This window comes from Dyadobacter sp. NIV53, assembly GCF_019711195.1.
Classification (GTDB): domain Bacteria; phylum Bacteroidota; class Bacteroidia; order Cytophagales; family Spirosomataceae; genus Dyadobacter.
Map to the genome: position 1 here is coordinate 5,545,245 of NZ_CP081299.1, position 115,343 is coordinate 5,660,587.

Annotated in this window: 101 protein-coding genes, 1 tRNA gene and 4 pseudogenes (2 of these 106 cut by a window edge); 48 read left to right on the forward strand and 58 right to left on the reverse strand. The window is 39.2% G+C overall.

Annotated features, from left to right (window positions below; all coding sequences use genetic code 11):
- Together KZC02_RS22900 and KZC02_RS22905 are read left to right on the forward strand one after the other, a co-directional pair.
- Positions 1 to 1,092, forward strand: partial view of a two-component regulator propeller domain-containing protein gene (locus tag KZC02_RS22900; protein ID WP_221390807.1) — the end only. The gene continues 1,992 nt to the left of window position 1, outside the view; 1,092 of the gene's 3,084 nt are visible here — the last part of the coding sequence; its start codon lies off the left edge, out of view; its stop codon occupies positions 1,090 to 1,092.
- Entirely contained in the window at positions 1,092 to 1,862 is a 771-nt protein-coding gene (locus KZC02_RS22905) for a LytTR family DNA-binding domain-containing protein (protein WP_221390808.1), read from the forward strand. The genes KZC02_RS22900 and KZC02_RS22905 overlap by 1 nt, the downstream gene beginning before the upstream one ends.
- Before the next feature lie 376 nt (positions 1,863 to 2,238).
- Here KZC02_RS22905 and KZC02_RS22910 read toward each other — a convergent pair whose 3' ends face one another.
- On the reverse strand, positions 2,239 to 2,949 hold the full coding sequence (locus KZC02_RS22910) for a helix-turn-helix domain-containing protein (RefSeq protein ID WP_221390809.1): 711 nt from the start codon (positions 2,947 to 2,949) through the stop codon (positions 2,239 to 2,241).
- A 106-nt stretch (positions 2,950 to 3,055) separates the two neighbouring features.
- On the opposite strand from KZC02_RS22910, the gene KZC02_RS22915 reads away from it, so the two are divergent.
- The 9 genes from KZC02_RS22915 to KZC02_RS22955 all read left to right on the forward strand — a co-directional run bounded on the left by KZC02_RS22915 (position 3,056) and on the right by KZC02_RS22955 (position 7,892).
- On the forward strand, positions 3,056 to 3,289 hold the full coding sequence (locus KZC02_RS22915) for a helix-turn-helix transcriptional regulator (RefSeq protein ID WP_221390810.1): 234 nt from the start codon (positions 3,056 to 3,058) through the stop codon (positions 3,287 to 3,289).
- A gap of 55 nt (positions 3,290 to 3,344) precedes the next feature.
- Entirely contained in the window at positions 3,345 to 3,896 is a 552-nt protein-coding gene (locus tag KZC02_RS22920; protein ID WP_221390811.1) for a hypothetical protein, read from the forward strand.
- Positions 3,866 to 4,630: a site-specific integrase gene (locus KZC02_RS22925; RefSeq protein ID WP_409014269.1), complete on the forward strand. Its 765-nt coding sequence runs from the start codon at positions 3,866 to 3,868 to the stop codon at positions 4,628 to 4,630. Before KZC02_RS22920 ends, KZC02_RS22925 begins: the two co-directional genes overlap by 31 nt.
- Entirely contained in the window at positions 4,608 to 4,889 is a 282-nt protein-coding gene (locus KZC02_RS22930) for a hypothetical protein (RefSeq protein ID WP_221390812.1), read from the forward strand. Before KZC02_RS22925 ends, KZC02_RS22930 begins: the two co-directional genes overlap by 23 nt.
- 22 nt (positions 4,890 to 4,911) lie before the next feature.
- On the forward strand, positions 4,912 to 5,133 hold the full coding sequence (locus tag KZC02_RS22935; RefSeq protein WP_221390813.1) for a hypothetical protein: 222 nt from the start codon (positions 4,912 to 4,914) through the stop codon (positions 5,131 to 5,133).
- A 116-nt stretch (positions 5,134 to 5,249) separates the two neighbouring features.
- Positions 5,250 to 5,423, forward strand: a complete 174-nt coding sequence (locus tag KZC02_RS22940) for a hypothetical protein (protein ID WP_221390814.1) — start codon at positions 5,250 to 5,252, stop codon at positions 5,421 to 5,423.
- Between the two features lie 50 nt (positions 5,424 to 5,473).
- Positions 5,474 to 5,980: a DUF5906 domain-containing protein gene (locus KZC02_RS22945; protein ID WP_221390815.1), complete on the forward strand. Its 507-nt coding sequence runs from the start codon at positions 5,474 to 5,476 to the stop codon at positions 5,978 to 5,980.
- Positions 5,980 to 6,660 (forward strand): primase-helicase family protein, encoded by a 681-nt coding sequence (locus KZC02_RS22950; RefSeq protein ID WP_221390816.1) that lies wholly within the window; start codon positions 5,980 to 5,982, stop codon positions 6,658 to 6,660. The genes KZC02_RS22945 and KZC02_RS22950 overlap by 1 nt, the downstream gene beginning before the upstream one ends.
- A gap of 335 nt (positions 6,661 to 6,995) precedes the next feature.
- Entirely contained in the window at positions 6,996 to 7,892 is an 897-nt protein-coding gene (locus KZC02_RS22955) for a CHC2 zinc finger domain-containing protein (RefSeq protein ID WP_221390817.1), read from the forward strand.
- 545 nt (positions 7,893 to 8,437) lie between these two features.
- On the opposite strand, the gene KZC02_RS22960 is transcribed toward KZC02_RS22955, so the two are convergent.
- From KZC02_RS22960 to tilS, 8 genes and pseudogenes are all read right to left on the reverse strand, one after another.
- Positions 8,438 to 8,614 (reverse strand): HNH endonuclease, encoded by a 177-nt coding sequence (locus KZC02_RS22960; protein ID WP_221390818.1) that lies wholly within the window; start codon positions 8,612 to 8,614, stop codon positions 8,438 to 8,440.
- 44 nt (positions 8,615 to 8,658) lie between these two features.
- Entirely contained in the window at positions 8,659 to 9,162 is a 504-nt protein-coding gene (locus KZC02_RS22965; RefSeq protein WP_221390819.1) for a hypothetical protein, read from the reverse strand.
- A complete protein-coding gene (locus KZC02_RS22970) occupies positions 9,119 to 9,523 on the reverse strand; it encodes a DUF262 domain-containing protein (RefSeq protein WP_221390820.1) in 405 nt (134 codons plus the stop codon). Before KZC02_RS22970 ends, KZC02_RS22965 begins: the two co-directional genes overlap by 44 nt.
- A gap of 2 nt (positions 9,524 to 9,525) precedes the next feature.
- Positions 9,526 to 9,795: an adenine-specific methyltransferase EcoRI family protein gene (locus KZC02_RS32600; RefSeq protein ID WP_221390821.1), complete on the reverse strand. Its 270-nt coding sequence runs from the start codon at positions 9,793 to 9,795 to the stop codon at positions 9,526 to 9,528.
- 14 nt (positions 9,796 to 9,809) lie between these two features.
- Positions 9,810 to 10,615 (reverse strand): annotated as a pseudogene (locus KZC02_RS22980) (adenine-specific methyltransferase EcoRI family protein).
- A gap of 220 nt (positions 10,616 to 10,835) precedes the next feature.
- Complete coding sequence (locus tag KZC02_RS22990; RefSeq protein ID WP_221390823.1) at positions 10,836 to 11,474, reverse strand: hypothetical protein; 639 nt, start codon at positions 11,472 to 11,474, stop codon at positions 10,836 to 10,838.
- Positions 11,475 to 11,715: 241 nt separating this feature from the next.
- Positions 11,716 to 11,800, reverse strand: a tRNA-Ser gene (locus KZC02_RS22995).
- A gap of 102 nt (positions 11,801 to 11,902) precedes the next feature.
- Positions 11,903 to 13,246, reverse strand: coding sequence for a tRNA lysidine(34) synthetase TilS (gene tilS, locus KZC02_RS23000; RefSeq protein ID WP_221390824.1), 1,344 nt, complete (start codon positions 13,244 to 13,246; stop codon positions 11,903 to 11,905).
- A gap of 154 nt (positions 13,247 to 13,400) precedes the next feature.
- Here tilS and KZC02_RS23005 point away from each other — a divergent pair, with 154 nt between their 5' ends.
- From KZC02_RS23005 to KZC02_RS23055, 11 genes and pseudogenes are all read left to right on the forward strand, one after another.
- Positions 13,401 to 14,963: an OstA-like protein gene (locus tag KZC02_RS23005; protein ID WP_229253740.1), complete on the forward strand. Its 1,563-nt coding sequence runs from the start codon at positions 13,401 to 13,403 to the stop codon at positions 14,961 to 14,963.
- A 182-nt stretch (positions 14,964 to 15,145) separates the two neighbouring features.
- A complete protein-coding gene (locus KZC02_RS23010) occupies positions 15,146 to 15,760 on the forward strand; it encodes a T9SS type A sorting domain-containing protein (protein WP_221390825.1) in 615 nt (204 codons plus the stop codon).
- 75 nt (positions 15,761 to 15,835) lie between these two features.
- Positions 15,836 to 16,756 carry an outer membrane protein assembly factor BamD gene (locus KZC02_RS23015; RefSeq protein WP_221390826.1) on the forward strand — a complete coding sequence of 307 codons (921 nt, stop codon included), beginning with the start codon at positions 15,836 to 15,838 and terminating at the stop codon, positions 16,754 to 16,756.
- A gap of 61 nt (positions 16,757 to 16,817) precedes the next feature.
- Complete coding sequence (locus tag KZC02_RS23020) at positions 16,818 to 17,129, forward strand: DNA-directed RNA polymerase subunit omega (RefSeq protein WP_221390827.1); 312 nt, start codon at positions 16,818 to 16,820, stop codon at positions 17,127 to 17,129.
- Between the two features lie 134 nt (positions 17,130 to 17,263).
- Positions 17,264 to 18,472 carry a bifunctional phosphopantothenoylcysteine decarboxylase/phosphopantothenate--cysteine ligase CoaBC gene (coaBC, locus tag KZC02_RS23025; RefSeq protein ID WP_221390828.1) on the forward strand — a complete coding sequence of 403 codons (1,209 nt, stop codon included), beginning with the start codon at positions 17,264 to 17,266 and terminating at the stop codon, positions 18,470 to 18,472.
- The gene (locus KZC02_RS23030; protein ID WP_229253741.1) at positions 18,469 to 19,386 is read left to right on the forward strand and encodes a DUF4835 family protein; all 918 of its coding nucleotides are present in this window, start codon (positions 18,469 to 18,471) and stop codon (positions 19,384 to 19,386) included. Before coaBC ends, KZC02_RS23030 begins: the two co-directional genes overlap by 4 nt.
- Before the next feature lie 9 nt (positions 19,387 to 19,395).
- Positions 19,396 to 19,647 (forward strand): hypothetical protein, encoded by a 252-nt coding sequence (locus KZC02_RS23035; RefSeq protein ID WP_221390830.1) that lies wholly within the window; start codon positions 19,396 to 19,398, stop codon positions 19,645 to 19,647.
- 124 nt (positions 19,648 to 19,771) lie between these two features.
- Positions 19,772 to 21,427 (forward strand): DNA repair protein RecN, encoded by a 1,656-nt coding sequence (gene recN, locus KZC02_RS23040; protein WP_221390831.1) that lies wholly within the window; start codon positions 19,772 to 19,774, stop codon positions 21,425 to 21,427.
- 32 nt (positions 21,428 to 21,459) lie between these two features.
- Entirely contained in the window at positions 21,460 to 21,651 is a 192-nt protein-coding gene (locus KZC02_RS32085) for a hypothetical protein (RefSeq protein ID WP_229253742.1), read from the forward strand.
- A 247-nt stretch (positions 21,652 to 21,898) separates the two neighbouring features.
- Positions 21,899 to 22,557, forward strand: a pseudogene (locus tag KZC02_RS33405) (SCO family protein).
- Positions 22,558 to 22,581: 24 nt separating this feature from the next.
- Positions 22,582 to 22,995 (forward strand): cytochrome c, encoded by a 414-nt coding sequence (locus tag KZC02_RS23055; RefSeq protein ID WP_221390832.1) that lies wholly within the window; start codon positions 22,582 to 22,584, stop codon positions 22,993 to 22,995.
- 74 nt (positions 22,996 to 23,069) lie between these two features.
- On the opposite strand, the gene lptC is transcribed toward KZC02_RS23055, so the two are convergent.
- The 3 genes from lptC to KZC02_RS23070 are packed head-to-tail and all read right to left on the reverse strand — an operon-like array spanning position 23,070 to position 25,656.
- Complete coding sequence (gene lptC / locus KZC02_RS23060; RefSeq protein ID WP_221390833.1) at positions 23,070 to 23,645, reverse strand: LPS export ABC transporter periplasmic protein LptC; 576 nt, start codon at positions 23,643 to 23,645, stop codon at positions 23,070 to 23,072.
- A 15-nt stretch (positions 23,646 to 23,660) separates the two neighbouring features.
- On the reverse strand, positions 23,661 to 24,950 hold the full coding sequence (locus KZC02_RS23065; protein ID WP_229253743.1) for an outer membrane protein transport protein: 1,290 nt from the start codon (positions 24,948 to 24,950) through the stop codon (positions 23,661 to 23,663).
- Positions 24,934 to 25,656 (reverse strand): type III pantothenate kinase, encoded by a 723-nt coding sequence (locus KZC02_RS23070; protein ID WP_221390834.1) that lies wholly within the window; start codon positions 25,654 to 25,656, stop codon positions 24,934 to 24,936. The genes KZC02_RS23065 and KZC02_RS23070 overlap by 17 nt, the downstream gene beginning before the upstream one ends.
- A gap of 529 nt (positions 25,657 to 26,185) precedes the next feature.
- Between KZC02_RS23070 and rho the strand changes: the two genes are divergently transcribed.
- The 4 genes from rho (at position 26,186) to KZC02_RS23090 (ending at position 29,878) form a co-directional block, all read left to right on the forward strand.
- Positions 26,186 to 27,949: a transcription termination factor Rho gene (rho, locus tag KZC02_RS23075; RefSeq protein WP_221390835.1), complete on the forward strand. Its 1,764-nt coding sequence runs from the start codon at positions 26,186 to 26,188 to the stop codon at positions 27,947 to 27,949.
- A 156-nt stretch (positions 27,950 to 28,105) separates the two neighbouring features.
- Positions 28,106 to 29,086 (forward strand): hypothetical protein, encoded by a 981-nt coding sequence (locus KZC02_RS23080; protein ID WP_221390836.1) that lies wholly within the window; start codon positions 28,106 to 28,108, stop codon positions 29,084 to 29,086.
- A 31-nt stretch (positions 29,087 to 29,117) separates the two neighbouring features.
- Positions 29,118 to 29,354 carry a hypothetical protein gene (locus tag KZC02_RS23085; RefSeq protein WP_221390837.1) on the forward strand — a complete coding sequence of 79 codons (237 nt, stop codon included), beginning with the start codon at positions 29,118 to 29,120 and terminating at the stop codon, positions 29,352 to 29,354.
- A complete protein-coding gene (locus KZC02_RS23090; protein WP_221390838.1) occupies positions 29,351 to 29,878 on the forward strand; it encodes a hypothetical protein in 528 nt (175 codons plus the stop codon). The genes KZC02_RS23085 and KZC02_RS23090 overlap by 4 nt, the downstream gene beginning before the upstream one ends.
- Positions 29,879 to 29,937: 59 nt before the next feature.
- Here KZC02_RS23090 and htpG read toward each other — a convergent pair whose 3' ends face one another.
- Entirely contained in the window at positions 29,938 to 31,764 is a 1,827-nt protein-coding gene (gene htpG, locus KZC02_RS23095; RefSeq protein WP_221390839.1) for a molecular chaperone HtpG, read from the reverse strand.
- A 236-nt stretch (positions 31,765 to 32,000) separates the two neighbouring features.
- Between htpG and KZC02_RS23100 the strand changes: the two genes are divergently transcribed.
- The gene (locus tag KZC02_RS23100) at positions 32,001 to 32,456 is read left to right on the forward strand and encodes a hypothetical protein (protein ID WP_229253744.1); all 456 of its coding nucleotides are present in this window, start codon (positions 32,001 to 32,003) and stop codon (positions 32,454 to 32,456) included.
- Positions 32,457 to 32,726: 270 nt separating this feature from the next.
- Here the strand turns inward: KZC02_RS23100 and KZC02_RS23105 are convergent, their stop codons facing one another.
- On the reverse strand, positions 32,727 to 34,421 hold the full coding sequence (locus KZC02_RS23105) for a glutamine--tRNA ligase/YqeY domain fusion protein (protein WP_229253745.1): 1,695 nt from the start codon (positions 34,419 to 34,421) through the stop codon (positions 32,727 to 32,729).
- A 143-nt stretch (positions 34,422 to 34,564) separates the two neighbouring features.
- Here KZC02_RS23105 and truA point away from each other — a divergent pair, with 143 nt between their 5' ends.
- On the forward strand, positions 34,565 to 35,317 hold the full coding sequence (gene truA, locus KZC02_RS23110; protein WP_221390840.1) for a tRNA pseudouridine(38-40) synthase TruA: 753 nt from the start codon (positions 34,565 to 34,567) through the stop codon (positions 35,315 to 35,317).
- 45 nt (positions 35,318 to 35,362) lie between these two features.
- Here the strand turns inward: truA and KZC02_RS23115 are convergent, their stop codons facing one another.
- The 6 genes from KZC02_RS23115 to KZC02_RS23140 form a co-directional block, all read right to left on the reverse strand.
- Entirely contained in the window at positions 35,363 to 36,331 is a 969-nt protein-coding gene (locus KZC02_RS23115) for a DUF1080 domain-containing protein (RefSeq protein ID WP_221390841.1), read from the reverse strand.
- Between the two features lie 315 nt (positions 36,332 to 36,646).
- On the reverse strand, positions 36,647 to 37,420 hold the full coding sequence (locus KZC02_RS23120) for a DUF1835 domain-containing protein (RefSeq protein ID WP_221390842.1): 774 nt from the start codon (positions 37,418 to 37,420) through the stop codon (positions 36,647 to 36,649).
- Positions 37,421 to 37,455: 35 nt separating this feature from the next.
- Positions 37,456 to 39,045, reverse strand: a complete 1,590-nt coding sequence (locus KZC02_RS23125) for an aldehyde dehydrogenase (NADP(+)) (RefSeq protein WP_221390843.1) — start codon at positions 39,043 to 39,045, stop codon at positions 37,456 to 37,458.
- A 122-nt stretch (positions 39,046 to 39,167) separates the two neighbouring features.
- Positions 39,168 to 40,130: a MoxR family ATPase gene (locus KZC02_RS23130; protein ID WP_221390844.1), complete on the reverse strand. Its 963-nt coding sequence runs from the start codon at positions 40,128 to 40,130 to the stop codon at positions 39,168 to 39,170.
- 119 nt (positions 40,131 to 40,249) lie between these two features.
- Positions 40,250 to 41,620 (reverse strand): peptidylprolyl isomerase, encoded by a 1,371-nt coding sequence (locus KZC02_RS23135; RefSeq protein ID WP_221390845.1) that lies wholly within the window; start codon positions 41,618 to 41,620, stop codon positions 40,250 to 40,252.
- A gap of 77 nt (positions 41,621 to 41,697) precedes the next feature.
- Entirely contained in the window at positions 41,698 to 43,992 is a 2,295-nt protein-coding gene (locus tag KZC02_RS23140) for a peptidylprolyl isomerase (protein WP_221390846.1), read from the reverse strand.
- A 348-nt stretch (positions 43,993 to 44,340) separates the two neighbouring features.
- On the opposite strand from KZC02_RS23140, the gene KZC02_RS23145 reads away from it, so the two are divergent.
- Complete coding sequence (locus KZC02_RS23145) at positions 44,341 to 44,682, forward strand: hypothetical protein (RefSeq protein ID WP_221390847.1); 342 nt, start codon at positions 44,341 to 44,343, stop codon at positions 44,680 to 44,682.
- A 341-nt stretch (positions 44,683 to 45,023) separates the two neighbouring features.
- Here the strand turns inward: KZC02_RS23145 and KZC02_RS23150 are convergent, their stop codons facing one another.
- From KZC02_RS23150 to KZC02_RS23170, 5 genes are all read right to left on the reverse strand, one after another.
- On the reverse strand, positions 45,024 to 45,413 hold the full coding sequence (locus KZC02_RS23150; protein WP_221390848.1) for a VOC family protein: 390 nt from the start codon (positions 45,411 to 45,413) through the stop codon (positions 45,024 to 45,026).
- 78 nt (positions 45,414 to 45,491) lie between these two features.
- Positions 45,492 to 46,682 (reverse strand): DUF5009 domain-containing protein, encoded by a 1,191-nt coding sequence (locus KZC02_RS23155; RefSeq protein WP_310590360.1) that lies wholly within the window; start codon positions 46,680 to 46,682, stop codon positions 45,492 to 45,494.
- Between the two features lie 316 nt (positions 46,683 to 46,998).
- A complete protein-coding gene (locus tag KZC02_RS23160) occupies positions 46,999 to 48,717 on the reverse strand; it encodes a GMC oxidoreductase (RefSeq protein ID WP_221390849.1) in 1,719 nt (572 codons plus the stop codon).
- Positions 48,718 to 48,813: 96 nt separating this feature from the next.
- A complete protein-coding gene (locus KZC02_RS23165) occupies positions 48,814 to 49,416 on the reverse strand; it encodes a gluconate 2-dehydrogenase subunit 3 family protein (RefSeq protein WP_221390850.1) in 603 nt (200 codons plus the stop codon).
- A gap of 231 nt (positions 49,417 to 49,647) precedes the next feature.
- Complete coding sequence (locus tag KZC02_RS23170) at positions 49,648 to 50,703, reverse strand: acyl transferase (RefSeq protein ID WP_221390851.1); 1,056 nt, start codon at positions 50,701 to 50,703, stop codon at positions 49,648 to 49,650.
- Positions 50,704 to 50,843: 140 nt separating this feature from the next.
- On the opposite strand from KZC02_RS23170, the gene KZC02_RS23175 reads away from it, so the two are divergent.
- Positions 50,844 to 51,401: a hypothetical protein gene (locus KZC02_RS23175; protein ID WP_221390852.1), complete on the forward strand. Its 558-nt coding sequence runs from the start codon at positions 50,844 to 50,846 to the stop codon at positions 51,399 to 51,401.
- Positions 51,402 to 51,499: 98 nt separating this feature from the next.
- On the opposite strand, the gene KZC02_RS23180 is transcribed toward KZC02_RS23175, so the two are convergent.
- The 5 genes from KZC02_RS23180 to KZC02_RS23195 all read right to left on the reverse strand — a co-directional run bounded on the left by KZC02_RS23180 (position 51,500) and on the right by KZC02_RS23195 (position 61,033).
- Complete coding sequence (locus KZC02_RS23180; protein WP_221390853.1) at positions 51,500 to 52,171, reverse strand: T9SS type A sorting domain-containing protein; 672 nt, start codon at positions 52,169 to 52,171, stop codon at positions 51,500 to 51,502.
- Between the two features lie 313 nt (positions 52,172 to 52,484).
- Positions 52,485 to 53,426, reverse strand: a complete 942-nt coding sequence (locus KZC02_RS23185) for a hypothetical protein (protein WP_221390854.1) — start codon at positions 53,424 to 53,426, stop codon at positions 52,485 to 52,487.
- Between the two features lie 11 nt (positions 53,427 to 53,437).
- Positions 53,438 to 59,686 (reverse strand): FG-GAP-like repeat-containing protein, encoded by a 6,249-nt coding sequence (locus KZC02_RS23190; RefSeq protein ID WP_221390855.1) that lies wholly within the window; start codon positions 59,684 to 59,686, stop codon positions 53,438 to 53,440.
- 278 nt (positions 59,687 to 59,964) lie between these two features.
- A complete protein-coding gene (locus KZC02_RS33115) occupies positions 59,965 to 60,126 on the reverse strand; it encodes an ATP-binding protein (protein WP_310590457.1) in 162 nt (53 codons plus the stop codon).
- The gene (locus KZC02_RS23195) at positions 60,059 to 61,033 is read right to left on the reverse strand and encodes a HAMP domain-containing sensor histidine kinase (RefSeq protein ID WP_310590361.1); all 975 of its coding nucleotides are present in this window, start codon (positions 61,031 to 61,033) and stop codon (positions 60,059 to 60,061) included. The genes KZC02_RS33115 and KZC02_RS23195 overlap by 68 nt, the downstream gene beginning before the upstream one ends.
- A gap of 574 nt (positions 61,034 to 61,607) precedes the next feature.
- Between KZC02_RS23195 and hemA the strand changes: the two genes are divergently transcribed.
- The gene (hemA, locus tag KZC02_RS23200) at positions 61,608 to 62,867 is read left to right on the forward strand and encodes a glutamyl-tRNA reductase (protein ID WP_221390856.1); all 1,260 of its coding nucleotides are present in this window, start codon (positions 61,608 to 61,610) and stop codon (positions 62,865 to 62,867) included.
- 497 nt (positions 62,868 to 63,364) lie between these two features.
- Here hemA and KZC02_RS23205 read toward each other — a convergent pair whose 3' ends face one another.
- The 9 genes from KZC02_RS23205 to KZC02_RS23245 form a co-directional block, all read right to left on the reverse strand.
- Complete coding sequence (locus tag KZC02_RS23205) at positions 63,365 to 64,693, reverse strand: DEAD/DEAH box helicase (RefSeq protein WP_221390857.1); 1,329 nt, start codon at positions 64,691 to 64,693, stop codon at positions 63,365 to 63,367.
- Positions 64,694 to 64,794: 101 nt separating this feature from the next.
- Complete coding sequence (locus tag KZC02_RS23210; protein ID WP_221390858.1) at positions 64,795 to 65,151, reverse strand: DoxX family protein; 357 nt, start codon at positions 65,149 to 65,151, stop codon at positions 64,795 to 64,797.
- Between the two features lie 72 nt (positions 65,152 to 65,223).
- Positions 65,224 to 65,874 carry a porin family protein gene (locus tag KZC02_RS23215; RefSeq protein WP_221390859.1) on the reverse strand — a complete coding sequence of 217 codons (651 nt, stop codon included), beginning with the start codon at positions 65,872 to 65,874 and terminating at the stop codon, positions 65,224 to 65,226.
- Positions 65,875 to 66,099: 225 nt separating this feature from the next.
- Positions 66,100 to 67,431 (reverse strand): APC family permease, encoded by a 1,332-nt coding sequence (locus KZC02_RS23220; protein ID WP_221390860.1) that lies wholly within the window; start codon positions 67,429 to 67,431, stop codon positions 66,100 to 66,102.
- A 57-nt stretch (positions 67,432 to 67,488) separates the two neighbouring features.
- Complete coding sequence (locus KZC02_RS23225; protein ID WP_221390861.1) at positions 67,489 to 68,565, reverse strand: hypothetical protein; 1,077 nt, start codon at positions 68,563 to 68,565, stop codon at positions 67,489 to 67,491.
- A 107-nt stretch (positions 68,566 to 68,672) separates the two neighbouring features.
- Positions 68,673 to 69,602 (reverse strand): EamA family transporter, encoded by a 930-nt coding sequence (locus KZC02_RS23230; protein WP_221390862.1) that lies wholly within the window; start codon positions 69,600 to 69,602, stop codon positions 68,673 to 68,675.
- A gap of 47 nt (positions 69,603 to 69,649) precedes the next feature.
- Positions 69,650 to 70,228 (reverse strand): phosphoribosylglycinamide formyltransferase, encoded by a 579-nt coding sequence (locus tag KZC02_RS23235; RefSeq protein ID WP_221390863.1) that lies wholly within the window; start codon positions 70,226 to 70,228, stop codon positions 69,650 to 69,652.
- 109 nt (positions 70,229 to 70,337) lie between these two features.
- A complete protein-coding gene (locus KZC02_RS23240) occupies positions 70,338 to 71,033 on the reverse strand; it encodes a hypothetical protein (protein WP_221390864.1) in 696 nt (231 codons plus the stop codon).
- A gap of 177 nt (positions 71,034 to 71,210) precedes the next feature.
- The gene (locus tag KZC02_RS23245; protein ID WP_221390865.1) at positions 71,211 to 72,092 is read right to left on the reverse strand and encodes a geranylgeranylglycerol-phosphate geranylgeranyltransferase; all 882 of its coding nucleotides are present in this window, start codon (positions 72,090 to 72,092) and stop codon (positions 71,211 to 71,213) included.
- Between the two features lie 194 nt (positions 72,093 to 72,286).
- Between KZC02_RS23245 and bshA the strand changes: the two genes are divergently transcribed.
- The 4 genes from bshA (at position 72,287) to KZC02_RS23260 (ending at position 75,197) form a co-directional block, all read left to right on the forward strand.
- Positions 72,287 to 73,423 carry an N-acetyl-alpha-D-glucosaminyl L-malate synthase BshA gene (gene bshA, locus KZC02_RS23250; RefSeq protein ID WP_221390866.1) on the forward strand — a complete coding sequence of 379 codons (1,137 nt, stop codon included), beginning with the start codon at positions 72,287 to 72,289 and terminating at the stop codon, positions 73,421 to 73,423.
- A gap of 57 nt (positions 73,424 to 73,480) precedes the next feature.
- Positions 73,481 to 74,113 (forward strand): FAD-dependent oxidoreductase, encoded by a 633-nt coding sequence (locus KZC02_RS33120; RefSeq protein ID WP_310590362.1) that lies wholly within the window; start codon positions 73,481 to 73,483, stop codon positions 74,111 to 74,113.
- Positions 74,114 to 74,129: 16 nt separating this feature from the next.
- Positions 74,130 to 74,801: an FAD-dependent oxidoreductase gene (locus KZC02_RS33125; RefSeq protein WP_310590363.1), complete on the forward strand. Its 672-nt coding sequence runs from the start codon at positions 74,130 to 74,132 to the stop codon at positions 74,799 to 74,801.
- Positions 74,802 to 74,954: 153 nt separating this feature from the next.
- Positions 74,955 to 75,197, forward strand: a complete 243-nt coding sequence (locus tag KZC02_RS23260) for a DUF4834 family protein (RefSeq protein WP_221390867.1) — start codon at positions 74,955 to 74,957, stop codon at positions 75,195 to 75,197.
- A 168-nt stretch (positions 75,198 to 75,365) separates the two neighbouring features.
- Here KZC02_RS23260 and KZC02_RS23265 read toward each other — a convergent pair whose 3' ends face one another.
- A complete protein-coding gene (locus KZC02_RS23265; protein WP_221390868.1) occupies positions 75,366 to 76,907 on the reverse strand; it encodes an MFS transporter in 1,542 nt (513 codons plus the stop codon).
- A 221-nt stretch (positions 76,908 to 77,128) separates the two neighbouring features.
- Between KZC02_RS23265 and KZC02_RS23270 the strand changes: the two genes are divergently transcribed.
- On the forward strand, positions 77,129 to 78,133 hold the full coding sequence (locus tag KZC02_RS23270) for a hypothetical protein (protein WP_221390869.1): 1,005 nt from the start codon (positions 77,129 to 77,131) through the stop codon (positions 78,131 to 78,133).
- Between the two features lie 3 nt (positions 78,134 to 78,136).
- Here the strand turns inward: KZC02_RS23270 and KZC02_RS23275 are convergent, their stop codons facing one another.
- A complete protein-coding gene (locus tag KZC02_RS23275) occupies positions 78,137 to 79,132 on the reverse strand; it encodes a helix-turn-helix domain-containing protein (protein WP_221390870.1) in 996 nt (331 codons plus the stop codon).
- Between the two features lie 292 nt (positions 79,133 to 79,424).
- On the opposite strand from KZC02_RS23275, the gene KZC02_RS23280 reads away from it, so the two are divergent.
- The 6 genes from KZC02_RS23280 (at position 79,425) to KZC02_RS23305 (ending at position 86,139) form a co-directional block, all read left to right on the forward strand.
- Positions 79,425 to 79,652: a hypothetical protein gene (locus KZC02_RS23280; RefSeq protein WP_221390871.1), complete on the forward strand. Its 228-nt coding sequence runs from the start codon at positions 79,425 to 79,427 to the stop codon at positions 79,650 to 79,652.
- A gap of 54 nt (positions 79,653 to 79,706) precedes the next feature.
- Positions 79,707 to 82,739: a carboxypeptidase-like regulatory domain-containing protein gene (locus tag KZC02_RS23285; protein WP_221390872.1), complete on the forward strand. Its 3,033-nt coding sequence runs from the start codon at positions 79,707 to 79,709 to the stop codon at positions 82,737 to 82,739.
- Positions 82,740 to 82,764: 25 nt separating this feature from the next.
- Positions 82,765 to 83,802: a sterol desaturase family protein gene (locus tag KZC02_RS23290; protein WP_221390873.1), complete on the forward strand. Its 1,038-nt coding sequence runs from the start codon at positions 82,765 to 82,767 to the stop codon at positions 83,800 to 83,802.
- A gap of 222 nt (positions 83,803 to 84,024) precedes the next feature.
- A complete protein-coding gene (locus tag KZC02_RS23295) occupies positions 84,025 to 84,492 on the forward strand; it encodes a hypothetical protein (protein ID WP_221390874.1) in 468 nt (155 codons plus the stop codon).
- Positions 84,493 to 84,671: 179 nt separating this feature from the next.
- Positions 84,672 to 85,250, forward strand: a complete 579-nt coding sequence (locus tag KZC02_RS23300) for a hypothetical protein (protein WP_221390875.1) — start codon at positions 84,672 to 84,674, stop codon at positions 85,248 to 85,250.
- Positions 85,251 to 85,308: 58 nt separating this feature from the next.
- The gene (locus KZC02_RS23305; protein ID WP_221390876.1) at positions 85,309 to 86,139 is read left to right on the forward strand and encodes an AraC family transcriptional regulator; all 831 of its coding nucleotides are present in this window, start codon (positions 85,309 to 85,311) and stop codon (positions 86,137 to 86,139) included.
- 51 nt (positions 86,140 to 86,190) lie between these two features.
- Here KZC02_RS23305 and KZC02_RS23310 read toward each other — a convergent pair whose 3' ends face one another.
- The 4 genes from KZC02_RS23310 to carB form a co-directional block, all read right to left on the reverse strand.
- A complete protein-coding gene (locus KZC02_RS23310) occupies positions 86,191 to 87,135 on the reverse strand; it encodes a carbon-nitrogen hydrolase family protein (protein ID WP_221390877.1) in 945 nt (314 codons plus the stop codon).
- A gap of 42 nt (positions 87,136 to 87,177) precedes the next feature.
- Positions 87,178 to 88,239 carry a nitronate monooxygenase family protein gene (locus KZC02_RS23315; protein WP_221390878.1) on the reverse strand — a complete coding sequence of 354 codons (1,062 nt, stop codon included), beginning with the start codon at positions 88,237 to 88,239 and terminating at the stop codon, positions 87,178 to 87,180.
- Positions 88,240 to 88,251: 12 nt separating this feature from the next.
- Positions 88,252 to 88,761 carry a GNAT family N-acetyltransferase gene (locus tag KZC02_RS23320; RefSeq protein ID WP_221390879.1) on the reverse strand — a complete coding sequence of 170 codons (510 nt, stop codon included), beginning with the start codon at positions 88,759 to 88,761 and terminating at the stop codon, positions 88,252 to 88,254.
- A gap of 173 nt (positions 88,762 to 88,934) precedes the next feature.
- Entirely contained in the window at positions 88,935 to 91,778 is a 2,844-nt protein-coding gene (gene carB, locus KZC02_RS23325) for a carbamoyl-phosphate synthase large subunit (protein WP_221390880.1), read from the reverse strand.
- 210 nt (positions 91,779 to 91,988) lie between these two features.
- Here carB and KZC02_RS23330 point away from each other — a divergent pair, with 210 nt between their 5' ends.
- Positions 91,989 to 92,408 carry a DUF2251 domain-containing protein gene (locus tag KZC02_RS23330; RefSeq protein ID WP_221390881.1) on the forward strand — a complete coding sequence of 140 codons (420 nt, stop codon included), beginning with the start codon at positions 91,989 to 91,991 and terminating at the stop codon, positions 92,406 to 92,408.
- A 428-nt stretch (positions 92,409 to 92,836) separates the two neighbouring features.
- Here KZC02_RS23330 and KZC02_RS23335 read toward each other — a convergent pair whose 3' ends face one another.
- The 4 genes and pseudogenes from KZC02_RS23335 to nuoB all read right to left on the reverse strand — a co-directional run bounded on the left by KZC02_RS23335 (position 92,837) and on the right by nuoB (position 97,627).
- Positions 92,837 to 94,534, reverse strand: coding sequence for a hypothetical protein (locus KZC02_RS23335; protein ID WP_229253746.1), 1,698 nt, complete (start codon positions 94,532 to 94,534; stop codon positions 92,837 to 92,839).
- Positions 94,535 to 94,681: 147 nt separating this feature from the next.
- On the reverse strand, positions 94,682 to 96,397 hold the full coding sequence (locus KZC02_RS23340) for a hypothetical protein (protein ID WP_221390882.1): 1,716 nt from the start codon (positions 96,395 to 96,397) through the stop codon (positions 94,682 to 94,684).
- A 116-nt stretch (positions 96,398 to 96,513) separates the two neighbouring features.
- On the reverse strand, positions 96,514 to 97,035 hold the full coding sequence (locus tag KZC02_RS23345) for an NADH-quinone oxidoreductase subunit C (RefSeq protein ID WP_221390883.1): 522 nt from the start codon (positions 97,033 to 97,035) through the stop codon (positions 96,514 to 96,516).
- A 65-nt stretch (positions 97,036 to 97,100) separates the two neighbouring features.
- Positions 97,101 to 97,627, reverse strand: a pseudogene (gene nuoB / locus KZC02_RS23350) (NADH-quinone oxidoreductase subunit NuoB).
- A 343-nt stretch (positions 97,628 to 97,970) separates the two neighbouring features.
- Between nuoB and KZC02_RS23355 the strand changes: the two are divergent.
- Entirely contained in the window at positions 97,971 to 98,732 is a 762-nt protein-coding gene (locus KZC02_RS23355; RefSeq protein ID WP_221390884.1) for a hypothetical protein, read from the forward strand.
- Positions 98,733 to 98,809: 77 nt separating this feature from the next.
- Here the strand turns inward: KZC02_RS23355 and KZC02_RS23360 are convergent, their stop codons facing one another.
- The 5 genes from KZC02_RS23360 to KZC02_RS23380 form a co-directional block, all read right to left on the reverse strand.
- The gene (locus tag KZC02_RS23360; protein WP_221390885.1) at positions 98,810 to 99,280 is read right to left on the reverse strand and encodes an NADH-quinone oxidoreductase subunit A; all 471 of its coding nucleotides are present in this window, start codon (positions 99,278 to 99,280) and stop codon (positions 98,810 to 98,812) included.
- 77 nt (positions 99,281 to 99,357) lie between these two features.
- On the reverse strand, positions 99,358 to 100,245 hold the full coding sequence (locus KZC02_RS23365) for a sulfite exporter TauE/SafE family protein (protein ID WP_221390886.1): 888 nt from the start codon (positions 100,243 to 100,245) through the stop codon (positions 99,358 to 99,360).
- Between the two features lie 135 nt (positions 100,246 to 100,380).
- Positions 100,381 to 101,520 (reverse strand): ATP-binding protein, encoded by a 1,140-nt coding sequence (locus KZC02_RS23370; protein WP_221390887.1) that lies wholly within the window; start codon positions 101,518 to 101,520, stop codon positions 100,381 to 100,383.
- Between the two features lie 105 nt (positions 101,521 to 101,625).
- The gene (moeB, locus tag KZC02_RS23375; RefSeq protein ID WP_221390888.1) at positions 101,626 to 102,654 is read right to left on the reverse strand and encodes a HesA/MoeB/ThiF family protein; all 1,029 of its coding nucleotides are present in this window, start codon (positions 102,652 to 102,654) and stop codon (positions 101,626 to 101,628) included.
- 223 nt (positions 102,655 to 102,877) lie between these two features.
- Positions 102,878 to 103,507 carry a response regulator transcription factor gene (locus KZC02_RS23380; RefSeq protein WP_221390889.1) on the reverse strand — a complete coding sequence of 210 codons (630 nt, stop codon included), beginning with the start codon at positions 103,505 to 103,507 and terminating at the stop codon, positions 102,878 to 102,880.
- A 529-nt stretch (positions 103,508 to 104,036) separates the two neighbouring features.
- On the opposite strand from KZC02_RS23380, the gene KZC02_RS23385 reads away from it, so the two are divergent.
- The 4 genes from KZC02_RS23385 to KZC02_RS23400 all read left to right on the forward strand — a co-directional run bounded on the left by KZC02_RS23385 (position 104,037) and on the right by KZC02_RS23400 (position 110,246).
- A complete protein-coding gene (locus KZC02_RS23385) occupies positions 104,037 to 107,405 on the forward strand; it encodes a T9SS type A sorting domain-containing protein (RefSeq protein WP_221390890.1) in 3,369 nt (1,122 codons plus the stop codon).
- 164 nt (positions 107,406 to 107,569) lie between these two features.
- On the forward strand, positions 107,570 to 108,277 hold the full coding sequence (locus tag KZC02_RS23390; protein WP_221390891.1) for a hypothetical protein: 708 nt from the start codon (positions 107,570 to 107,572) through the stop codon (positions 108,275 to 108,277).
- A gap of 74 nt (positions 108,278 to 108,351) precedes the next feature.
- Positions 108,352 to 109,572, forward strand: a complete 1,221-nt coding sequence (locus KZC02_RS23395; RefSeq protein ID WP_221390892.1) for a sensor histidine kinase — start codon at positions 108,352 to 108,354, stop codon at positions 109,570 to 109,572.
- Positions 109,573 to 109,739: 167 nt separating this feature from the next.
- Positions 109,740 to 110,246 (forward strand): GNAT family N-acetyltransferase, encoded by a 507-nt coding sequence (locus KZC02_RS23400; protein ID WP_221390893.1) that lies wholly within the window; start codon positions 109,740 to 109,742, stop codon positions 110,244 to 110,246.
- Positions 110,247 to 110,380: 134 nt separating this feature from the next.
- Here the strand turns inward: KZC02_RS23400 and KZC02_RS23405 are convergent, their stop codons facing one another.
- The 4 genes and pseudogenes from KZC02_RS23405 to KZC02_RS23420 all read right to left on the reverse strand — a co-directional run.
- Positions 110,381 to 111,487, reverse strand: coding sequence for a bile acid:sodium symporter family protein (locus KZC02_RS23405; RefSeq protein WP_221390894.1), 1,107 nt, complete (start codon positions 111,485 to 111,487; stop codon positions 110,381 to 110,383).
- Positions 111,488 to 111,629: 142 nt separating this feature from the next.
- The gene (locus KZC02_RS23410; protein ID WP_221390895.1) at positions 111,630 to 112,556 is read right to left on the reverse strand and encodes an RraA family protein; all 927 of its coding nucleotides are present in this window, start codon (positions 112,554 to 112,556) and stop codon (positions 111,630 to 111,632) included.
- 137 nt (positions 112,557 to 112,693) lie between these two features.
- Positions 112,694 to 113,967 (reverse strand): annotated as a pseudogene (locus KZC02_RS23415) (amidohydrolase/deacetylase family metallohydrolase).
- A gap of 83 nt (positions 113,968 to 114,050) precedes the next feature.
- Positions 114,051 to 115,343, reverse strand: partial view of a SusD/RagB family nutrient-binding outer membrane lipoprotein gene (locus KZC02_RS23420; RefSeq protein ID WP_221390896.1) — the 3' portion only. Its footprint extends 270 nt past the window's final position; the window shows 1,293 of its 1,563 coding nt (coding positions 271-1,563); the start codon falls outside the window, past its right edge; it ends in the stop codon at positions 114,051 to 114,053.

Genomic DNA, 115,343 nt, shown 5'->3' on the forward strand with positions numbered 1-115,343 from the left:
ATGCGCTTTTCACTTGCAAGAGGTTATTATGAGTTTGACCCTGCATTTCTAAAACTAAAACGCAAGCCGGTTCCGGTACTGATCACTTCATTGAAGGTGAACGACGAGGAGAGATATTACGAACCGCAGATACATCAGGATGGAAAAATAAGTCTGGCTGCGGGAGAAGATCAATTATCATTTGAATTTGCAGCGGTAGATCTGGGCCAGCCCGAAAAACAGCATTACGCCTACATGCTGGAAGGAATGGATAAAAACTGGGTCAATTGCGGAAGCCGCAGGTACGCCAGTTACACGAATTTACCAGGCGGAGATTACGTATTTAAAATCAGGGCAAGCAGTATCGATGCCGACTGGGAAGAACCAGCTGTAAAATTGCAGGTTCATATTGATACCGTTTTCTATAAACAATGGTGGTTCAGGTCATTTATGCTGTTGCTTTTTGTGTGCATCGTTTACATGATTTTCAGGTACAGGATTAGCCAGGAACAAAAAATTTGTGCGTTAGAAAGTAGGGCTCATTCGTTGGAAAAGGAAAAGGCAATGGTGATGTATGACAGTCTGAAACAGCAGTTGAACCCGCATTTTTTATTTAATTCACTTACCTCATTAAGCAGCCTGATCCGGATTGACCAGAAAAAAGCCGGTGAGTTTTTGGAAGGATTGAGCAGCACGTACCGATATATCTTAAAAAACAGGGATAGCGAGCTGGTATCGCTTACGAGTGAGATCCAGTTTACTGAAACTTACATAAAACTGCAGACAACAAGGTTTGAAGAAGGTTTACAAGTCAATGTTTCGATTAATTCTGAATATGCGCATTGGAAAATTGCACCTGTTACATTACAAAACCTGATCGAAAATGGCATTAAACACAACAAAATAACGAATGACAAACCACTTGTTATTGACATTTTTACGGAAGATGACAAGCTGGTAGTTCGGAATAACCTGCAAAGGAAAAATTTTGTCGAAACCAGCAACCGCAAAGGTCTGACTAATATCTGCTCTTTATACCAATACCTAACTGACAGGACGATTGAAATTATAGAAAATGAAAAGTTCTTTATTGTTAAAATCCCCTTAATATAATGAAAGCAGTAATCATAGAAGATGAAAGTCTGGTAGCGCGGGAGCTGCAAAGTAAAATCTTTTCAACTGCATCCGACGTAGAGGTAATTAAAATTTTACAAAGCCTTGAATCGGCAATTGCCTGGTTTAAGCAGCACGAACAGCCGGATATTCTGTTCATGGATATTCAGCTCGGTGATGGCGTAAGTTTTGAGCTGATGGACCATATTGAAATTACCTGTCCGGTTATTTTCACTACCGCTTACGATGAATATGCGATCAGGGCATTCAAAGTAAATGGCGCGGATTATTTGCTTAAACCCGTTGATCAGTCCGAATTAAAAAAAGCAATTGATAAATGCCGCGTTCTGGTGGGTAAAAATAATAATTTACAAACCGACATTCAGCAGCTTTTACATACCATGACGCACCCTTCGGAAGTGAAGTCTGCATATAAAAAGAAATTTCTGGTAAGTCTGAGAAATCAATGGATTCCCATTAACACCGAAGATATTGCCTGTTTTACGAAGGACACCATTCATTTTCTTTATACACTGCGAGGTGACCGGCATGTAATTGACTTTACGACCATGGAAGATATCGAAGAGTTGCTCGATCCGCGTAAATTTTTTCGAGCAAACCGCCAGTCCATCATTAATATTGAAGCGATTCAGGGAATAAAGTTTCATGAAAACCAGAAACTGACCGTTTTGTTAAAAAGCCCCTTAAAATTGGAAATGGATATCAGCCGGGAAAAAGCACCTGCATTTAAGAAATGGTTTGATAACTGAGAATTTAAATTCCCGGGACAAAATTTTGAATCAACCTTAATACGAAAAAACCCTCAATACAAGCTGTATCAAGGGTTTTAACTTTTTTTGCAAGAGAGAGGGACTTTTATATAATATATAATTGTCTTGTTTACAGATACTTAGGCTTTTTTTAGCTTTACCTGTACTCTTAATTGCATCCATTTGAATTATTAATGGAAAAACAAAATATCTATATACAGTTGATAATCAGTGATTTATATATGTACTCGCTAAATTTAAAATGTACTCGTATTTTATTTATATTTTCATTATTTTTAATAGTGGGTTTATCCTAGCGTCGACTCTATCGGGAAACCTAAAAACAGATCAGAAACGAAGTCGGTAACAGTTCTGATCATCCTGCTTCATCATTCTCGTTTTTCTTACCATATATCTTATCAAGAAATAACTGAAAAATATTCAGTAAAAATTCAGATTCAACTAGCCCAAGAAGATTATATCTAAATATTTCATTCATAAAATTTTCTTCTTTAACTGCCAAATTCATTAATTTTTTAGTTTCAGGTCCATCATACAAATTCTGTATTTTGTATTTTGTCTCATCAAAAAGTTCTTCAAATTTTTGAAAGTCATTGGCAGACAATTTTTTCGTATATTCATTAAACTCGGTGTTAGAATAGATAATTTCCTTTTTGGTTTTGAGATCTTTTACTCTGACCCTACCAATAAAGTGCTTGTCAGCCAATTCATAATAATCCTGCATAAGATGGCTTTTTATCTTATCCTTCAAATTTTTGTCTTTTTCTTTATAAAAAGCTACAAGGTCTCTTAAATATTCATTCTGTTCCTGAATGTCGGTTAACTTCTTTTTAGTGTCGTTTATCCATTTGACATCATTCAATTCAGAACTACCCCTGTAAAGAACCTCATTTATAGATACACCCAGGGCTTTTGATATGTTAGTAAGCTGTTCAATAGTTAATTTTTCACCTCTATTTTCAAGATAGGCATAGTTGGACCTTGTAGTATTTAGCCTGTCTGCTATCACTTCTTGTGTCAAATTAAGGCTTTCTCTTATCGCTCGGATGTTATCTGTTATAGTCATGCTCAAATTTATAGACAAAATTTTAATAATTATTGACAATAATTGTTTTTATTGTCGTGAATAATTCTTTGCTTTGTGATATCATATACTGACAAATAAATACAATATGCAAACATCAATCAAAATTGCAATTGACCGATATGAAAATAATATCGGATGTAGAATTAAGCCTGATCGTCTTTTCTATAATAAGATTGGAATAAATCAAAAGAGGTTTGGACAACTCTTAAGAGGTGAAAAGGAGCCACTAATAAGTGAGGCTAAAAGTCTTGCAAAATTTTTAGGTACATCAATAGATGAACTCTGCAACAACATAAAGCCCGGCCACTACTCGAAATAGTGCCGGGCCAAAAGTATTACCTCATCAATTTCTCAACAATTAATTTAGTAATTCAATGACAAAGATACCAAATTTCAATGCACCGTCATTACACTCCAGTCAGAATCAACGCTTCGTTGTAAGTATTCGTTTTGTTTTGCGATATACTCCTTCTAGAATTAAAGAGAGTATATTATATGTACGTACAACAGTCAATGGAACGCGTGCACCTGAACGATCTTTAAATATGAAAATCGTTAAGTCTGAATGGGATAGCACTCAACAAACTATTTTAGGAAATTCGGATCAGGCGCAGATTTGCAACGCACGAATTCAGCAGGTAAAAACTTTGTTTGATAAGACATTTTTTTTAATGCAGCAGTCTGGTGAATCCATAACGGCCAAAAGATTACAGGAACGTGTATTTGGTGAAAAAGCTCAATATTCTAGTTATAAAGACGCTTTTAACCGATTCATTGCAGAAAAGATAACTACTACAAAGGTCAGCCCACGTACGATTGAAACCTATAATAAATACTATCGACATATTTCATCTTTTTTGAAAGTAACGGACATAAAAATATCCTACTTCAAGACATTTCAGAGAAGAATATGCTTGATCTTTTAAATTATTTTAAAAGGAAATATGCTCAAGACTATGCAGTAAAAATTGTACAGTTTTTCCGATCTATTTATACTTATGCAGTATCAAAAGGAATGGTTGAAAAAAATCCTCTTACAAGCATTAGACTTGAGAAGCTTGGTGAATATGACACAACACACCTAACACAAGATGAGGTGAAGAGGATTTCTAATTTTAATTTTTACAAATTAAATCTTCCTGCCGAATCATTAAAAGTTTTGGACGAAGAAAGAGACGCTTTAATTTTTACCTGCTATACTGGATTACACCATTCAGACTATAAAAATGGAGCCTTTGAATTAATTGAATATAATGGACGTACATGGATATCAGGTTATAGGGTTAAGTCGAAAGGAGGAAGACGAGATAAGCCGTATTCTATTCCCTTACATCCATTGGCATTGGCAATTGTTGATAAATATGGAGGAATTGATAAGTTGCCTAAGCGCAATAATTCAAAGCGAAACCAGATACTTAAAAATATAGCTGCATACACTAATATTAAAGTCAATTTAACGACTAAAATAGCGCGAAAAACATTAGCTGATTATTGCTTAAATACTCTTCAAATGAGGCAAGAAGTATTAGCCTCAATACTCGGTCATGTTTCTACAAAGTTTATAAAACACTATGCTAAAATAAGCAACAGTTCAATTGATGAGGCTATGCAATTTGATAACTTAAATTCTAAATTAGATGATACTGAAAATCACAAATAAGGAAGGGTTTTCTTACGAATTGCCCGTTAGCTGCCTTAAATATTCTAGAATTACAAAGACTTGGGTAGTTTATTCAAAAGCAGTTAATAAGCGTAAATCAATGGCTATTTCCAATGCAGTAGCAGAATCATTATTAAAGGAGAAAGTAACTACCAGGCATGACCGAGGAGACTATGTTTTGTTTCAGGTTAATGCTAGTGATATGTTCATTGATCCGACAAAAGGGAATGTCATTTTTGATCCCAAAAAACATCTTTAATCACTAATTAAATATCTCAATTATGGTAAATATCGGAATGATACAAGAGGCCGTAGATAAAGCAACGGATTTTGTAAATAATAAAGCTAATCTGAATGAAGAAGTTACAGACAGATTAAATGAATTTTTATTCGAAATATTAAGAAAATCTCAAATTGAAATCAGTAAAAGAGATATTATTGAATTAGGTCTTTCCAACTTAATTTATCTTCAATTACAAAATGATCCAGGCTCAACATTATAAACCAAGTATTCACTTAAAATAACAAAAAACGCCTTTACTACATTATGGCAAAATGTAAGTAAAGGCGTTAAATCATCCATTATCAAAACTTCAACTCGTTCAAAATCAAAGCAAATATGCAAACAAAAGCCGAAAATACGAAATCTATTAAAAGTAAAGGAATTAAAAATGAAAACGAAATTCTGCAAGATCAGGAAGGAGTAAAGTTGAATGATTTAAATGGTTTAATTAATGATGCTGTTGATACAAAAGAAGAAAACAAGGCAAAGGAAGAAAGAGAAAAAAATTAAAAGAATCTATTCAAAAACAATTTATTCGGGTAGCGGATGATTATTACAAGTTGGTATTTACACCTGATAAGACAGGGAATACTTTTCGGACTTATGATAAACGTCAGAAAGGTACAATCATTGATGATTACGGTAGAAGAAGCATACAATTTGTAAAGAAGTATGAAGGATTTTGTAATGTAGCTTCTCACGTCAATTTTCAACCTGAAATTAAAGGCTTTTTCAATAAGTATCATCCTTTAAGCCACAAACCTAGCAGTGGTAAATTTGAAACCATTACAAGCGTTCTTTCACACGTCTTTGGTGATAAAATCAACTTTATATTAGACTACCTACATTTATTATATATGAAGCCTACTCAACGGCTTCCAGTTTTACTTTTAGAGTCAAAAGAGAAGAATACAGGTAAGAGTACTTTTGGTACACTACTTAAAATAATATTTGAAGATAACGCAATTAAGTTAGGTAATAACGATTTTGAAAGTGAGTTCAATGAGATATGGGTTAGCAAACTATGTATTATTGTAGACGAGACATCCCTAGAAAAAAAGGCATAATGCAATTAATTAAACGCCTTAGTACTGAGACAAGTAAAATTACATCCAACGAAAAAAACAAAGCCCAAAAACAGATTGAATTTATTGGCAAGTTTGTGTTTATGAGCAATGAAGAAGGTAGGGCATTACCGATAGAACGCGGTGACACTCGTTTTGCAGTTTTTAAGGTACCAACTTTTAAAGAAAAAGGGTTGGTTGATGATCCCAATATCGAAAACAAAATCAGACTTGAGATTCCTGCTTTCCTTCATTATCTGGAAAATACCAAACCTATTTATCCCGAAATGGGCAGAATGTATTTTGATACAAAAGTTTACTATACGGATCAGCTTTTCGCGTATTATGAAGGTAGCCAATCCTATATAGCAAAGGCTATCCAAGAATTTATCAAAGATGCATTTGAGATGTTTCCGGATCAAAGGGCTTTACATTATTCAGTTTCAGATATTATCAGTCAATTGTCAGTTGGTGAGTATGCAAAGAAATCAGACAGGCAGCAAATCAGAAGAGCATTAGAAAACGAGTTGTCAATGGTTGAGCAAAATAAGCAACGATATGAATTTTATAATCTTGCTCAATTTCATACAGGCAACAACAACGAAAATTACAATTCAGAAGGGCGAAATAATAGAGTTTTTGAATTTACACGCGAACAATTCAAAATTGATTGGAAAAGCTAAGAAAATATTGTTTTGGAACATCTGGAACAAATTCAGAACGTTTTACAGGCATTTTGGAACGGGAAAAAGTCTTAAAAACTCTATTAAACATTGTTTTAAAATATTAATCATTTTTTTGGAACAATGGAACATTTAATAATAAGTAATATGTAGTCAGTAAGTTACAGTGTTCCAAAAGTGTTCCGAATCTGTTCCATGTTCCAAAATAAGTAATAGTGTTCCATTGTTCCATAATTTTTAATAAATACTGCTAAAACACGTATTTTTCTTTAAAATCAATTAGGCCGCTAAAAGAAAAGAAATAATTCCTAATAATATTAATGCATCAACATTCTATGAAAAGTACAAATAAGTTTAGCAATGAACAGATACTCGCAGCAAAGAATAAATCCATTGCCGGATATCTTAAAAGTCAAAATATTGAACCTGTTAATATGATAGGCGGGGAGCTGGTTTATCTTTCTCCGTTACGTTCTGAAACTACACCTTCATTTTATGTCAATCCGCAAAAAAATATTTTTAATGATTTTGGTGGTACTGATGAAATGAGAGGTGACTCGATCAGGCTCGTTCAGCAATTTAGAAAATGCAATTTTACTGAAGCAATTGAAATTCTTTTGGGATCTGACTTTTTAGGTACTTATTCCTTTTCTTTTAGCGGCCTACCTGACTTAGATAAACAAGATAGTAGAATACAAATCAAATCCGTTCATAAGTTAAAAAACAGTGCTTTAATCCGGTATGTAACAAGTCGGGGTATTTTATTGCAACATGCCTTTGATTATTTAAGTGAGGTACATTACGAAGTTGATGGTAAACAATATTTTGCTGTTGGCTTTAAAAATGATAGTGATGGATTTGAACTAAGAAATAGCTTAGGATTCAAAGGTAAATCAGATAATGGGATAACTATTATTGATTTGGGCACTGAATCAGTCAGTTTATTTGAAGGAAGTTTTGATTTCTTATCAGCATTGAGGCACTTTGGCACCGATAAACCGACAATTACAGCAATAATCCTTAACACTACGAACAACTTAAGGTTAGCCTTACCAGTAATGTCTAACTGTAAAATGATAAACTGTTATCTCGACAATGACTTATCAGGTGAAAAAGCCGTACAGAAGTTAATTAAACACGGTTTTCTTGTTAAGGACTGGTCTAAGATTATTTACCCTAACGATAAGGATTTTAACGAATATTTGATTAATAACCGTAACAAAGCGGTATGAAATAATTCCTTACCGTTTACCCCATATTATACCCCATTTAATACCCCATTCAATATTAACAATCGAAACTGTATGAATGCTATAAAAAAGTGTTTGATGTGTAAAATCAAGTTTGAAGCAAAAAGGTCAGATGCAAAATTTTGTTCACCAGCTTGTAAAGTTAAATCTCATTATTATCGGCAAAAAAAGGAGACACGGTTACAGTTGAGACTAACCAAGTTTTTTATTTAGATGAATACGAACAGGTAGCAAAGGGGACCGGCCTTGACAATGACGTAATGCCTTTAATTATGTATTGCTTTTACCGAAAAAATTTGAATGGTAATCCAACCTTAAAAGAGACTATAGATTATTTTAATGCAGTTTTTGACAATTCTTCCAGAATTCGTAATTTAAATTCCTATCAAGTATTTGAAGAAGAATTTTTATCTGGTAGAATTTCTGTAGAAATTCATAAACTAAATGGTAATTCTGGCTAAGTGATTAAATAAGATATACATATATTTTAGACGAAAAAACAGTATACGTCGATAAATTTGAGATTCTTATTTTCCTGATTTTCTTCTGTTATCATCTTTGCATAACATTTGACAATTAGTTTCAATCGTTTTCCCACCTTCATGCCATGGCTCTATGTGGTCTGCTTCCATTCCGCTAATATCAAAATACTTGCCGCACTTTATGCAAATTCCTTTCTGTTTTTCATATACTTTTTGTCTCATGCTGTCAGAAAATGCTCTAATTCCAAGATATCTTTCATCACGTGTTAGGATATACGGGTAAATCCCGTTTTTCTTTCTATGTCATCATCTAAAACAAGCTTAGCAATTTCAAGTTCTATTGCCTTTGTGTCGTATATTTGATTACCATATTTGTTAAATAAAATGCCCCAATCAACTCCCTTCATATATTTCTTGCGTTTCACTGTGAAAGTCGAATTAACCCAGGTAATTACAGATTGAAAATATATCCACAATGCAGTTGCATTTGGGTCGTGTTGGTGTTTTGCCATATAATTTTCAATATTATCTTCAGAAATCCAAGAGATAGCTGTTTCCAAATATTCCTGCCTATTTGCTGAACCAACAAGATAGTCTCCGCCAATATTTAAAGCTACGCAACCGTTTTTACTAAAATATCTCTTTGCGTCTGATACCCATGATCCAGTATAAACGGCGTTTCGCAATTCTTGATCAGTTAGTTTTAATCCTGCAATATTTATAGTTTTAAACCACTCTAGGCTTTTCGCTTTCTGTTCCACTACAAACATAAACCATCAGTTTGTAGTCTAATATTTGTACTTGTTCATCATTTTTAAGGTTATGAAAATATCGGTTTGAATAGGCAAAATCCCCATTCACATATTGACAAATTGAAATAGTGCGTTGTTGTCCATCAATTACTTCAAAAGTTCCGTCAGCACGAACTGCCCAATACATAACGTTTAAAGGGAAATTTTTTGTTATTGTGTTGATGACAGCATCTCTTTGTTTGTCTTTATAAATGAATTCTCTTTGATAGGGTGGTCGAATATCCAAATTACCTCCAAATCCAACAACACCGTTTTCGGCATTGTCTTGGAAGTCATCTGACAATTCCTTTATCGTTATTTCTTTGAGGGTTATATTCATGATTATTTTCTCTTAATTAAAACGCGAGCATACAATTGAACATAGTATTCATTATCTACAATATAATAAGTTTTATCTTGTGGAGGATAAGATAATTTAATTGCAGCTCCATCATTCAATTTAGTTACAAGTGATTTTTTTCCAGTAACATCCACTTGTATCTGTTGTGGATATATTCTAGTTCTTAAATGAAATCCTAATTTTTTAGTAATTCCAATGATTTCAAATTGTTCAGGATTGTATTTATCAATGAAAGTAATTGGCACTCCCATCACTCCATGATAATCTAGGAAATTTCAGAAACTTTATCAACATTAATGGCATCAAAGTTGTCATACTTTGGATATTCATCAGGATTATATGTCTTGTAAAGTATTATATCCTCATGGCGTTTTGAAATATCAAGATTTGTAAACCATACAATACTTCCCATACTAAAAAACTTTTGCCCGTTTTCGATCTTCTTTCTTGATTCGGTTAATATGTCGTAATCGTCATTTACCTGAAACCATTTTGTTCCGCCATTGTCTACTCCTAACCAAATTTTATCTTCTTGTATTATGTTGAATACCTCTTTATATGTTATGGCATTTTGATGCCCAATTATTAAAAATTTTTTGTCGTATTCAATAAGTTGCGCAACATACTCACGGAATAAAGAAAACGGCGGATTTGTTACTACTATATCTGCTTGTTTTAATAGTTCAATGCATTCTCTACTTCTGAAATCTCCATTGCCCTGCAAAGGCCGTATGCCAATTTCCTCAGGATTTGGAACATTATCTCCATTTTTATCTCCATCGTACTCTAAGTATATTGCTCGTTCGGAAGAGTGTTGACTAAATAAATCAGCGTCTTGACTTTTATAACAAGTTGCGATTAATTTTTTTAGACCAAATTTCTCAAAGTTGTAAGAAAAAAGTGAAAGAAATTACTTACCCTTGGATCATCACAATTGCATAGAACAACTTTGTCTTTAAAGTATTTTTTGTAATGTTTCAGTTCCTTCTCAATATCAGACAGTTGAGTGTAAAACTCATCATTTTTATCAGTCTTAGCTTTTGCAAGATTTGTATTCAAAGATTTGGCCATTGATTTTTATTTCGTTGATCTTTTTAAGGTCTAATGTATAAGTATATAAATTTCTCTAATTTAGAGAAGACATAGAATAGCCCGGCAATTATCAATATTTAATATTCTATTATCCTTTTACTCCAGACTGGGAGCCAAATTCAAAGATTATTATATTAATATTTTCAAAAGTTTTACTCTTTTATACTGATTAGAAGTATATCCTACTTAGTAAAATGGTCTAACTGTTGCATGGTAAATACACATATTTTTCTTCACCATCTGTCAACGTCAATTTCAATACATTCCCTCCGGTGAAAGCTTCCGCTATATCCTCTAAATTGCCAATTTCAAATTTAATAGGCACGTTATCCGTATTAGGGACATATAATCGAAATTCATTTTGATGCTGAAAGAATTTGTTTTTGTGAAAAATGTTAAGTTCTCCTGTATATTCGTTTTCATAGTAAGTAACTTTACGAAAGCTTACATTGGTAAAACCTATTTGTTTTAATCCATTTACTACCCTTTCTATAAATACACGTGGATTATGAATAATGATCAACGCTTCTCCAAACTTACTTATATTGATATTTATATTTTCTGATGAACCGTTAATATGCTCTGAAGTTAAACCACTCATTGAATAGATATTGCCTTTCTGACTTCCGAAAGAGTTTATTCTTAAGTTAATCGACTTCATTGTAATGCCGTCTTTTTCAATATCTTTATTAATATCATAAAGAGTTATTTCCGCATCTTTCATGTACTCTCTATAAACTAAACCTTCATCGGGATCTGTTCTATCAGTATTTTTATCACAGTCTCTAAAAAAATCGTAAGTATTCATATAAATCTCACCCTTTTTTAACAGGCTCATAATATGGTCAGGTTGTGACCTCTTAATAATTATACGTAGTTGCTGATTCTGCATAATTTTATAGTTAAAATAAGCAGTTTGAATTATGAAGAGACATTGTAGTCAATTGGTTAGAATCTACTTAATACGTATAAAAGAGAGTAGTGTACTCTTCAAAAACAAGGAATAACGAGTACAAAAAAATTATGATAAAAGAAAAAACCCTCAATACAATCTGTATCAAGGGTTTTTTACTTTTTTGTAGAGAGAGAGGGATTCGAACCCCCGGACCTGTAACAGTCAATGGTTTTCAAGACCATCGCAATCGACCACTCTGCCATCTCTCTCTTTCCAGTTTCAGCGTTTCCGAAACGTGGTGCAAAGGTAACAACAAATTCCTTACCTGCAATAGCTGATCATAAAAATTGTTGAAATTTCATTTCGAACTCTCAGATTTTTCTAATCCATTCCATTCGGATCATAGTTTGTGTTTGATCCGTGATCCTGTATCTTTCATCAGTCCGGATGCCGATTACCCAGATAATTTCTCCGTTTCCGTTTACAAGTACACTAATTTTTTCCTTTTGATAAATATTCAGTTTCAGGTCTATCAACACATCGCTCACTTTTTTGCGTTTTCCTTTCATTCCGAACGGACAAAAAATATCGCCCGAAAGCCATTGTCTTACCATGAGGGGAAATGATAACATATCTCCATCTACATACGCAATGTCTTTTGATTTCTCAATTTCTAATCCTGGCTGTTTAATTTCCGGGCTCATATGCAGACAATCGTCGGCGAATGAATAATCTCCTTCAGATTTGTTAATGATAACAGAATCTGTAATTGTTTCTCTTTCAATGGGTTTTAAAATTAAATCTTCCCTGTCTTTCAAAAGCATATGCGAGTCTGAGTGAAAAATCTTTCCTGAAAGAGCACGCAGGGATTTCGCAATTTGCATTACCTGTGAATATCGAAACCCATAATTGTTTAGAATATGCCAAAGCCGGTATGCAGGTTCAGTGCTGGTAAGTAATGCAGAAATAGAAATATGTAATTGTCCGTCGGTTTGCCGGACAGCATCCTTTTGCCAATTTTCCAAGAATTCAGTCAGCAATGATTCCGCAGCACGCATTTTTTCCGATGTGATGAGAAACGTACTTTCAAGCGAAGGGTTCATTTCTTTTAAAACGGGTACAATCCTTTTCCTGACAACATTTCGTTTGTAATCGAGCGACTGGTTAGACCGGTCTTCACGCCAGGAAAGGTTATTTTGCCTTGCATAATCCAGTATTTCATCCTTGGTTGCAAAGAGGAGAGGACGTATCAGAAAATTATTCTGTACCGCAATTCCATGTAGTCCGGCTATTCCTGTTCCTCTTACCAGATTCAGTAAGGTTGTTTCCAAAGAATCATTGGCATGATGTGCAGTTGCGATCCAGTCGAATGAGTTTTCTTTTCTAATTTTTTCAAACCAGGGATAACGTAAATCGCGTGCTGCCATCTGCGTAGATATCGCATTTTCTTTAACAAAAGCTTTGGTGTCAAATAGCTTTGTGTATACCTGGAAACCATAATATTCACCCAGTTCTCTGACAAATACTTCGTCCTGATCGGAATCTTCGCCTCTTAATCCAAAGTTACAATGAGCAAAACCTGCCGAAAATCCCGCTTTGTGGAACAAACTCGCCATGACAACCGAATCCACTCCGCCGCTAATAGTTAAAAGTGTGCGTTGGCCGGACAGATGCAGCTTTTGTTGGTTAATAAAAGTTAAAAAAGAATCCAACATAACCCTTCGGAACGTAATTGATGTAATTTTGGCGTATATTAAAAATAGCTCTTTTATCGCAGGATCTTGCAGCATGAGAACATTGTCAAAGGTAAAAGAAACAAAAGCAACATGGATAAAAAAATATATAAGTAATTGCAACCCTTTCAAACTTTTGCGCGTCATAGTTATTAAAGAGAATATGTTTAGGCTGGCGTTCTTTGTTATATTGTTTACATCTCATTATGCATTGGCTCAGAAGGTTTTACCTTCTCCACAGGCAGCACAGAATACAGATCTGGTTGAGATTATCAAATCGGATGAGCTGGAAATCCTGAATACAAACGGAGTGGATACCAGGCGTGTGGTGAACGGTGTTTTTAAACACAAGGGTGCTTTTTTATACAGCAATCTGGCGATTCAGAATATCAGTACAAATGTGATTGAAGCGTACGGCAATGTTAAAGTTGTTCAGGGAGATACCATAACAGTTACTGGTGATACCCTTTTTTATTACGGAAACAGCAGGCTGGCTATTGTAAGCGGTCGTCAAACTGTTTTAAAAGATAAAAAACGAACACTTACCACCAGGAAAATTGAGTATGACATGGCTAACGGAATTGCCAATTACAAAGTGCCTGGCCGTACTGTGGATGAAGAGAATATCCTGACAAGTAAAGAAGGATTTTATAACACACACACCAAGGAATTTACTTACTACAAGAGCGTCAAATTAGTTAATAAAAAATACACACTTACCACTGACACTTTACTTTACAATTCGATTACGAAATGGTCTTATTTTAACGGGCCAACCAGAATTGTTAATAAAGATGGTACGGTTGCCGGAACAAAAGGACAATACAATACAGAATCGGCCGAATCGTCTTTCAGAAACAGAACGACGGTAGATAATGATACGTATACGCTCACTGCGGACTCTTTGGTAGTGGATGGTAAAAGGAATAACGGACAGGGAAAAGGTAACGTTGTTTTTGTTGCAAAAAAAGATAAAACAGTGCTGAATGGAGATCAGGGATATTATTGGAAAGATATAGGGTTTTCTAAAATATTCGGTCATGCTTATGTCAGGAATATTATATCAAATGACACACTGTATATCAGGGCCGACACACTTTATTCGTACGAAAATAAAACAGATAGTACGAGAAAACTGGTTGGGAATAAAAATGTTTATATTTATAAGTCTGATTTCCAGGGTAGGTGCGATTCAATTAATTACAATACGGCTGATTCGATCATCAAGTTTTTTCGCAAACCGATATTGTGGAGCAGTGAACATTACCAGATGGAAGCAGATACGATTACGGCATTTCTGGTTAACAATGAAATAAACAGAATGTTGCTGAAAGGTAAGTCTTTTGTAATTACAGAGGATACATTGGTAAAGCAGTTTAACCAGGTAAAGGGAAGAGTTATCAATGCTTATTTCGGGCAAAAAAATACACTGAAACAAGTATTGGTAGATGGAAATGGTGAAAGTGCTTACTATGCAATTGACGATAAAGAAAAAATGATTGGCTTAAACCGGGTCGAATGCGGGAAAATGAATTTGTTATTTCTTGACAATCATGTAAACCGTATTTCTTTTATTGGAAAACCCGATGGAAGGCTTATTCCACCCAAACAAATAAAGCCATTAGAGCGGCAATTGGATGGATTTAGCTGGCGAATCGCAGATAAACCGACGCGTTCAAAAACAATGTGGAAGGAATAAAATTCTGGTTACATAAATAATTAAATTATAAATAATGCAGGCATGATTTTTTATTTAAAAAATAAATAAGGCCGCTCATACAATATATTTTGAAACTACAATTATTTCTCTATATTTTTGTAAAATACTTTTGGGTTGAGCCTGTACTCAAATTGTCTCAAAAGTATTATTTTCTTATTACTATGAAAAAAACTGTACTATACTTATTGCTTTTCATATCTGTTACCTGGCAAAGTTTATCAGCTCAGTCGGTAGCAAATGGCAGCCGCCTGAATATGACTGTAAAGAAAAAAGCTGCTGTTGCTGAGAGTCTCAGATTTTCAGGCCTTCCTGCAGGTTTAAGTTATAAACCGTTGTCTTTACAAAATCCTAAGGCGTTAAATAATTTTTACCGTTCATTTCTGTTTTCTTCATCAAATACCTCTGATAATTCTAATGTAGTGATTTCGGATGTTGAGATAAACAGTGTAGATAAAAAAATAACTTCTGCTGAAATATCAGCAAAATCGGAAGAGCAGCTTTATGTAAGTAACCAGATTACAGTCTCGAATATATATCCCAACCCTGCCAGTGAATATGTAGAAATAGACTATACCATTTCAGCGGGCCTTCGGGATGCGAAACTGATATTTTACAATGTACTTGGTTCGCAGATGGCAGAATATAGCCTGAATAAAAGCGAAAGAAAGTTGCGGGTCAATACAAGTGAAATGCCAACAGGACTTTATTTTTACCAGCTTGCCCTGGACGGGAAAAAAGTGGCAACGAAGAAAATGCTGGTGCGTCATCAGCAATAGAACTTTTAAGTACACTTTATTCAGCTACGCTTTCGTTATGGATGGTGTAGCTTTTTTATTACCTTTGCACTCAATATGCGAAAAAACAATCTGGCGAGTTATTTCTTGCTCATTCTTACAGTTCTAATTATTGCTTCCTGTAGCAAATTTTCAAAGTTACAGAAGACAGGGAACGATCAGCAAAAATACGATGCTGCAATGACTTACTATAAGAAAGGCGATTTCTATCGTTCTGGCTTACTGTTTGAAGAACTTATTCCTTTACTGAAAGGAAGTACTGAATCCGAAATGGCGCAGTTTTACTATGCTTATACCCAGTATCAGCAGGGCCAGTACAATACGAGCCAGTTCCTTTTCAAGAAATTTTACGATACATATGCAAGAAGTGATTTTGCTCAGGAAGCATTGTACATGCATGCATTCTCTCTTTATAAAGATTCTGCTCCTTTTAATCTGGACCAGACCAGTACATTCACGGCTGTTTCGGCGTTGCAGGATTTTATAAATACTTATCCCGACAGCCCGTTTCGGGAAGAATGTACAAAATACATCCTTGAGCTGAGGTCTAAACTGGAAAAGAAGGCATACGAAAAAGCAAAACTATATCACAAAGTGAGTGATTTTAATATGATGTCACTTAAATCTGCTGTTATTTCAATTGATAATTTTCGTAAAGATTTTCCTGATTCTAAATACAATGAAGAGCTTTCTTTCCTGAAAGTAGAATCACAATATAATCTGGCATCCAACAGTTTTTCAATCAAACAGAAAGAACGGTATCAGGATGTAGTGAAATTCTATAAAGAGCTGATTGACAAATATCCGACAGGCAAGTACCTGCGGGATGCGGAAAGAATGTTTGAAAACAGCCAGAAAGAACTTGAATTTATTGCAAAAGCAGAAGTTGAAAAACAGAAGCTGGAAGTGAAACCTGATTCAGGAGCTAAACCAACCAAGGTTACTGCACCGTTATCAGTAGAGCCGAAAGGCCAATAGGACAGAGGTACTGTTCAATCAGAGTGTTTTAAAATTTTATAACTATATCACCAAAGTAAGTATGGCAACGAATCCATCCATCATTACCCGCGATCCGGACAAAATAGCAGACGTTACCGGAAATTTGTATGAATCTGTATCGATCATCTCTAAAAGAGCACGTCAGATTTCAAGCAAAATGAAAGAGGAGCTGAACAACAAACTTGCTGAATTTGCATCTGGAGTGGATAATCTGGAAGAAGTTTTTGAGAACCGTGAGCAAATCGAAATTTCCAAGTTTTACGAGCGTATGCCAAAAGCTGGAAGTATGTCTATTGATGAATTTATTGAAGGAAAAACATATCACAGCTTCAGGGATACAACTGAGGAATAATTTGCCAGGATTTAAAACCAGCCGTACAAATAATTTATTTTATTGATACGGCTGGTTTTGTATTTAAAAGAATAGCAGATCATAGGTAAGGTTAATTTTTTAATGATAAATCATGTGCACCTGCACTGCTGAGATTGAAGCTCAAAGGTAAAAAGTTACTCGTTGGTGTAACCGGAAGTATTGCAGCTTACAAAGCGGCTTTACTTGTCAGGTTGCTTATAAAAGAAGGTGCCGAAGTTCAGGTGATTATGACCAAAGCGGCAACTGAATTCATTACTCCGCTCACACTTGCCACACTTTCAAAACGTCCGGTTTTTACTTCCTTTACCAATAGCGAAAACGGAACGTGGACAAATCATGTGGAGCTGGGATTATGGGCAGATGCCATCGTTATTGCACCTGCAACTGCAAAGACACTTTCCCGGCTTGCTTCGGGTAATTGCGAAGATTTGCTTACGGCTGTTTATTTGTCGGCCAGATGCCCCGTTTTTTTTGCACCAGCCATGGATGTTGATATGTACCAGCATCCTTCTACGGTCAATAATATAAATACGCTGATTGGTTATGGTAATTTTTTAATCGGATCGGAATATGGGGAATTAGCCAGCGGATTAGTTGGTAGCGGAAGGCTGGCTGAGCCCGAAACAATCCTGCAGGTATTGCTAAAACACTTTTCGAAAAATGTTTTGGCAAAAAGGAAAAAGATACTGATCACCGCCGGACCAACAGCAGAACCGATAGATCCGGTCAGATTTATCAGTAACCGTTCCTCAGGAAAAATGGGTTATGCACTGGCCAAAGCTTTTGCTCATGCGGGTGCACAGGTTACGCTTATCAGCGGGCCTACTGACCTGGAAATTCCCGATCCTGAAATTCGCCTTATAAGGGTTGAAACAGCCGAGGAAATGTTTGTAGCTGCGCAGGAATATTTTGACCAAAATGATGTTGTGATTTTTTCCGCTGCCGTTGCTGATTATACACCTGCACACGTAGCACAGCAAAAAATTAAAAAGCAGGGTCAGGTTATGACGCTTGAACTGAAAAAGACCACAGACATTGCCGGAACACTTGGTAGTCAGAAAAAATCTGGCCAGTTGGTCATTGGATTTGCACTGGAAACAGAAAACGAGCTGGAATACGCGATGGATAAACTCCTGCGGAAAAACCTGGATTACATTATTGTCAATTCTTTAAATGATCCCGGAGCAGGTTTTGCGCACGATACGAACAAAATTTCCGTTATTGACAAAGAAAAAAATATAAGCTATTTTTCATTAAAATCGAAAGATGAGGTAGCACAGGATATATTAGGTATTGTTCTGAAAAAATGGAGCGAAGTATGAAAAGGAAATTTATTATGTTTTTTTTCGCGATAGCTTTAAGCTGTTCAGGAAAATTATCTGCCCAGGCTTTTCAATTTACGGTTACAATAAATTCTGACCAGTTGGTAGGGCAGCAGAAGACAGATCCGCAGACAATGAGCCAGCTTCAGGCCTATATGAATGACTTTTTAAACAATACACGCTGGACGGATGATGTTTTTGAAAAGCAGGAGCGGATCCAGTGTAAGTTGAATGTGAGCCTGACACGGTCACTGGCGCAGGGAAGTTATGAAGGTAATGCCCAGTTAGTGATTGCACGCCCGGTATTCAATTCAAGTTATGAAACCGTTCTGTTTACCTACATAGATAAAAACTTCGCATTTACTTATTTGCCTAATACGCAGCTGTACTTCAATGAAACCAGTTATACGTCGGAATTACCTTACGTGCTTGCTTTTTATGCGTACACAGCTCTGACTTTTGATTACGATTCATTCAGTAAATTGGGAGGAACACCATACTTGCAAAAAGCGTTTAATCTTGTAAATCAGGCACGTAATGCATCTACAAATCAACGTGGATGGAACCCAACCGGGAATGCTTTTAACAGGTATAATCTGATTGAAAATCTCATGAGCCCGCAATTCCTGCCTTTTCGGGAAGGAATGTATACGTATTATCGCCAGGGACTTGATATAGCGATTCAAAACCCTGTGGAAGCCAGAAAAAACATTATGAGCGTTTTGGTCGCAATCAACGAAGTTGCCAAATTACGGACGGCAAGTGTAGTCATCAATTCATTTTTAGACGCAAAATCTGACGAACTTTTTAAAGTTCTTATTGAAGCAACGCCCGAACAAAGAACTCTGGCCTATAATTTACTGGTTACACTTGATGCTTCCAGAGCACAAAAATACCAGCGCCTTTCACAGTAACACGTATAAATGATGAGCAAACGTCTTGTCCGGCTAAATCCTGATGCAGTATTTTCAGAGCTCGGAAATGTTACCGGATTGGAAGTAAACGCGGTTTTGAGAAATGGCCTTACTTATTTTGGAAAAATAAAATCAGTTACTTCGGATTACCTCGTTCTAAGCGATGCGCGAAGCCATCTGCACAAAATAGCAATTTCAGATCTTTATGAAATTATTTATGACAGGGAAGATGTCAGAACATCTGCTACTGTTGTAATTTAAAAGTCTCACAGAACCTGATCAATTTCTTATTTGTTGATATCGTAGCTATATTCGTCACGAAGAAAACTGCTTGTCTGTCATCATAAATGTCTGTTTATTTCTTCGGTAACCGGTTTAATAAGAAATGCTTTCTAATTTACTCATTAAGAATTACGCTTTAATCAAGCAATTGGAAATGTCTCCCGATCCCGGATTAAATATTATTACGGGAGAAACAGGAGCGGGTAAATCAATTATGCTTGGTGCAATTGGCCTGCTTCTGGGGAATCGTGCAGATGTAAAATCACTCTATGATACGCGTGAAAAATGTATTATTGAAGGAAGTTTTAATTTGGCAGGTTATGACATGGCACCTAATTTTGAGGAAGAAAACCTTGATTTTTCGGAGGAATGTATAGTCAGGAGGGAAATTTCGGTGGCTGGAAAATCCCGGGCCTTTATCAATGATACGCCTGTAAACCTGGAAACTTTACGCAGGATCAGCAGTCAGCTGCTTGATATCCATTCGCAGCATGATTCTGTTATGCTTGGAAATAATGAATTTCAGCTTCAGGTTGTCGATTCCTTTGCTGTTAACGGCGAATTGCTGCAGGCATATCAAACTAACTTCCAGGTATATAAAAATGCTGTCAGAGCACTTGAAAAGCTGCAAAAGAATGCTGCACAGCTTCGCAGGGAGTTTGATTTCGACCAGTTTTTGTATCAGGAACTAAATGCAGCCAATCTGCGGCCAGGAGAACAGGAAAGTCTGGAACAGGAGCTGACAATTCTGGAAAATGCAGTTGAAATCAGAGAAAGGCTTCAGCTTGCGCATGCCTATATAGATAATCCGGAAGGTTCAATTTTAGAATTTCTTAAAAATACAATTAATTCATTGGGGCAGGCTTCAAAACTTGTTCCTGCTTATGACATTTTAAGACAGCGAGCCCAAAGCTGCCTGATCGAACTGAGAGATCTTGCTGATGAAATTGATAATATCAATTCAACTCTGGAGCTGGATCATTCCCGAACTGAAGTAGTCAGAGAGCGGCTTGATGTAATATATTTGCTTCTGAAAAAACACCAGTCTGGTACAGTTGAGGAACTTCTGGAAATTGAACAAGAACTCGAAGGTAAACTGAACAAAGTTTTAAATTTGGATGAAGAACTTTTAAAAGCGCAAAAGGAAGCGGGCAGGACAGAGGAAGCAATGCGAAAGAGTGCCAAAAAATTGTCGGTGAAACGTCATCAGGTAACCAAGGCTATTGAATCTCTTATTTTAGAAAAATTGTCTGAACTGGGAATTCCCAATGCTTCTTTGTCCATTCAGATCACCGAGACGGCTCCATCACAGAATGGTATTGATTCGGTTGCATTTCTGTTCAGTGGAAATAAAGGAATATTGCCTCAGGAACTAAAACAGGTCGCATCAGGAGGTGAGTTTTCCAGGCTTATGATGGTGATCAAATACATTCTGGCTGATAAACGTAAACTTCCTACAATCATTTTTGATGAAATTGATACCGGTGTTTCGGGAGAAATTGCCAAGAAAATGGGCAAGATGATGCATAATATGTCATTCAGCCATCAGATTATAGCCATTACGCATTTACATCAGATCGCCAGCAGCGGAAATGCCCACTATTTTGTTTACAAAGATCATTCATCTGAAAAAACTGTGAGTAAGATCAAAAAGCTGGCAGGTGATGAAAGAGTAATGGAAATTGCTCAAATGATTGGCGGACATAACCCATCGGAGTCTGTGATACACAATGCACGGGAAATGATTTTGAATAACTAGTACGAATTTTATACTTATTTAACACACCACAAATGAAAAAATATTTCCCTCTGTTAGGACTGTCATTAATTTTATTGTCTTGCGGAACGCAGGATACAGATAGGGTTACGGAACTTGAAGCAGAAGTAATGGCAATACATAACGAAGTAATGCCTCAAATGGATGCGATCATGACATTGAAAGCACAATTATCCAAAAAAATAGTTAGTATGGACAGTCTATAGAATGAAGGGATCAGCGGAAATACACTGGCAGAGGAAAGGATAAAAGCAGTAGACCTGAATCAGAAACTGAATGAATCCGATAAATTAATGATGAACTGGATGCATGAGTACCGGGGAGATTCGGCAAGGAATCTTAAACCCAAACAAGCAATCCTTTATTTTGAAAATGAGAAAAAAGAATTGAAGAGGTAAAAGAATTTACAACGAAAAACATCAACGATACAAAAGCGTTTTTGGAACCTGCATTATGAATAACACAAAGCGAATAGATTATTTTACATCTGTTTTTATTTCTCTGACCTTTTTTGCAATTGTTTCCTGCAATACAAACGAACACAAACTTCCGATTCTGGGAGAACGTGACTGGGTTACTAAAACAGTTGACGGTAAAGAAGTGGTTGATACAATATACAATACCGTTCCGCCTTTTACTTTTGTCAATCAGTATAGTGATACCGTTTCTGAAAATATTGTCAGCGGAAAAATTTATGTAACAGACTTTTTTTTACAAGCTGCCCCACAATTTGTCCGGTGATGAAACGGCAAATGCTTAAAGTTTACGAAAAATTTAAGGACAATAAAGATGTAATGATCCTGTCACACACGATTGATCCTGAACATGACACTCCACAGGTTTTAAATAAGTTTGCGAAGGATTTGGGTATTACAGGAAACCAGTGGCAATTCTTAACCGGGCCAAAAGAAAAGATTTATGAAATAGGCCTTAAAAGTTATATGGTAGTCGCAAAGGAAGATAAATCCGCCGATGGAGGTTTTCTGCATAGCGGCGCGTTTGTACTTGTGGATAAAAATAAACACGTAAGAGGTATTTACGATGGGACAACAGAGGAGGGAACCAGTAAAATAATGGCCGATATCCAGGTTTTGCTGGATGAGTCCAAATAATTATCCATCTGTTTTTTAAATTTCATGTATAAGAGTCTTATTTTCCTTTTGGCCGTATTCACAACTGCTTGCCAAAGTGCCGAAGAGTTAAAAACTGAACAATATTTCGCAGAAGGGTATCAGATATATACTGCCAATTGTGCAAACTGTCATCAGACAGATGGAAAAGGAATGGCAAATTTATATCCACCATTAGCCGGATCAGCAGCATTGAAAGATAAAGCTTTATTGGCTTGTATTATCAAAAATGGAATGAAAGGGGATGTTTTAGCGGATGGTAAGAAATTCAACCGGAAAATGCCTGCAAATCCTAAATTAATGGATCTTGAAATTGCTGAAATTATAACTTATGTCAATATGAAGTGGAATAAAGACAGCGTTTACACAACCACTGAATTCGTTCACAAAACATTGTCAGAATGTAAAGCGGAATTGTAAGTTATCAGTTAAAAGTTTAGAATGAAGAATTAGCTGTTTTCACTCCGAACTTTTCACACTAAACTCTTAACTCCTCACGGTCCTGTGAATTTATAGATCCCCGTTGCTTTACGGAATTTGATGCGCGTGAAATCCTGCTCGGCATCCATACCAATCGCATTTGTGATTTCAGAAGTCCTGTTGTTTTTTACGGTAAGTGGTTTGTCCGTATATACTTTCTTGGTGCCGGGATTCCAGCTCAATTCAGTTGTGGTTAAAATCTCATTCGATTCCGACTTAACAACCCGAACATGGCCTTTGACGATATAAACATTTGAAGCCTTGTCAAAACGGCCGGAGTCAGCACGGAGGCGCGTCATTACTGATCCTGATGGATCGAAGAAATTGATGTTGATCGTATCCGGAAAGATTTTGTTTTCGTTGCTGTATCTCAACGACTGCCGGGTAAGCATCTGGACTTTCTGATGGCCTTGTTCACTGTATTTGATTTCTACTTTATTTACGATTTCAACCGGCCCGTCATAAAGCGCCCCGACCTTGTTTTTATTTTTCTCACATGCATTGAGAAATAAGGTACAGAAAAGGATAATACAAAAATATATGTCATTACCACTTTTATAACGCTGCGTATTTGTTAATCCGGGTAGCATAAAACAGCTTCTCAATTAATCAATTTTTTGTTTTACAAACCACTTTTCAAGAAGTGTAATACCTAAAACAGCCCTGCCATAGCGCTCACGTACCATGCCGGTTCCCATTGCGCCACGTTGCCCTCCGACAAAGGCAATCGAAATGAAATTCTGGTAGCCTCTTCCCATTGGAAAAGTAAAACCTAAACTGACATTGGTATCGTTTACGTCCTTATTATCCACCATGTAAGGCGTTTTTCCATAACTGAACCCAACACGGTATCTAACATTATCAAAGTAACTGAGGGAGGAGAAACGCGGCAGGTATTCAACACCAAGATTAACACGTCCTACATTTTTCAACCCACCATTCTGTTTGTCAAAGCCGCGATACTGAGACCAGGACTGACTGTTATAATCAGCGGAAACGATCAGTTTAAACGGCCATTCCAAACTCATTCCTACCTGATACTGGGTAGGAAGCGTTAGATAACCTTTTATCTCGTTTGTTACTGTATCAGAGGCAGCAGTAATGACGTTTGACCCCTGGCTTAATTCAAATATACTGGTTTGACTTGCATTCAGGTTTGTTTTGAAGCTATAAGAGGCACCTAAGTTCAGGTTAAGTTTATTATCCTTTTTGAGTGGAATACGTAATGCGGCACCACCGCGGAAAGCAAAATCGGAATAAGTAGTACGTTCGCTGATACCAACCAGATAATAAGGAGGCTCTCCAAGAGGAAGCAGAACTTCCGATGCTCTGCGGATATTGCCAAAGAAATAAGAACTTTCAAGACCAAGGCTCAGGTATTTGCCTATCTGGAATGCATTGGTGATAGATGCTTTATTTACTCCTCCTTTTCCGGTAGTGTAATAGACAGCATCAAATGGTGTTCCAGGCACATTTCGGGTAGAAGAATTGTCGAAATCGACGAAACTATATGGTTTAAGGCTTGCACCTAATGTCCACTTAGCACTTACAGGAAATGCCAATGCTACATAGGCAAGGTTTCCTCCTGCGTTTTGTTGTCTGTCAGTTCCCGAAGCAATAGCTTTGTACTGGCCAATTACGCCGATATCAAGGGTAGTAAACCTGTTTTTTACCCATAAAGCAGGATTCAGGTTATTAATTTGGAAGCCGTTAGCGGTACTTACACCCGACTGGCCCATACCCGTATTAGCCGAAAAACCATCTCCATAAAATTCGCCCATACCAAGGGATGAATAAGGAGAATTTCCAAGTCCTTGTGCATTTGTTTGTGTTGAGATCAGACAAATCCAGCCCAGTGTTATTGCGAGTATTCCAATTCTATTGTAAAGCGACATTATATCTTAAAATTCTGTTCAATCCTATTAATACTAACTCCGGGACCACAAAGATGGCCGGTTTCAGGCTACTTTCAAAAAAAGGAATATCTCCGCCACATACTACTACGCGTAAAGAAGGTGATATGTGACGATACCTTTCAATAATTCCTTCCATTTCTGCAAGCACCCCATTCATTACACCGCTTTCAATAGCTTCCTTCGTGCTTTTTCCTATGAAATCCGGTACAGCAACGGGCTCAAATAGCGGAAGCCGTTTAGTAAACGAATGAAGGGCCGCAAATCGCATTTTTACACCCGGAGTAATTAACCCTCCCTGAAATGCACCTGTACGATCCACGAGATCATACGTAATACAAGTTCCCATGTCAATTACCACCAAATCCTTTTCAGGGAAAAGCCAGTTAGCTCCGGCAGCGGCAGCAACCCTGTCTGCTCCCAGCGTCTGTGGAGTTTTATATTCTTTTTTTATTGGTACGGGTATATCAGCTGATAAATCCAGAACCGGAATTGCTAATCCCAGGGCTTCTCTAAATTCTTCAGCAGGCTTATTAACTGATGAATAAATGATTTGATCCGGCAGGTTATTTTGGATTTCCCGAATGAGATCAGGCCAAATTAATCTGGTTTGGTAACTGATTAATTTATCTTCATCAAACCACCCGATCTTAGAGTAAGTATTTCCTGAATCAACAGCGACATTCATAATTGTGCAAAAGTCCTATTTTCTCAGGAGAAATGCTAACAAGTGACGAAACTACAAGGACATTATATACTTAAATATTGTTAAAATGAGCGTTTTTAACCCAAGATAACCGCATTTATTACTGCTATTCATTGTTTTTAGTATTAATAGAAATAATTCACATGTATTAAATAAAATTGATTTGGAATTAAAAAAATATCATCTTACCTTCGTTTCCATAATCCTCGCCCTGATTTCTGAAGTTCTGTTATCCATCTCTCGGTAGCTCTCAACGTTATCTAGGTTGAATTAAAATCAAACGAAAATATTGTTAATACTTCATTTGTATTAAAATTGCAAACTTTTCAAAATTGATCCATCAAAATTTTACGGTTTGTAATGTCAGTCATTTAGGCTTTCACAAAAAATACACATTAACGCATCAATGACCATCACGTGAACAGAGACATACGCTCTCGAAATTTGTCCATTTACATTCACAATCATATTATTCATTAGGTAAAGCCAGCCTTTATCGTACATTTTCTGTATGCTTACAATTGATGAACTAAACCTTAAGCTTCTGTCAGAGCTAAAAGAAATAGCAGGAAACCTTGGTGTTCCTGATTATGCCAAATTGCCCAAAAAAGAAATTATTAATAGAATTGTTGTTCAGCAGGAAGCATCGCAGCCTGCGGAAATAAACAGTAAAGAATCTGATGATGAGCCAAAGAAAAAAAGGGCACGTCGTTCAGGTCCGGATGAATCTCCTGTTCCTGCCAAGGCAATCGGCAGCCGCCCTCCTTCCAAACCAAGAAAAGAAAATTCACCGGTTATTTCTTCTGCCCCGCTTTTTGATAAGACTTTAATATTTGAAAAACCGGCGAATATTGAATCCCGTGAGAGAAACATTGATACGACTCCTGAGGAAAACGATTCGGAAGATGACACACTGAATGATCTTGGTAAAGAGGAGCCAATTGCTGCCGTAGAAACTGAGGAAACCAGCCAGGAAAACGAAATTGTTGAGATTCAGCAGGAAAACAATACTCAGGAACAGCCTGAAAATACACCAAGAGAAGAAAGAACTTCCCGCCAGCCTTCTGATGCAGGTGAACGCCAGCCACAGCAGCAAAATCCGCGCGAAGATCCTTCGTCCAAAATAAAACGCAATTACAATAACTACGTCCGTGAGTTTGACGGCCTGATTATTAATGAAGGTGTTTTAGAAATTATGCAGGATGGCGGTTACGGTTTCCTGCGTTCTGCGGATTACAATTACCTTGCAAGTCCTGATGATATATATGTATCTCCTTCTCAGATTAAATTATTTGGTCTGAAAACAGGCGATACCGTTAAAGGCCAGATCCGTCCTCCCAAAGAAGGTGAAAAATATTTTGCACTTCTTCGTGTAGAAACGGTTAATGGTAAGACAACAGAAGAAATAAGGGACAGGATTCCGTTTGAATACCTTACACCTTTGTTTCCTGATGAATGCCTGAGATTAAGTTCACGCCCGGATCAGTATTCAACCAGAATATTAGATCTTTTTGCCCCGATTGGAAAGGGACAGCGCGGAATGATCGTTGCCCAGCCAAAAACCGGTAAAACCGTTTTGCTAAAGGAGATAGCGAATGCCATCACACGTAACCATCCGGAGGTTTTTCTTTTAATCCTTTTGATCGATGAACGTCCTGAGGAGGTTACCGATATGCAGCGCAGCGTACGTGCGGAAGTAATTGCTTCCACATTTGACGAACAGGCCGACCGCCACGTCAAGGTTGCGAGCATCGTTTTGGAAAAAGCAAAAAGGATGGTTGAATGCGGTCACGATGTAGTAATATTATTAGATTCAATTACCCGGCTTGCACGTGCGTATAATACTGTAGTACCATCATCCGGTAAAATTCTTTCCGGTGGTGTGGATGCGAATGCATTGCACAAACCAAAGCGGTTTTTCGGAGCTGCCAGAAATGTTGAACATGGCGGTTCTTTAACTATAATTGCTACTGCATTAATTGATACCGGATCTAAAATGGACGAAGTGATCTTTGAAGAGTTCAAAGGTACGGGTAACATGGAATTGCAGCTTGATCGTAAACTTTCTAACAAACGGGTATTCCCTGCTATTGATGTAATGGCTTCGGGAACGCGCCGTGAAGATTTACTTTTGGATAAAGAAACGCTGAAAAAAGTCTGGATTTTAAGAAAACATATGTCCGACATGAATGCGATGGAATCTATGGATTTCCTGCTGGAGCACATGAAAGGAACAAGAAATAATGAAGAATTCCTTATTTCAATGAATAGATAACATTGCTCAGGTAAATGGATAAATAGAAAAGCAGCTTGGATTCAGGCTGCTTTTTTTACGATGAATAAATTCTTGTTGGTGTTTATCATATAGAAAGTTATATTTAAGGCAGACAATTACTATTCTGTCGCACTATATAAATAACCCAATCCGGAAATGTTGAACAGCAGAGCATTGTGGTGGAGCTTACTTATTGTCTGGATCGCAGCTTCGACATATTGGCATTTATGTAAAATTCTGGAACTTTGCAGTACTGATTTAACGATTATTGTTGCGGAAGCATCTACTCCAATTATTAGAGAGCCTTTTGTCATTTCTGATTCTTCCCGGTTAACGTTACACTCAAAAGGTAATTTCGCTTTTGCCAAGGGTGGAATTATAGCCGATAAGTCAGATGTATATCCACAAATGGATGCTCTTGCCATATATATGGGTGCAAATCCTGGCAAATTACTGACTATTACCGGATATTATTCTTCGAAGGAAATCAACAATACCATCTTTCCAAATCTGGGATTAGCAAGAGCCAATGATATTAAAAACTGGTTACGGGGAAAGCGAGTACCCGATACTGCTTTTTTGTTAAAAGGACTTAAAAAAGAAAATATTATTTTTATTAATGACTCACTTCAAGGTGGAATACACTTTTCCTTTAGTGATAAATTGATATCTAAGAGTTTAGAAAATGACAAGGAAGATAAAGAAAACGTTAAAGCAGTTACGGAGGAATTAGCTAAATACAATAAAGAAAAGGGCAAAGAAAAGGCTAACGGGTTGGTGAGTGAGACAAAAAATGAAATTATTTCAAAACCGGTAGATATTTATTTCACAGCATCAAGTAAAGATTACATTAAAACCAGCCGTAATCAGAAATTTTTAGATGAAGCAGTAAAGTATTTATCCAAAAATAAGAATGGGAAATTAACCCTGATAGTTCATGCAGGTGGCGAAACAGTTTCAGAAGCAGCACTTGCGCTTTCGGAAAACCGGATCAATAATCTTAAAGGCAGGTTTATTGAATTCGGAATTCCTGCCCAAAACATTATCGTAAAAAAGAGAATGCCGCAGTCATCAGCTTTGGGAAATTCTTCGGAAGGAAAATACGCCAGTGGGATTATAACGGTTGTAGTAAAATAAATCAAGAAATGGTAAAATTAACTACCTGAATATGTACATATTAAATCCTCTTGGAAATCCCGATGCGTTATGGCAGCATGCCGTAATGATTGTTGTTTCAGCAATGCTAGGTTTTATGATCGGTTATGTTACCTGTAAACGAGCCGCTAATAAATTAGAAATGAAGCTGGCTAAACTTGATTCTGAACTTCAGTCATGTAACCTACGAAGAGCCCAGAAAAACCAGAATGTTCCGTTTACCAAGAATGAACCAATAAGTAAAATATGATTTATCTACAGATCATTTCAACAACCAGGCAAATGGCGATCTTTGAAATCGTCGCTATTCTTTCTGTTGCTGCATTACTGGGATATTTGTTGTCGCAACTGCTTATGAGTTCACGATTACGCATATTAAGGGCAGAAGTAGAACAAAGACAAAACGATCTCCGGGAATGTCGGTACATGTTGATTTATGACACCTCCTTCATTGCAGAACCGGTTGTAAAAATTCAACCTAAAATTGAGCACAAAATTTCTGAGCCTGTATCAGTAAGTCCGGACGATTTAAAAATTATTGAAGGGATTGGCCCTAAAATTGAAGAAATATTGAATAAGCATGATATTTATAATTATTCGGTATTGGCGGATACTTCGCCGGTTCGTATTTCAGCAATTCTCAGAAGTGCCGGCCCGCGTTTTCAAATGCATGATCCAACGTCGTGGCCGCAACAGGCAGCTTTGGCAAAAAACGGAAAGTGGGAACAGTTAAACGAAATGAAAAGAAGGCTGATTTCCGGAAATCAGATTTGAAGATTCAAAATAAAACCCGCCTTCAGAAACGAAAGCGGGTTTTATTTTACATTTTAAAATTACAACGTTGTAACTGTCCGTTGTATAAATTGCGTAAGGTCATTACCAGTCAGCAATCCCTGTGAAAGCAAGGCCAGATCATATACCTGTTTGGCAAGCACTTTCTGATCGTCTTCATTTTCAGTTTGAATGATACGTCCAATGACAGGATGGTTGGCATTCAATGAAACTGTGAACATTAAAGGCATATCACCAAACATAGATTTCTGTCCGGATGAAGCCTGCATATCAGTCATACGTCGCATAAACTCAGGGAAAGTAATAACTACCGGAAGTTCGTCAACAGGCATCGCTTCTACCTGAATATTGGCAGTTTTGTTTCCTGCAATTTCTTCAAAAAGTTTTTTCGCCTTGTCCTGATCATCCTGTGTAAGAATGCTTTCAAGTTTGAAATCTTTCTCGATCAGTTTGTCAAGCGTTTCTGCATCTACACGTTTCACTGTCGTTTTTTCAACCTTTTGTTCCAGTGCATTGATAAAATGAGAATCTATAACACTGGTAAGTTGTAAAATATCATAGCTGCGTTTTTTAGCAGACTGAACAAATGCGTCCTGTTTTTTCTCATCCGTTGTATATAACCAAACCTGCGTATCATTCTTGTCAGTCTGGTTGTCTTTTACAAAGTCACGGTATTCTGAAATTGTGAAATATTTGCCGTCAACGTTTTTCAGCAAGCAAAAATCTTTCGCTTTTTCATAAAACTTCTCATCACTGATGATACCATATTTTACAAAAAGCCCGATATCATCAAATTTCTTTTCAAACTCTTCTCTGTTATTCTTGAAAAGTTCTGAAAGTTTGTCAGCTACTTTACGGGTAATGTAACCGTTTATTTTCTTCACATTACCATCCGACTGCAAATAACTTCTGGATACGTTCAATGGAATATCCGGAGAATCAATTACACCGTGTAACAACTGTAAAAAGTCCGGAACGATATCTTTTACTTCGTCTGTAATAAATACCTGACGGCTGTAAAGCTGGATTTTTTCACGTTGTCCCTGGAAGTCGTTTTTAAGTTTCGGAAAATACAGAACACCGGTTAAATTGAAAGGATAATCTACATTCAAATGTATCCAGAACAAGGGGTCTTCGCTGTATGGATACAATTCTTTGTAAAAATCAATGTAATCCTGATCAACAAGATCAGCAGGATTTTTGGTCCAGATCGGGCTTACATTATTTATAACTTTATCTTCAAACTCGATTTGAACGGGAAGGAATTTGCCATATTTTTCCAGGATTCCGCGTAAACGGTGCTCGTCCAAAAACTCTTCAGAATCTTCTGCAATGTGAAGAATAATATCTGATCCTCTTTCAGCTTTTTCGGCAGATGTCAACTCATATTCTGTCGAACCGTCACATTCCCAGCGTACAGCTTCTGAATCTTCTTTGTAGGATTTTGTAATGATTTCAACATTACTGGCAACCATGTAAGCAGAATAGAATCCAAGGCCGAAATTTCCAATGATTTTACTTTCGTCACCTTTGTCCTTATATTTTTCAACAAATTCAGTTGCACCCGAAAAGGCAATCTGATTAATATACTTCTTAATTTCTTCGGCCGTCATACCGATACCATTGTCACTGATTGTGATAGTTTTGGCATCTTTATCAAGCTTTATAGTTACTTTCAGATCTCCAAGTTCTCCATTGAATTCACCATAAGAGGATAGTTTTTTTAGCTTTTGCGTTGCATCAACAGCATTAGAAACGAGTTCTCTTAAAAATATTTCGTGGTCCGAGTAAAGGAATTTTTTAATGATCGGAAAGATATTCTCTGTATGTATACTTAGACTTCCTTTTTCCTGAATCCCTGTCTCCATAATTATTCCTTGTTTTAATTTATATTTTAGAATTATATTAAGCTTTGCAATACGTACTAAAAATTTGCGTTCCATTATCAATCAAAACGGTGCATGCTGACACATTGTCAGAAATTTTGATGTAAACAATGAAATAATTAGTAAGTTGGTAACCGACAGGCTTTTTATTAATATTGCAGCCTTATATAGTCATTTTAAGTTTGAATATTCAGTCAATAAAGTAATAAGAGCTAAACATGAATCTGGTTAAAAAATTATTTGTTGGTGTATTGTTTCTTTCCGGAGTTTCTGCATGCACTACGATGAACTCCGTCCCTCTTTCTAATTACACGGTTTTTACAGAAGATCTAAGGCGCGACCTGGAATCTGCGAACATACCTTTAGAAAAAGTGCAGTTTTTTAATGATAAGGCTATTAATATCCGCAGAGAAGTTTCTGATCCTAATGATATTAAGGTGAACCTTGAAGGCCAAATTACCATGAGTAATGGCAAAAGTATCCAGACGATTAATGTGCTTCCCTTTACACCTGGAGTTTCGCTAGGTTCAGATAATGGTACAATCAATGTTTCCTGGGATGATACACAGCAGGATACAAAAGGAATGAAATTTAACCTGAGTGGACAGAATTATTTTCTGGACGTACTTCCAAATAATAAGTTCGAATATAAGCAACGTACGTTCGATCTATAGGGAGGAAACGGTACGCGTCTGTTCGTAAAAAAAGATCTGTTGAAACAAGTGAAAAATTCAAGAGAAACTTTGAAAGGGCGTAAAGTAGGAGGGAACTGAAAAAATTTGAAGTTAGAAGTTTATAGTAAACACGCTTTTGCTTTAAATTTTAGTTTTTTGAGTTCTTGACCTGGAAATCATGACCAGGTTCAAAATATTAAAAAACCTGTAAGAATGGGACTTTCGTCTTGATCTTACAGGTTTTTCTTTGCAAGGGAATATTCTAAATCTTTATTTTTCTGCTGCCTTAGCCCAGTTGTCGCGTAAGGTTACAGTTCGGTTCATGACTGGTTTTTCAGGCGTACTGTCGGGGTCCACAGCAAAGTATCCTTTTCTGAGAAACTGAAATGATTCTCCTTCTTTAGCTTCCAGTATGGCAGGTTCTGCGTATCCGGTAATGATATTCAGCGATTCAGGATTGATATAATCCTTAAAATCACCTTCTTCCGTCGAAACATTTTCTACAGAGAATAACCTGTCGTACAAGCGAATCTCAACCGGAACTGCGTGAGGCGCAGATACCCAATGCAGAGTACCTTTTACATTAATCCCAGTAGCATCCTGCCCGCTTTTACTGTTTTCAATATAGGAACAATGTATTTCTGAAATTTCTCCGTTTTCATCTTTCACAAAGCTATCGCACTGAATAATATATGCGCCTTTTAAACGGACCATTTTGCCGGGAGCCAGCCTGAAATATTTTTTGGTAGGGATTTCAAGGAAATCTTCCTTCTCAATATAAATTTCACGGCTGAACGGGATTTCGCGCATACCGGCAGCAATATCTTCCGGGTTGTTTTCGCTATGACACATTTCAGTAACACCTTCCGGAAAATTGGTGATTATTACTTTTAACGGATCCTGTACAACCATACGGCGAAGCGCTTTTTTATTGAGATCTTCTCTCACACAAAATTCCAGCAGTCCGACGTCAATCATATTTTCACGACGCGCAACACCTATGCGATCACAAAAATCGCGGATACTTTCAGGTGTGTAACCTCTTCTCCTCAATCCACTTATGGTTGGCATCCGCGGATCATCCCAGCCGTTCACATGTCCGTCCTGAACAAGCTGCAATAATTTTCTTTTACTTGTAACGGTATAATTAAGATTCCTTCTCGCAAATTCATATTGATGCGACGGATATATTTCCAGTTTTTCAATTAACCAGTCGTACAATTCGCGATGTGGAGCAAATTCCAGCGTACAAATAGAATGCGTTATATTTTCAATAGAATCACTTTGTCCGTGTGCGAAATCGTACATCGGGTAAATACACCATTTATCACCTGTACGATGATGATGAGCGTGTTTGATCCTGTATAAAATGGGGTCACGCATCAGCATATTAATATGCGCCATGTCAATTCTTGCACGCAGTGTACGGCTTCCATCCGGGAACTCACCGTTTTTCATTCGCTCAAACAGAGACAAGTTTTCCTCAATACTGCGGTTTCTGTATGGGCTGTCCTTCCCTGGTTCAGTAGGTGTTCCTTTCAACAGTGCAATTTCTTCGGAGGTAGAATCATCGATGTAAGCAAGGCCGGCATGGATGAATTTCAATGCAAACTCATAAAGCGTATCAAAATAATCAGACGCGTAAAATTCATTCTGCCATTCAAAACCCATCCATTTGATGTCATTCTTGATATTATCAACGTATTCCGTTTCCTCAGTTACTGGATTGGTATCATCGAACCGCAGATTGGTATATCCCGGAAATTTTTTTGTTAATCCAAAATTGAGACAAATGCTGGATGCATGGCCAATGTGCAGGTACCCATTAGGTTCCGGCGGAAAACGTGTTACAATATGGGTATATTTGCCCGACTGTAAATCTGCCTCAACAATTTCCTCAATGAAATTCAGGTTCTTTTCCTCTTTTTTTCTTCCGTAATCATACTTGGCTGAAAATATTTTCAATTGGCAAAGTTAACGTTCTTCCTGTCAACCCGAAATTATTTAATCTTTTTCCCAATTTAGGGTTAAGAAATTAATTACTATTTCAAAATAGATAACAACGGATCATCACTTCAAAATTCCATTGATTCTCCTACTTTTGCACCATGCGTTATTTTATTGAAATCAGTTATAAGGGAACGGCCTACAATGGCTGGCAAAAACAAAACAACTCCTTGGGTGTGCAGCAGATCGTTGAAGAGGCAATGAGTAAAGTGCTTCGTATGCCCATAGAACTTACAGGGAGCAGCAGAACAGATACGGGTGTTCATGCAGAACAGCAATTCGCTCATTTTGATTATAGTGAGATAACAGATACAGAACAGGTTGTTTATAATATCAATGGAATGATTCCGCGTGATATTGCCGTCAGGCAAATTTTTGTTGTTCCGGATGATATTAACTCTCGTTTTGAAGCAATACACAGAAGATATGAATACCGCATTAGCCGTGTAAAAAATCCGTTCCTAGTAAATCAGGTTTATGTCCTGAGAGCAGAACTGGATATTGCTGCCATGAATAAAGCAGCTGAATTATTACTTCAATACGACGATTTTGAAAGTTTCTGTAAGTTACATACTAATGTTAACAATTTCCGATGTACCATAACTGAGGCAGTCTGGTTCGAAAAAGAGGATTTGTTAATATTCAGTGTAAAGTCCAACCGGTTTTTGAGAGGGATGGTGCGGGCATTGGTTGGTACGCTTCTGGAAGTGGGAAAGGGAAAAAAAACTATTTCGGATTTTGAAAAAATAATCCAGTCCAGAAGCAGAAAAGAAGCCGGGGCACAAGCCCCGGCCGAAGGTCTCTTTTTAGTAGAAGTAGGTTATCCGGAATTGCTTGTTCCGAAGGGAGTTTAGAGTTAAAAGTTGAAATTAAAAATTTCTTAACTCTCAACTTTTAACTCACTTCGCTGGTGTAATCACTATATTACGGTATTCAACCGGGCCGTGATCTCCCTGAATGTATAATGGTCCTGGCTCGCCTTCGTTACTGTCTAAGGCTCCACCGGTAATTCCCGGAATTTCCTGATTGGTGATAACTGTTTTTCCATTAGCAACAAGTGTCAGCATTCTTCCCACTAAGGTAATGTCATAAACATTCCATTCGCCGGCATCTTTTGCCACCATTTCGCTTGGTGTTATAAATCCATAAATGGCACCCATCTGATCAAGTGCAGGCTCCATTCCTTTACTGTCTGTCACCTGTACTTCGTAACGGCCACGAAGATATACACCGCTGTTACTACCCTTAGGAATACGGAATTCTACGTGAAGTTTGAAATCATTAAATTTTTCGTTGGTGATCAAATTTGCACCTGATTTTGGGCTTTTTAATATTCCATTCTCAGCAATCCATTGGTTTTCACCCACTGCATGCCAAGCTTTCATATCATTTCCACCAGTCAGCTGAATCGCTTTTCCCCAAGCTGGCTGCGTTGTTTTACGAAGTGCAGGAGCACGAACGCCAGTCCAGTTATGTGTTTTTCCTTCAACAGTGGTAAGTGTACCGGTCAGTTTATCTCCGGCAAGTGTACCTTCTAATTTAAGGTTGCCGTCACCTTTTTCCCATTGCGGAGGAATAGTAAAACTCATTTTCCCGTCTTTAAAATTCACTTCTGAAATAGGACGTGCACTTCCTGAAAATCCGGTAAACTGGCCTACCAAAGTATGGGTTCCTGAGTGGCGCACTTCCAGCCAGGAAGGAGAAGGTTTTCCTGCTACATCTACCGTTATGTCCCATCTGCCTTCAAGAGGAGAGGCGAGAGGTTTGGCGCTTGTTTGATTTGTAAATAAGGCTAACAATAATGTTAAGGCTGACAGTAAGATACGTTTTAGAAAAAGTTGCTTACCGGTTTGGGATCTTTTATTCATGTATTTTTATAATTTATGAGGCGTCAATTTACTTATAAAAATTAAATAAACGATTTAGGATCTATTTAAAAGAATACTATAATTTCATAAATGGATCACTGTTTACAAAAGTGCAATTCTGAACTAATTGTTACTTTCTAAATTAATCTTTGGAAAGCTGGATATAACGGTCCGTGGCACGGCTGATTCATTAAGCTTCGTAAATAACCTGTTTGATTAGCCGTACTACGGATTAGCAACCAGGTTATTATCAATGAAACAAAATCTTTTATCAGAGTATTTTGTGGGAAGCATTTCTTTCTAAAATCCTTTCTGTTACTCCGCTTTAAATTCCGGTAGCTTGTTTAGCAGCCTTTCAACCTGCCAGTCACCAAATCCGTAAATTCCTTCCCGAATACTGAATTCCTTAAAAATAGCTTTGAAATCATGTATATTATTTTGAAGCATGATCTCCTTTAAAACTTTTTCCGGGCGTCCTGATAAGCTGTCCTCAGAAGAACGATCCAATTGAGCCTGAACCACGTCCTGCAAAAAAGGAAAATGAGCCGATTTTGTTGTTGATAATTCTTTAAGTTTAACTCTGTCATTTGTTTTGTATGCGTGCCACAAACCGGTTAACAATTTAACATCAGCCACAAAAAGCCTTTCCCGGCTCTGATATGCACCAGCCAATTCATTTCTGTCTAATCCGCCGAATCCGCCCCAGTCAGGCTGGCCATCTTTTAATGGTGGTTTTACAAGATTAATTTTAAGCTGGTCTGCAATATTGGTTAGAAGAGACATGCAAAACCATAAATTAACCTGGCAAAACAAATCCTCTTCAAACCATAAATTCACCTCTGAGCCAGGCGGAATCAATGATATTCTGTTGAATTCTGAAACCACATCAAAGAAATATGATTCTTTTTCTTCTTCATATTCCGCCGATATGAAATCAGCACGGGTCTCCCAAAATTCTTCCAGGGTTGTTCCTGTAACCGATCCGTCTACCAGGCATTCGCGCGCAACTATAATTTCTCCTGATAAAATACTTTCCGGAAAAAATTCCAGTAATGCATCACCGTTAAGAATATGAAAGGTTTTTGACATGAATTAATTTAAAATTTTTGGATTAAAATTGATTTCTAAATGGCGCTGGTGGTTGTTTTGTTATTAATCAAACGAAATAGTCCCAACGGATTATCATTTTTTAAAGCAACGGGTAAAAGTACATCCGGCCAATCCTGAAAAGTTTGGGGGCGAACAAAGCGTAAAATAGAATGACGTCCAACCGAGGTATAAAATGGAATACTTGCTGCCGGAAACGGACCACCATGATGCATGGAAGGGCAAACTTCAACACCAGTGGGTACTCCATTCATAATGAACCTGCCTGAAATTTGTGATAACTTTTGCAGAAGTGCGGGATATTTTGCTGCTTCTGGAGCATCTGCCATCAAAGAGGCAGTAAGCTGGCCTTTCAAATGTGATACCGCTTCCAATAATTCATCCGTGTTTTTACAAACTACTAACACGGAAAATGGGCCAAAAACCTCTTCGTGGAGTTTGGGGTTTGCAATGAAGTCCTGACCGGAAACACGTGCAATAGTTGCCTGCGATTGATTCTGTTCATCTGAGCCAGATTCCGAAACTGCTAGTTCAGTCACATTTTCCTGTGCAAATAATTCATCCCGAAGTTTATAGAAATTATTTTGGATACCACTTGTGAGCATAGTAGCTGACGGAACATTCGAAATTTCTGATTTATAGTTTTCTTCAAAAATATCAAGATTTTCAGTTTCCGTAACAAATACCAGACCAGGATTTGTACAGAATTGCCCAGCGCCCAAAGTGACCGATCCGGCCAGGGTCCTGGCTAATTGTACAGCATGGTTTTTAAGGTAGTCTGGCAGTATCACTATTGGGTTTACACTACCCATTTCAGCATAAACGGGTATAGGCTCTTCTCTTTCCTGGCCCAGGCGATACAATGCCATTCCTCCTTTGTAGGAGCCCGTAAATCCAACTGCCTTGCTTTCCGGATGTTTTACAAGAGCTGCTCCAACTTCAAATCCATCGTCATACAGCATGGAAAATACACCATCAGGCATTCCTGTTCTTTGCGCTGCTTTTACGATGGCTTGTGCGGTAAGATCGCTTACGCCAGGATGTGCTGCATGTGCCTTCACGATTACCGGATTTCCGGCTGCCAGGGCGGGACCCGTATCTACGCCGGCAACAGAATAAGCAAATGGAAAATTACTGGAACCAAATACAATGACCGGCCCGATTGGAACAAACATTTTACGCAGATCCGATTTCGGAATTGGTGTCCGGTCAGGAATTGCGGTATCGATGCTTGCTTCTACCCAGGAACCTTCCCGGATCAATTCAGCAAATTGTGTCAGCTGATTTATCGTCCGGGCGCGTTCTCCCTGCAATCTTGCCAACGGCAATCCGGTTTCCTGGTGTGCCCTTTGGAGCAAAGTATCACCAAGAGCCATGATTTCTTCTGTAATTGCCATTAGAAAACCGGCACGCTGAGTTGCCGGAATAAGTGCATATTCATCGAATGCTTTTGCTGCCAGTTCCATTGCACGGGACACTTCATCCATTGTTGCTTTATGAAACTTTTCAGGGAGATAAATATTCAGAGCTGGTACGTAGGACTGGAATGTTTGATCGTTTTGAGAAGAAAGCGAAAATCCTATATAATTTTTTCCCTGTATGCTCATTATAAAAAATATTAAAGTTGTTTTTCAATCCTAAAGCAAAAAATTTGTGCCATCTACGTAAGACTGACACAAATTTAATATGCTAACTGAATGAGATAAAATGTATGTGATCGAATGCAGGTTTACACCAGACGTGCAATAATGTCATCTACTGATATTCCTTCTGCTTCTGCTTTAAAATTTCTTATTATTCGATGTCTGAGAACCGGCAAAGCTACGGATTTCACGTCTTCAATATCCGGAGAATACTTGCCGGATAAAAGTGCATTACATTTTGCGGCTAAAATCAGCGCCTGAGATGCACGAGGGCCAGCTCCCCATTCCAGATAATCGTTGGTGTCTTTTACAGCCATGGAAGAAGAAGGGCGGGTTTTATGCACCAGTTTTACAGCATACTCAATCACATGGTCAGTAACCGGAACGCGGCGTACCAAATGTTGAAAATCCATAATTTCCTCAGCCGTGATTACTTCTTTTACCTGGTATTTATTATCGGATGTTGTGTTTTTTACAATACTCACTTCTTCTGAATAGGAAGGATAATCGAGCTGGATCATAAACATGAAACGATCCAGCTGTGCTTCCGGAAGCGGATAGGTTCCTTCCTGTTCGATAGGGTTTTGGGTTGCCAAAACAAAGAACGGACGATCCAGAGAATGTTTTTCTCCCGCAATTGTTACCGAATATTCCTGCATCGCTTCCAGAAGCGCTGATTGCGTTTTAGGAGGAGTCCGGTTAATTTCATCAGCCAAAATGATATTGGCAAAAATAGGGCCTCGTATAAATTTAAAATTGCGGTTCTGGTCCAACGTTTCCGAACCCAGAATATCAGATGGCATCAAGTCAGGCGTAAACTGTATCCTGTTGAATTTTAAATCCAATGAAGAGGCAATGGTTTGAATAAGCAGTGTTTTCGCAAGTCCTGGTACGCCCACCAGAAGACAATGCCCCTGGCAAAATATGGCGGTCAGTAATTTTTTTACAACATCATCCTGTCCAATGATCACTTGCCCAATTTCAGTGCGGATTTTTTCATAGGCTATTTTCATAGCCTCAGCAGCTTCAACGTCTGATGAGTACTTCACAATTTGTTTGATTAGTTTTTTCTCAATTATACGTATTTATTTGAGAATATCATGGATATTCTCAAATCCTGGCAATTATACCGTATCGGTATCACAGAAATTACTGAAATAAAGATTTCTCAGGTGTCATCCCCGGTTGCCAGTCCAAGTACTTTGCATGATTTATATTCAGGTTCAATACTGATGAAAACGTCACCCTGAGCTTTTTTAAACCACTCTTCCAAAGCATTGTTACGCTTGTTACTTAGCACGATCTGTGCGAGTTTTTCATAGTCATCGCGTAAGTTTGCCGTATGCGGTTCTGATTTGCTTTTATACCATAACACACGCATGGCACTGCTTCCATCCTCGGTTCTGTAAGCGATTGGTACGCTTATATCACCTACTTTCATGGTATCAATGGCAAAATACAATGCCGGATCCATAGAAGCATCCAGAGATAAGCGGCCCATTCTTGTATTTCTGTCCTGGATCAATCCACCAGTTTCAGAAGTTTCCGGATCTTGGGAATTATCACGGGCAGCCTGTGCAAAAGTAAGTGTATCCGTTTTAATAAGTACCCTGAGGCTGTCGAGTACACGCAATGCGCTTGTCATGTCTGAACCTTTGTTATAATCAGGCCTTAAAAGAATATGACGCGCATGGTATTCAGCTCCGCGGGTTTCTATTAATTTAATAAGGTGAAATCCAAACTGAGATTCAATAACATCCGACATTTCACCCGGTTTAAGCGCAAGAGCTGCTCCTTCAAATTCAGGAACCATCGCACCGCGTTTGGCAAAATTTAAATCTCCGCCATTTTTTGCAGTACCAAGATCTTCCGAATATATCTGTGCAAGCAATGCGAAATCTTCGCCTTTTTCAGCACGGGCTTTCAGGTCAAGTAATTGCTGTTTTAGCTTGTCTTTTTGTTCCCGGGTAATAGTTCCTTTTCTTACAATCTGTCCTATTTCTACTTCTGAGGATATGTACGGAAGGCTGTCCTTTGGAATAGAATTGAAAAATTTACGCACATCGCTAGGGGTAATTTTTACGTTTCCGGAAATAGTACCCTGCATTTTTTCAACGATTTTCTGCTCCTTTACCTGCGTTCTTAATTCCGTTTTCAGGTTTTCAATACTTTTACCATAAGCTTCCACAATGTTTTTCTCAGAGCCAAAACGCTGGATCATGTATCCCATTTTCCCGTCCAGTTCATTGTCAACATCTTTGTCTTCAACTGTGACAGAGTCAATTTCTGCTTTGGCAAGAAGCATTTTATTGATAATCAGCGATTCAAGCAACTGGCATTTTTCCGGAGCCTTCTGGCCGTTTGCCTTGTAGCTGGCATACATTTCTGCCAGCTCAGAGCTTAAAATGTAATGGTTATCAACGCGGGCAATGATTTTGTCAATACTAACACCCGATTGCCCTTGTCCGGCGCTTAGCAGGTTAAATCCCAGAGAGAAAATTGCAAACATGCTGATTGCAATCAATTTATTTATATTCATATGATTATTATGTTCTTCAATTTAATGTTTTTTTGCGTAGAAAGGGCTTAAAAATTAATCCAAATGCTAAAATACAGCTATCGCTTAATTTTTTCTAATTCCTGGTCATTCACTTTTACAGGAAACTTCTGATATAACTTTGAAAGCCATTGTTTTTCAAGCTCTTTCTGGTACTCGTTAATTACAGTTCCGCGTGCTTCGGCAAATGTTTTCAGGCGTGCAGTTTCAATTTTTTCTATCTTAATCCACGTTGCATTGCGGCTTCCCAAAAGAGTTTGCTCACCGGTTTCCCACTTTGCTTTTGTCAGTAACGGATTTTCTTTTGTAAAATAACCTTCCTGGATCATAACGGCTTCCGGGCTTTGCGAATTATAAATGTTCTGAACATCTTTCGCCGAAGTACTGTAAAACTGAAAACTCACCCGGCGGTTGCGTTCCGGCTCAGTAGCCTGGCGAAAGGAGCCGTAGTCTTTTTCAATAATCCGTACGATTGAAATATTTTTGTCATTCAGGTATTTAATCACATTTTTAATCCTGCTTGCCGAAGTAGATTCCGGTTCACTGGCGGAACGATAGCCTGCCACCTCCACAATATAGTTGGAGTTTTTCTGCATAATCGCATATAACTCAAACAGATCATCGGCTTGTAATTTATTAATTTCGCTGATGCCTTCTGCATAGAGAAGTTCGCTGGCTTTACTTTCAAGTTTATATGGACTCTGCAAAAGTGTTTTTCTGATCGAATTAATTGTTTGTGTATCAGGTGCTGTAATTACATTGGCCCTTGCCCGTTCAGGCAACTGGTACCGCTCTTTATTTTTTTCATAAAAACGTACCTGCCCTGTTGAATCTGAAAGAGATTTCTGCCATACATTTTCTTCCATTACTTGTGAAAGCAACACTCCTTCCCTTATTTCACTAATCAGACTGTTGAATTCCGGACTCGATTCTTCCAAATGTTCTTTCTCATATTCATTGAGCTTATTTGTAACATAATCGTTGTAGTACCTCTGAAAAACCACAGAGGGGGACGAGCCTTTGGGAAAAGGTTTTTGCTGCCTCTTTATGTCCTGTAAAAAAGCGGATGCATCATAAGATTTACCTTCAATACTGAACAGAACTATATTCGGCCAGTCAGCGGAAACAGCCTTCATGTAATCCCATTTACCTTTAAGTAATGAACTATCGGCAAGGGTTGCAGTTACTTTTAATGATTCGGGAAACTCCTGTAACCTGAATTTCTTTCTGAGACGTTGTGCATTGGCCTGTTCCAATATTTTCGCTCTCGAATCAGTCACTACTTTTTGTTTGAGCGAAGTTGCCATCGAAACATAAGGTTCCAGATTACGTTTTTCGACAAGTTTTACAATATGCCAGCCATATAGTGTCAGTACCGGTTTCGAATAACTGCCAGTGCGAGTCAGGGAATACGAAGCATCTTCAATTTCGGGTACCATTTGCCCGGTGCCAAACATAGGCAGTAATCCATGATTCTTACGCGACTGACTATCGTTCGAATAGCTTTCTACTATTTTGTCCCAATCTTCTCCTTTTTGTAATTTGGTATAAGCTTCATCAATTTTGGATTTGGCCAATTCTTTTTGAACTGGTGTAGCAGTTGAATCCACCTGAATCATTACATGCGCAATCCGTATCATTCCACGGTTTTGGCGTTTGTCCGTTACTTTAATGATATGATAACCTGTCTTGGTACGTACCGGCTGGGATATTTTACCTATAGGAAGTGAATATGCAGCATTTTCGATAGGGTAAATAGTCTGGAATACAGTAAAATAACCAAGGTTCCCTTTATTTACCGATGCTGTCGGATCTTTGGAGAACCGTGTGGCCATGTCACCAAAATCAGAACCCTCTTCCAGTCTTCCACGCAGGGCAATTGCTGCGTGGTAAGCTTCAAGCGTATCAGCAGGAGAAGCGTTTTCTGCTACTGCAATTAAAATATGTGAAGCTTTTACTTCCTGCTTCAACCTGTTGTAGGCTTCAAAGGTAAGTTTTTCAACAAGTGCTTTATCAACCATAAAGTTTTTGGCTAGCTGGTCTCTGTAAGAAGACATTTCTTCCTTAAAATCCGAAGTAGTGTCCTTTCCTTCCTGTTTCGCCTGAAGCACTTTTATTTTAAGGTCGGTATAAAGATTGAGATATTCTACTGGTGTTAACGATTCGGAAGAGTCAGAAACAGACTTATTTTTTGCATATGAATCCTGAAAATCTGCCGGGGAAAATTTTTCATTACCGATTTCTACAAGCGCAGGTATTTCAGCTGAAACAATTGTCTGAGGAGGAGCCGGTCTTTTGCAAGCTGTGAAAATACTGATTGAAATTAGGCAATAGAATAAAAAGGGTTTCAACATAGATATTAAAAATCCGTAACTAATAGACAACTTAAAGATATTAAGAACTAACTCAGGTTGCTTGCAAATATTGCTAAGCCGGCAAAGTTATATTGTTTCCTAACAGTATAAAAATATATCAGGATAAGGTATGCGATTTGTTATTTACACCCGCTATGTTTCGTTTATTAAACCTGGGCAAATCTGCCACATGTATAATACGCAGGAAGCGGCTGATCTGTTATGTTAAAAATTTTTTTATTTGATTTTGGGGCTGATTAACACATTGCGTATAAATACCGAACGTATTATATGATTTGGCATAGTTATTATGCGGACTGTGTCATTCTCAACTTTTGGACAGTGGCTATGGAAAATGTAAAAGTCAAGGAATTTGTTCTCAGAATCAGCGCATTATGGTACGAACAAAAAAAGAGGGAATTGCTCTACTTGGAAGCTTTAAAGAAAGACAGTATGGGTTCGTTAAGAAAAATACTGGCTCAGGGACATTTCAGCGCATTGTTATTTCAGAAAGAGATTGTTTCAATTTATGATTACTTCAAATGTCTTCTTAATGATAAAGAATTGAGCAATCTTACCCACGTCAGCTTCGATAACGCTAATCTCATGCAGGACTTAATTGAAAAAGAGCAGGTAGTGGGATTATTGAAAAAAACGAAAACACAATTCTGGAATCTTACCGGTCGCTGATTACGCAGCTTGACAGGGATTCGGAAACACGAAAAGTTTTAGATGAGCATTTAAACAGGATATCTGAATTTTATGAAATTTTGTCCAAACAGGAAGGTGTTAAAAATAAAACGGTAACGTTAAGTTGATTCAAAATTTTAATCTAGTATTTGACTGATTTATTAATTACATCCACTAAGCGATTTTGATTGATTTATATTCTTAGAATAGAAAAATCAAATTATTGAAAATATTACTTAAATAATAATGCCTCAAACTGATAACAAAGCAGTTCGAGGCATTATCGCATATTCGTGTTGTGGATTTTTAATCCAAATCAGGTTACATCTGAATTGGTTAAATTATAATTCATAAAGTTCAATTGGTAAATCATCAGGATCAGCAAAAAAAGTAAATTTTTTACCTGTAAATTCATCTATACGCACAGGTTCCATTTCAATATCCATTGTTTGAAAATGGGTAATGGCTGTTACAATATCATCTACCTGAAAAGCAATGTGACGTAATCCGCAGGCTTCTGGCCTCGATGTTCTTGCCGGCGGGTTAGGAAAGGAAAAAAGCTCGATGCAATAATGCCCGTTTAGGGAAAGATCCAGCTTATAAGAATTTCTTTCCTGACGAAATACTTCCCTGTCAATTTGAAATCCGAGTTTTTCAGTGTAAAACGCTTTGGATTTTTCGTAGTCTGAACAAATAATAGCTATATGGTGAACCGATTTTAAAAGCTGCATAAGTTTGAAATTTTCCTGCAAAATTAGATAAGTTCTTGGATTTCATTTTTCTTGATTTAAAAATGCAAAAACGGATAATTAGATTTTAATAAATATTTTGAGCTTATACATTCTGTAAAGGATATAAAATTCCAGGAGAAGGATCATTCCGCCGCTTACAAGTGAAAGGTAACCTTCTCCAAAAAGGAGATCATATTGCTGGCTGATATGTATCCGGAATGAAGAATCTATAAAACCTGCCAGTGTATCGGCCAGTACATATGCTGCTATTGAATTGCTGCCTATGACAATGAAAGCTTTAAACCAGGATTTATTCTGCCTTACATCTACAATAAAATAAAATGCGGCCAGAAACAGAAAACACCATCCTCCGCTAAATAAGGTCCAGGCCGGAGTCCAGATTCTCTTGACAACCGGATTAATTCCGGTAATATTAAGGGTAACGGATATAACAAAAAGAATGGCAGCAGTAGTTACAAAACACCTGACAAGTAACCCAGGCGACGAACTGTTTTTCAGCCATTGGCCTGCAATTAGTCCCAGTATCATAGTTCCCAGCGTTGGGATAAAACTTAAAGTACTATATCCGCCTCCATTGAAATGAAAAGAGCTTTCGCGGGAAAATAAGTTCAGAAACCATCTGTCGAATGCCCAGGCTGCGTTTGTATTTTTGTTCCAATGTGCAGCAAAGCCGGAAAGATTATACTCCCAGTCAGCGGTATTCCCTGTTTCTGCCCAGTCAAAATAAGGGCCGGGCAAAGGATATACAGCAAAAAAGATACCATAAGCTAAAAGGATAACACCTAAAGAAGTCCATTGGATACGTTCTGATCGGAAACCTAATGCGAAGAGAATAGGATAGCCAAGGCCGATCTGAGTTAAGGTATCTTCAAAAGTGAAGTTCGTTTGTGTTTTGTGGATGGATCTCAGGAAAATACCTAATAAAATTAAAATCAGCGAGCGGCGTATGGTATGAGCCCACATTACACTCTGGCTTTGCTGCCGCCCGGCCCGGCTTGCGATGGAATAGGGGAGAGCTACACCTACCAAAAATGTAAAAGAAGGCTGGATAAGATCATGTAATGAGCAGCCTACCCACGAAACATGGCTTTGCTGAAAACTCATGAAAGCCCAAAAACTACTATCAGGAAAGGCTTCGGCTATCTGACTGAAGCGTAACACTTCAGCCATCATTAATAACATAACAAATCCGCGGTAAACATCTACCGACGATACACGCTGTGGAACAGCAGGAGGAAAATCTTTCAAGTTGATTAAAGGTTATAGGTCAGGAAAAAACCAAGATACCTATTAAATTACTTTTGTACCAATTATATAGGCTACTGACAGGAAAGGAAAATTAAAGAGTTTAGAGTTCAGTAGTTCAGAGTTCAGAGTTCTGGAGTTTAAAGTTCAAGAGTTCAGGAGTTCAGGAGTTTAAAGTTCAGGAGTTTGGGGTTTAAAGTGGGTAGTATATAGAAAAGAGTAAAAAGTTCTGAGTTTAAATTATACAGCTTAAACCGCATGCTCTAAACTCGGAACTTTTTACTCTAAACTCTAAACTCCTAAACTCTAAACTCCCAAACTATAGGTTCATTTTTTTCAACTCTTTCACAGCATGATCAGCCGCGCGTGCAGTCATGGCCATGTAAGTAAGAGATGGATTGACACATGATGCCGAAGTCATAAATGAACCATCAGTGATATATACGTTTGGTGCTGCCCAAATCTGATTGTTTTTATTCAAAACAGACGTTTTAGCATCATTCCCCATCCTCGCAGTACCCATTTCATGGATACCGATTCCAGGATGTTTTGTATCATCGTTATAAGGAATTACGTTTTTCAATCCGGCCGCTTCAAGCATTTCTGCTGCATCGTTCATCATATCCACACGCATTTTTTTCTCATTATCACCATAAGCGGCATCAAAAACAACAACTGGAAGTCCCCATTTGTCTTTTTCGGTAGGATGCAGCGTAAAACGGTTTTTCTCGTCAGGAATCATCTCCCCAAAACCACCCAGGTTCATACTCCAGTCACCCGGTTCGGTAAGTTGTTTTTTGAAATCTGCACCGAAACCATCCATTCCGGCTCCACGTCCCCAGCTGTCACGGCTTGCTCCGCCCTGATATCCAAAACCTCTGATATAATCGCGTTTATCATCACCCCAGTTACGATAGCGTGGTACATAAACACCATTTGCACGGCGTCCGAAATAGTATTTGTCTTCAAAACCTTCCATGTCGCCACGCGCGCCAACGGCCAGATGATGATCCATGATATTACGTCCCACCTGGTCACTTTCGTTACCAAGCCCGTTTGGAAAACGTTTCGATTTTGAGTTCAGTAAAAGTGAAGCGGATGCAATAGCAGATGCGTTCAGGAATATGATTTTGGCAAAGTATTCCTTCGTTTCCAATGTATTCTGGTTGATTACACGAACCCCGGTTACTTTTCCGAGTTTTTCATCAAAAATCACCTCAGAAACGATAGAGTCGTTTACCAAGGTAAGGTTGCCTGTTTTTTGTGCAGCCGGTAATGTCGATGATTGTGTACTGAAATAAGCACCATAAGGACAACCGCGCATACACATATTACGGAACTGACAAGCTGCACGGCCCAGTTCGGTATGGAAAGCCTGTGGCTGGGTTAAGTGAGCAGCTCGCCCCATGATAATATGACGGCCCGCAAATTTCTTCTCAACTTCTCCTTTTACATGCTTTTCAACACAGTTCATTTGCATTGGAGGCAAATATTGTCCGTCTGGTAATACATCCAGGCCGTCTTTTGCACCGCTTATTCCTGCAAATTTTTCAACGTAATCGTACCAGGGAGCGATTTCATCATAACGAACAGGCCAGTCAATGGAAATGCCATCCTTTGCATTGGCTTCAAAATCCTTTGGGTTCAGCCTGTAACTCTGGCGGCCCCACAACAATGAACGTCCTCCGGTATGGTAGGCACGGATCCAGTCAAACTTGCGTGTTTCTTTGTAAGGATTTTCATTGTCATTTTCGAACAGATATCTGTGTTCTTCATTGGCAGTATAACCGGTACGCATTCCAGCCCAGTATTCTTCCTTGGCCATAGTCGTTACCCGGCCGCGGTGTTCGAATTCCCAGGGAGCAAGCGTTGAAGTTTTGTAATCGGTAATGTGTTTGATATCACGTCCTCTTTCAAGCATTACCACTTTCAGTCCCTTTTCACACAATTCCTTAGCGGCCCATCCACCGCTGATACCCGACCCAACTACGATTGCATCATACGTAGCTTGTTTTGTCGCTTTAATATTTAAATTCATGATGAATAAATGTCAAAATTGAGTATTATATATGAGCAGATCAGGCAGGGAAATAAGTCAATTCACTACTCCCGGTTTTCCTGACCCTTCCTTAAATTACATGGCCCAGGCCTTCTGTCCTGGTTTCAGGTCAATACATCCATCGTAGCGTCCTGGTACCGGAACATAATCCAGTGCAAGTGTAGCACCTTGTTCAGATGTGAAATAGCCAAGAAGTGTCAATTCTTTCATCAGACGGAAAAATGGAACACCGGCGTCCGTATATTCTTTTCCAGCCTCCGTGTATTTCTTCTTCTCTTCACCCGCTTTGTTTGTTTCTTCTTTGGCTGAAGCTTCCATTTCTGTCAGGATTTTTGTCTGTTCAGCAGGAGCAGCCTTCATGAAATCTTTTTTCTCAACTTCTTTCAAGCCTTTTTCGAAGCTTTCCAGGTCTTTTCCTGAATAACAATCTTTCAGCATCTTTTCAATAAATTCGCCTACTTTGGCTTCTTTGGCGCCGGGAGTGTCAGTTTTAGGAATAATTATTTCTGCAATTTCCGAAACCAGAGCCTTCCTTTCAGCAGAAAAAGGGAATGTTATTCCCCCTACAGAAGTGTCGTTTGCTGATTTACAGCCTTCAAGAAAAGCCAGCATGGTAGGGGCAGAAAGTGTACCACCCATTAATAGTGCCACACGGCCAAGTGCATCACGTCTTTTCATTTTATATTCATAAAAGGTTAGCAATCAAAAGTGTAAAAATACATTCGATAAATGCAATTAAAACAACCCGGCTAATTTAGCAAATATTCTCTGGTTTTAGACAGTTAGAACAATTCTATATAATGGTTGCTGAAGTATGTATTTATGAATCAAATCTATACAAAAGTTAAAACCAAATTAATCTTTTGAAGGCAGATTTTTGAACAGGATGAAATAATGGCCATTGAAACCTTAAAGTACCATAAGGTTACATCCTCTGATATCAGAATTATCAAAACGGCCCATAACATAAAAAGTACCAGGCTCATTTCCGAACCGTCCCAAGTCCTGGGTCTCAATAAATGAGCAGGTATCCAGGTTTGCAAGGTCTATGGCGTTAATACCTCCTGTTTTTGATTTTGTTATATTCTGATCATACAGAGAGAACGGATCATTGACATCACGAAGTAAAACGCGCATTGTAAAACCGGGTTTAAAAAGCCCGTCACCATTAGAATATCCCTGTGATAATAATTCGGTCATCCCGTATTCCGAGTGAATTTTACTTACCCCGAAATGGCTGATCAGGATATCGTGCACTTCTTCCCTCAAAAGCTCCTGCCGGCGGCCCTTCATTCCACCGGTATCCATAACAGTCAGGTAAGGAATATCTTTAAAGAATGTGAAGTCAGCGCCGCTTTCTGCGAGGTCAAGCAATGCAAATGTTACACCCATCAGCAACACCTTTTTTCCATCCGGGTTTTCGGATAAAAAACGTAACCTGTCAAGCATTTCATCCGTATTATTCAGGTAAAAACCGGAATAATCGGAACCCGTCTGATCAATAAAATTATCCATCATATATACCAACGACGAATTGTTTCGTTCAAGGTAAGAAGGCAGCAAAGCGAGCATGTGATAGTCACGCAGATCGCCGTAATGTTCTGTAAAAATGCTGGTTGAAACGGATGTGTAAAGTGGTGCATCAAACAGTACATGACGGCTGGTGGCCAAACCAGTACTTCCGCTGCTTTCAAATGTAACCGATTGTGCAGGCGGCTGGCCGGTTTTGATCTGGTGGTGCTTGAAGAATTGAATGGGAAGGAACGGAATCTCAGTCAGCCGCTTCACATGGTTTGCATCTATTTTAAGATTGAACAGATATTGACTGTATATGGGATTGTACTCTGCCTGATAACGGAATATTTGCAAAGCCAGGTCTTCAAAACCGGATGCTTTCAGTTCAACGATCTGCTGCCGCAGTTCCCGGCGTATTTGTATAGAAGATTTGTTGCTTGGCAATTTCAATACTGTTACTTTCGTAGATAATAGACAAAGTTAGAAGACGGAAGTCAGAAAAGCGAAAAGGTAAATGTAAAGTCGGGGATTGTTGCTGCTTTTAATTAGAATAACCTGGTGTCTGAACGTAATTATATCAATTCAAAAGAATGAAGTTTAAAGTAATATTATTCTTTGCCGCCGCCATATCTCTGGCTAGTTGTGTGGATATTCCTGATTTTAGTGATACACCTAAAATATATTATAATGGTATATCGCAGCATACAGAAATTGATACCATAACATCTCCTGGGAACGAGCAAAAGGTGGAAATAGTAACGATAACTATCGATTTTGAAGATGGAGATGGGGATTTAGGAGCTAGTGAAGAGGAACGTAATGATGTAAATTTCAGAGAAGCTTACACCAAGGTTCCAAATTGGGGACTTCCGGCTAATTATGAATTAATAACTATGACAAAGCAGCGGGATAGTAGCTGGACCGAGAGAATAATTCCTTTGGATTCCAGTAAGTTTTTTAAGATTTTGAAAACGGATGGTAAACCTGGGCCAATAAAAGGAAAATTGGATTTGTTTGTACGTTTTCCTGATTCCAGAAGTACCGTAAAAACTACACAAAAATATAAGGTTCGGATTATTGATAGAGCTTTCCACATAAGTAATCAAATAGAACCGACTGATGAGGTTATTGTACCTATTTTGCAATAAATTTAAATTTTCTTGTTTTAACAAAATTTAAAATCCTCATACCTGCCGAACTTCCGGTAGGTATGAGGATTTTAAAATAGAATATGTTCCATTCATTATTACTCTTTGACAATTTTCTTAATTGTTTGATAGCCGTTCTGATGTGACACTTTTATCAAGTAAATGCCTGATGAAAAGTTTTTCATATCAATTCCTTCCATAGGGAAACTGGTTGATTCAAAAACTACTTTTCCAGCTACATCAAAAACTTGTACCTTTTTATTACCAGGCGATTCTTTAACAATTCCCTTTATTTTTAACCTGTCATTTACTGGATTTGGATAAAAACTAATTTGCGAGCCAAAGTCAAGGTTCCTGATCTGGCTAAAGGCAAATGAACCGTCCTTATCAATCATTTTTAAACGGTAATAATTCATACCTGTTAAAGGAACTGCATCCGTAAATGAATAATGACTTTCAGTAGTCTTATCTCCATTAGCGGTTACTTCGCCAATCTCCAACCACTTTTTTGCATTTTCGCTGCGTTCGATACGAAATAAATCTGCATTGATTTCCGAGGATGTACACCAGGAAAGTAAAGCGATACCTGTTTCCTGATCTTCTCCTTGTTTTACAGCGGTGAAACTGATTAGAGCAACGGGAAGTGGGGTGGATGGTTTTCTTAGGACACGGTTTCCGGCAGTATCGTAATCGTATATGACAGCTTGGGTTTGAGCTAAGGCAAAGCTGGAAGTGATTGTGATAAGTATAAATATGTATAATTTTTTCATGTGGTTATTTTAATCGGTGTACACCTTTTAATGCACGGCGATAAAGATTTACGGATAAAATTTATTTTATTAAAAAACATATATTAATGAAGCGTGTCAAAATCTACTATTTTAAGCTTGATGTTTAATTATTTAAGGAGTGGCTGAGTCCTTACCTTAATAATATTGATACCCGTTAACATTCAAATTTGATGCATCTTTTAATTGTAGCTCAAATATGAAAGGTCTATATAACGATGGCTGCTGTTTCTCTGAGAAAACTTTCTAAGTAAGCTCTCGTCTTTCTTGTTTTTATTTCTACATCAATATTAGTTTAGAGTTTTTCTGGAATTACTATTGGAATTTTTGTCAGTATTTTACCCTGAATGTTGAACTTGAAAATGATATCTTTCTCATCAGCTTCTAGAAAAAAGACACTCGATTCATTGGCAAATTTTACGTTTTGTATTATACTGCCATTAGATCGATAAATTAATTTTGCCATCAAGCTGTCTACGTCCATTGTGTACAACTCGTAGGGAGCAATAAATGCAATTGAATGGGTTTCCGAATGATATGAAGGATCATAATACAGAAATGATCCCATTCTTGGATCATTTCTAGGTGTAATTTTATTAAGTTTATTGCTTTTGTCTAATGAAAGACAATATATACCGCTTTCCGCCTCATTTCCATTTATTCTCATCAGTATTTTTGAAGAATCCAATTTAGCGAGCCTGTTTATTCCATAGGAATTTAAATCGGTCACTTTTGTAATTATTTTTTTTTGTAATTTTAGGTAGTATAAATCAAAGCTGTGTACATCTTTCGAAGCAACAGGACTACCTTTAGAATACTCCTTAGCGGAGCAAAAAATTACTTTATCTTCGGATAAAAATATGGCTTCTGTAAGTATTCCAGAGCCAATTAAAAAACTTTGTCTTTGTCTTTTTTGAATATCCAGTATGCTTAATAATCCACTCAAATCTCCCATTTTATGAGCGACAAACATAATCCTGTCGCCCTTTGGAGAAAAGCTAGGATTAATGAAGGAACTATCATCATTTTCCACTAAAAGCCTGACATTGTAGCCATCAATATCAGAACGGTATATTGATGATTTACCTTCTTTATAGTATGAAAAAACAATTGTTTTAGAATCAGGAGATATATCAAAATTTCCCAATTCGGTTGCTTCGTATTGATCCTGATTACAATTAGTCAATGTGGTCAAAATAAGTACGAAGGAAAAAAGGTTGAGTGTATATGGTTTCATTGTTTGTAAATTTAGCGGCTGATGCTTGAAATTATTCTTACAAATTTAGACATTGAAATTATATTAAAAGAATAGTAAACAGCCTTGGCAATGTTATAGGTTCTGACAGAAATAGGTTGGTTTGTATATAAGTCGACAATTTTGGTTTTATAACCTCTCATAATAGAACTAGCTCGTTCAGCTAATGCAAGATCTGCTCCCATAACAGCCTTATCATAAACTGCTCCTTTAATTCCACTAGAACCAAGTTTATAGTATTGATAATCATGTTGCTGCGCCGCTGCGTCAATAAGGTCAATTGGAACCAGACCTAATGTGTATGGATTTTTATCAGAGCCAGGGCCTATAAAATTTGAGCCAAACCAAGCCTTACCGCTATAATTTACACTTCCTTTCCCCCATCCATCCCATTGTCCCCCCACTTTATTTTGCAGTGCTAATCTTCTCGCTGCAACTTCTGCAATTAATTGGTGAGAATAATGATTAAACGCCGCCACACTTCCTGCTTGTGCTGCACCATGCCAGAAATTGCCGCCATTTGCTTTTGCAGATAATCCACCAACAAAAGCGGCAGAACCAATGGAGCCATCACCACTAGCTGAAATTGACCCAAATAATCCTGCTGACATGCCACTCTGAAAACTTCCGCCCTGGGTACTTTCAACAGCACCTTGCATGACCGCGTGTGCGGCAGTTTGAAAAATAGCACCGTTAACTCCACCAATATATCCTGCCGAATTTCCAATTCCAAAGCTCATTACTGCTGACATTGCGCCTGAAAATACAGATTGACCTAAGCCACCAAGTGTAAATTTGTTATCATCGCCATTACGCATGGTTCCGATTATATAACCTACACCATTGGCAATAGCACCCTTTATCGCAATTTGTGCCAGGAACAATAATGGATTCTGTCCATCCGGATCATTGTAAGTCAGTGGATTGTTGAATGCATAGGAATAACGGTTATAGCCTTGTGTACTCATTGCATCAGGTACCAGATTATCAGGACTCAGCATGCGTGCCAAAACAGGATCATACATCCGGCCATTCATATTGATCAGTCCAAACCTGTCCAGGTGCTCATGTCCTGTATATCCACGGTACAGCCAGGTGGGTAAGCTTGTAGTTGCTGTCGGCGGCAATAATTCCCATGTGGCTGGATTGCGTCTGCGTCCCCAGGCATCAAAATTTTGCTCAGCAATGATGGCTCCAATATTATTGGTTACTGTCAGGATCGAGCCGAGATGATCTGTATAAGTGTAATTATAAGTATCTGCTCCGTTTTCCCGTACCACAATGGCTATCAATCCTGCCGGAGAATTAATATAGTGTAAATATTTGGTAGAAGCTCCGGTTATATCTTTTTCAAAGCCTCCAAAATAGTATCTGGTATTGATTACGTTTCCACTTAATTTAGTAATGCTTTTAATACGCTCATAATCGGCACCATAAGTATATACCAGTTCTTGCGGAAGATTATCCGTTGTATTTTCAGTAACCTTTTCAGGTTGCATAAACGAAGTATAAGTAATATCCTGCTGCAATAAAGGAATGGGTGAAGGAACAGGATTTGTAACAGCAATAACGGCATTCTGTTTGGTTGCATGATAAGTATATATTCCTGCATCGGTTTTGTCGCTTATGTTACCGTTACCCGCATAATTTGTGGTAAATGTTGCAGAACCAATCGTGCTGGTTTTTAACCGATCAAGGTTATCATGTGTGAAGCTTTCGGTTTTTGTAGTTGTAATGCCATTGCGAATCATAACATCCGACCGGCTGTTAAGGCAGGCAAGTCCATAATTCCAGTTGAGGGTCAGATTCTGTATATTCTGATTTGCTGAATTGTTTGTCTCAAACTTCGTAGGGAATCCATAAGTGTAACTGTTGACAGATGATTTACCATTTCCCAGGGAATAATTAGTTATCTGGCCTCTGCCATTCATTGCGGCATTATTAAACAGGGTAATCGTATTATCCGTGTTTTTTATAGTTGTTAAATATCCCTTAGCATTATAAGCATAATTCGTCTTGAAACCTGACGGATACAACGTTGATATGACGTCTCCATAGACATTATATCCATAAGTAGTAAGGTGCGGGGTTGTGTCTACTGTTTCGGTAATCGTGCCAACTCTGCCAAAACCGTCGTAGGTATATTCAATAATGTTGCCCGCAAAACCAGTTACTTTTTTTAGCTGGTTGGTTGATGCTCCACTGGAAGACGGGTAAAATTCATAACCAGTGTTACCCTCCGGCCCCGATCTGTTGGTATTACGTCCCATTAAATCATAAATCATTGTATGCACATCGCCATTCGCATTGGTTTGCCTTACAAGTTCACCCAGTATATTATATACATATTGGGTCGTACCGGCATTTTGGTCAATAAGCTTTGTTTGGCGACCATAAGCATCGTATTCATTAGTTATGAGCGTAGCCGTACTATTCTTAACATCCTTTAAACCACCATGATTATAATAACTATAGTTAAGCGTTCCTCCGTGGTCAGTAATGCTGGTTGTCTTCCCGGCTGCATCAGTAATTATAGATGAAACCTGATTACCTGCCACAGTAGTACCTAATCTGGTTTTGGTAGTAGTGAGTATACCTGGAGCAGTATAATTATAAGAAAGGTTTACCGTTCCCGCAGTCGCCGATATACTGGACGAAATTTGTATTGGGCGGTTATATTCATCATAAACATTTGTCAGTGTTACAATGTCTTCACCGGTTTTATAAGGTTCTGTAGAACTAGTTAAATTTCCCTTTAAATTATAGGTATTAGTTTTGGTAATCCAGGTCCCATCAAAAGCCTCTGTTTGGAACTTTACTTCATGTCCAACCTTATCATACCATGTTTTAACATCTGGTTTTCCGGAGTGTGTTGTATGGTTATACCATATTGAATTACCCGAAATGTCCCATCTAAGTGTATCTGATATTGAATATCCCTCAGGTAATGTAGTTTTGGACAAACGACCAAAAACGTTATAACTAAAATATGTAACCAATCCGTCAATACCAGTTGCAGTAAGTGGTGTACCCCATTTAGGATGATAAGTTGTACTGGAAGTTTGGTTCAGCAGATTGGTTGAAGTTATAGGATAACGTCCTTTGTTATCATAAACCGCAGAATTACTACGAGCTGGTGGAGCATTAGTCCCCTTTGGTGTAATTATTGTTTTTTTTAAATTACCTAAAGGGAAATATTCATGCACCGTTCCAATACTATCAGTTCGACCGTCAAAATCAGTTTGGGTAATGATCTGTCCAATTTTGTTGTGTCCAAATTTAGTGGTAACCGTATAAGGCGTTGGGTCACTTCTTTTGCTAGATACAGTTACGGAAGTAGGCTTGTTGGGAATATCTCCAGGCCGTGCCTTATATTGAGTATCTGTGACTATTAATTCAATACCATTATTATTTACTGTACTCTGAGTTATATTTCCAAAAGCATCAAACACATAGGATGTAGTGGCTGTGCCTCCACCAAAACTAATATTTTGAACACCTGCGGTTTTTACCCAATATCTTTTAGCTGCAGGGCTTACCAACTCATTTGTAAGGGTTGTTTGACTTACCAGCGCATCATTAGCGTTATATTTAGTGCTGCTTTTCTTTGGTATAGCTATGTAGAAAGTAGTATTGAATTCATTTTCTGATACGGTTTTATAACCGGTTGCCAAATCAAAAACGGTGGTTTTACCAAAACCTATAAATCCTTTACCCGCACGGTGCAGCTTTGCCTGTTCGTAGGAGTGCTGACTATATTGACCACTTACACCATCTTGATTATCGAAGTTTGATACCGCATACATGGGCAATTGTATGTTATGAAACGGATAATCAGTAAGTGTTACAGCTCCCTTATTATAAAAAGAACCGCCATCTGACAAATTATTATATCCCCAGGTTGTAACATGTCCGACACCATTTTCCACTTTTTCAAGAAGGTTTTCCTTTCCTGATTTTTTTAGAGAAATGATACCAAGATTTAACGTACTGTTTTGCCTGTATACAATTTCAGCACGACCGTCGCCATTTAAATCGAAAGGTACAGAGGGTCTTCCATAATTGGCATCGACACTGAACGTGAATTGCTGTGTGTAGAACTCTGTTCCTTTGCTATAATAAACGTCTGCTTTTGACGGCGAAGAGGCTGGGTTTTTATATTGATGATAAACATCTGACTTGCCGTCTCCATTAAAATCGGCTACGTGAAGGATTTCATTATCAGAAAATACTCCTACTAAGGATGCAAAAGTAAAACTGGATTTTTCAAATGTCAATCCCGTAGAAATAGCTTTAAACCAAGGGAGGTTATTTTGATTGCCGTCCGCATATTCTTTATATAAAATATCTGTTTTTCCATCACCATTAAAATCTCCGAAAAGAACATCTGTATCCGAAGCTTTCAGAAATGTTGACGAAGAATAAATAAGTTTAAAGGCACTCTTTCCATCAGACAAAGTGCCGGCAAAAGAATAGATTCGGGTAAGTGTTCCTTCAATTGTCATGACATCATCCTTTCCATCTCCATTAAAATCCAGAATAAGAATCTTTTTTGCAGCTACCCACGTATTACCGAGCGATGTATTATCAGTATCTTTTACAATATTATATATATTATAAGGGTTTGGTCCTGAACTATACATTTTATAGAAATCAGCATGATATTGACCACCAACACTAATGTCGTTTTGCAACAAAGTGAAAAAGTCTTGTATTCCATCCCCATCAAAATCTCCATTGAAAATGTAATTTCTATTTTCGGGAATGCAACTCTGATATGGAGCAGAAGTTGGCACACCAATACCAGAAAATTGCAATTGGTTAGATATAAGTCCAGCAGGAGAAAGTTTGCTTTGGTAAATGCTAATTGCATCAAGAACCTCTCTGTCAACTCCACCTATTACAGCAGTACGAATGGTGGTTGTTAAAATATCATCCAGACCGTCACCATTAAAATCAGAACGTAAAAATGAATAATCGTTGGCCCGGAATAAATTTGTTTTGATTTGTGTTCCAGCACCAAATGTTATCAATCCGGTTGCGTTACTTGAATTACCATCCCTATATATATTAAAACCAGTATATTTTTTTTCACTATATCCAATTGGTGTGCCAAATGGGTGATAAGTTGTGTAATAAGCCAAAAGCATATCGGATTTTCCATTTCCGTCGAAATCGCTGGAAAGAAAGTCTACTAAGCCCGCAGGAAGGAGTGGGCCGCTTTCGTTTAATAGGGGTTGCGGAGCATCCCCATATTTAAAAACAGTAGCATTTAAGTAAGAAATACCATCACTTCCTATTTCCTGAATGTTTTTCAGATAAGAATTGATATTATCATGTCCGTAATTAAACTGGTATTTCTTGAATAGCGCTCCTTCAGCTTTTACCGTAATCAAATCCAGAAGGTATTTACTTACAATAGAAGAACCGGCTTCGTAAATTGTTTTAATATCTGAAAACCCAGCGGCTGTATTCTGGCGGATCTTATAGGTAAATTCAATCTTATTGTACGTAGCAAGTCCGGTAATGTCATTCCCTGTATACCTGATTTCGCTTATACGAGGATCTCTGTCCGCACTGGTATACACGTACTCAATGTAATTTCCATCAGGGTTTCTAACTCTGCTTAACCGCCAGAAAAGTACAGAGTTACCTGAAACATCCATGAAGCGGGAATCGCTGGTTTTTCCAAATTCCATCTGGACTCCGTCTTTCGTTATAACCACAAAGTATGCCGGACCTGTTACACCAGAAGTATCACGGGATATCACGGTTGCAAAATTTTCATTCTCCGTCCCGTAAGTTGAATTTGGTGCTCCATAAATCCCTGATTTGGAAATAAGTCTTTGGCCATCCATGGCAAACCGATCATTGGTACTTAGCTCAACAGGCCCGGCGGCATTATCAAAATACATATTTCGTGCAACCCTGGAAATAGAACCTAAACCTGAAATATTCCATCCCATTCCTAACAAATTGTTGCCAGACATGGAGTTATACTCAATAGAAAGGGAAGGAACAACACCATTTGTTCCAGGCGGAACGGATATTGGAATGGAATAAGTCGCTGCACCTGTTGCGGAAACAGCACCTGTGCCTGGAGTGCTTCCTACTGTTGTATTAACAGTTATGTCACGGTTAAGAATTGTATTATCGTACAGGGTAGTGTAAGTAATATCCTGAGCAATAAGTCTGGAAATAGTCAATAAAAAAAGGAAACTTAACAGGTAATGTTTTTTCATTTTTTAAAAGTTTGTAGATGAGGTGCAAAAAACTCTGAGCAAAAGCGGATAGCTTTTACTCAGAGTAAGGCAAAGAGTTGTAATTAACAGGAAAATTGTAAAGTACAGGGTAATGGTAAATTTTGTACATAATAGTTTCTATAGTTTGCAGGAGGAGATACAAGCTGAATTATTTTTCTGCCTTGCATATTACGCAAATCTAGTAACTATTTCTACAATTCAAAGTATATGTTTGATGTGCCATTTTGAAATACAATACCACAGATAAATATAAATACCTACTCAATCACATCAGCAGTAAGCACAATCCTGAAAGTAGTTCCTTTTCCTATTTCGGAGCTTTTGACAAAAAGTTTTCCGTTGTGGTAGTTTTCAATAATACGTTTTGCCAGGGTCAGGCCTAAGCCCCATCCGCGTTTTTTTAGTACTGAAACCAGGATCGAAGATCTTGTTTATATTGGCTTTTGTCATTCCTTTTCCTGTATCTGAAATATCGATCAGGATTTCTTTGGTCATTGGTGGAGCTTGCAACGTGACGTTGATCTCACCAATACCGCCCATGGCATCCACTGCATTCTTGCAGATATTTTCTATTACCCATTCAAACAGATTTTTGTTCAGAAGCGCGGTTTGTTCTATCGCAAGCTGATTATCTATGGTAAATTTGACTTTGGAAGAAACGCGTTTTTGAAGATAGGTAACGAAATTGATCACGATTTCAGCCACAGGTTCATCTTTCATAATTGGAACAGATCCAATGTTTGAAAAACGGGTTGTAATCATTTCCAGCCTGATTACATCTTTTTCGATTTCTTCGGCAATGGAAGGGTCGATGTTCGGATCGCTTCGAAAATATTCTACCCAGGCCATTAATGATGAAAGCGGGGTGCCGAGCTGATGTGCTGTTTCTTTCGCCAAACCAACCCAAACCCGGTTTTGTTCGGCCTTTCGAGCCGAACTGAAAGCCAGATAAGCCAGATAACCTATCAGCAGCATTACAGACAATTGTAAAAAAGGATAATAACGGAGTTGGGCAAGAAGGAAAGAGTTACTGTAATAAATGTATCCCGTTCTGCCTTTCTCTAATTCAACAGGAATCGGAGGATGTTCCTGTTTCATAATTGCCAGTTTTTCGTCTATAATCCGTTCCTTTTCTTTTAAGCTTAAATTCTTCGGAAAATGATTAATAATGGTTTTGTTAGCCAGGTTGTTGTTGTTATCATCGACATAAATGGCCGGAATCTGATAAAAATCAACTGCGTCCTGGATCACCTGCATTACAACATTGAAATTTTCATCATATGGAGTTGTCATAATATAGCGTACGCCTTCTGCATATAGTATCACTTCACGTTCTTCACGTTCTTCCAGTTTGTCTACCAGGTCATTGGTATAAAAAAGTGAACCAATACTCAGAAGAAGAAGTATTAAGCCAATGATATATTTTAAAAAGATTTTTGTTCAAATGTGTCCGTTAACGACCGCCGCAACCGGTTGCTGTTAAGCAACGCAACGGGATGCAAACGAAATCGCGGTTTTTGTTTTGGAGTATCAGTTATCATGTATTTCGGTTACAGGTGATGAGCCGTTTTGTGTGATAAGGCACTAAGTTAGGCTACTTATATTCAAAATTCAGCATTTGTAGCAACCATGCCTGTACTTACTACGTATTCGTTTCAAGAACGTGTATAAAACCAGAAAAATATTTCTAAGTGCAGGATTTTAATCTAGTTGTACTATGTTTTGTGAAGGTCATCATTAAAGCTGATAAATATCATGTTTTTGGCAAATGCAGCGTCAGAAATTTGTCAGAGAAAATTTTGTTTTATTTATATGATTTCTAAATAAAGCACTGTCCTTTCAATCACTTTCCTATTATAAGTTTTGTACCGTATTTTTGTAAATCGAATTAGAAATAGTGATGTACAATCATTTCAAATCAATAAGTTTATCACATCGGAAGGCTCCTCTTGCAATCAGGGAACAACTTGCCCTGAACGAGGACAGCGCCAAAGGAATCATGCTTCGTTTGAAGGATTTTTTCGATGTTACTGACGTTTTAGTCGTTTCTACCTGCAATCGTACCGAAATATATTATTCTTCAACAGGTGATCTGAATGAAGAAATGATCAAGCTTTTATTAATAGAAAAGGGAATTTCTGATATTCAGCCGTTCCTTGCCTATTTTGAGCGTTTTGCTGAGGGTGAAAGTGCCGTTCAGCATTTGTTTGAAGTAGCAACAGGCCTGCATTCCCAGGTTGTTGGAGATATGCAGATACCAAATCAGATCAAACATGCATACCAATGGTCAGCCGATCTGAATATGGCTGGTCCTTTTTTGCACCGTTTGCTGCACACCATATTTTTTGCTAACAAACGCGTTGCACAGGAAACATTTTTCAGGGATGGAGCTGCTTCCATTTCTTATGCATCGGTTGAATTACTGGAAGGGCTTATGCCTAATCCGAAAATTTTAGTTGCCGGCCTGGGTGAAATAGGAAGTGATGTATGCCGGAACCTTGCACAAAAAACAGGAGCAGATGTAACGATTGTAAACCGTACGAGAAGTAAGGCTGATGCGCTTGCAGCAGAATTAGGATTCCGTGTGGCAGATGTTGAGGATATTGAAGCAGAAATTTCCCGTGCTGATATTATTGTATCATCCATTGCGCGCGATGAACCATTTTTCACAAAAGAAATGATGGTCCGTTTACGTGGCATGTCCTTTAAATATTTTATTGATCTTTCAGTACCGCGCAGTGTTTCTCCGGAAGTGGAAGAAATACCTGGCGTTATGTTATATACCATTGATTCCATCAGGAGCAGGGCCGACGAAGCGTTAACCCGCAGGATGGATGCAGTTCCTCACGTTAGGGAAATAATTGGGGAAGCTGTAACAGAATTTAATGATTGGTCGAAAGAAATGATTGTTTCTCCGACTATCCAAAAGCTGAAAGGTGCTTTGGAACAAATCAGAAAAGAAGAGCTTACTCGCTTTACCAAGAACCTGAGCGATAGCGAACTGGAAAAAGTGGAGCGTATTACAACAAGTATGATGCAGAAAATCCTCAAACTTCCGGTGCTTCAGCTAAAAGCAGCTTGTAAAAGAGGTGAGGCAGAAACTTTGATCGATGTGTTAAATGACTTGTTCAATCTTGAAAAACAGAAAGAAAGTCACTGATTTTTGAATATTCACTATGGCGTATAAAGCCCTGAAATTTAAGTTAAAAGCTTATTTCAGGGTTATTTTTTTAAAATAAAGAGCGGAAGTCTGATGGACCATCCGCTCTAAGCATTACCTTACCCTCCACAATAATCTTTAATATCCTTCTTCTAATCTCTCTAATTCAATGCCAAAGGCGATTATTATATTCAAATGCCATTGAAATGGCGACTTTATCACATATATAAAATTAAATATAAGCTTGCTGCTTACAATTATTTAAAAGACATACGATGAATGGATTTCTTTAGATTGAATGATTAAAAAATATTTTTCAATGAAGAGAGAAAATATTTTTCTCATTTGTATTTATTTAATATTTATTACTCAAATCTGTTTTGAAGCTTGTATTATTTTAATAAAATATTTTTTTATAAAATTTAAAAAAAAAGAGAAAAATAAAAAAGCAGTGCACCGGATTAGTACACTGCCTGATAATTACTTGCTTTTGATTATTATTTCTTTCCTGATCGTTTGATAGGACGGCCGTACTTCTGCATTTTTTCCTGTGCATGATCCCGGCGTACATTTACTTTCAAGTTTTTAGCAATTTTTTCATGAAAAGCAGAACCAACCGAATCTCTTTTCGGTAGTTTCATTTCGATACTTTTCATATTAATTTTCGGCTGCTCGTCCGAAGTAAGGATTTCCGAAATTTTTAGTTTTTCGGGCAATTCCAGAACAGGGATTTCATAGTTCATCAATGCTTCTATACTTTCTCTGTATTCCTGATCTCTTTCTGTGATAAAGGAGATAGCTTTTCCTTTTTTATCGGCTCGTCCTGTCCTTCCTATCCTGTGAATATAATTTTCAGGAACTTCGGGAATATCAAAGTTAAATACGTGGGAAACCTCTGCAACATCCAGTCCTCTCGCAATGATGTCCGTGGCAATCAGTATCCTGTAAGTCCCTTCGTGAAATTGTTTTACCGAATTAAATCTGTGGTTTTGTTCTTTATTGGAATGTATCACACCAATGGTATCCGGATAATCCCTTTCCAGCTGGCCAAATAACTGATCGGCCAGTTTTTTTGTTGCGACGAAAATAAGCACTTTGTTCATATCCGGATTTTCGTCCAGCAGATGCTCAAGTAAGTTTACTTTTGTGTAAAAATTCGGAACCAGATAGGCAATCTGCTCAATATTTTCGAGTGGAGTTCCTACTGGAGCCGCTTCAATGCGAACCGGATTATTGAAGTAGGTCTGCATTAAAACTTCTACCTCAGGTGTTATTGTCGCAGAAAATAATAAATTCTGGCGTTTTTGAGGCAGAATGTCCAGTATGTTTTTCAGCTGTGTACGAAACCCAAGATTCAGCATCTCATCCACTTCATCGATAACCAATTTTTTTATGGCTTTGGTTTTAAGTGATCCGTTCAGCGCCAGGTCTACCAGTCTGCCAGGAGTTGCTACCACCACATCAGCGCCTTGTTTCAATTCAGCCATTTGTACTTTGATGTTTCCACCGCCATAAACTCCCACAACCTGTAAGGTGAGATAAGCACTCAGTTTTTTCACTTCCTCAGCCACCTGCACCACAAGTTCACGGGTAGGAACAATGATCAGAAGCTGTGGAAGACGGTCTTTAGAATAATCTATCTGGCGAAGAGTCGGTAATAAATAAGCAAACGTTTTTCCTGTCCCCGTCTGTGCAATTCCACATACGTCCTTGCCGGACATCATAACTGAAAATACTTTTTCCTGTATAGTTGTGGGTGTCGTATAACCTAGATCAGCAAGGGCACTTAATAAAGGTTTGGTGAGATTTAATTCTTGAAAAGTCATAGCATTCTTATAATATAGAATGCAAAGTTACCTTTAATCTGCTTTGGGAAAGAACTTAATAGTTAATCATGCGAAAAAACAATGATACGAGGATTTGAATTCTACCATTTTGTGTAGGTCCAGGCCCACCAGATCAGTACTAACTGCAGCGGAAGACGGAGAATAGCTATCCATAATGAAGGATTGCTTTTTTGATAAAAACTAACTGCCATTTGAATATTAGCCGGGAATATAGCAATTAATAGTAAAACCAGTAACCAGGCTCCGGCAGTCCTTGTAACAGGAAACAAAAGCAGTAAGCCAAATAATATTTCAAATATTCCGCTGATATAAACCAGTTGTAGCGGATAAGGAAGATAGGTTGGCATAATTTTCAGGTATACCTTTGGACGGACGAAGTGAAGGATACCGGCTAAAACATAAAAAAACGACATGATGTAAAGCCCAAAAAATTTCATGTAGCATTGCATTTAAAAATCAGAAAGGACACTCGTAATGAATGTCCTTTTTTGTACCGGATATATTTTATTTTATCTTGCTCTGAAACGTCCGGTATTTTTATTGTAAGTCCCGAATGGAAAGCTTAAACCTGCATTGATGCCCCAATTGCTATTTTTTAAATTGTAGCTATCCTTGGAAACATCCAGTAAACCCAGGCCGTAACGCGCGTCCAGATTCAGCCAGATTTTATCTTTCAGACGGATATTTATTCCTGCGCCAAAAGTAAGGCCTAGGTCAAAAGGATTATAAACACGGTTATTTGAATCAGGATTAAGATTATTGCCGTCTTTGTCCTTTGCACCTACCAGAAAGTTTAAAGAAGGTCCGACAAACAATTTGGGACGAAATTTGTCTCCATACTGCCCAAAGAAATAGGTGGCCAGTAATGGCAACTGAATATAGTTTAAATTAATTTCATTGGTTTTGTTATATACCTGAGCACCAAGTTGCGTAAATAAAACCTGGCCGCTAAAACCAAACCCTGTTTTGGAAGCATAAGTATAAAATCCACCAACCGTTAATCCCGCTTTCGCATTTGTTGTATTGCCAATTCCTGCTTTATTTCCTCTGAAATTAGCAATAGAGACACCTGCAATCGGACCGATAGATACATTCTCCTGAGCAAAAGACTGAGATGCGCCAGATAGAAGTACAAATAATAGAATAATGCAATTTTTCATGAAGTTACTTTTAAGTATGTTTTCACTACACATACTAATTTGCATGCCAGACAAGGCAACATAGTTACGTATTGGTTATTTGACTAACCATCAATATTATATAAGATAGTTTCAATTTTTGGTAATACGTATTTTGAATAAATCTGTGGTGATATATCTACATATTTAGAGAAAAGCCCTACAAAGGCAATGGTTTTTATACATTATCCGAAATTTTGAAAATTTTCATTTACCTAACCTTTGCAGAATGAAATATAGTGGTGCTCCTCCCAGAAAAAGGCCCCATCCAACTATGGCTGAAGAAGGATCTGTAACAATAACGTTGACGGCAACAACAAGAAGAAATAATACAAAAAATGCAGGAAGCCAGGGATAACCTATCATTTTAAAACCTTTGTGTTCGTCATTAATTCCCGCTTTTTTCCGGAATACGAAAATAGTAGCAGCAGCACTTGCGAGGGCAATACTATCTACTGACATGACATAGTTTACAATCTGCTCAAAAGTATCCAGCATTGCCAGGGAAATCAGGGTGGTGACAATCAAAAATGTAAGTGCAAATTCCTGTACCTGCGTTTTTGAATTCACTTTTTTGAAAATCGGGGGAAGTATATGATCGTCGGCCAAAGCATAATATACACGCGGAAGTGAAAGCATAGTAGCATTGATAAACCCTAAAACAGAAAGGAAAATAGCAATTGAAAAGAAAATTTCTCCCCATGGCCCAAACAATGCTCTGGCTGTATCAGCTGCAATAAGATTGGAGTTTTGTAAACCCGCAAAACCTAACACATTATAGTAAGTATAGTTAAGTGCCAGATACAATCCGAGTATAAGAAACATACCTAAGAATATTCCTCTCGGTGTATTACGAACGGGATTTTTAATATCAGCGCCAAAATTCAATGTTTGCTGATAACCGCCAAATGTGTAAAACACTGCAATCAGACTTGCGCCAAACGCTGTCAGCCAGTTTCCGGAAGATTGGGGTAGGGGCAGATGTTTAAGCGTTGAGGGATTTTGGGTATAAAAAATGCCGGTACATAACACCAGCATCATCAGGATTTTCAGGGTACTTAAAAGATTTTGCGTTCGTGAACCTGACTTAATACCCAGCATATTAATAGTGTAAAAGAATAACAGCGTTACAACTGCGGTTCCCTGTATGGCGAGCTGGCTATGCAAAGAAGCCGGTAATAACGGATTAATATATTCGGAGCCAATAAGTGCCACACCTGCCATTCCTGCACCATAGGTAAGTACAATTACCCAGTTGATCATGAAAGAATAAAGTGGGTGAAAAGCGGTGGAAATCAGTTTATAAAATCCACCTGGAAAATGATGCCTCGAACCAATTTCTGCAAAAACAAATGCACCGATCATGCTTACAATTCCTCCGGCAACCCAGGCAGAAAAAAATAATACAGGAGTTTCTGCCTGTCTGGCAACGATGGCGGGAGTCCTGAATATGCCAATACCTATAACGAGACTTATGACAATCATGCCTAAATCGAAGACACCAATTTGCGGACGTATTTTATCAGAAGGCTCAGGCATTGGTGCAGGTTTAGTAAATGGATTTTTAAGATAAAGAATTATTCAGTCTTTTTATCCTCAATCGTCTCCCATATCCATTTCTTCTTCATTTGGAATCTGGTAGGTTTTCAGGTATGCTTTCAACTGAGAAGGCGTTTGCCAGTGTTTCAGAATGATCTTAATATTTTTGATCTCGGCTTTTACTTCGTTTACATTGGTATTGAATTTGACGATAACTGTGGTCAGTGAATTGGCATGCTGGTATGGAAGTCCGCATAATGACGAGATTTCCTTTTGTATCATCTCCTTTTCAATTTCCAGGTCTTCAACCTGTTGCTTTAATACTTTATTGTAATAATTGAGCTGGTTTTTAGTCAGGTTTTCAAGATGATCCTGATCAATCCGGTCAAATTCAATTTGTAATTTAAGCAGTTCCAAAAGGTTGTTATTCTGGTAACTTCCGATAACGCGCTGCATAATTTCAGTTTTTCGCAGTTTTTCGTTTTCGTCGGTTTCCAGGTCAGGATGAAAAGCCTTCACCAGATCCATGTAAACGGTCCGAACAGATTTGGTTGTTTTTTGCTTGTCCATATTCAGTTTTGCCTCCTGAATACGCGCCTGCAATCTTTCGGTCCTGTGCGCTTCTTTGATACGCTGCTGCTCCTCTTCTGGTAATTCGTGGAAGTTTTCAGGAAATTCAGTCTGTCTTTCCGGTTCCTGTTCAATCAAAAATGCAGGATCAGTGATTTTCTCAGCGGATTTTTGTGTGGCATATTCAAGTGCCGTTTCAATGTCAACTTCGCTGTATTTATTGTAAACGGCTTTCAGTTCGTCAAATCCATAATTGGCAATAAGATCAAACGCATTTTCAGTAATCAGGTAAGCCAGTTTGGTTTGATATGCGTTCCTGAACAGGTCATTTGTATAAGTGCGATCCATCAGGTTAACCATTTCAACTCTGAAAGCCTGAAATTCCATTACCAGTGGATTAAGGTCAGTTGGAATGCGCTGGATGATTTGGTCCCTTGCGCTTTTCAGTTCAGGAATCAAATGGTCCAGTTGTTCTATTTTCTCAGAAAGTTGATTGAATTCTTTTTGGCGTTTGTTAAGAACAGATTTGGGCTGTCCAATGCGAAGTAATGCTGTATTGATCATGGAACAAAGGTAAGGGTTAACGCTGAGTTAAGAGAGTTAAGTACAGAGTTCGCTGCTTTTTTCTTTGTGAACTCTGGGCCTAACTGCTTTGATTCTGCGTTAAACTCTTATAAACCTAGTTCCTGGTAAGAAATCAAAATAATTGCCACTACTGCTAATGTCAGTCCTAGCCTGTTGTAATTATTTAATTGTTCCTTATAAATGATCCATGCAGCAAAAGAAGAAACTAACATGCTGAGAATGTTATAAATAGGGAAAACATAAGCCGCACTATTTCCAAAGTCTGATAAGGCTTGTAACAGGAAGTACAATGACAAAAAATTGGGGACGCCCAGTATCAAACCGCCAATAAGACTGCGTAATTCAATTTTTTCATTATTAAACAAAACCTTATAAATCAGCAAAACTGATCCGATCAGAACGGCACCGGTACACGCAATAATCATAAAAACAGTTGTTTGCCCGGCTGCATAATATTTTGAGGATAAATAATTGATAAGTGTATTATTAGTCCCGCTGCCAAAGAAAGTAAGCAGGGGGAGAAGCCAGAGTAGTGATGTGAAATTTTTAGGCTGATCTTTTTCAACGATAATTTCCTTTACAATGTCCTTTTTCTGAGTTTGAATGGCACCTAACGCAAGTGCGGCCAATGCCAGGATCAATCCTGTATAATTGAGGAAAGTAAAATCCTTATTGTTGTTTTTAAAAATAAACAGGCCAAAAAGTACGGGTATGACCAGTGACATATTTCCTGCCAGGGAGGCTGCTGTAACACTTACTTTTTGAGCCGTAAGTCCGATAAACATAAATGCAATCACAAACATAGTTCCCAAAGCCAGTGTAAGGATTGTGCCTTCGGAACTCCAATCGACATTGGTAAATGCATGAAGATCCGGCGTCAGGAAAAGCCCGGTCAGTACGCAGGAGTAATAATTGAAAACAATGGCATGGAAGGAATTGATCCTGTAACGCGGATAAGCCCGCATGATCATATACAGGGCAACAGTGAATAGGACGGAGAGTATGAAGTTGAGCATAGGATAGAAGGGTGGTTAACGGTTAAGGGGTAACGGTTAACGGGCAATTAGTCGGTTTTTATTTTTGTGATAACTTCTTCAATCACTTTTGGATAATTTTCATGCTCCAATACCTGCACTTTTTTTGCAACGTCATCCGGCGTATCAGTTGCTGAAACCTCACAGGTTATCTGTGAAATAATGTTTCCTTCATCGTACCGTTCATTTACAAAATGAATGGTAATACCAGATTCCGTTTCTTTGGCTGCTACCACCGCTTCATGTACAAAATGTCCGTACATGCCTTTGCCTCCGTGTTTTGGTAATAAGGCAGGGTGAATATTTACGATTTTTTCAGGATAAGCTTTTACGAGAAAATCCGGAATCAGCATCATAAAACCGGCTAACACAATGAAATCTGTCTTTTCATTTTGGAGCAATTGCAGAATTCTATCTGTGTCGTAAAAGGTTTTTTTATCAAAAATCACAACCGGAATATGCAGCTTTCTGGCACGCATAATTACACCGGCCAGTGGATTGTTAGTCAGTATCAGTGAAATTTCCACATTTGGTTTTTCTGCAAAATATTCGCTTATTTTTTCTGCGTTTGAACCTGAACCGGATGCAAAAATGGCAATACGTATCATTGTAATTTGTAAATTATTTTCAAAGTTTGGCAAAGCTATAAAAAAGAACGGCTTCCCGGGATGCAGGAAGCCGATTGAAAGTGAATTTATAAAACCGGAGAAAAGTACTTCAATAGATTTTGGTCAGTTCTGTCGTTGCTATCAGTTTACCTTTCCGGTAAGTTTCTGTTTTTAAATCCCATAAAATACCCGGTGTACGGTAGGAAATGGTATGCATGTCCATTTTGACGCCCAATCCCATTTTGGTTTCCATCAGCATATCCGCCGTTATTTTATAAGCATCAAACGAGCCGGCAGGAATCGTCAGTTTTTCCTGACTTTCTATCTGTCTGTTTGATATGAGCATGTTTAACGTAATTTTCAACGGGCCGGATGCACCTTCTCCTTTGAGAGAAGCATCTTTCAGTTTTTGCCCGACAGCGTATTTTACGGGATACACAATGTCTTCGGAAGTAAATTTCATTTGAAAATTTTCAAACGATTTTAACTGCTCCTGACTGATCAGCGAACTGGCGTCAAGTGTGAGAGAATTGCCATCGCAGCGCATTTTATAAGTGTTTTTCAATTCCGATTTACCTTTTGTATTAAAGGATTCGAAGTCAATGGTAATGATGGAATTGCTTCCTTCTTTAGTTACACTTGCAATTCTGTAAGTCATTTTGCCGGATGGTTTTCCCTTTCCGTCAAAACTATCCATATCAAATCCACTGCCGGCTTTTAAAGTCATTCCCATACATTCCTGCGCTTGTGATGAAGCAGAAAAAATAAGCAGGCACAAGAAACTAAGTAAAAAGTTCTTTATCATTTTAGTAAGTTTTAATTTGATTATTAGATAGTGCAGCGTAAAGATATAGCTTTCGATCAGATCATCCTGACGAAAACTAATTTAGGTTAACTTATAGATTTAGTTTTTACTAAACGGTAATAGGAATACGTTTACATTCACCGGCAAAAGCCGAATGCCAACGACCGAAAGCCATTCTCAGGCCCAGATCATCGTAAGCAAGCCCAAAAGCATAATAAGCTTACACAAGGTACTGAGTTCTTTAAAATCACGGCGTGTATCTGATTTCATTAGCCTGAAAACGAGCCAGCCAATCGGAAGTAGTAATAATATGAACAGAATACTCAACAAATTATTTTCGAGCACTTTGGCCATCAGAAAGAGTGTGACAACAAACAGGGACACCACGCTGTACAAAAATGTTTTTGTCCTTCGGATTCCCCAGATAATCGGAAGTGTACGACAGCCATGTGCCGCGTCTCCACGAATATCTTCCATGTCTTTGATTATTTCCCGGATCAGTGAAATGAAGAAGGAAAAGACTGCATAAATAAATACCAGATGACGGTTTGCCGGGAAATAAACCGTTAGAATGAGAAGGCTGAAACCAGTGAGCAGAGAAACAATAAAGTTGCCGATAAATGGCTTTCTTTTAAAACGCTCGGAATAAAACCACAATAATGTGATCGAAAAAACATTGATCAGAAATACCCAGTGACTGACAAGCAGGCCAAGCAATGCACCAAAAACATTAAGCACCTGATGAGCACCCATCGCCCATCGCCGTTTGAGATACCTGCCCACCACGACACGCTCCGGCTTATTCACTATATCAATTTTGACATCAAAATAATCATTGATTATATATCCGGCGGCAGCAATACAAACAGTTGAAAGGGACAGAAAGAACATATCCGGATCGGCAATAATGTGCCGCCAGTCAGCTCTCGGTCCGATTAATAGAATTCTGGTGAGATATTGTGTAATAGCTACAATGACCAGATTAGTCATACGCACAAGGCGCACACTTCCTGTTATAAAATCCCGTAATGTCACTTTTGGACGGGCAGACACATTCATGGAGGTTAGTTCAAAAAGGAAGTCAAGAGATTAAAATTATTCATTTTATAGCATTAACGTCAATAAATAACATCTTTATGCAATTGTATGGGATAAAATCCATTCTTTTCGTGTTAGTCGTTTGTCAACTATTAAAAAAAGAAGTTGTTCCCGATTGATTTTCTACTATTTCACCACGATCAGAAAAAAGAATTATGAAAATTGGTATTGTATGCTATCCTACCTTCGGAGGAAGCGGAGTGGTGGCTACCGAACTTGGTAAATCTCTTGCAAAAGTAGGACATCAGGTTCATTTTATTACTTATTCACAGCCTCAAAGATTAGATTTTTTCAATGAGAATTTATACTATCACGAAGTAAACGTACCTACGTATCCACTTTTTCAGTATGCACCCTACGAATCAGCTTTGTCCAGCCATATGGTACAGGTTGTTGAAACTGCAAAACTGGACCTGCTTCATGTTCACTACGCAATTCCGCATGCTTCGTCTGCTTATCTGGCCAAACAGATCCTTGCACAACAGGGAATCCATATTCCGGTGATCACCACTTTACACGGCACAGACATAACCTTAGTAGGAAAAGATCCCTCTTATGAGCCTGTTGTAACGTTCAGTATCAATCAGTCGGACGGAGTTACGGCTGTATCCGATTCTTTGAAAAGGGATACTTACAGCCAGTTTAACGTAACAAAAGATATTGAAGTAATTCCGAATTTTATTGATCTGGATCGTTTTAACAGACAAAAGAAAGATCACTTCAAATTGGCTATTTGTCCGAACAATGAAAAACTTATTGTACATACTTCCAATTTCCGTAAGGTAAAAAGGATTGATGATGTCGTTATGATTTTCAGCAAATTACGTAAGCTTTTGCCAAGCAAGCTGCTTTTGGTAGGCGACGGTCCGGACCGCGTGCGTATTGAACGTTTATGTAAGGATCTGGATATGCTTTCCGATGTACGCTTTCTGGGAAAACTGGATGCTATTGAAGAGGTTCTTTCGGTAGCCGATTTGTTTTTAATGCCTTCTGAATCAGAAAGTTTTGGTTTGGCCGCTTTGGAAGCGATGGCTTGTGAAGTCCCATGTATTACATCCAATGCCGGCGGATTGCCTGAATTAAATGTACAGGGCGTTACCGGATTTATGAGTAATGTGGGTGATGTAGATGATATGGTCAAAAATGCAGCTTTTGTGTTAAATGATGACAATTTGCCAATGTTTAAGGCAAATGCTTTGGCGCGGGCAAAAGAATTTGATGTAGCCAAAATACTTCCTCACTATGAGGCTTATTATGAGCGTATTGTAGAAAATAGTAAGATGCCTGTCTGACATTGGGTATGATATTTTTAAGTAGTGTTGAAAGGCATTAACTTAAAATATCTCAATATGCTACCGAACATTCCGGATACAAATTATAAAAGAGTTGTCATCATCGGAGCTGGTTTTGGGGGACTGGCTTTGGCGAGGGAAATTGCAAAAAGGGAAGATTTACAGGTGGTAATCATTGACCGCAATAATTACCACCAGTTTCAGCCTTTATTTTATCAGGTTGCAATGGCTGGTATTGAGCCAAGTTCTATTTCTTTCCCTTTAAGAAAGGTATTTCAGTCAAAGAAAAATGTACATATCCGGATTACCGAAGTCCATAGTGTTAATCCCGACCGGAAATCGGTTCAAACTGATCTTGGTGAAATTACCTATGATTATCTGGTGATTGCAACTGGTGCAAGTACCAATTATTTTGGTATGAAGGAAATTGAGCAACGGGCTATTCCCATGAAAACTGTTTCCGAAGCGCTTGCACTAAGGAACCGTATCCTGCAAAATTTTGAAGATGCATTGTCTGCCAATTCTGATGATGAACGCGAAGGCTTGATGAGCGTGGTGGTAGTCGGCGGCGGCCCAACTGGTGTTGAGTTGTCGGGTACGCTGGCAGAAATGAGGTCATATATTTTACCAAAAGATTATCCTGAACTGGATTTTAAATCGATGCAGATTCATCTTTTGGAAGGAGCTTAAAGACTTGCTGGGCGTAATGTCTGCAGAATCTTCTGCAACGTCCCGGAAATATCTGGAAGAAATGGGTGTCATTATTCATACGGAACAGGTTGTCACCGGATTTGACGGAAAATATGTTACAACCAAACAGGGTTTAAGGCTTAGATCGGATAATCTGGTATGGGCGGCAGGTGTAAAAGCGAATCCGCTGAACGGTCTTAATCCGGAGGTAATTGTGCGCGGCGGACGTATTAAAGTCGATCTTTACAACCGTGTCCAGGGTTATGACAATATTTTTGCACTGGGAGATGTAGCTTCCATGAGTGAAGGTAAATGGGAAAACGGACATCCTCAGCTGGCACAGCCCGCCATGCAGCAGGGCAAAGCGCTTGCCCGTAATGTCTGGAGAGTAATGGACGGAAGGAAAGCAATTCCGTTTGCTTACAAAGATCTTGGTTCTATGGCTACGGTTGGACGAAACAGGGCGGTGGTAGATCTTCCTTTCTGGAAATTTCAGGGATTTTTTGCATGGTTAACCTGGATGTTTGTTCACTTGCTTTCTATTGTTGGAGTGAAAAACCGGGTTATGACGCTGATCAACTGGGTTTGGAACTATGTAACTTACGATCAGTCTTTAAGGTTGATTTTGAGATCAAAGACAATAGAACAAATTTCTAATAAGGAAGAGAAAAACACTGAGGTTGTCTAGGTTAGAATATCATTATTTAACCAAAACAATATCCGTTCGTATCCGGCTTTAACCACTCAACTTAATATTATATCATTTAACAGGTTTTTATTATATTCGTGTGCTATTTGTGGTAGGTTTGCGTTATGTATGTAGGCAATAAACTTTTGAAAGATGAAACTGTTATTTAATATTCTGCTCATATTCATGCTCCTGATTGCGTTTGTACCGTTTTTCAGAAGATTTATTTTTCATTTATTGGTAGGCCGGAAGTTGGTAAAAGAACAGGAAAGGCAATATCGCGCACAGCAGCAACGGGCAAAACAGACGGGTGTCAGAGTAGAAAATATTCCTCCGGATATCAATCAATCGCGTTTCAAAGGCGGCGAATACGTGGACTATGAGGAAGTGAAGTAGAAAGGAAGTTCACAGTTATATAGCTTAAAGTCCACAGAGCTTTATAACTGAATGATAGATATAAATTAAAAGCCGGGTTTCGAACGATTCCCGGCTTTTCTTATAAAACGTTATTTTAGAATGTGTCACGAAATAGGGGCCGAAAGCCGACTGCCGAAAGCCAATAAGCTACTTTCCATCATCCACATCGTCCACTCTCAACGACAATAATCCGGCGATGATCATGGAAAAACCTCCGATTAATAACGCATAGATTGATTCTCCCTGAAAAAAAGATTTGATCAGAAAGCCAAGTAAAGCAGCTGCGACGATTTGTGGAATCACAATAAAGAAGTTAAATAATCCCATGAAGTAACCCATTTTTTCGGAAGGTAAAGATCCTGCCAGCATGGCATACGGAACTGATAGAATAGAAGCCCATGCAATACCGATTCCCACCATGGATAACATCAGATACCTGGCGTCGGTCATGAAATAAATGGATAATAATGCTAAACCTCCGGCTGCCAGACATATCATGTGTGTGAATTTCCGGCTGGTTTTACTGGCCACAACCGGTATAATAAATGCAACCAGCGCCGCAATTCCATTGTAAACACCCATGCACAAACCAACCCAGTCGGCACCGTCATTGTACAACTTACTGGTAGTATCAGAGGTTCCGTACAAATGGCTTGTAACAGCAGATGTCATGTAAATCCACATGGCAAAAAGTGCAAACCATGAAAAGAACTGAACAACAGCGAGCTGCTTCATGGTAGGAGGCATTTGCTGTAAATCACTCATGATCGTTACATATGCTGAATGGTCATTTCCACCTTTTGCCACCAAGCCAGCCCCGACGAATAAAATACCGACAATCAATATCCCGATTGAAAATATATAAAGTTCTTTGTTCAGATCCTGTGTCATTAACCAGGCCGTCAGAACCAATCCGACTATTGAGAATATGAGTCCTTGCCGGATCATTTTATCCTGCCCTGATTTCGAAACGCCGTGTACTTCTACGACTGAATCTTCCAGGTTATTCCGTGAAAACGATTTAAGCTGTTCGGGTGAATATTCCCTGGATCTTACCACTGTCCAGATTACTGCCAGCAGGAAAACAAACCCACCAAGATAGAATGACCATTTCACCGAATTTGGTACAATTCCCTCAGCTGCCTGATTGGAAATATCAAACCAGTTTGTGAAAATATAGGGTAGGGATGACGCCACAATTGCACCTGTACCAATGAAAAAACTCTGCATGGCAAAGCCGGATGTGCGTTGCCGGGATGGTAAATTATCACCAACGAATGCCCGGAAAGGTTCCATAGTTACATTAATGGAAGCATCAAGCAGCCACAGCATGCCGGCAGCAAACCATAGCGATGGAGAGTTGGGCATTACCAGCAATGATAAAGAAGCAATAATAGCGCCGGCAAGAAAATACGGCCTTCGCCTGCCAAGCCTGGTCCAGGTACGATCGCTGAAATAACCAATAATAGGCTGAATAATTAGCCCGGTTAAAGGAGCGGCAACCCATAAAATCGGAATATCGTCCACCTTGGCGCCAAGAGTTTCGAAGATCCGGCTGACGTTCGCATTTTGTAGTGCAAATCCAAATTGAATACCAAGAAACCCAAAACTCATATTCCAGATATCCCAGAACCGAAGCTGAGGTTTGGTGTCAGCAACTTCTGCCACTGGTGTTGTTACAGATGCCATGTTTACAATTTATTTTTAGAAAGTTGTGTAAGTCAAATTATTCCAAATGTAGGACAGTTTAGGTTGATTTGAAATTTAATTTAGAGATGTTTTTTTAGGAATTAACAAAGAGCGGAACAGCATCTTTCTTATGGAGCTGTCCGGTTAATAAGTTTATTTTTTTTCATGCAGAAATCAGCTAATTAAGTCTTAATTTGAAATGTATATCAGCCTATATGTCTATGATTGAGCTCGATGAGATATCTGTACAATCAGAATTTTTCAGCCAGATCAGAGCTAATCTTCCGTCTCACATCGCGTTGGTAGACGCCATTGCGGATATTCTGAATATTAGCAATGACAGTGCTTACAGGCGTATTCGTGGAGAAAAATTAATTAGTTTTGGAGAAATAGGGATATTAAGCAGACATTTTAAGGTGTCAGTAGATAAGTTACTGAACCTCAAAGCAGATTCCTTTATTTTTAATGGAAAACTTGCAAATGCCCAGGATCATATTCTGGATAAATGGCTGGAAAACGTACTCAGCCAGTTTGAGTTTATGGCTAATTACAGTGACTGTAAATTGTATTATCTGGCAAAAGATCTTCCGTTAGCACATTTTTTTCAAACTCCCGAACTGGCTGCATTTAAATTTTTTTTCTGGCAAAAATCAATTCTCCAGTATGAAGAAATGCGCGGCTCCCGTTTCGAAATTGGCCGGATAGATTCAGTCTGCCGACAACTTTCCGAGAAAATTGTTGAGGTTTATAACAGGATATCTACGGTTGAAATATGGAATGCGGAGAGTATCAATAGTACGATCAGGCAAATTGAATTTTACAGGGATTCTGAAATGTTCTATTCTAAAACAGAGTTGACATTGTTGTGGGATGCACTGGAAAAGTTGATTAATCATCTGGAAAGACAAGCAGAATATGGAGTGAAATTTGCTTTTGGAGGTGATTTTGAGTCCGGCACCGCATCATACCAAATGTTTAACAATGAACTAATTCTTGGAAACAATACAGCTCTTGCCGATTTCACAAGTTTCCGGCTTACATTTTTGAACCATTCCGTCATTAATTATATCTCCACGCAGGACGTTAGATTCAACGAGTATATGTTTTCAGGAATCGAGAATATGATGCGGAAATCGGAACAGCTTAATAATGTGAATGAAAAAGGAAGGGTTAATTTTTTCAACCGCGTCCGGTCTAAAATAAACCGGGCAAGAAATGCGTCTTAAAGATTATTTAAGCTTACGAGCTTCTTCAAGTCTTTTTTTAAGCCCGTTAAAAAACATTTTTCTTCCTTTTTCGCCTGACCAGCTAACTGGCGTAGAGCGGGAAATTATATTTTTGATCGCCTTGAACGTATATCCGCAAAATGCCTCATCCATAGTGGTCATATAATTGATAAAACTATGGTTTAAAAAGGTGATCTTGTTTTCCCCCAAATCTGCAAGAATCGTATCTTCTCCTATAAACAGCTCATTATTGAATAAATTGTAGCTTGTTGCTCCTTTTTCCGGTTTTTCGCCATATGTATATTTTACACCAATTTCAGCCTGATGTTCCAGGTGGTTGATCATTACTTCGATAGTGTCAAACAAATAATGTGTATCTCTGTCGGACGCAAACTGGCTGGTGTAATGATAGAATTGTATCTGCTTGAGTATGCTGTTAAAGCTTTCAGAACTCCATATTTCCGTACTCGGAATGGTATTGTAAATACTAACTATTCGCGCCGCTGTTTCACTGAACGACGGATTAATGTCGGAAACTGAAAATTTAATTCCCCGGGTCTGGTTGGGTGGCATCAGCGATCTTCTTCTGAAAAAATCCTTGAAGGCAGCAAGTGCCGGAAATTGAAGTGGGTATACGAACGGCACATCTTTCGCAAGGTAATAGATGTGGTGCTGAGGCTGAATTTTGACGTACTGAATAATTTGGCTTAGGTTAACAAGCCATTTTTCAATATCATAATCGTTTTCATCCATCAAATGGCCCTGAAATATAAAAGATTTATTATGCAAATGCAGCAACCGGTCCACTGACAGATTATAGTGAACCGAAAGTTTTTGTAATTCTTCCAGAGTTATTGGTTTTTCGCCCCTTATCCTTCTATACGCGCTGTCAGCACTGATTTCGAGCAGCTCTGCGACTGAATCTGCCAAAGAAACGTATCGTGGTATCTGTTCACGGATTTCCTGAAAAAGTAAATGCTGAATTTGCCCGGCATTCATAAAGTTTTAGTATTAATGACGAGGGTTATAACTAGGTTTTCGTAAAAATTACCTGAAAATAAGCATTTTAAGGTAATTTCTGCCGCCAGTTACTGATTTGTTGCATAAAACGCATTTGGTATTCTTATTTTCTGCAAAAACTGAGATAATTGCCTGATTATCCAATTGTTAAAGACGTTTTCCGTCCGTTAGTTTTGATTCGGCAATGGGACATAAGCCAAGGTAGCCCACTTCCAGGAAGGAATTCCCGAAAACCTGAATAAGAATAGCTCAAACCTCAAACAAATCAAAAATGGAAAACGTCAGCTGCAGCACCATCCACGCAAGAATTTTGGAAGAATTTAACGGCCAGTTGAAAAGAACTTCGCAATACATGCTCCAATTGTCCCAGGCCAGTGAAATAGCTAACCAGGAAATATCCGAACCGGCTTGTTTGAAACCTGCATACGAATTGAGAACCAGCGCATTGCAGGCACCTTCGTCAATGATTCAGATTCATTACCTCTTCTCCTTTTTCTGATAGCAATCATGATTTGTGCGAAAAATTCTTTATAACTGTTAATCAACTTTAAAAATGAACAACATTGTTACGAAGTCAAATACTGGCTGTATCCTGCTGATAATACTTTTCAGCACCCTGGCCAATGCCCAGATCAAAATTACGGGCACTGTTTCCGAAGCTTCTAAAAATGCGGCACTTGTTGGCGTCAGCATTCAGGTAAAGGGTAAAGTTACCGGAACAATCACCGATGCAAATGGCAATTTCAGCCTGACAACCACTTCTGAACCTCCGTTTATTCTTGTAATTTCTTCGGTAGGATTTGAGAGCCGGGAAATTCCTGTGGCTGGTGGATTGTCACATATCGACGTCAGGCTGTCGGAGCAGGCCATTCCCGGTCAAGAACTGGTGGTGTCGGCATCCCGGATAGAAGAAAGTGTCATAAAGTCACCCGTAGCGATTGAGAAGCTGGACCTTCGAGGGATTCGTGAAACTGCGTCTACTAATTTTTATGATGCGCTTTCCAGTCTGAAAGGAATTGATATGGCAACCCAGGGTGTATTGTTTAAGTCTGTTAACATGCGGGGATTTGGCGCTACCGGAAATCCCAGAACGGTACAGCTCATCGACGGTGTGGATAACCAGGCACCGGGACTGAATTTTCCTTTGGATAACATTATTGGTATTTCCGAACTTGATGTTGAAAGTGTAGAGGTTTTGCCAGGTTCATCTTCGGCGCTGTATGGCCCCAATGCCATAAACGGACTGATATTGATGAACAGTAAAAATCCCTTTTTGTACCAGGGGATCAGCGCAGGTATTAAAACCGGGATCATGCATGAATCGAAACGGTCAACAGCTACCACACCTTTTATGGACGGGATGATCCGGTATGCCAAAGCTTTTAACAACAGGTTTGCCTTCAAAGTGAATCTTTCCTATATCAAAGCAAAGGACTGGCAGGCTACCAATTTCAAAAACCTGAATGTTGGTGGAAATGCAGATTCGCGGCGCGGTTCAGGAACGGATCCAGATTATGACGGGGTTAATTCTTATGGTGACGAAGTTCAGACAAATATCAATTCTGTTGCTAAAACATTGGCAGCTAACGGGCTTATTCCACAGGCTGCAGTTGACCTGGTACCTTCGGCATTTGTGAGCAGAACCGGTTACAGGGAAAAGGATTTATTAGATTACAATACCAAGAGTTTCAAGGCCAATGCGGCATTTCATTATCGTATCAATGAAAGAGCTGAGGCAATTGCGCAGGTCAATTATGGATATGGAACTACTGCCTATACGGCGACAGGTCGATATTCCTTCCGTAATTTTAATCTGACACAGATCAAACTTGAACTCCGGGCCGATAACTTTATGATACGAGCCTACACTACCCAGGAGCGTTCGGGGCAATCGTATCTGGCAGGTCTTGCTGCGGTATCTATGCTCAATGAATTCAAACCTCACGCAACCTGGTTCGGGCAATATACCGGGGCATTTGCGGCAGCGCGGGCAAAAGGTATGACAGAAGAGCAGGCACACCTGGCTGCTCGCCCGGTTGCAGATGAAGGAATGCCACAGCCAGGTACGAAGGTTTACCGCGAACTTCTTGACAAATACCGGAATATGCCAATTGCAGATGGAGGAGGAGGTTTTGCTGACAGGACAAATCTGTATCATACGGAAGGTTTTTATAATTTCAAAAATGAAATCCGGTTTTTGGAATTAGTGGCAGGCGCCAACTTCCGGTTATATCAGCTCCGTTCGGAAGGAACACTCTTTGCAGATACTAAGGATGGCAGGAGCGGCACCATCCCGATTAAAGAATTCGGTGCTTTTGTCCAGGCGGGAAAGACCTTGCTGGGCAATCATTTGAAACTCACAGGTTCCATCAGATATGATAAAAACGAGAATTTTGACGGACAATTTACACCCCGTATTTCAGCTGTGTCTACCTTTGGCGATCATCATATCCGGCTCTCGTACCAAACTGGCTTCCGCATTCCAACTACTCAAAATCAATATATAGACTTAAAAACACCTTCGGGTACATTGATTGGAGGTTTGCCTGAATTTGATAGCCGCTATAACCTGGCAAATGGAATATTGAGACAAAATCTGTCAAGTGAAAATATCCTTAAAACGATTCAGAATGATCCGTCGATTGTAGAAAGCGCCAAAGCTTACGGAACAGCTGCCATTACCAAAGCCGTGACCGACGTAGTTACCCAAAAGGTGAATGATGCCGTTGCAGCCGGGCAGATCCCCAATGATCCTGCTGTAATAAATGCTGCTGTAAAAGCGGGTGTGCAAGGTGCTTTACCTGGCGCTCTTCAGGCACAATTACCGGGATTGGTAGTACAGCTGTCTCCTGCATTTGCATTGGCAAAGTTGCCGAAGTACAAGGCTGTCAGGCTCAAACCAGAACGGATTGCTTCCTATGAAATTGGTTATAAAGTATTGATAGCCAAAAGGTTATTTATTGACGCTTATTACTATGTGAGTAAATACACCAACTTCATTGGCGGGGCGGTCATTCTTGTCCCAACAGCGGCAGCGTCACCAGGCTTGCCAATTGAGTCGGGTATCGGAGCCGGTAATTTTAAGGCATTTTCAAGGACAGTCAATACCACAGAAACCATTACAGCCAAAGGTTTTGCGATCGGATTGAATTATTCCTTACCACGAGGATTTAATATTGGTGGTAATCTGGCTAATAATGAATTATCCGATTTTACGCCCTCCCCCGAGGTTCAGTATTCGCAGTTTAATTCCCCAAAATACCGGTTTAATCTCAATTTCGGCAAACGCATTACAAGTAATAATTTAGTAGGATTTAATATTGCCTACCGGTATCAGCAGGCTTTTAAATGGGAATCGAGTTTTGTTTTGCCATCGGGTACTAATGTGCCTTTATTTTCAGATACGATGGTTCCGGCCATCGGAAACCTGGATGCACAGGTAAGTTTAAAAGTGCCTTCAATAAAATCAATTGTTAAACTGGGAGGTACTAATCTGCTTGGAAAGACATACTTCCAGGCTTATGGAAGCCCGGATATTGGCTCTTCATATTACGTTTCCATCAGCTTTGATGAATTATTAAATTGAAACAAATCAGATAAATTGTTTGTTTATGATCTCATTGTCAAATATTTATACGGTTCTTACACCGCTGGCCCTGTTTTTTATAATCGTTGAAACCGGGCTTTGCCTGTATTTCAAAAAAGACTACATTTCATTTCCTGAAGCAATCACCAATTTTGGAACTGCAATCGGAAACCAGACTGTGAATGTACTGGTGGCAGCGGGAGTATATACCGGTTACGGGTTTTTGTGGCAGCATTACCGACTGGTGGAGCATATTCCGATGTACTGGTTTTTTTATCTGGTTTTGCTTTTGTGCATCGATTTTATATTCTACTGGGTCCATCGCTGGGGACATAAGATCAACATTATGTGGGCAGCACATTCACCGCACCACAGCGCCGAAGAAATGAATTTTTTTGTGGCATTACGTGCCAGTGTAACCCAGCGATTATTTTCATTTTTATTCTTTTGGCCCCTCACCATTATTGGTTTCAGGCCTTTGGATATTTACATCATGACTGCCATTCATCTGTTTATAGCTTTCTTGCATCACACCGAACTGGTTCCCAAACTTTGGGGATGGATTGAATTTATTTTTACTACACCTTCTCATCACAGGGTTCATCATGGTGTTAATTTTAAATATCTGGATAAGAATTATGGCGAGTTTCTGATTATATGGGACCGAATGTTTGGAACTTATGAAGAGGAAACGGATAAGGTAATTTATGGTATGTACGGAAAGGCCCAGACATCGAATCCGGTTATTATCAATTTTCATTATTACCTCCTTTTGTGGAAGGATGCCTTGGATGCCGAGCGTTGGTGGGATAAGTTAAGGATATGGTTTATGCCATTGGGATGGAGGCCGGCCAATCTGCCGACAAAGCCACCCCTGAAAGAAATTACTGTGCAAAACCACGTCAGGTTACAAACTATAGCCTTCCCTGGTTCCAAATCATATTTAATTCTAAGTGCTGTTTTCGGAGTATTTTTAATGCTTCCAGACTATCAGTCCGGATACCACCTGGGCCGTGTGGCAAAGAATTGCCGGCAGTATGCTGTTATGGTACCTGATCATTAACTGGAGTGGTATTCTCGAATCAAAGCCCTGGCTTTTTACTTCCGAAATCCTACGGGTTATTATTACGGAAGCCATGTTAATTTCTTTTTGTGATCTTACCAACAGGCCATTCTGGCTGACTGTTTCTCTCATTTATCATTTCTATTGTTTGGTTAAAATCGTTCTTTTCTACCAACCGAAATCCCGGTTTTAAAATAATATTCTTTTTAAACAAAATCTGTCATGACGCACTCAATAATGACCGGCAAAGCACTTCTGTATTTGATATTGCTCGTTGTAGTTTCCGGCTTTTATAATGAAGCATACTCTATGCGAATTTTTGTATGTGATACGATCCCAAATAAGCAAATGCTGGAAACGGTCAAATCCGGCAATAAAAATGCAAATGCTTCTATAATAACCGGAACACTGTCCGCCCTGAGTGCACCTATAGGCTTACTTTTAGTAGCTTCGACTGTGTTTGAGTCACCGGTATTTTTTATTTTGGGAATGTTGCTTGGAGTAATAGCATTGGTTTCAGGATTTAATGGTTTGAAAAAGATCAGGAACTATCTTAAAGGTGGTTATCCCGGAAAGGAAAAACCCGTTGTCATTTCCGCAAAACGTAAATCGGTGACAGGAATAATACTGGGTTTTGCGGGAGCTGTTTTGGGAGTAATCCTTATTATTATATACAGTTTGGCTTATTAGTTAGTATTCGTAATTGATTTTAAGTGTGGGAATGAAATCCTGCCTTGACAATATTTCTTTATTACCAATTGGAGTAAATTTATGTTCAATCTAAATCGTATTTTTAACCAACGTCAGTGCGATATTTGATCAGAATTTAATTACTATTTTAGCGATTCAATCTTTAAAACGATTTTTCAATGAGCGCAAGAAATTATCCCATTGGTTATCAGATCCCAAAATATAATGTCCTGCTGATCAGCTGTATGGATCTGAGGTTGCTGGACAATATTGTTCACTTTATGGAGCATGAAAATCTCACAAACAGATATGATCAGTATGTAATGGCAGGGGCGTCCATCGGTGCACTTTTTGAAACAGCAGAACCGGAAGATGACCTGAAAAATAACAGTAAATATTATGGCTGGAAAAATGGACTACTTAATCATATTGATATAGCCATAGACCTGCATGACATCAGAGATATTTATATTATGGAACATCAGAATTGCGGTGCATACAGAGCATTTTTTAAAGATGATCTGGGTGATTATGACATCCAAGGCGCAGAAAAAGAATTAATAGACCACAGTAAATACTCGTTAAGATTATCGGATCTTTTACAAGCTTATTTCCCGGTACGGAAAGCAGAACTGCATTCGGCGAAAGATAGTCTGGCGGAAAAATTTGGTAAAGAAATCAATATTCACTGTTTTATGATGGATTTACGAGGTGATGTTAAATTGCTGCATACTACTGCCGATGTTGATGTAATTTAATCCTGGTATTTTCATTGTTCATGGTCAGGCATTTTTTTTCGTATTTTCAAAACTAATAATGACTGAAAATCAAAACTACATCAGGCAATCAGAAATATTCTTTTCCTGTACTGAAAAGGAATATCAGGTGAAAGAACACTTTTCCGGCGAGCATGTGCTTACGCATGTATATTCAGGCAAACTGGTAGTGGCTGGTATTGATATAACTTATATTATAGAAGAAGGAAATACAGTACTGTTCAGCAAAAACACGTTGGCTAAAATCACTAAAATTCCCGGAGTATCAACAGCATTCAAATCCATCAGCATTTTTTTTACACAAACATTTCTTCAGGATTTTTACACCACACATCCTGTTCCTGATAAGTTACCAAATGTTTTAAAAGTAAGGTCAATGGAACGGCATCCTCTGCTGGATAGCCTGTTCAATTCCGTTTTACCCTATTACGAACTTTCTGAAACTTTACCAGAGGAACTTACGGAAATGAAGATGCGCGAAGCCATGTCTATTATCAGGAAAATTGATAAAACAGCCGAAAATATAATATCTGATTTTGCTGAGCCTGGTAAAATTGATCTGGCGGGTTTCATGCAGAAAAACTTTTCGTACAATATTTCCAATGACCAGTTTGCTTTCCTGACGGGAAGAAGCCTTGCGGCTTATAAAAGGGATTTCCAAAACATATTTAATACTTCACCTCAAAAATGGCTGTTGCAGAAACGCCTTGAACAAGCGCATTTCCTGTTGGCAGAAAAGAAACAAAAAACGTCTGATGTTTACCTGGAAGTAGGTTTTGAGAATCTTTCTCATTTTTCTTATGCTTTCAAACAATGGTTCGGCTATCCTCCTTCGAGCCTTTCAGTGAGCCTTTCGCCAAATCCTGTCTAAATTTCCTGCCAATTTGAAATTGGTTGGTTGGAATATACAAATCTTGCTTGTTCAATTAATTGCCCGCTCATTTACTCTAACAGATTCAGGCTGCTTGTTTACACTGAATTCGAATACATCCGGCCGCGCATAATGGCCAATGCAGTCAAAATCCATTTTACTTTTGGCAAGAACAGAAAAATCAAGTTCCGCCGTTAATAATCCTTCCTGGTTCCATAACGGACCCGTCAGGATTTCTCCCATAGGTGAGATAATCACGCTCCCTCCGGCACATATAATTTCAGCCTCACCGGTTAATTCATGCTGGTATCTTTCAGGATAATCTGATTTTTTGACAAACTGATTACTCGCTAAAACAAAACAACGGCCTTCCAAAGCAATGTGCAGCATCGTTGCCTGCCACGATTCCCTTGAATCAGCTGTAGGGGCAAGGTAAATTTCAACGCCTTTCATATACATGGACATACGTGCAAGCGGCATGTAGTTTTCCCAGCAAATTAACCCGCCAATTCTGCCCAGACTGGTATCCAAAGTGGTCAGAGTCGAGCCATCGCTTTCTGCCCAGATGTAGCGTTCTAATCCGGTTGGTTTTAATTTTCTGTGTTTCCCAATTAAAGTACCATCTTTTCCAAAATACAGTAAGGAACAATGGAGTGATCCTCCAAGCGTTTCTTTTTCAGTAACACCAAGAGCGACCATCATACCTGCATTTTTTATGGCCTGGCTGATTTTATTTATATGTTCGGACGATATGTCCAAACTGTTTTGCCAGTAATCCAGCCAGACTTCACGTCCGTGTTCTGTTCTTCTGCCGATAACAGCATCAAATGTCAATCCTCTTGGATAACATGGAATAAAAGATTCGGGAAAAAGTAACAGCTCACAACCCGCTTTCGAACCTTTTTCTATCCAATCACAAACAATCTCAATTGTTTTAACAATATCAAAAAGCGCAGGAGTAGCTTGTACCACCCCGACTTTAACTATTTTTTGCATTCTAAAATTTTTTGGTTTGTGTTTATGCCCGCCCGATTTTATTTAACCCAATTGCTCTGTTTCTGCTATCAATGCACGAAAAATTTCGGCTGAGGGTTTCAGTCTTGCCATTGAAGCAGATTGCCCGGCCCAAAGCGTTGTGAATTCCTTATTTTTATTTTTTTGTGATGCTATACGGATTGGAGCTGTAAATGTATTAAGAATCGGGTAGGGCGGGTATGTAAAATCCAAGCCCTGCACTTCGTTATGAAAGGTATTACGGATACCACGTGCCAATTTTCCTGAAAATGCACAGGTTAAAACGGTATCCGTATCCTGGCTTGCAATCAGCGCTTTTTTGTAAGCATCTATCGCCAGGCTTTCATCACTTCCTACAAACGCAGTACCAACCTGAACGCCTTGTGCGCCAAGTATTAATGCTGCTTTAAAAGTCCTTCCGTCCATAATTCCTCCGGCAGTCAGGATTGGCCGTTTCACTTTATCAGCAACCTGAGGGATCAATGAGAAAGTACCGACTTGCGGTATTGGTTCATCTTCTAAAAATGTTCCGCGATGGCCTCCTGCTTCTATTCCCTGTGCAGTAATAATATCAATTCCAATACTTTCCAGATGTATTGCTTCCCGCACAGAAGTTGCCGTTCCAATAATAATTATGCCATTTTTATGCAGTTGCTGTATACTATCTTTATCTATCAGGCCGAAAGTGAAACTTACCACAGGAACTTTTTCCCGGATCAGTATTTCAATTTGCTCACGCCAGGAATAATATCTGATCTTTTCTATATCAACCGGTTCATACTTAATGCTATACTTATCACCTATTTCTGAAACTTTACTTCTTAAAATTTCGGCGGCATGAATATCAATTTCCGGTACCTCGTGTGCAAACAGATTTACTGCAAAAGGTTTGTCTGTTAAAGTTTTGGTTTTCTGTATTAATTCCAGTGTTGCTTCCGGAGACAAAAGTCCAACTGGAAGCGATCCTAAACCACCTTCATTGGATATGGCAGCTACCATTTCGGGAGTAGTTACACCCAGCATCGGGGCCTGCACCAATGGGTATTTTATCTTTAATATTCGGGTTAATTCATTGTTCCAGTTCATTGTAGTTAGATTTTAAGCATGCAGTTTTAGATCTAATACCATGTAATCATCATCGTAATAAATGTCATTGAATTTAAAGGCATTGCGTTCCGTTCCAAAGTGCTCAAATCCTAGTTTTTGATAAAGCTGTTTCGCCTTTTCATTTTTTGTTGCAACATTAAGATTAATCTGTTCAATATCCGGAAGATCATTTTTGACACGTTCGATGACGTATTTCAATAACGTAGTACCAATATTTTTTCTTCCATTTTCATTGGATACGTACATTTTAAATATTTGTCCTTTGTGTTGTAATTTCTTTCTGTTTTCTACCAATCTTTGAAAACTTACCACGCCCATTAATTTTTCGCTTGCATCAAGAGCTGCTATTGTGAAACTATATGGATTTTCACTGGTCGGGAAAGAATCAGGCTTTTGTTCATCCGGATTCATTTTGAAGCAATCGCCATGCCTGGAAAGCCCCTGTACAAAAAAATCATGGTAGCCAAAATCATTTTTTGCTGTGATTTCAATTATATGCATCTTTCAATTTTTATTAAAGTTAGATTGAGTTACCCAATCAATTCTAATTCAAAATTACTTACATCCTTTGGACTAACCAGAATCTTGCAATGATTTAAAAATCAGTACAAGTGCACAAAAAAAGCCCGAACGTACGCGTTCGGGCTTTTCAATATCAAAAAACTTCAATCTTCCTACCGGCTCAGGTACAAATTCCGCTCTCCGTAAATTTTCTGGAAGAAATCATCCTGTAAATCATCAATGAAGTATATTGCTTCACCGGTTGATTTCATTTCAGGCCCTAATTCCTTGTTTACATTCGGGAATTTGTTGAAGGAGAACACCGGGATTTTTATGGCCCATCCTTTTTTAACCGGGTTGAATGTGAAATCACTTAATTTTTTATCTCCCAACATCAGTTTCGTTGCGTAATTCACATACGGTTCCTGGTATGCCTTGCAAATAAATGGTACCGTTCTGGACGCACGCGGATTGGCTTCGATTACATACACAATGCCATTTTTGATAGCAAACTGCACATTTATCAGCCCTTTCACATTCATCGCCAAAGCTATTTTACGTGTATGTGCTTCTATTTGCGCTACTTCGTCATCTGTCAGGTCAAAGTGGGGCAGTGCTGCGTGAGAATCTCCGGAATGGATACCAGCCGGTTCGATATGTTCCATGACCCCAATGATATAAGCATCGTCTCCGTCACAGATTGCATCAGCCTCGGCTTCCAGCGCACCTTCCAGAAAGTGATCCAGAAGAATATTGTTATCAGGTATATCATGCAGGATTTTCACTACATGCTGTTCCAGTTCCTTTTCGTTGATTACGATTTTCATATTTTGTCCACCCAAAACATAACTAGGGCGTACCAGAAGCGGGAATCCTAATGTACGGGAAAGCTCCACAGCAGCATCGGAAGTTCTTACTGTTCCAAACTGCGGGAACGGAATATCCAGATCTTCCAGCAATGAAGAGAAACGTCCGCGATCCTCAGCCCAGTCGAGCGATTGGTAACTGGTTCCAATAATTTTGATACCGTATTTGTCTAATTTCTCAGCCATTTTCAGAGCCGTTTGCCCGCCAAGCTGAACAATAACACCTTCCGGTTTTTCGTGCTGGATAATGTCATATACATGCTCCCAGAAAACCGGCTCAAAGTATAATTTATCAGCAATATCAGGATCCGTTGAAACCGTTTCAGGGTTACAGTTAATCATGATTGTTTCATATCCGGCTTCTTTTGCTGCCAAAACACCATGAACACAAGAGTAATCGAATTCAATTCCCTGTCCGATCCGGTTTGGTCCTGAACCTAAAACAACTACTTTCTTCTTATTACTTACAATAGACTCGTTATCAGGGGTTTCCTGTGAAGAATTAAAAGTAGAGTAGTAATATGGGGTTTTTGCTTCAAATTCAGCAGCACAGGTATCTACACATTTGTAAACACGTTTAATGCCCATTTCTGCTCTTTTATCGTAAACCTTACTTTCCTTGGTTCCCAATAAATGTGCAATCTGACGGTCTGCGTAGCCTTTTTGTTTGGCATTCAGCAAAAGCTCCTTTGGAATATCGCTTAGATCAAACTTCTCAATTTCGTGTTCCAGTTCAATCAACTCTTCGATCTGGCGTAAAAACCATGGATCTATTTTAGTCAGGTTCTGGATCGTTTTGAAAGACAAACCAATTTTGAAAGCGTCATAAATGTGGAACAAACGATCCCAGCTCGGGTTTGCCAGACTGTATTTGATGGCTTCCTGATCACGTAGTTCGCGGCCATCGGCACCCAATCCGTTACGTCTTATTTCCAATGACTGACAAGCTTTTTGAAGTGCTTCCTGGAAATTACGCCCGATTCCCATTGCTTCACCTACCGATTTCATTTGCAGGCCTAATGAACGGTCGGCACCTTTGAATTTATCAAAATTCCAGCGAGGAACTTTTACAATTACGTAGTCAATCGTTGGTTCAAAAAATGCAGATGTGCTTCCTGTAATCGGATTTGTCAGTTCATCCAGATTGTAGCCAATTGCCATTTTAGCAGCTATTTTCGCAATCGGATATCCGGTAGCTTTGGAAGCAAGTGCAGAAGAACGTGATACCCGCGGGTTAATTTCAATAGCAATGATCATATCATTTTCCGGATTTACAGAAAACTGAACATTACATCCGCCTGCAAATTTTCCAATGCCATCCATCATTTTGATAGCCAGATCACGCATTTGCTGGTAAAGCGTGTCGGGAAGTGTCATAGCCGGTGCTACGGTAATACTGTCGCCGGTATGCACGCCCATCGGATCAAAGTTCTCGATAGAACAAATGATGATGAAGTTCCCTTTATTATCTCTTAAAAGCTCTAATTCATATTCTTTCCAGCCAGATACACTTTGCTCTACCAGAACTTCGTGGGTTGGAGAAGCGTGCAGGCCGTTATTGAGTGCCTGGTCAAAATCTTTTTCGCTCTGAACAATACCTCCGCCGGTTCCGCCCAGGGTAAAAGATGGCCTGATAACCAATGGGAAACCGATTTCCTGAGCAATTTCTTTTCCTTCCAAAAACGATCTTGCTGTACGTCCTTTACAAACGTTTACATTCAGTTCCAGCATTTTCAGCCGGAATTTTTCCCGGTCTTCAGTAGTTTCAATGGCTTTGATATCAACACCAATGATTTCCGTATTATATTTTTTCCAAATACCCGCCTTATCGCAATCAATGGCAAGGTTCAATGCAGTTTGTCCTCCCATTGTAGGAAGTACGGCGTCTATTGGCCTTCCAAGTGCTCTGTGTTTTTCAAGAATCTCAACAATATATTTCTTTTCCAACGGAAGCAGATACACATGATCTGCGCTGATTGGGTCAGTCATAATCGTGGCCGGATTGGAGTTGATCAAAACCACTTCAATACCTTCTTCCCGAAGTGCTCGGGCTGCCTGGGAACCGGCGTAGTCAAACTCACACGCCTGACCTATGATAATTGGACCTGAACCGATAATCAGAACGGATTTGATATTCGTATTTTTGGGCACAGTAATTGGTAATTTGTAGAAATGTGGAACTAACGTTTACTAACTTTCGGGGAATGCCTGATACTTTCTAAGCAGGGGTACGTCCAAAAATTCCACAAAGTTAATTCACATATCCGAAAAGAAAACCGGCTTGTGATAAATTAGCGTTATTTTTTTAAATACAGACGCTTTAAAACTTTAAAGTGAAGCGTTTAGCTGACATCAGATTTTATGAATAAATACAAAAAAATGAGCATTGGACTGGAAGAAACCTTTCAGATCGGTCAGGATGCCTATTTTACATGCGTGGCGCCTGTAACTTCCCATGTGGTTTCCTTTGAGGATGATTTAAGTCAGGGATATTTTTATGCGGTAAAAATAAATACAGAAATTACCGTTCTGGATGCGCTTCATATTTATAATGTAGTAGATGTCATCCAACGGGACACACCTTGTAAGCTCCAGATCATGTGGACCGAAGATGGAAACATCGCATCCCTTTTAATTAATGATTATTGCCAGGCCATATTTGATTTCAGGACAAAATCGGGATTTTGCAGAAATGGTTTTCCTGAAAATGTAGGAGAATGGGTACAAAGCAGTTCCAGGAAACTGACTGATGAAACTATCCTGAGAATTTTCAGTAGTTAGTCAGGTGATATTGTATTTAGCCATATTTATCCGAAACGCCTCCCATCAGTTGTTTCTCCGGAACGGACGAACAAACCTTGAAAACTTTTGGCTACCTGCCAGATGTTCGTCTGGAACATGAAAGCAATTTTTATTCTTGATTTTGTTCTGCAGAAATACCTGTTGGGTATAACGAATTATAGGAAGTGATATGCATTACCTTCCTTCGGAACGTTTGGTGATAAGGGAACAATTTAGATTTACTAATCCGAAATCTACTTTCATACCAATAGAACTTGATTTTTGTCCTAAACAAAAAATTATTGTAACGGTACAATGGCCGGAGCAGAAATATCAAAATCCCTCAACTTAAGCGGCACATTGCCGTCAATTCCATAGCGGAATGGTGAAGAAATACCGGGAATATTGGGATAATAACCGAAGCGGATCTATAGTGTATTAAAAGCCAGGTTTTCATTTCTTAACCTCATTCCAAATCCATAACCCTGGTAAAGCGGACTTTTGCGAAGTTTGTCCGTACCATTTACAACACCCAGATCAGCAAAGACGAAGTAGGCGATCCGGAAACCAAGTAAACTTTTATCGGAAAAGAATACTGTTTCTGTTCCTAATGTAAGTCTTTTGGTACCAATAAGCTGATCGCTGTAAATTCCCCTGATTCCCTGGTCCCGGCTGATATTCAGATAATCGAGCGGATCTCTGTTTATTCCCTGGGTATAACGGATTGTAACAAACTGCCTGAAAAAACTGTAACGCAGAGGAATAAGGTTACTGATATAATTCAATTGCCCGCTTGCAACACCCTGCTGTGCCCTTTTATTTTTGACATAAGTGCCAAAATTCAGTAATCCATACATATACCCTAAATTGTGGTGAATGTACTTTCCGGCAGCATACTGAACTCCCACATAGCCTCTCTGGCCAAATTCTGTATTTTCCTGCCCTAATGTAAGTGCAAACAAGTTACCGACCGGAACATCTTCCGTTCTACCAAAACCATAGATCAATACATCTCTTTTGTAATTCCTGTTGGAATATCCAAGGCTTACCAGTGTAGCACTGCGGTTCCAGTAAATCCTATTGGTATCGGCTCGAACCTCCGGCCTGTCCTTGAAGCTGTAATTGTTGTGCCTGATAGCGGTTACAAGCCTCGCATTTTTACTCAGAAAACTATTTTCAAACGGGAATTTAAAAGATCTCCCCAGCCAGGCATCATAATAATTATAGGAAATAGAAAAATTGGGGATTGGGACATCTGTATTATCAATTTCCCGCTTGTATTGCCGGAGCTTTGTATGACCGGCTTCGAGCGCTCCTGCATATTTCATTTCGGTAGTAAGAAACGGCCTGAAAAAACGCAGGGATTGTTCCCGGATATCTCTTTCGAGAATGAAACTTGCCTGGCCGGTAATGAAAGTTTTACCGATATAAGGTACTGTATAAACCGTCCTGAACTGTAATTTCTGCAAAGTATCTTTTGAATCCCAGCGTATTCTGGTAAGCTGCGAATGGGTTGTTCCCTGTACATTGATATTGTTCAATCCGATGTGCAGTTTATTAAAACCGCTGAAACCTCCGGAAAAATTCAATGACCACGCGTCCTGGATCAATACAATAACATCGGCCATCCAGGTAACGTCAGTTCGGGGAACAACAATGATACGTGCATCGACAATAAGTTTGTTCGATCGCAACAAGCGTTCGTTGTCTTTTAAAACTTTTGCCTTGATATCATCTCCTTCTGAAAAAAGCAAAAATGATTTTCTGATAATGCCCTGGCGTGTATTGGTATGGAGATTTTTGCTCAGGAAATTTTCCAGCTGATTTCCTTTCCGGGTTGTATCATAAACAGATTCACCCAGCATATTAAGCTGACGGATAATGATCTTGCGGATCACCATTCCTTCATATGGCGTAAAAGGATTGGTTTCAATTTGCTTTACCTCGGTCACTTTTCCTTTATTGTATACATCCCTAAAAAAAAGACGGTATACAGCACGGGAGAACCTGGTTTTTGACATGCGAAGCTTCAGATTGGTATAACGGATGCTGTCAATGGCATAAGTTCCGTTTTTCCTGACATAGGTACCGTCCGCCAGACTGTCAGTTTTTTGCGCTGATGCCATTGTGGTAACTAAGAGAAAAAGGAACAGATATCTATACATGGGCACTAGTTTGGCAAAACTGCGGACTTAATGAAGAATGTACTAATGATAGATAAGGTAAGGTATTTGCAGTTTAATTCTGGGTTTTGAACGAGGTTTAAGGTGAAATTATTTTGAACCAGCCTGAAGTATTGCCTGTATGGTTTTTTCCATTGCACTTGGCGCAAGGGCATTTTTAGAAGAATATTTTCCGTTTGGTTTCAAAATAGCAAACGTCCCGGGTTCAATAGGATTTAATTTGAAAAGCAGATCCATGGTCTGGTCACTGTTTAAAAATAGATGTACACCTTTTAAACGATGACGTACAATGTATTGTTTTACAAGATCATCTGATACCACCATATCATCAGCCGGAAGATGGATGTACAGAAAAACGACATCTTCCGGCAACTGGGCCTGAAGAGAAGCGATATACTCTAATTCTTCCCGGCTTTTGGCATCTTCAAAATTCCATTTGATCATATAAATGGTTTTTCCTTTGTACTTATCCAGAACGCGGTTCAGCCAGGTTGTTCCTCTTTCATTGGAAACAGATAAATAATAGCCCGGTAAAGTTTCGGTAGGTTCTGCCCTTATATCTTTAAATGCGCTCATTTTCTTGATATTGGCACTATCCTTTACCTCAATATTTACTATCTCATCAAGTGACTGACCAAATTGGGGAACGCTCAACCTGCCCTGAATGTGCTTGCTTAAAAGGATCTGCTGCGGATAAGTATATTTATAAAAGTTTTTTGGAAGATAGCGGGCTTTCAAAAATTCTCTGGCTGTGCTGTCAAACAGGTCGCTGTAAGTTCGGCTTTCTCTTTCATACGCAAAAAGCAGATTCAGTACCGCTTCATTTTTAGCATATAGCTGATTGATGAAATCCAGTTCAGTTTTTTCGGCAATGCCCTTCACAGCTATATCATCCAGTCTGGCAATTTCTGTACCGGTAAGTTTAGAAGCATTATTTTTAATGAGCGAAGCCATCAGACGCACAGGTAAAGAACTGCTGCGACTCGGATTATTGTATTTTTTCTCTTCTACTTTCTGGTCAGCGTAATTTCCAAACCGATTAGCCAAAGTAACTTTTTGAGCTGTTAAAGGTGCTTTCTGTAATCTTTTTAAACTATCAATCAATGCACTGGTACGGGCTAATTCCAGCCGGTTAGAAAGTGAATATTCATACAGGTTTTGTATTCTTTCGTCCTCTGCAAGTGATGTCACCCATTTTGAAAGTGATGGATCAGGAATGGTGTTTGCATTGATTCTTGGCAGTACTGAGGTGCGTAATTCAGCCCTGCCCGCCGCAGTTCTAATGGCTTCATCCGTGCTTTTATCCCAAAATGTTTCGTAAAATTTCGAGCCTAATACCGTGTTGGTACTCAATATTTTATTCTCTTCAGCAAGATAGGCACTGTACTGGTTATTAGCCGCTGCATTGACACCTGCAAAATAAAAGAGCTTCTTCGCTTTCTGGATAGAATCTCCGTCAAATACAATTTCTACGGTGCCGGGTGAACCCAGAAATGTTGTAAAAGCTTTGCCGCCATAATCCAGGTAAATTTCTTCCTGGTTATAAATCATAGGAAGGGAAACACGAAAACTGCCGTCGGCTGCCAATGCGGCCTGTTTGCTGAGTTCAAGCTGTGGCTGAAGAATATTGTTTCTGGAAAATGTAATGTTAGGTGCCTGCCGGTACAGCCTGCCTGTTAAATTAAGGATTTTACCCTGAATGATCAGAGAATCCGTTGCTGCTAATGGGTTGGTTGTATTACCCTTTGAAGCAAAAGAATATAATGATATACCGGCCAGTATGACGGTTAATAAGATGAAGCGCATTCTGTTAATTGTTAGGTATTTGTAACGAAAATTAGCGAGCCTTTACCCAACAACCAAATTTATCTTTTTTTGAATTCCTGGATTATTATTCTTGCCAATATAAATATATGAATCCTTTACGGATTAAGTTTCGGGCCATCTTCGTACCGGACATAAATTCCATGATACCGGTCCTGTTCAACGTAATCTTTTCTTAAAGGATGGCCTTCCCAGTCTTCCGGCAGCAAAATCCGTCGCATATCGGGATGCCTTTCAAAGTATATTCCTACCAGATCAAATGCCTCCCGCTCATGCCAGTCAGCAGTCCGCCATATATGGCTTACCGTAGGAACAATGGGAATATGCTGTTCGGGCAGATTTCTGGGAAAAATTATTTTTATCATCAGATTATGGCCATATGGAATAGAGGTAAGATTATAAATAATCTCCATCGTTGCCAGGCCCGCCCCATTGTCTATGGCAGTAATACAAGCCAGATAATCAAAATATAAACGCTCATTTTCTTGCAGGAACTGACAGATAACGGCAATTTTTTCAACCGGCACGATCAATATAGGCTGCGGGCCTTTTATGTCAGTATCAACCGTATGATGACCGAATTCAGCAACAATTATTTCTGTAATCTCTGGGAAAGTCATTTTTGGTAATGAAGAATTAAGCGTTAAAAATGAAGGGTAATAATCCTGATTTTAAAAATAAAATTTTAAGCGGTTTCCTGAGCCATCTTTGCTTCCATTTCTAAAAATAATTCGGGAGCCAGCGGATGTTCGCCTCTTATTTTTTCCTGCAGTTTCATAAAACCTCCGATTAATGCTTCCGGTCTTGGCGGGCAACCTGGCACATATACATCCACAGGAATAATCCTGTCCACGCCTTTTACAACATGATAACCATGTTCCCAGTATGGCCCGCCGCAGTTCGAACAGCTCCCCATAGAAATTACATAACGGGGCTCAGGCATTTGTTCGTACAATCTGCGGATACGATCGGCCATTTTAAAGGTTACGGTTCCTGCAACGATCATTACATCCGACTGGCGGGGGAAGGCCTTGGAAAAATACCGAAGCGTTCCAGATCATAATGGGATGCGTAAGAAGCCATCATTTCAATTGCACAGCAAGCCAGCCCAAAACCCATTGGCCATAAGGATGAAAGACGTGCCCAGTTCATGAGATCTTCCGCATTTGTAAGAATTATTCCTCCGTCTCCGGTCTTTATTCTTTCGTTCATAGTTGTTCAGATATCGTTTTTCATCACGCCAGCCTGATTAGACAGGAAATTATTTCTGATCGCTTTTCCGGCTGTTTGCCCGGATCTTACAATTTACTTTTTAAATAACTTCCGTTTTTTTCTAATTCATTTATGCTTTGCACCACTTTATTGCAACAATTTCAACTATACAAAAGTATACATAAATGTATATAATGAAGTCAGCACTTTTCGTGTGAATGGTGCATACTGTATATTAATTTATAAAAGGTTGATATTGAATGATATCATAAATTTTATGCAAATAAAAACCTTTTTCGGCGATTACATTTTTAACAATTCAATAAGTACAAACAATTAAAAAATGAAAAGTAAAATTCTTCTCAGCGCATTACTCCTGATGTTGTCCGGTTCTGTATTCGCCCAAACTGATTCAACAGCGGTTACACCTGCCACTAAAAAATATACTTCCGGTTTTGCGGTTTTTGCTGAATTCGGACTGTTATCCAATAACAGTTTTACCGATATGCGCAAGCAGTTAAAATTGCTTGGAACAGAGCCATTCGGTTCACTGATGAGTTCTATTGTATTGGCAAAACGTATGGAATCGGATCGTTGGATTTCCGAGCACAGGCTTATTCTGATGAACAGTACAAAACCTAATAACGAAGTGGATAAAAAACGTGCTTCATTGTGGGGCGTAGGATTAGGATTCAATTTTGGGCCGAAATTGGTAAACACACCCAAATGGAATGTTTTTATCCCGATCGGAGTGGATGCCATGTTTTACAAACTTGGTATTAAAAGTAATTATTCAGCCAGCCTGACGAAAGTGATCAGCAGTCCTGCAAGCTATCAGGCTGTGAAGTTATATACAGGAAGTCTTAACCTGAATGCAGGTATCGGTGTGGATTATAAAACAGGTATCATGCCCAAGCATTTTGATAAGTTTTACATCAGCAGCAAACTCGCTTATCACTTACCAGTTGTAACTACCGGACAATGGCGTGGTGAAAATGTGCAGGTAACAGATGTGGATACATTCAAACCTAATCAGTTATATCTGAGCATTGGTATTGTTATGACGCCGAAAAGCAAACACGGTAAATGGGGTGGAATGAATTGATAAGGTTATATAGTATTTAAATATAAAAAGAGGAGCACGAATATTTTTTTGTGCTCCTCTTTTTGTATGGTATCAGATTATTTCCTGCTGTATTTTTCATTCACTTTCAGATAAAGGTCTGCCGGAACAGGCGATTTTACTTCCGGGATCTGAGGTGTTGGCCTTACCCAGTCCAGATATCCTTTTGCCCATGCATAGGCTAATCCAAAACTAAGTATCCCAACAAAAACGGCCATTTCAGCCATGGCAAACCAGCCCCATTGCCCGTTGGTCTGTGCTATCAGATCTTCATTTCCAAATACTACGGACCACGGAAAAAGAAATAACAATTCTACTTCAAAAAGCACGAAAATGAGGGCAATGACATAAAAACGAACATTGAACTGGATATTCGCATTTCCTAGCGGATCTTCCCCCGATTCATAAGTAGTAAGTTTTTCTTCATTCGGACGGTCCGGCCTGAGAAACCGGGCGATGGTTAACATCAGTGCTGTAAAAGCAATGGCAGCAATAATGAATAAAAATATATATCCGAAATCGGTAAGCATGATGCAAAAGTGAGTTTTTGCAAATCTAACGAATTTGACTTTGCCCGTCAAAAAAGCATCGCATGAAATGTGAACACTTAAATCAGGCCAAGACTTTGTAAAATGGTACGTGAACTCAAAAGAATCACAAGGATACCGACAGTAAGCATTAATGGTTTACGCTTAATTTTTCCTACTACCAAGGCTCCAACCGGTGCAGCTATTACACCGCCAACAATAAGGCCAAGCACAACCTGCCAGCTGTTTACACCATGAAAAATAAGAAAGGTAATACCGCTTGCAAACGTAATAGCAAATTCTGCTGCATTTACAGAGCCAATCGTGTAACGCGGATCACGTCCCTGCCCGAGTAAGGTAGAAGTTACGATTGGTCCCCATCCACCACCGCCAATCGAATCCAGAAAACCGCCGGTAGCGGCCAGCAAACCAATTCTTTTTGTTTTATTTTTAACGAAGGTCTTTTTTATCGCTTTCCTGATAATAATTACTCCCAGCACGAGCATGTAAAACGCCATATACGGCTTGATCACATTGCCATCGATCACATCCGATAGCAGATAGGCACCCGTTATTGCTCCCAAAACACCAGGGATCAGCAGGCTTTTGAATAGTTTCTTATTAATGTTTTTAAACCGAAAGTGAGATATTGCTGATGCGCCGGTCGTAAACATTTCGGCTACGTGCACACTGGCACTGCTGACTGCCGGGGTAACACCCATGCTCAATAGAAATGATGTACAAGTTACACCATATGCCATTCCAAGGGCTCCATCAACCAGCTGTGCGGCTAATCCAATTAAAAGATACAAGGCAAAATCGCTGCTTATAAATGTTTGGAATCCTTCCTGGGTAATTGGTACTGTACCATTAAAAATTAAAAGACCAATAAGTACCAATAGTAAACCAATAGGAATCAGCAGCCATATTCTGGATGGAAGCTTTAAGGAAAGAACTTTTGCAAGCATACTATTATTTTTTTCAGATAAACAGCGATGCACAAAAGTAAGAAAACTATCTAATCTACCAAACTTATAGAGTAATTTTCATGTAAATTTAATGTGTTTGAAAACCCGGGAGACAGGGAATGCAGGAACAATTTTTCAGAGGATACCAGTAATAAAATCGGTGTAGTTTTCGCGGGTGATCCAGTTTGTTTTGGCTTCCGGATAGGCTTCAACGAAAGCCTTTGGGAATTTTACTTTACTATCACTCCATTTGAATTCATAAGCTGTTAGTTGTTCATCTTTTACTTCAAGCCAATCGAGTTCCTGCTGATCATAGGTCCGCCAGAAGTAAGTGTATGCATAATTATTGGTGTAAGAATTATATTTCATACGTTCTGCTACCAGATAATTTTCCCAAAGTGCCCCAATATCCTGACGCTGGGAAATAGGTAAAAAGTTATTAATCAAAGTATTCCTGATCCCATTATCAAAAAAATACCATTTAGATGATTTTGTAACTTCTTTTCTAAGATTGCGGCTGTACCCGCCGATACGAAAAATGATAAAAACCTTCGAGAATAAATCAAGATACCTCTCAACTGTACTTCTGTCGAGTTGCAACGATTTGGCCAGCTCATCCAACGAAACTTCCTGTCCCACCTGATGCGCAACCAGCTGCAGCAACTGGAGCATTTTATGGGAGTAGCGCACCTGCTCGTACATGAGGATGTCCTTAAGTAAATAAGCATTCACTAATTCTTTCAAATAAGCTGTTTGCTCATCAGTATTAAGAATCTGCAGTATATCCGGATAACTCCCAAAAACTAACCGGTTGTCCAGTTTTTCCTTCGTTTCCAGAAAGGTTTCACTCAATGATAATTCAAGTTGGGCTAATGGGAAAAGCTGAAAATTTATTTGTCTTCCAACCAGCGGTTCTCCGGTCTGGTTAGATAATTCGAATGCGAATGAGCCGCTGGTTAATATTGTTAATCCGGGAAAAGAATCAATAAGTAGCTTAAGGGATTTTCCAATTTCAGGAACGGCCTGGGCTTCATCAATAATTAAAAGGTCTATTCCGGTAATCCAACGCTTAAATGATGAAACCCTGCGATTATTTAATAATTCAATAACATCGAGATCTTCACCATTCATAAATAAAGAAGTGCCTTCAAAATCAGTTTTGATCTTATTCAGAATAAAAGTCTTTCCAACTCGTCGTGCGCCGGTTAATACGACCACTTTATTGGAAGATATTTTACTCAGTATGGCAGGTAAAATATATCGTGAAAAGATCATTTAGCTAAATTGGTTGGTTAAACCCGACGAATTTAGCTAAATTCGTCGGGTTTAACCAACCAATTAATGAAAAATAGATGTTTGTAACTTTAATTCAACTTTCCTTCATCCAATAGCTTTTTCCTTCAAAATTGTTTTTTTCAAAAGATTTACTGCCATTAAACTTCTGGCACCGCTGCGGCAATAAAAGATAACAGTTTTGTCGGCAGGCATTTTTGTGATATTTTCTGCCAGTTCCGGCAATGGTATATTGATTCCGCCAACAAAATCTTCTTCATATTCATATTCTTCCCTCACATCAATCAGCATCAAACTGTCAGGATCAGATTGCTGTAAGTGTTCGAAATCGTCAAATGAAATTTCTTCTGAGCTTTTACTTTGGGTTACAACAGGGTTATGAATGATTTTTGGAGTGTTTAAATTTACACTTCTTTCGAAGAGAAAAATATTGGTTTCGTTCGTTAATGAATTGATCACCATTAATTTACCCGAAAGAGGTTCTCCAATTCCACAGATTATTTTAATTGCTTCATTGGCCATGTAAGTTCCAATAATGCCAGGGAGAATTCCGATCACACCCGCTTCGGCACAATTATCACCTTCTTCTGCTTCCGGAAAAAGACAGCGGTAAGTTGGGCCGCCCTTATAATTAAATACTGAAAGCTGACCTTCAAAACGAAGAATGGAGCCGAAAACCAATGATTTATCCAATTCTACACAAGTATCATTAGCAAGATAACGTGTCGGGAAATTATCTGAACCGTCAATTACCAAATCATAATTCGCAATGATAGCGGATGCATTTTCACTGTCCAGCCGGAGAGGAAAAATATTGAAATTTATAAAAGGATTAGAAAGCGATAATTTTTCTCTGGCAGTTTGAGCTTTGCCTTTTCCAATATCTTCCGCAGAATACAAAATCTGCCGGTGCAGGTTGCTAATTGTTACAATATCATCATCAACGATGCCAATGGTACCCACTCCGCCGGCAGTAAGATATTGCAGCACAGGACAGCCCAAACCACCTGCACCAATAACCAGCACTTTGGCAGCTTTCAGTTTTTCCTGTCCTGAAAGTCCTAACTCAGGTAAAATAATCTGGCGGCTATATCGCTTGCGTTCTTCTGGTTCCATGTTTAATATAGCTTTTTGCGGTTGGTTTGTGGCCTTTTTTATGCTTCTGGTTTCAGGTTAACACAGAACGGGTAATTTTAATTTTATGAGCACCACCAAAAATCAGTATACAAGGCGCGTATATTTTAAACCGTGGGGCATGGTTTTGATTGTTGACCTTTGGAGAAATGGAAGTCCCGAATTTTAAACTAAATGTTCATGATTGCCACTCACAGCTATTTTGTCACGGCATATATAAACCATTTTTAATTGCCAGTACCACCAGGTCTATAGTGCGGTTTACATCCATTTTGCGCATAGTCCTTCGTATAAAATGATGAATTGTATGGAGGCTTAATCCCATTTTAGCAGCAATTTCCTTGGGCGTAGCTCCCTGGCAAATTTGAATCAATACTTCATTTTCTCTTGTAGAAAGTTTGTAACTCAGCGGTTCATCAATGAACATATTATGTACCAGTTTTTCCTTCATGGAATGGCTGATATAGCGACCACCGTTCAAAGCCATCAGTATAGCTTCCAGCAGTTCGTCTATTGTTACATCTTTGGTTACGTACCCCGAAGCACCGGCACTAAAAACTTCTTTCACCAATTCAGGCTCCATAAGGGATGTAAGTACTATAAACTTTGTTTTTGGCAGCTTTGAAATGCTTAATGTGATCAAATCCAATGCATTCATACCTGGCATCATGTAATCTACTAATACCAAATCCGGCTGTGTATCCGTAAACTTTTCCATCAGGAATTCTTCAGCACTGTAGAATACAGAAACCATTTTGACGTCCTGTTCTTTTAGCAGCTGGTTCATCAGCCCCTGGGCCACAAGCTTGTGGTCGTCAATAATACATAGGTTCATTTGTGGCAATTTTTAACGACAACATAGCGGATAATCAGTTTAATTCCTTAGTATCCAATCTGGTCATTTTGGTTAATAGTTATAATGTGTTTATCCATAAAAGTAGCTATTAGTATTATACGTTTTGCAAACATCGCATGTTTTTTGCATCAACATAGCGCAATTGTGCGATATGACATCCTGTTACATTTTGAGCCGTTTTTGGATAAATATTGGGACATATTTTGAATAGCATTCAACATAACTTTGCACAAGCAAAACAGTACTGTAAATCCCCGAAAATTAAGTATTCTTTATTCCTATTATAAAACTGCAAAGAACTGAATTGTGCGACTAATCCGTTAATGACGCCAGTTCAGAAAAATGGCCGGGCAACTCGTATCAAGAAAAATTGCAGATTTTTTTAAAATAATTTCCACGTAAACAATCCACACACTAAACAAGTAGAAAGAATGAAACCATTATACGCACGCGAAGAAAATTTTAATACCCTCAGTAAAATCCAATCAACTAAAAGCAAGTAAAAAGTATGAAAAATCACTACACACATGGTCAAAATGATGAATCGTTTCTGGATCATTTTAACCCGTTGAAAACGGGGCATAATCGCAAACTATTTTCAGTATTTAACCTAAACCTGGTTGGTAAGCAAGGTTTGATTATCATGCTGGCAATGCTCTTTAGTACGGCAGGTTTCAGTGCCGACAGGTATATTAAATTCGGGTCAAGCGGAGGTGGGACAACGTGGACAGACGCCGCCAACCAGAGTAATCTGTCTGCCTTTGTGAATGCAGGTCATAACGTTTATGTGGCGGCTGGCACTTACACCGTTACGAATTTGCTTACCGGGGCTGGGCCTTTTTTTATAAGTGGAGGTTATCCCACCAACGCTACCGGCACCGATAAAACTGGGTATAACCCAACAGCGAATGTAACCACATTTAGCCCGAGTGGCAGCGCAAGGATTCTGGGAAGCCGAACTGGAACAAGTACGACTCTAACTGTATATGGTGTCAAATTTACCGGTGGCGTCGGATCGGGTGGCGGGGGAGTTTTGTCTTTGAACACAGCGGGAAGTGGAACCTCTGTAATTAAGTTTTATGATTGTACCGTAATTGGAAATTCATCAAGCGGGGGTACAACTCCGGGTGGTGCATTTAGGGTTTTAAGCCGTGTAGCGAATACTTCGGATAACATTCTGTTTAGCAATTGTTATTTTGAGAATAATATTGCGAATGGTACAACCAATGGAGGTGGCGCAATGGGGTTCCAGGCTGAAACTGGTACAACTCTGATCACTGATTGCAAGTTTGTCACCAATAAAGCATTGGGAAGTGGAAGCAGTGGTGGCGGAGCTATCCATGCAAGCAGCGGAATGAATTTTACCGTTACGAAAAGTTATTTCTGCGAGAATAGCACTTCAACCGGGACCGAGGGAGGAGCAATAAAAACCACTAATATGTCGCCTCCCAGTCTAATAAGCTTCTCAACTTTCAAAAACAATTCGAGTAACAACGGATTTGCACTATACACAGAGAGCACAGTTTTGAAGAGTATTACTACCTGGAACAATTTCCGTAATGGCACTGGTGCGGGAACACGTATTGAAGTTATCTCTAACGGTGATTTGACCGATAGCTTTTTGTACTATGACCAGAGTCAGTACAGCTATGTAGCAACCAGCAACACCTTTGATACGCAAACCAACCCGGCCAACGAACCCGGTCCTGTTGGAAGCTGCCCAACTGCAATCACCCCGGTATGCGTAACCCCATCCCAGCCAACCTTGGGAACTGTTACCCAGCCAACCTGTTTGTCAACGACCGGAAGTTTCAGCATTACCAACTATGATGCAGCGGTGACATATTCGGTATCACCGTCAACAGGCGTAACGGTTTCGGGAAGTGGTGTGGTAACGGCTCCGGCCGGGAGTTATACGGTCACTGCGGCTGATGGCGCCTGCGTTTCAAGTGCTTCTGCCAGCGTAACGGTCAATGCACAGCCAACAACTCTGGCCCAGCCCAAGTTAAGCCCGGTTACCCAGCCCACCTGCTCTGTAACAGCGGGCAGCTTTACGATCACCAATTATGATGCAAGCTACACTTACACCGTTTCGCCTTCTGCCGGTGTGACGGTTTCGGCAGGTTCGGTAACCGCTCCCGCAGGAAGTTATACGGTCACTGCCACTTCGGGGACCTGTACTTCACCCGCATCGGCGAGTGCAACGGTCAATGCCCAGCCGGCAACACCAGCACAACCCACGCTGAGCGCGGTGACGCAGCCGACCTGTTCGGTAAGTACGGGTAGTTTTACGATTGCGAATCACAATCCAGGCTATACATACACTATTTCGCCATCCACAGGCGTAACAATTTCCGGAGATGCAGTAACGGCACCCGCCGGAAGTTACACATTGACTGCGACTTTGGGAGCCTGCACCTCAGTGGGATCTGCGGGTGTAACCGTAAATTCGCAGCCATCAACGCCTGCACAGCCAACACTGGGAACGGTAACGCAGCCAACCTGTACAGTAACTACGGGGAGTTTTGAGATCACCAATTACGATCCTTCCTACACATACACCGTTTCTCCGTCAGCCGGGGTAACCGTTTCCGGGAGCACTATAACAGCACCAGCCGGAACATATTCAGTAACAGCCACATCCGCAGCAGCTTGCAGTTCACCTGCTTCTGCCAGCACAACCGTTGATGCACAGCCAACTGCATTGGCCCAGCCAACCATTGGTACTGTAACGCAGCCAACCTGCACAGTGGCAACAGGAAGTTTCACGATCGCAAACTACGATGCAACATACAGCTATGCAGTGTCACCATCTGCCGGAACCAGTATTTCGGGTAATACAATTACCGTTCCGACCGGATCCTATACCATTACCGCCACATCGGGAACCTGTTCTTCGCCGGCTTCTGCCAGTGTGGTTATCACTGCGCCAACAGTGGACCTTGGCGGAACAGTTTACGAAGACAACACATTACTTTCGGACGGTATCAACGGCACAGAGTTGAACGGAACGAGTTTGGGCCTTTATGTTACTTTGTTTCAGGGAAGCACACAAATTGATGTGCAGCCTGTGGATGCAAGCGGGAACTACCTGTTCAGCGGCAAACCACAGGGTACTTACAAACTCGTACTGGGGACCACTTCAACAGGGTCTGCGGTAAAAGAACTGCCGGCCGGCTATTACACATTAGGTGAGGGCGGCCCGGTAACAGCTGGTGTTTCGGCAGGGGACGGAACAGCAAACGGAGAGACATCTGTTACAGCCAATTGTGCCGGAATTACCTATGAAACGTTAAGGGTTGCTGCCGATGTGAGCTATCTGTCCAATAATTTCGGATTGACCACCACACCACTTCCTGTCACGCTCATCAGTTTCGAGGCCAGACTTGCCGAAGGAAAAGTAAATTTGACCTGGAAAACAGCGAGCGAAAAAGATTTCAGCCATTATGAACTGCAACGCAGCCACAATTCGAAAGATTTTGTAGAACTGGTCAAAATAGAAGGAAACAGTGCCGGCAATTACAATTATTCAGATCAAAACCCGATAACCGGGACAGGTTATTACCGCCTGAAAATGGTGGATAACGATGGCAGCTTCGCATACAGCCGGATCAGGAGCGTACAGAACGAAGAAAACCTCCGTACGGTTTTATTCCCTAACCCGGTCAGTGACAAACTAACGATTGAAACAGCTGACTGGACTTCGGTAACCGGAGTTGAGCTGATCAACAGCCTGGGCCAGACAATCCGTGAGATGAAAGGAAGTACCTTGCAAAACAACCTTAGTATGGTGAGTGTAAACCCGGGTGTATATATGATCAGAATATCCCATAAGGGTGGGGCTTCCGAGCTCCGCAAAATTGTTGTAGTGAAATAAATTTGATTAAACTTTAATGATAAAACCCCGGTCCGTCTCAGGCTGGGGTTTTATCATTAAAAACAAAAAAATATCCTGATTTTTGTTAGATTTAAATTCTGAAAATTGGGGTCTGAATATTAAGTGTGATCTCCATAAACAGCTTTGTTCAACATACTATTCCAATGAACCGAATCTTTATTTTATTATTTTTTATGTTCATTCCGGCGATAGTAACCGGACAGATATCCGATAGTTTATTTAAGGCGTTGCCGGACAGTCTGAAGCCAAAGGGTAAGGGGAAGAATATTAATTATTTGGAAATATGTAAAATAATTGAAAACACGCCAAGAGAATTTACAAATCAATATTATGACGAATTTAACTCTCTCAACAAGGAATTGGAAGCAGAGTTTAAAACCAATAACAGTCCGGAAGCCAAAATGATTTGTGCGGCAAGTATCTGTACTTTTTATGGAAGAATACAAACAAATAAAGTTGAAGAAAAATGGAATGATCAGGTTATTGCAAACGGAGAGTTAGTTAAACGGAATTCCAAAATCCTGGCTGTTGCCTATCTGAACAAGGCAGTGTTTCAGAGTCGCCATGATCGTTTTACCTCAGCTATTGAATTTCTACACAAGGCAACTGAAATGGCTAAAATGGAGGGATACAAGGATGTTACTGCTGATGGCTACGGAATTTTATGGAGAATTCATAATGACCTTCAACTAAACCATGAAGCTCTAAATTATGCCAACAAACTGGTGGGTTCGTTAGGTGATATTCCTCAAAACTCTATTACCCGGTACCATGCATATATTGCAAAATCATTCTCGTACAGTAAATTGTACAAAACCGAAAAAAAGCGGCTTACGCCGATTCTTCAATAAAAATAATAGATAACCTATTGAGGTCTATCACTGATACAACCGGTCATTGGAAGCAGACTTGTTACCGTAGCTTAATGGTAACTTATTACCACCTTGGTAATTATAAAAAAGTAATCGATTATTCCGATTCTATCAGAAGTGATCGGTATATAAAGACTCTTCTTAAAACAACGCCATCGGCGGATTTCTGGTGGGAAGTTTATGCTGCGCTCGCGCAAATAAAATTGGGAAATACTGCCATAGGGTTAAATCTGTTAGGAAAACTTAACGTCTCCCTGCTAAAAAAGGAAATTAATCAAGAGGTAAGTCATGTATTATCCGAATACTTCGAATCCAAAGGAGAATATAAGGAATCGTTAAAACACTTCAAACTTTACCAGGCTTATAAGGATTCATCAAATGTGATTATTCAGAAAGGTGTTGTCTTCGAAGCCGAACAAAAATATTCCGTTGCTCAAAAAGAAGTAGCGATCAAAGATCTTGAAACCAAAAACCTGCAAAGCCAGGCAACGATGAATAAATTGTTGGGGCTGGCTATATTGGCTATACTGGTTGCCATAATTTTATTCCTGAACAACAAACGCCAGCAGGCACGGAGACAAATAGAACGACAGCAACTTGTGGACGAACTGACGGGTATGGAAAAGGAAATGGAGCTTGACCGGATTCGCCTGAAAACTGAAAATGAAGAAGCGATAATCAGTCAGCGTAAGATAATTTCCAAAAACATGCACGACGAAGTGAGCGGGGACTGGCTTGCTGTTCAGTACCACATAGCCGACCTCAAAGACAAGGTAAAAAGTGAAGAAGCATTGCATGCTTTAACTGACATTGAAGAGGATGTACGCGAGGGGTATATTAATGCCCGTGAGTTCATGCACAGGCTCAATGAAACAAGTTCGAAAGAGCAATACAGCACTTTCAGTCTTCTGGAAAATCTTTCACTTCGTTTCGGGCCGGGAAGTAATCTGCAAATCCATACGGAGGTAGATAAGGAGTTGGAAAAGAAAGTAACAGGTAGCCAGAATGAAGAATTATACAAGGTTGTCCGCGAGGCAGTAACCAATTGTCTCAAACACTCCGGTGCTACGCGTGTGGATATTGCGCTATATGGGAAAGATCATTCTGTGGTAATCGATATCAAAGATAATGGACGCGGACTTTCAGCAAAACCAGGAACAGGCCTGGGTATGACCACCATGCGGGAGCGTATTGAAGGATTGGGAGGTGTACTGGAAGTGAATTTTTCTGGACAAGGTGCACATATTCACGGATCTTTTCCAAAAGCCGCGTAAATTGGCCTTAAACTGTTGTGTTGAATAGATTTAGTCACGGAAAAGATTCGTTTTTAAACAATTTCTACAATACATACGAATAAAGGATTATCAGATTATATGAGTTTTGTTAATTTGGGGTAACTTTGAGCTTAATACATAACCTGTCTAATCGAATAAAGTCTTTAATGGATATTACTATCAGAAATGCTGCTCCCCGTGATTTACCATCTATCTTAGAAATTATAAATCAAGCTATTCTTACCTCTACTGCCATTTACGATTACGAAATAAGAACCCTTGAAGAGCAAACTGCCTGGTTTGAGAAAATGATCCTGGACGGAATGCCGGTCATTGTGGCTGAGCATGACAAAAAAGTACTCGGGTATGGATCGTATAATATTTTTCGTCCTAAAATCGGTTATAAATTCAGTGTGGAGCATTCGATTTATCTGGATGACAAGTCAAGAGGGATCGGAGTGGGAGGGAAGCTGCTGGGAAGTTTGATACAACGTGCAAAAGAATCAGGATTGCATACAATGATTGCCGGAATAGACGCCGCAAATCGCGGAAGTATCGAATTTCATAAAAAATACGGTTTTATTGAAAAAGGCTATTTAAGAGAAGTTGGGTATAAATTTGATCAATGGCTAGATCTGGTATTTATGCAGTTAATACTGGAAGAAGAGGAGTAAAAAGCCCTGAAAGGGCGGAATGTCTCAAAACAGGGCACCAACTATTTACAAGTCCCTTCGCCCTGAAAGGGCATAATATCTCAGGATAGGGCAACGCCCTATCTTTCTATCCCACATAGCACCGCCCCATTATATCAATGCGCCCGTCCGGTTTCCACATAAACCTCCTCGTCACCGGTTGGTTTTCCCTGCCACCAGGAAGCAAGTATTGATCCGGTAATATTCATTAACGGGCCAAAAATAGCCGGTGCCAGTCCAACTGTTGCCATTTTTCCCATCTCTTTTGCAATTCCGGAAGCAAGCCCGCCGTTTTGCATGCCTACTTCAATAGCAATAGTCCGGCAATCCCTCTCGCTCATTTTAAATAATCTTCCTGACCAGTAACCTAATGTATAGCCAGACAAATTATGTATCAGCACCAATAAGAGCAAAGCTGGGCCGATAGTGAGTAAACTATCTCTTCCTGCTGCTGTAATAATCACAATGATAAATGCAATTCCGGCCATAGACACCAGAGGCATGGCATCATCCAGCCATTTCGCTTTTCCACTGAATAATTTATTGAAAATCAGCCCGGCTCCAATCGGGATAATGACCATGTAAATAATGTCCTTCATCATTTTCCATGTGTCTATATCTACAAAAGCGCCTGCCAGGAAACTCATTAACAATGGTGTAATGATCGGAGCGAGCATAGTGGATATGGCTGTAATAGTAATGGAAAGTGCCAGATTCGCCTTCGCCAGATAAGAAATTACATTGGAAGCCATGCCATTTGGAGAACAGCCAATGAGGATAATTCCGGCGGCAATTTCAGGAGGGAAACCGCTGATACTTGCAAGTGTATACCCGATTGTGGGCATGATCATAAAATGGCTTACAACGCCAATAAATACGCCTTTCGGCATTTTTACAACACCAACAAAGTCACCGAAACTCATAGACGTTCCCATACCGAACATAATAACCTGAATAAGCGGGGTGATCAATGTTGCAAGTTTAAAACCGTTTACGGTTTGGAAATACTGAGGATAATAGAGTGCAGTAGTGACTGCAGAAAATATGACCGTTGTATAAGTAAAACCTTTTAGCTTATCGAAACCGCGGAAGCCGATAGCCATGCAAAGAAAGAATCCGATGAAAAACGGGCCGGCCTGATGGATATTTCCTGTAAATGATAAGATGAGTGCAATGAGTAAAAGTAAAACCGCAACACCAGACAGAAGCTTGTAAATATTCATGTTTTGTAAATATTGTTCTTTTATAAAATGCTGTATGGAAAGAGTATTGATCCGAAAACGGAAAATGGTTTTATTAGTAAAGAAAAGTTTGAATGAGTCTACTGATTATCTGGTCTGGTGCGACCCGGTCGCGCAGGCCAATTTACCAGGTTCTTTTCTTCATGTATTCATCCAGTTCCGCTCTTTTCATAGGAATTTCTTTGGGGTTTTTGTCCAGCCAATTCATGAAATCCTGTTTCAGTTTCTCCGACCATTGGCTGTCGATTTGCCCTGGCGTATACTTTTGTTCTTTGAGCATCTGAATGCCGAATTTATCCCTGATCCCGATAAATTCAGCAGTAAGTATTACTTTTTCGGCGAGATGGGCCGGTATGAAAATAATGCCTTCTCTTTTTGCCAGGACCAGGTCACCCGGCAGCACAATAGCCCTTCCGATTCTGATGGGCGTGTTCAGTCCGGTCAAAACCACATCTTTTAGATAAGAAGGATCCCAGTCACGCACAAATGCATTAAAACCTTCAATTTTAGAAAGTCCTTCGAGGTCGCGTGAAGAGGCATCAAAAATGACACCGTTCCCTGATTTGGCAAAAATAGAATTGCCCAGATTATCACCGATCAATGTTCCCTGAGCAATTTTTCCGAAACCGTCTGCCACATAAACATCGCCTTTTGAAAGCTGGTCAATCGGCCACGAATTGGTGTTGCCTATACGGCCGTTTTTTGCACCGCGTTCTTTAATATTTTTTTCTAAATCAGGTCTCGATGGCATAAACTGAGCAGTTAATGCGCGTCCGGCAATGGGAACATCCTGATGAATCATTTTCCAGTTGCCATCAAACTGGCAGTTATAACCTTCATTCTGGAGAACGACCCAGGCTTCTTCAATAGCAATTTCTTTTACCCGGCGGATCAGGTCATCCGGTACCTTGGGCCTGCCATCCGGAAAACGTTCACCTTTCCATTCAGAAGTAAGAAAAATGAGTTCTTCTTTTGAAATAGTTTGCGCCTGGATTTTTGAAAAACTGACGCAAATAATAGTAATACAGGCAATCAGGATTTTATTTTTCATTTTGTGATTTGGTTTAGGTTACACCGAGAACCACACAGTAAAGAGGAGGACCGCAGAGATTCATTTGAGAAAAAAAACTACCTCTATGGCTCTCTTTCTTTCTCTGTGGTTCCGCGCGGCGTCCGTTCTGTGTAACCTCAGTTTTTTTTAGCAACTACCAGCGGGTTGGTCAGGCCGTTTAGATCATAGACCACTTTTCCGGCGCGTATGGTTACTTCTGCTTCCAGTTTTTGTTTGCCCTGAATTTTCGTTCCGGTATAATCCCAGAAGCCGAATGTACCGGTATCGTTCAGTTGGAATTTGCCATCCGCAACGCGCAGAACAGTAATATCTGCCGGCGATCCAACCGAAAGGTTACCCAGTTTTTCCCTGTGGATCACCTGTGCGGGCGTCCAGGTACTGGCTTTGATGACGCTTTTCAAATCCATACCCATGGCCAGAAATTTAGACATAACATTCAGCATATCTTTCATGGCATTGTTCATGCTTCCTGTATGGATATCCGTACTGATCGTATTCGGATAAAACCCACTTTTAACTGCCGGAATAGCCTGCGAAAAAGCAAAACTGATTCCACCATAACCTACATCGAAGATGATTCCTTTTTTCGGGCTTCATAAACAAATGGTTTTATTTTTCCGGTTGTAACGTCCAGTATCGGTTCGCGGCTCGAAAGCTGGCCGAAACAGTGTGTAAATATATCTCCGGGACGCATGTGTTTCATAAAAAGCTCCTCAATAGGAAGCACAGGTTTGCTTCCGCCAAAATCTACCATAACCGGGAGATTGGCTAGTTTTCCAGCTCCTATAGCACGTTCTGTTGGCGTCCAGTTATAACCGTTATAATGTGCCAGTTTAATTCCAACAATATATTCAGGGTTTTCCATTGCGACTTTTGCAGTAGCCGCAGCATCCATATCCGCTACATTCTGTTCGTATGTTCCACCGCGCATGCCTTCTCCTACAATGTTAAGAAAAGAAAGCACTCTTGTTTTGGATATATCAATGGTTTGTTTTTTAAAATCAGCAAATGATTTCCATCCTGCACAACCTGCATCCACAACAGTCGTAACGCCGGTCCTGAATGTGAAACCATCAGGCGGTAAGGCGTTTGGACCATTGCTGTAAGTCTGGTCCATTTTGGTGCCGTAAAAATTATGCGAATGAATGTCGATCAGTCCGGGTGTGACATAAAGCCCTTTTGCATCAACAACCTGGATTCCTTCTTTTGGGTCAATATTTTTGGCAACGCTGATAATTGTATCCCCTTTCAGGCCAATATCCATCAATGCGTCGATATTGTTTTTGGGATCAATTACATGGCCGCCTTTGATGATGATCGTATATTTTTGGGCATTTACTATACCAAAAGAACAAATGAATACAGCAATTAATAGAAATTTCTTGTTCATGTGTTAAGGTTTAGGATTCTGAAATAGAAAAGTACGGATCACAGGTTTTATAACTGTAATCCGTACCTGGTAAACTTTTGTTATTATTTATCCCACCAAACCAGACTGGACAATGTGTTTGTCCCACCTTGCCGTGTTCTGGCTTCATTGAAATTTTCGGCATTGTAAATTCCTTCCGAGTCCGGGATCACAAATCTGGTAGGGATTTTACCTCCAGTCAGATTTCCCGGATAATTGGTTGGCGTTAAATTAGGATAACCTGTACGACGCCAGTTGGAAAAAATCTCGTACTCATCTTCCAAAAACAGGGATACCCATTTTTGCGTATGGATCTGCGCCATTTGTTCAGCAACAGTTCCGGTGGCCTTGTATGGGTTTGCAATCAGATATGCATTGATTTTAGCATCAGAAATCACACCTGCACTTCCGAATAATGCCCACTGTTTCATACCTGCTTTTACCGCTTCCTCATAAGTTGCTTTTGCCGTACTTCCGCTGTACCAGCCTCTTAACGCAGCTTCTGCAAGAAGTAAATTCATTTCAGCATTTCCCATTACTACCAAAGGTGCGTTGTATTTCAAAATGGTAGCCGGATTAGGCTCAGAATAAGTATTGAAATCCGCGGGTAAAGAATTGAAAGCAGCATTTTGCATGCCTTTTTGCAAAGCAGTAGTTGTGTCGGCAGTAAATGTTTTTCCATCCGCCGACGGCACCCACACAATAGAAACTACATTTAAACGAGGATCTTTGGTCGTTTTCAGGTAATCAATAAAGGTTTTGGCCAGTTTGCCGCCTTCTACATTATCGCCGCCCGGTGTAACATAGTCTGTTCCCATTAACCCGCTCGCTATAAAATTCCTGCTTGCTGTGATTGAACCATCAACATAAGCAATAGTAGCCACGTCTGCATCGCTCACGATTATTCCGCCTGCAATTGCTTTCTCAACCCAGGTTTTGGCCATGGCCGCATCTACCTCTGTCAAACGCATACCCAGCCGGAGCATCAGGGAATAACCGAATTTTTTCCATTTGGTAATATCTCCGCCATACATCAGGTCAGCATTTCCGAAAGTAGCCTGTGCCGCATCGAAAGCATTCAGTGATTCTTCAAGCTCCTTCAGCATATCCGCATATATGGCTGATTGTTCATCGTATTTCGGCGTATAATTTTTGTCCGAAAGTGCTTTTCCTGCATCCGAATAAGGAATATCACCATACAGATCGGTAAGCCTGTGATACAAATACGCACGCCAGATACGTGCTGCCGAAAGTTTGTTTACATCAGCAGGAGCCGTGGAAACCGCATCTATTACCTGTTCAATATCAATCACCGCTCCCGAATTCACAGGATCACCTCCATAAAGTGCCCAGCTGTT

What these genes read in the sequence shown, in the direction of transcription:
- KZC02_RS22905 (WP_221390808.1), top strand. Translation starts at nt 1,092, where the DNA reads ATGAAAGCAGTAATCATAGAAGATGAAAGTCTGGTAGCGCGGGAGCTG.
- KZC02_RS22910 (WP_221390809.1), bottom strand. Translation starts at nt 2,949, where the DNA reads ATGACTATAACAGATAACATCCGAGCGATAAGAGAAAGCCTTAATTTG.
- KZC02_RS22915 (WP_221390810.1), top strand. Translation starts at nt 3,056, where the DNA reads ATGCAAACATCAATCAAAATTGCAATTGACCGATATGAAAATAATATC.
- KZC02_RS22920 (WP_221390811.1), top strand. Translation starts at nt 3,345, where the DNA reads ATGACAAAGATACCAAATTTCAATGCACCGTCATTACACTCCAGTCAG.
- KZC02_RS22930 (WP_221390812.1), top strand. Translation starts at nt 4,608, where the DNA reads ATGATACTGAAAATCACAAATAAGGAAGGGTTTTCTTACGAATTGCCC.
- KZC02_RS22935 (WP_221390813.1), top strand. Translation starts at nt 4,912, where the DNA reads ATGGTAAATATCGGAATGATACAAGAGGCCGTAGATAAAGCAACGGAT.
- KZC02_RS22940 (WP_221390814.1), top strand. Translation starts at nt 5,250, where the DNA reads ATGCAAACAAAAGCCGAAAATACGAAATCTATTAAAAGTAAAGGAATT.
- KZC02_RS22950 (WP_221390816.1), top strand. Translation starts at nt 5,980, where the DNA reads ATGCAATTAATTAAACGCCTTAGTACTGAGACAAGTAAAATTACATCC.
- KZC02_RS22955 (WP_221390817.1), top strand. Translation starts at nt 6,996, where the DNA reads ATGAAAAGTACAAATAAGTTTAGCAATGAACAGATACTCGCAGCAAAG.
- KZC02_RS22960 (WP_221390818.1), bottom strand. Translation starts at nt 8,614, where the DNA reads ATGAGACAAAAAGTATATGAAAAACAGAAAGGAATTTGCATAAAGTGC.
- KZC02_RS22965 (WP_221390819.1), bottom strand. Translation starts at nt 9,162, where the DNA reads ATGTTTGTAGTGGAACAGAAAGCGAAAAGCCTAGAGTGGTTTAAAACT.
- KZC02_RS22970 (WP_221390820.1), bottom strand. Translation starts at nt 9,523, where the DNA reads ATGAATATAACCCTCAAAGAAATAACGATAAAGGAATTGTCAGATGAC.
- KZC02_RS32600 (WP_221390821.1), bottom strand. Translation starts at nt 9,795, where the DNA reads ATGGGAGTGCCAATTACTTTCATTGATAAATACAATCCTGAACAATTT.
- KZC02_RS22990 (WP_221390823.1), bottom strand. Translation starts at nt 11,474, where the DNA reads ATGAGCCTGTTAAAAAAGGGTGAGATTTATATGAATACTTACGATTTT.
- tilS (WP_221390824.1), bottom strand. Translation starts at nt 13,246, where the DNA reads ATGTTGGATTCTTTTTTAACTTTTATTAACCAACAAAAGCTGCATCTG.
- KZC02_RS23010 (WP_221390825.1), top strand. Translation starts at nt 15,146, where the DNA reads ATGAAAAAAACTGTACTATACTTATTGCTTTTCATATCTGTTACCTGG.
- KZC02_RS23015 (WP_221390826.1), top strand. Translation starts at nt 15,836, where the DNA reads ATGCGAAAAAACAATCTGGCGAGTTATTTCTTGCTCATTCTTACAGTT.
- KZC02_RS23020 (WP_221390827.1), top strand. Translation starts at nt 16,818, where the DNA reads ATGGCAACGAATCCATCCATCATTACCCGCGATCCGGACAAAATAGCA.
- KZC02_RS23030 (WP_229253741.1), top strand. Translation starts at nt 18,469, where the DNA reads ATGAAAAGGAAATTTATTATGTTTTTTTTCGCGATAGCTTTAAGCTGT.
- KZC02_RS23035 (WP_221390830.1), top strand. Translation starts at nt 19,396, where the DNA reads ATGATGAGCAAACGTCTTGTCCGGCTAAATCCTGATGCAGTATTTTCA.
- recN (WP_221390831.1), top strand. Translation starts at nt 19,772, where the DNA reads ATGCTTTCTAATTTACTCATTAAGAATTACGCTTTAATCAAGCAATTG.
- KZC02_RS32085 (WP_229253742.1), top strand. Translation starts at nt 21,460, where the DNA reads ATGAAAAAATATTTCCCTCTGTTAGGACTGTCATTAATTTTATTGTCT.
- KZC02_RS23055 (WP_221390832.1), top strand. Translation starts at nt 22,582, where the DNA reads ATGTATAAGAGTCTTATTTTCCTTTTGGCCGTATTCACAACTGCTTGC.
- lptC (WP_221390833.1), bottom strand. Translation starts at nt 23,645, where the DNA reads ATGCTACCCGGATTAACAAATACGCAGCGTTATAAAAGTGGTAATGAC.
- KZC02_RS23065 (WP_229253743.1), bottom strand. Translation starts at nt 24,950, where the DNA reads ATGTCGCTTTACAATAGAATTGGAATACTCGCAATAACACTGGGCTGG.
- KZC02_RS23070 (WP_221390834.1), bottom strand. Translation starts at nt 25,656, where the DNA reads ATGAATGTCGCTGTTGATTCAGGAAATACTTACTCTAAGATCGGGTGG.
- rho (WP_221390835.1), top strand. Translation starts at nt 26,186, where the DNA reads ATGCTTACAATTGATGAACTAAACCTTAAGCTTCTGTCAGAGCTAAAA.
- KZC02_RS23080 (WP_221390836.1), top strand. Translation starts at nt 28,106, where the DNA reads ATGTTGAACAGCAGAGCATTGTGGTGGAGCTTACTTATTGTCTGGATC.
- KZC02_RS23085 (WP_221390837.1), top strand. Translation starts at nt 29,118, where the DNA reads ATGTACATATTAAATCCTCTTGGAAATCCCGATGCGTTATGGCAGCAT.
- KZC02_RS23090 (WP_221390838.1), top strand. Translation starts at nt 29,351, where the DNA reads ATGATTTATCTACAGATCATTTCAACAACCAGGCAAATGGCGATCTTT.
- htpG (WP_221390839.1), bottom strand. Translation starts at nt 31,764, where the DNA reads ATGGAGACAGGGATTCAGGAAAAAGGAAGTCTAAGTATACATACAGAG.
- KZC02_RS23100 (WP_229253744.1), top strand. Translation starts at nt 32,001, where the DNA reads ATGAATCTGGTTAAAAAATTATTTGTTGGTGTATTGTTTCTTTCCGGA.
- truA (WP_221390840.1), top strand. Translation starts at nt 34,565, where the DNA reads ATGCGTTATTTTATTGAAATCAGTTATAAGGGAACGGCCTACAATGGC.
- KZC02_RS23115 (WP_221390841.1), bottom strand. Translation starts at nt 36,331, where the DNA reads ATGAATAAAAGATCCCAAACCGGTAAGCAACTTTTTCTAAAACGTATC.
- KZC02_RS23120 (WP_221390842.1), bottom strand. Translation starts at nt 37,420, where the DNA reads ATGTCAAAAACCTTTCATATTCTTAACGGTGATGCATTACTGGAATTT.
- KZC02_RS23125 (WP_221390843.1), bottom strand. Translation starts at nt 39,045, where the DNA reads ATGAGCATACAGGGAAAAAATTATATAGGATTTTCGCTTTCTTCTCAA.
- KZC02_RS23135 (WP_221390845.1), bottom strand. Translation starts at nt 41,620, where the DNA reads ATGAATATAAATAAATTGATTGCAATCAGCATGTTTGCAATTTTCTCT.
- KZC02_RS23140 (WP_221390846.1), bottom strand. Translation starts at nt 43,992, where the DNA reads ATGTTGAAACCCTTTTTATTCTATTGCCTAATTTCAATCAGTATTTTC.
- KZC02_RS23145 (WP_221390847.1), top strand. Translation starts at nt 44,341, where the DNA reads ATGGAAAATGTAAAAGTCAAGGAATTTGTTCTCAGAATCAGCGCATTA.
- KZC02_RS23150 (WP_221390848.1), bottom strand. Translation starts at nt 45,413, where the DNA reads ATGCAGCTTTTAAAATCGGTTCACCATATAGCTATTATTTGTTCAGAC.
- KZC02_RS23160 (WP_221390849.1), bottom strand. Translation starts at nt 48,717, where the DNA reads ATGAATTTAAATATTAAAGCGACAAAACAAGCTACGTATGATGCAATC.
- KZC02_RS23165 (WP_221390850.1), bottom strand. Translation starts at nt 49,416, where the DNA reads ATGAAAAGACGTGATGCACTTGGCCGTGTGGCACTATTAATGGGTGGT.
- KZC02_RS23175 (WP_221390852.1), top strand. Translation starts at nt 50,844, where the DNA reads ATGAAGTTTAAAGTAATATTATTCTTTGCCGCCGCCATATCTCTGGCT.
- KZC02_RS23180 (WP_221390853.1), bottom strand. Translation starts at nt 52,171, where the DNA reads ATGAAAAAATTATACATATTTATACTTATCACAATCACTTCCAGCTTT.
- KZC02_RS23185 (WP_221390854.1), bottom strand. Translation starts at nt 53,426, where the DNA reads ATGAAACCATATACACTCAACCTTTTTTCCTTCGTACTTATTTTGACC.
- KZC02_RS23190 (WP_221390855.1), bottom strand. Translation starts at nt 59,686, where the DNA reads ATGAAAAAACATTACCTGTTAAGTTTCCTTTTTTTATTGACTATTTCC.
- hemA (WP_221390856.1), top strand. Translation starts at nt 61,608, where the DNA reads ATGTACAATCATTTCAAATCAATAAGTTTATCACATCGGAAGGCTCCT.
- KZC02_RS23205 (WP_221390857.1), bottom strand. Translation starts at nt 64,693, where the DNA reads ATGACTTTTCAAGAATTAAATCTCACCAAACCTTTATTAAGTGCCCTT.
- KZC02_RS23210 (WP_221390858.1), bottom strand. Translation starts at nt 65,151, where the DNA reads ATGAAATTTTTTGGGCTTTACATCATGTCGTTTTTTTATGTTTTAGCC.
- KZC02_RS23215 (WP_221390859.1), bottom strand. Translation starts at nt 65,874, where the DNA reads ATGAAAAATTGCATTATTCTATTATTTGTACTTCTATCTGGCGCATCT.
- KZC02_RS23220 (WP_221390860.1), bottom strand. Translation starts at nt 67,431, where the DNA reads ATGCCTGAGCCTTCTGATAAAATACGTCCGCAAATTGGTGTCTTCGAT.
- KZC02_RS23225 (WP_221390861.1), bottom strand. Translation starts at nt 68,565, where the DNA reads ATGATCAATACAGCATTACTTCGCATTGGACAGCCCAAATCTGTTCTT.
- KZC02_RS23230 (WP_221390862.1), bottom strand. Translation starts at nt 69,602, where the DNA reads ATGCTCAACTTCATACTCTCCGTCCTATTCACTGTTGCCCTGTATATG.
- KZC02_RS23235 (WP_221390863.1), bottom strand. Translation starts at nt 70,228, where the DNA reads ATGATACGTATTGCCATTTTTGCATCCGGTTCAGGTTCAAACGCAGAA.
- KZC02_RS23240 (WP_221390864.1), bottom strand. Translation starts at nt 71,033, where the DNA reads ATGATAAAGAACTTTTTACTTAGTTTCTTGTGCCTGCTTATTTTTTCT.
- KZC02_RS23245 (WP_221390865.1), bottom strand. Translation starts at nt 72,092, where the DNA reads ATGAATGTGTCTGCCCGTCCAAAAGTGACATTACGGGATTTTATAACA.
- bshA (WP_221390866.1), top strand. Translation starts at nt 72,287, where the DNA reads ATGAAAATTGGTATTGTATGCTATCCTACCTTCGGAGGAAGCGGAGTG.
- KZC02_RS33120 (WP_310590362.1), top strand. Translation starts at nt 73,481, where the DNA reads ATGCTACCGAACATTCCGGATACAAATTATAAAAGAGTTGTCATCATC.
- KZC02_RS33125 (WP_310590363.1), top strand. Translation starts at nt 74,130, where the DNA reads ATGTCTGCAGAATCTTCTGCAACGTCCCGGAAATATCTGGAAGAAATG.
- KZC02_RS23260 (WP_221390867.1), top strand. Translation starts at nt 74,955, where the DNA reads ATGAAACTGTTATTTAATATTCTGCTCATATTCATGCTCCTGATTGCG.
- KZC02_RS23265 (WP_221390868.1), bottom strand. Translation starts at nt 76,907, where the DNA reads ATGGCATCTGTAACAACACCAGTGGCAGAAGTTGCTGACACCAAACCT.
- KZC02_RS23270 (WP_221390869.1), top strand. Translation starts at nt 77,129, where the DNA reads ATGATTGAGCTCGATGAGATATCTGTACAATCAGAATTTTTCAGCCAG.
- KZC02_RS23275 (WP_221390870.1), bottom strand. Translation starts at nt 79,132, where the DNA reads ATGAATGCCGGGCAAATTCAGCATTTACTTTTTCAGGAAATCCGTGAA.
- KZC02_RS23280 (WP_221390871.1), top strand. Translation starts at nt 79,425, where the DNA reads ATGGAAAACGTCAGCTGCAGCACCATCCACGCAAGAATTTTGGAAGAA.
- KZC02_RS23285 (WP_221390872.1), top strand. Translation starts at nt 79,707, where the DNA reads ATGAACAACATTGTTACGAAGTCAAATACTGGCTGTATCCTGCTGATA.
- KZC02_RS23290 (WP_221390873.1), top strand. Translation starts at nt 82,765, where the DNA reads ATGATCTCATTGTCAAATATTTATACGGTTCTTACACCGCTGGCCCTG.
- KZC02_RS23295 (WP_221390874.1), top strand. Translation starts at nt 84,025, where the DNA reads ATGACGCACTCAATAATGACCGGCAAAGCACTTCTGTATTTGATATTG.
- KZC02_RS23300 (WP_221390875.1), top strand. Translation starts at nt 84,672, where the DNA reads ATGAGCGCAAGAAATTATCCCATTGGTTATCAGATCCCAAAATATAAT.
- KZC02_RS23305 (WP_221390876.1), top strand. Translation starts at nt 85,309, where the DNA reads ATGACTGAAAATCAAAACTACATCAGGCAATCAGAAATATTCTTTTCC.
- KZC02_RS23310 (WP_221390877.1), bottom strand. Translation starts at nt 87,135, where the DNA reads ATGCAAAAAATAGTTAAAGTCGGGGTGGTACAAGCTACTCCTGCGCTT.
- KZC02_RS23315 (WP_221390878.1), bottom strand. Translation starts at nt 88,239, where the DNA reads ATGAACTGGAACAATGAATTAACCCGAATATTAAAGATAAAATACCCA.
- KZC02_RS23320 (WP_221390879.1), bottom strand. Translation starts at nt 88,761, where the DNA reads ATGCATATAATTGAAATCACAGCAAAAAATGATTTTGGCTACCATGAT.
- KZC02_RS23330 (WP_221390881.1), top strand. Translation starts at nt 91,989, where the DNA reads ATGAATAAATACAAAAAAATGAGCATTGGACTGGAAGAAACCTTTCAG.
- KZC02_RS23335 (WP_229253746.1), bottom strand. Translation starts at nt 94,534, where the DNA reads ATGGCATCAGCGCAAAAAACTGACAGTCTGGCGGACGGTACCTATGTC.
- KZC02_RS23340 (WP_221390882.1), bottom strand. Translation starts at nt 96,397, where the DNA reads ATGCGCTTCATCTTATTAACCGTCATACTGGCCGGTATATCATTATAT.
- KZC02_RS23345 (WP_221390883.1), bottom strand. Translation starts at nt 97,035, where the DNA reads ATGACTTTCCCAGAGATTACAGAAATAATTGTTGCTGAATTCGGTCAT.
- KZC02_RS23355 (WP_221390884.1), top strand. Translation starts at nt 97,971, where the DNA reads ATGAAAAGTAAAATTCTTCTCAGCGCATTACTCCTGATGTTGTCCGGT.
- KZC02_RS23360 (WP_221390885.1), bottom strand. Translation starts at nt 99,280, where the DNA reads ATGCTTACCGATTTCGGATATATATTTTTATTCATTATTGCTGCCATT.
- KZC02_RS23365 (WP_221390886.1), bottom strand. Translation starts at nt 100,245, where the DNA reads ATGCTTGCAAAAGTTCTTTCCTTAAAGCTTCCATCCAGAATATGGCTG.
- KZC02_RS23370 (WP_221390887.1), bottom strand. Translation starts at nt 101,520, where the DNA reads ATGATCTTTTCACGATATATTTTACCTGCCATACTGAGTAAAATATCT.
- moeB (WP_221390888.1), bottom strand. Translation starts at nt 102,654, where the DNA reads ATGGAACCAGAAGAACGCAAGCGATATAGCCGCCAGATTATTTTACCT.
- KZC02_RS23380 (WP_221390889.1), bottom strand. Translation starts at nt 103,507, where the DNA reads ATGAACCTATGTATTATTGACGACCACAAGCTTGTGGCCCAGGGGCTG.
- KZC02_RS23385 (WP_221390890.1), top strand. Translation starts at nt 104,037, where the DNA reads ATGAAAAATCACTACACACATGGTCAAAATGATGAATCGTTTCTGGAT.
- KZC02_RS23390 (WP_221390891.1), top strand. Translation starts at nt 107,570, where the DNA reads ATGAACCGAATCTTTATTTTATTATTTTTTATGTTCATTCCGGCGATA.
- KZC02_RS23395 (WP_221390892.1), top strand. Translation starts at nt 108,352, where the DNA reads ATGGTAACTTATTACCACCTTGGTAATTATAAAAAAGTAATCGATTAT.
- KZC02_RS23400 (WP_221390893.1), top strand. Translation starts at nt 109,740, where the DNA reads ATGGATATTACTATCAGAAATGCTGCTCCCCGTGATTTACCATCTATC.
- KZC02_RS23405 (WP_221390894.1), bottom strand. Translation starts at nt 111,487, where the DNA reads ATGAATATTTACAAGCTTCTGTCTGGTGTTGCGGTTTTACTTTTACTC.
- KZC02_RS23410 (WP_221390895.1), bottom strand. Translation starts at nt 112,556, where the DNA reads ATGAAAAATAAAATCCTGATTGCCTGTATTACTATTATTTGCGTCAGT.